The 115,343-nt window shown below is 64.8% G+C and carries 104 protein-coding genes and 2 pseudogenes (2 of these 106 only partly in view); 30 read left to right on the top strand and 76 right to left on the bottom strand.

All coding sequences use genetic code 11. From position 1 onward, the window contains the following. Positions 1 to 590, bottom strand: partial view of a 2-isopropylmalate synthase gene (leuA, locus tag AU252_RS21335; protein ID WP_058932427.1) — the beginning only. The gene continues 1,150 nt to the left of window position 1, outside the view; the window shows 590 of its 1,740 coding nt (coding positions 1–590); the start codon lies at positions 588 to 590; the stop codon falls past the left edge of the window. 254 nt (positions 591 to 844) lie between these two features. Between leuA and AU252_RS21330 the strand changes: the two genes are divergently transcribed. Further along, positions 845 to 2,797: a M13 family metallopeptidase gene (locus AU252_RS21330; RefSeq protein WP_058932426.1), complete on the top strand. Its 1,953-nt coding sequence runs from the start codon at positions 845 to 847 to the stop codon at positions 2,795 to 2,797. A gap of 86 nt (positions 2,798 to 2,883) precedes the next feature. Here the strand turns inward: AU252_RS21330 and AU252_RS21325 are convergent, their stop codons facing one another. From AU252_RS21325 to AU252_RS21305, 5 genes are all read right to left on the bottom strand, one after another. Continuing rightward, positions 2,884 to 4,458 (bottom strand): LCP family protein, encoded by a 1,575-nt coding sequence (locus AU252_RS21325; protein WP_058932425.1) that lies wholly within the window; start codon positions 4,456 to 4,458, stop codon positions 2,884 to 2,886. Between the two features lie 99 nt (positions 4,459 to 4,557). Continuing rightward, positions 4,558 to 5,532 (bottom strand): GTPase Era, encoded by a 975-nt coding sequence (gene era, locus AU252_RS21320; RefSeq protein WP_056340115.1) that lies wholly within the window; start codon positions 5,530 to 5,532, stop codon positions 4,558 to 4,560. Further along, positions 5,516 to 6,847 carry a hemolysin family protein gene (locus AU252_RS21315; protein WP_058932424.1) on the bottom strand — a complete coding sequence of 444 codons (1,332 nt, stop codon included), beginning with the start codon at positions 6,845 to 6,847 and terminating at the stop codon, positions 5,516 to 5,518. The genes era and AU252_RS21315 overlap by 17 nt, the downstream gene beginning before the upstream one ends. Next, positions 6,844 to 7,317: an rRNA maturation RNase YbeY gene (gene ybeY / locus AU252_RS21310; RefSeq protein WP_058932423.1), complete on the bottom strand. Its 474-nt coding sequence runs from the start codon at positions 7,315 to 7,317 to the stop codon at positions 6,844 to 6,846. The genes AU252_RS21315 and ybeY overlap by 4 nt, the downstream gene beginning before the upstream one ends. Next, entirely contained in the window at positions 7,314 to 8,399 is a 1,086-nt protein-coding gene (locus AU252_RS21305) for a PhoH family protein (protein ID WP_058932422.1), read from the bottom strand. Before AU252_RS21305 ends, ybeY begins: the two co-directional genes overlap by 4 nt. A gap of 368 nt (positions 8,400 to 8,767) precedes the next feature. Here AU252_RS21305 and AU252_RS21300 point away from each other — a divergent pair, with 368 nt between their 5' ends. Then, on the top strand, positions 8,768 to 9,724 hold the full coding sequence (locus AU252_RS21300; protein WP_430929456.1) for a GerMN domain-containing protein: 957 nt from the start codon (positions 8,768 to 8,770) through the stop codon (positions 9,722 to 9,724). A 21-nt stretch (positions 9,725 to 9,745) separates the two neighbouring features. On the opposite strand, the gene AU252_RS21295 is transcribed toward AU252_RS21300, so the two are convergent. The 3 genes from AU252_RS21295 to hrcA all read right to left on the bottom strand — a co-directional run bounded on the left by AU252_RS21295 (position 9,746) and on the right by hrcA (position 12,749). Next, a complete protein-coding gene (locus AU252_RS21295) occupies positions 9,746 to 10,528 on the bottom strand; it encodes a 16S rRNA (uracil(1498)-N(3))-methyltransferase (RefSeq protein WP_058932420.1) in 783 nt (260 codons plus the stop codon). A 2-nt stretch (positions 10,529 to 10,530) separates the two neighbouring features. Then, entirely contained in the window at positions 10,531 to 11,658 is a 1,128-nt protein-coding gene (dnaJ, locus tag AU252_RS21290) for a molecular chaperone DnaJ (RefSeq protein WP_058932419.1), read from the bottom strand. A 77-nt stretch (positions 11,659 to 11,735) separates the two neighbouring features. Beyond that, entirely contained in the window at positions 11,736 to 12,749 is a 1,014-nt protein-coding gene (hrcA, locus tag AU252_RS21285) for a heat-inducible transcriptional repressor HrcA (RefSeq protein WP_056340133.1), read from the bottom strand. 147 nt (positions 12,750 to 12,896) lie between these two features. Between hrcA and AU252_RS21280 the strand changes: the two genes are divergently transcribed. Both AU252_RS21280 and AU252_RS21275 read left to right on the top strand, forming a co-directional pair. Next, entirely contained in the window at positions 12,897 to 13,745 is an 849-nt protein-coding gene (locus AU252_RS21280) for a DUF3097 domain-containing protein (protein ID WP_058932418.1), read from the top strand. A gap of 128 nt (positions 13,746 to 13,873) precedes the next feature. Next, positions 13,874 to 14,293, top strand: a complete 420-nt coding sequence (locus AU252_RS21275; protein WP_056340139.1) for a DUF4870 domain-containing protein — start codon at positions 13,874 to 13,876, stop codon at positions 14,291 to 14,293. A 70-nt stretch (positions 14,294 to 14,363) separates the two neighbouring features. Here the strand turns inward: AU252_RS21275 and hemW are convergent, their stop codons facing one another. After that, complete coding sequence (hemW, locus tag AU252_RS21270; RefSeq protein WP_058932417.1) at positions 14,364 to 15,593, bottom strand: radical SAM family heme chaperone HemW; 1,230 nt, start codon at positions 15,591 to 15,593, stop codon at positions 14,364 to 14,366. A gap of 36 nt (positions 15,594 to 15,629) precedes the next feature. Continuing rightward, complete coding sequence (gene lepA / locus AU252_RS21265) at positions 15,630 to 17,483, bottom strand: translation elongation factor 4 (RefSeq protein ID WP_205630598.1); 1,854 nt, start codon at positions 17,481 to 17,483, stop codon at positions 15,630 to 15,632. Positions 17,484 to 17,645: 162 nt separating this feature from the next. Here lepA and AU252_RS21260 point away from each other — a divergent pair, with 162 nt between their 5' ends. Further along, entirely contained in the window at positions 17,646 to 18,194 is a 549-nt protein-coding gene (locus AU252_RS21260) for a type II toxin-antitoxin system PemK/MazF family toxin (RefSeq protein ID WP_058932415.1), read from the top strand. A 168-nt stretch (positions 18,195 to 18,362) separates the two neighbouring features. Continuing rightward, entirely contained in the window at positions 18,363 to 18,623 is a 261-nt protein-coding gene (rpsT, locus tag AU252_RS21255) for a 30S ribosomal protein S20 (RefSeq protein WP_056340153.1), read from the top strand. Between the two features lie 120 nt (positions 18,624 to 18,743). Here rpsT and holA read toward each other — a convergent pair whose 3' ends face one another. The 9 genes from holA to AU252_RS21210 all read right to left on the bottom strand — a co-directional run bounded on the left by holA (position 18,744) and on the right by AU252_RS21210 (position 26,946). Continuing rightward, positions 18,744 to 19,760 carry a DNA polymerase III subunit delta gene (gene holA / locus AU252_RS21250; RefSeq protein WP_058932414.1) on the bottom strand — a complete coding sequence of 339 codons (1,017 nt, stop codon included), beginning with the start codon at positions 19,758 to 19,760 and terminating at the stop codon, positions 18,744 to 18,746. Next, a complete protein-coding gene (locus AU252_RS21245; protein ID WP_058932413.1) occupies positions 19,694 to 20,701 on the bottom strand; it encodes a ComEC/Rec2 family competence protein in 1,008 nt (335 codons plus the stop codon). Before AU252_RS21245 ends, holA begins: the two co-directional genes overlap by 67 nt. 378 nt (positions 20,702 to 21,079) lie before the next feature. Further along, complete coding sequence (locus tag AU252_RS21240; RefSeq protein ID WP_058932412.1) at positions 21,080 to 21,895, bottom strand: hypothetical protein; 816 nt, start codon at positions 21,893 to 21,895, stop codon at positions 21,080 to 21,082. A gap of 145 nt (positions 21,896 to 22,040) precedes the next feature. Beyond that, positions 22,041 to 22,625, bottom strand: coding sequence for a recombinase family protein (locus AU252_RS21235; RefSeq protein ID WP_205630597.1), 585 nt, complete (start codon positions 22,623 to 22,625; stop codon positions 22,041 to 22,043). Between the two features lie 732 nt (positions 22,626 to 23,357). Then, positions 23,358 to 24,032 (bottom strand): hypothetical protein, encoded by a 675-nt coding sequence (locus tag AU252_RS21230; protein WP_157769043.1) that lies wholly within the window; start codon positions 24,030 to 24,032, stop codon positions 23,358 to 23,360. A 12-nt stretch (positions 24,033 to 24,044) separates the two neighbouring features. Next, positions 24,045 to 25,019 (bottom strand): hypothetical protein, encoded by a 975-nt coding sequence (locus AU252_RS21225; RefSeq protein ID WP_058932410.1) that lies wholly within the window; start codon positions 25,017 to 25,019, stop codon positions 24,045 to 24,047. Between the two features lie 100 nt (positions 25,020 to 25,119). Next, a complete protein-coding gene (locus AU252_RS21220) occupies positions 25,120 to 25,464 on the bottom strand; it encodes a hypothetical protein (protein WP_058932409.1) in 345 nt (114 codons plus the stop codon). Positions 25,465 to 25,554: 90 nt separating this feature from the next. Beyond that, entirely contained in the window at positions 25,555 to 26,067 is a 513-nt protein-coding gene (locus AU252_RS21215) for a hypothetical protein (RefSeq protein WP_157769042.1), read from the bottom strand. A gap of 219 nt (positions 26,068 to 26,286) precedes the next feature. Continuing rightward, positions 26,287 to 26,946 carry a hypothetical protein gene (locus tag AU252_RS21210; protein ID WP_157769041.1) on the bottom strand — a complete coding sequence of 220 codons (660 nt, stop codon included), beginning with the start codon at positions 26,944 to 26,946 and terminating at the stop codon, positions 26,287 to 26,289. Between AU252_RS21210 and AU252_RS24005 the strand changes: the two genes are divergently transcribed. After that, positions 26,945 to 27,241, top strand: a complete 297-nt coding sequence (locus tag AU252_RS24005; protein WP_157769040.1) for a hypothetical protein — start codon at positions 26,945 to 26,947, stop codon at positions 27,239 to 27,241. The genes AU252_RS21210 and AU252_RS24005 overlap by 2 nt on opposite strands. A gap of 373 nt (positions 27,242 to 27,614) precedes the next feature. On the opposite strand, the gene AU252_RS21200 is transcribed toward AU252_RS24005, so the two are convergent. Together AU252_RS21200 and AU252_RS24850 are read right to left on the bottom strand one after the other, a co-directional pair. Continuing rightward, positions 27,615 to 28,544: a tetratricopeptide repeat protein gene (locus AU252_RS21200; RefSeq protein WP_167349850.1), complete on the bottom strand. Its 930-nt coding sequence runs from the start codon at positions 28,542 to 28,544 to the stop codon at positions 27,615 to 27,617. A 160-nt stretch (positions 28,545 to 28,704) separates the two neighbouring features. Further along, a complete protein-coding gene (locus AU252_RS24850) occupies positions 28,705 to 28,827 on the bottom strand; it encodes a hypothetical protein (protein ID WP_276203725.1) in 123 nt (40 codons plus the stop codon). A gap of 621 nt (positions 28,828 to 29,448) precedes the next feature. Here AU252_RS24850 and AU252_RS21195 point away from each other — a divergent pair. Then, positions 29,449 to 30,180, top strand: coding sequence for a response regulator transcription factor (locus tag AU252_RS21195; RefSeq protein ID WP_058932404.1), 732 nt, complete (start codon positions 29,449 to 29,451; stop codon positions 30,178 to 30,180). An 873-nt stretch (positions 30,181 to 31,053) separates the two neighbouring features. Here the strand turns inward: AU252_RS21195 and AU252_RS21190 are convergent. Both AU252_RS21190 and AU252_RS21185 read right to left on the bottom strand, forming a co-directional pair. Further along, a complete protein-coding gene (locus tag AU252_RS21190; RefSeq protein WP_058932403.1) occupies positions 31,054 to 32,238 on the bottom strand; it encodes a cation:proton antiporter in 1,185 nt (394 codons plus the stop codon). Between the two features lie 39 nt (positions 32,239 to 32,277). Beyond that, positions 32,278 to 32,673 carry a hypothetical protein gene (locus AU252_RS21185; RefSeq protein ID WP_058932402.1) on the bottom strand — a complete coding sequence of 132 codons (396 nt, stop codon included), beginning with the start codon at positions 32,671 to 32,673 and terminating at the stop codon, positions 32,278 to 32,280. A 627-nt stretch (positions 32,674 to 33,300) separates the two neighbouring features. Between AU252_RS21185 and AU252_RS24710 the strand changes: the two genes are divergently transcribed. The 4 genes from AU252_RS24710 to AU252_RS23995 all read left to right on the top strand — a co-directional run bounded on the left by AU252_RS24710 (position 33,301) and on the right by AU252_RS23995 (position 35,741). Then, positions 33,301 to 33,849 carry a hypothetical protein gene (locus tag AU252_RS24710; protein WP_058932401.1) on the top strand — a complete coding sequence of 183 codons (549 nt, stop codon included), beginning with the start codon at positions 33,301 to 33,303 and terminating at the stop codon, positions 33,847 to 33,849. Further along, positions 33,813 to 34,064 carry a transcriptional regulator gene (locus AU252_RS25070; RefSeq protein WP_430929455.1) on the top strand — a complete coding sequence of 84 codons (252 nt, stop codon included), beginning with the start codon at positions 33,813 to 33,815 and terminating at the stop codon, positions 34,062 to 34,064. The genes AU252_RS24710 and AU252_RS25070 overlap by 37 nt, the downstream gene beginning before the upstream one ends. Before the next feature lie 308 nt (positions 34,065 to 34,372). Beyond that, positions 34,373 to 34,969 (top strand): hypothetical protein, encoded by a 597-nt coding sequence (locus AU252_RS21170; protein ID WP_058932400.1) that lies wholly within the window; start codon positions 34,373 to 34,375, stop codon positions 34,967 to 34,969. 598 nt (positions 34,970 to 35,567) lie between these two features. Then, positions 35,568 to 35,741 (top strand): hypothetical protein, encoded by a 174-nt coding sequence (locus tag AU252_RS23995; protein WP_157769038.1) that lies wholly within the window; start codon positions 35,568 to 35,570, stop codon positions 35,739 to 35,741. Between the two features lie 357 nt (positions 35,742 to 36,098). Here AU252_RS23995 and AU252_RS21165 read toward each other — a convergent pair whose 3' ends face one another. Further along, positions 36,099 to 36,737, bottom strand: a complete 639-nt coding sequence (locus AU252_RS21165) for an isochorismatase family protein (protein ID WP_058932399.1) — start codon at positions 36,735 to 36,737, stop codon at positions 36,099 to 36,101. A 135-nt stretch (positions 36,738 to 36,872) separates the two neighbouring features. Between AU252_RS21165 and AU252_RS21160 the strand changes: the two genes are divergently transcribed. Next, complete coding sequence (locus tag AU252_RS21160; protein WP_058932398.1) at positions 36,873 to 37,838, top strand: GlxA family transcriptional regulator; 966 nt, start codon at positions 36,873 to 36,875, stop codon at positions 37,836 to 37,838. Positions 37,839 to 37,902: 64 nt separating this feature from the next. Here the strand turns inward: AU252_RS21160 and AU252_RS21155 are convergent, their stop codons facing one another. Next, entirely contained in the window at positions 37,903 to 38,493 is a 591-nt protein-coding gene (locus AU252_RS21155) for a CGNR zinc finger domain-containing protein (RefSeq protein ID WP_058932397.1), read from the bottom strand. A 96-nt stretch (positions 38,494 to 38,589) separates the two neighbouring features. Here AU252_RS21155 and AU252_RS21150 point away from each other — a divergent pair, with 96 nt between their 5' ends. Next, positions 38,590 to 39,657, top strand: coding sequence for an LLM class flavin-dependent oxidoreductase (locus AU252_RS21150; RefSeq protein WP_058932396.1), 1,068 nt, complete (start codon positions 38,590 to 38,592; stop codon positions 39,655 to 39,657). 274 nt (positions 39,658 to 39,931) lie between these two features. Here the strand turns inward: AU252_RS21150 and AU252_RS21145 are convergent, their stop codons facing one another. The 4 genes from AU252_RS21145 to AU252_RS21130 all read right to left on the bottom strand — a co-directional run bounded on the left by AU252_RS21145 (position 39,932) and on the right by AU252_RS21130 (position 44,029). After that, positions 39,932 to 40,219, bottom strand: coding sequence for a helix-turn-helix domain-containing protein (locus AU252_RS21145; protein WP_083510507.1), 288 nt, complete (start codon positions 40,217 to 40,219; stop codon positions 39,932 to 39,934). Positions 40,220 to 40,279: 60 nt separating this feature from the next. Further along, complete coding sequence (locus AU252_RS21140) at positions 40,280 to 40,675, bottom strand: SOS response-associated peptidase (protein WP_240484249.1); 396 nt, start codon at positions 40,673 to 40,675, stop codon at positions 40,280 to 40,282. A 467-nt stretch (positions 40,676 to 41,142) separates the two neighbouring features. Continuing rightward, entirely contained in the window at positions 41,143 to 43,140 is a 1,998-nt protein-coding gene (locus AU252_RS21135) for a ComEC/Rec2 family competence protein (protein WP_058932395.1), read from the bottom strand. A 1-nt stretch (position 43,141) separates the two neighbouring features. Further along, entirely contained in the window at positions 43,142 to 44,029 is an 888-nt protein-coding gene (locus AU252_RS21130; RefSeq protein ID WP_058932394.1) for a ComEA family DNA-binding protein, read from the bottom strand. Between the two features lie 204 nt (positions 44,030 to 44,233). On the opposite strand from AU252_RS21130, the gene AU252_RS21125 reads away from it, so the two are divergent. Continuing rightward, a complete protein-coding gene (locus AU252_RS21125; protein ID WP_058932393.1) occupies positions 44,234 to 44,656 on the top strand; it encodes a YybH family protein in 423 nt (140 codons plus the stop codon). A gap of 86 nt (positions 44,657 to 44,742) precedes the next feature. On the opposite strand, the gene AU252_RS21120 is transcribed toward AU252_RS21125, so the two are convergent. Both AU252_RS21120 and leuS read right to left on the bottom strand, forming a co-directional pair. Next, on the bottom strand, positions 44,743 to 45,756 hold the full coding sequence (locus AU252_RS21120; RefSeq protein ID WP_058932392.1) for a DegV family protein: 1,014 nt from the start codon (positions 45,754 to 45,756) through the stop codon (positions 44,743 to 44,745). A gap of 57 nt (positions 45,757 to 45,813) precedes the next feature. Then, on the bottom strand, positions 45,814 to 48,345 hold the full coding sequence (leuS, locus tag AU252_RS21115; protein WP_058932391.1) for a leucine--tRNA ligase: 2,532 nt from the start codon (positions 48,343 to 48,345) through the stop codon (positions 45,814 to 45,816). A gap of 630 nt (positions 48,346 to 48,975) precedes the next feature. Here leuS and AU252_RS21110 point away from each other — a divergent pair. The 4 genes from AU252_RS21110 to AU252_RS21095 all read left to right on the top strand — a co-directional run bounded on the left by AU252_RS21110 (position 48,976) and on the right by AU252_RS21095 (position 56,655). Further along, complete coding sequence (locus AU252_RS21110) at positions 48,976 to 52,122, top strand: efflux RND transporter permease subunit (RefSeq protein ID WP_240484248.1); 3,147 nt, start codon at positions 48,976 to 48,978, stop codon at positions 52,120 to 52,122. Between the two features lie 92 nt (positions 52,123 to 52,214). Then, positions 52,215 to 52,574, top strand: a complete 360-nt coding sequence (locus AU252_RS21105; RefSeq protein WP_157769037.1) for a hypothetical protein — start codon at positions 52,215 to 52,217, stop codon at positions 52,572 to 52,574. A 1-nt stretch (position 52,575) separates the two neighbouring features. Beyond that, positions 52,576 to 55,719, top strand: a complete 3,144-nt coding sequence (locus AU252_RS21100) for an efflux RND transporter permease subunit (RefSeq protein WP_058932388.1) — start codon at positions 52,576 to 52,578, stop codon at positions 55,717 to 55,719. A gap of 33 nt (positions 55,720 to 55,752) precedes the next feature. Beyond that, positions 55,753 to 56,655 carry a hypothetical protein gene (locus AU252_RS21095; RefSeq protein WP_058932387.1) on the top strand — a complete coding sequence of 301 codons (903 nt, stop codon included), beginning with the start codon at positions 55,753 to 55,755 and terminating at the stop codon, positions 56,653 to 56,655. Between the two features lie 78 nt (positions 56,656 to 56,733). On the opposite strand, the gene glpK is transcribed toward AU252_RS21095, so the two are convergent. From glpK to AU252_RS21080, 3 genes are all read right to left on the bottom strand, one after another. Further along, positions 56,734 to 58,248: a glycerol kinase GlpK gene (gene glpK / locus AU252_RS21090; RefSeq protein ID WP_058932386.1), complete on the bottom strand. Its 1,515-nt coding sequence runs from the start codon at positions 58,246 to 58,248 to the stop codon at positions 56,734 to 56,736. 45 nt (positions 58,249 to 58,293) lie between these two features. After that, a complete protein-coding gene (locus AU252_RS21085; RefSeq protein WP_058932385.1) occupies positions 58,294 to 59,046 on the bottom strand; it encodes an MIP/aquaporin family protein in 753 nt (250 codons plus the stop codon). Positions 59,047 to 59,140: 94 nt separating this feature from the next. Then, complete coding sequence (locus AU252_RS21080; RefSeq protein WP_058933093.1) at positions 59,141 to 60,967, bottom strand: glycerol-3-phosphate dehydrogenase/oxidase; 1,827 nt, start codon at positions 60,965 to 60,967, stop codon at positions 59,141 to 59,143. Between the two features lie 123 nt (positions 60,968 to 61,090). Here AU252_RS21080 and AU252_RS21075 point away from each other — a divergent pair, with 123 nt between their 5' ends. The 4 genes from AU252_RS21075 to AU252_RS21060 are packed head-to-tail and all read left to right on the top strand — an operon-like array spanning position 61,091 to position 64,959. Beyond that, complete coding sequence (locus AU252_RS21075) at positions 61,091 to 62,065, top strand: sugar-binding transcriptional regulator (RefSeq protein WP_058932384.1); 975 nt, start codon at positions 61,091 to 61,093, stop codon at positions 62,063 to 62,065. 10 nt (positions 62,066 to 62,075) lie between these two features. Beyond that, entirely contained in the window at positions 62,076 to 62,945 is an 870-nt protein-coding gene (locus AU252_RS21070; protein WP_058932383.1) for an aldo/keto reductase, read from the top strand. Positions 62,946 to 62,956: 11 nt separating this feature from the next. Further along, on the top strand, positions 62,957 to 63,886 hold the full coding sequence (locus AU252_RS21065) for an alpha/beta fold hydrolase (protein ID WP_058932382.1): 930 nt from the start codon (positions 62,957 to 62,959) through the stop codon (positions 63,884 to 63,886). After that, positions 63,883 to 64,959 (top strand): glycosyltransferase family 4 protein, encoded by a 1,077-nt coding sequence (locus AU252_RS21060; protein ID WP_058932381.1) that lies wholly within the window; start codon positions 63,883 to 63,885, stop codon positions 64,957 to 64,959. The genes AU252_RS21065 and AU252_RS21060 overlap by 4 nt, the downstream gene beginning before the upstream one ends. 22 nt (positions 64,960 to 64,981) lie before the next feature. Here the strand turns inward: AU252_RS21060 and AU252_RS21055 are convergent, their stop codons facing one another. The 13 genes from AU252_RS21055 to pyrR form a co-directional block, all read right to left on the bottom strand. Then, positions 64,982 to 67,135 carry a primosomal protein N' gene (locus AU252_RS21055; protein ID WP_058932380.1) on the bottom strand — a complete coding sequence of 718 codons (2,154 nt, stop codon included), beginning with the start codon at positions 67,133 to 67,135 and terminating at the stop codon, positions 64,982 to 64,984. Positions 67,136 to 67,146: 11 nt separating this feature from the next. Next, positions 67,147 to 68,382 (bottom strand): methionine adenosyltransferase, encoded by a 1,236-nt coding sequence (gene metK, locus AU252_RS21050; protein ID WP_058932379.1) that lies wholly within the window; start codon positions 68,380 to 68,382, stop codon positions 67,147 to 67,149. Between the two features lie 78 nt (positions 68,383 to 68,460). Then, on the bottom strand, positions 68,461 to 69,711 hold the full coding sequence (gene coaBC, locus AU252_RS21045; RefSeq protein WP_058932378.1) for a bifunctional phosphopantothenoylcysteine decarboxylase/phosphopantothenate--cysteine ligase CoaBC: 1,251 nt from the start codon (positions 69,709 to 69,711) through the stop codon (positions 68,461 to 68,463). 29 nt (positions 69,712 to 69,740) lie between these two features. Beyond that, positions 69,741 to 70,001, bottom strand: a complete 261-nt coding sequence (rpoZ, locus tag AU252_RS21040; protein ID WP_056340218.1) for a DNA-directed RNA polymerase subunit omega — start codon at positions 69,999 to 70,001, stop codon at positions 69,741 to 69,743. Between the two features lie 39 nt (positions 70,002 to 70,040). Next, complete coding sequence (gene gmk / locus AU252_RS21035) at positions 70,041 to 70,613, bottom strand: guanylate kinase (protein ID WP_058932377.1); 573 nt, start codon at positions 70,611 to 70,613, stop codon at positions 70,041 to 70,043. Between the two features lie 47 nt (positions 70,614 to 70,660). Continuing rightward, the gene (gene mihF, locus AU252_RS21030; protein ID WP_167349849.1) at positions 70,661 to 70,978 is read right to left on the bottom strand and encodes an integration host factor, actinobacterial type; all 318 of its coding nucleotides are present in this window, start codon (positions 70,976 to 70,978) and stop codon (positions 70,661 to 70,663) included. Positions 70,979 to 71,087: 109 nt separating this feature from the next. Next, entirely contained in the window at positions 71,088 to 71,957 is an 870-nt protein-coding gene (pyrF, locus tag AU252_RS21025) for an orotidine-5'-phosphate decarboxylase (protein ID WP_058932375.1), read from the bottom strand. Continuing rightward, positions 71,950 to 75,294 (bottom strand): carbamoyl-phosphate synthase large subunit, encoded by a 3,345-nt coding sequence (gene carB, locus AU252_RS21020; RefSeq protein ID WP_058932374.1) that lies wholly within the window; start codon positions 75,292 to 75,294, stop codon positions 71,950 to 71,952. The genes pyrF and carB overlap by 8 nt, the downstream gene beginning before the upstream one ends. Beyond that, positions 75,294 to 76,568 carry a glutamine-hydrolyzing carbamoyl-phosphate synthase small subunit gene (gene carA, locus AU252_RS21015; protein WP_058932373.1) on the bottom strand — a complete coding sequence of 425 codons (1,275 nt, stop codon included), beginning with the start codon at positions 76,566 to 76,568 and terminating at the stop codon, positions 75,294 to 75,296. The genes carB and carA overlap by 1 nt, the downstream gene beginning before the upstream one ends. Next, the gene (locus AU252_RS21010) at positions 76,549 to 77,070 is read right to left on the bottom strand and encodes a hypothetical protein (RefSeq protein WP_058932372.1); all 522 of its coding nucleotides are present in this window, start codon (positions 77,068 to 77,070) and stop codon (positions 76,549 to 76,551) included. The genes carA and AU252_RS21010 overlap by 20 nt, the downstream gene beginning before the upstream one ends. Then, on the bottom strand, positions 77,070 to 78,416 hold the full coding sequence (locus AU252_RS21005) for a dihydroorotase (protein ID WP_058932371.1): 1,347 nt from the start codon (positions 78,414 to 78,416) through the stop codon (positions 77,070 to 77,072). The genes AU252_RS21010 and AU252_RS21005 overlap by 1 nt, the downstream gene beginning before the upstream one ends. Then, a complete protein-coding gene (locus AU252_RS21000) occupies positions 78,416 to 79,486 on the bottom strand; it encodes an aspartate carbamoyltransferase catalytic subunit (RefSeq protein WP_058932370.1) in 1,071 nt (356 codons plus the stop codon). The genes AU252_RS21005 and AU252_RS21000 overlap by 1 nt, the downstream gene beginning before the upstream one ends. Further along, positions 79,483 to 80,070 (bottom strand): bifunctional pyr operon transcriptional regulator/uracil phosphoribosyltransferase PyrR, encoded by a 588-nt coding sequence (gene pyrR, locus AU252_RS20995; protein ID WP_056340241.1) that lies wholly within the window; start codon positions 80,068 to 80,070, stop codon positions 79,483 to 79,485. Before pyrR ends, AU252_RS21000 begins: the two co-directional genes overlap by 4 nt. Before the next feature lie 100 nt (positions 80,071 to 80,170). Between pyrR and AU252_RS20990 the strand changes: the two genes are divergently transcribed. Further along, complete coding sequence (locus tag AU252_RS20990; protein ID WP_058932369.1) at positions 80,171 to 81,430, top strand: PrsW family intramembrane metalloprotease; 1,260 nt, start codon at positions 80,171 to 80,173, stop codon at positions 81,428 to 81,430. A 25-nt stretch (positions 81,431 to 81,455) separates the two neighbouring features. Here AU252_RS20990 and AU252_RS20985 read toward each other — a convergent pair whose 3' ends face one another. From AU252_RS20985 to AU252_RS20880, 22 genes are all read right to left on the bottom strand, one after another. Continuing rightward, positions 81,456 to 82,301, bottom strand: a complete 846-nt coding sequence (locus tag AU252_RS20985; protein ID WP_058932368.1) for a triose-phosphate isomerase family protein — start codon at positions 82,299 to 82,301, stop codon at positions 81,456 to 81,458. A 9-nt stretch (positions 82,302 to 82,310) separates the two neighbouring features. Further along, entirely contained in the window at positions 82,311 to 83,669 is a 1,359-nt protein-coding gene (locus AU252_RS20980; RefSeq protein WP_058932367.1) for an MFS transporter, read from the bottom strand. A gap of 156 nt (positions 83,670 to 83,825) precedes the next feature. After that, on the bottom strand, positions 83,826 to 84,593 hold the full coding sequence (locus AU252_RS20975; RefSeq protein ID WP_058932366.1) for an SDR family NAD(P)-dependent oxidoreductase: 768 nt from the start codon (positions 84,591 to 84,593) through the stop codon (positions 83,826 to 83,828). Positions 84,594 to 84,604: 11 nt separating this feature from the next. Beyond that, on the bottom strand, positions 84,605 to 85,573 hold the full coding sequence (locus tag AU252_RS20970; RefSeq protein WP_058932365.1) for a 3-hydroxyacyl-CoA dehydrogenase family protein: 969 nt from the start codon (positions 85,571 to 85,573) through the stop codon (positions 84,605 to 84,607). A gap of 2 nt (positions 85,574 to 85,575) precedes the next feature. Continuing rightward, the gene (locus AU252_RS20965; RefSeq protein WP_058932364.1) at positions 85,576 to 86,058 is read right to left on the bottom strand and encodes a ribose-5-phosphate isomerase; all 483 of its coding nucleotides are present in this window, start codon (positions 86,056 to 86,058) and stop codon (positions 85,576 to 85,578) included. Next, on the bottom strand, positions 86,055 to 87,845 hold the full coding sequence (locus AU252_RS20960) for a dihydroxyacetone kinase family protein (RefSeq protein WP_058932363.1): 1,791 nt from the start codon (positions 87,843 to 87,845) through the stop codon (positions 86,055 to 86,057). The genes AU252_RS20965 and AU252_RS20960 overlap by 4 nt, the downstream gene beginning before the upstream one ends. An 8-nt stretch (positions 87,846 to 87,853) precedes the next feature. After that, positions 87,854 to 88,855, bottom strand: coding sequence for a sugar phosphate isomerase/epimerase family protein (locus AU252_RS20955; protein WP_058932362.1), 1,002 nt, complete (start codon positions 88,853 to 88,855; stop codon positions 87,854 to 87,856). Positions 88,856 to 88,963: 108 nt separating this feature from the next. Continuing rightward, complete coding sequence (locus tag AU252_RS20950) at positions 88,964 to 89,698, bottom strand: GntR family transcriptional regulator (protein ID WP_083510505.1); 735 nt, start codon at positions 89,696 to 89,698, stop codon at positions 88,964 to 88,966. A 126-nt stretch (positions 89,699 to 89,824) separates the two neighbouring features. Continuing rightward, positions 89,825 to 90,235 (bottom strand): transcription antitermination factor NusB, encoded by a 411-nt coding sequence (gene nusB, locus AU252_RS20945; RefSeq protein WP_056340263.1) that lies wholly within the window; start codon positions 90,233 to 90,235, stop codon positions 89,825 to 89,827. After that, on the bottom strand, positions 90,235 to 90,798 hold the full coding sequence (gene efp, locus AU252_RS20940) for an elongation factor P (protein WP_056340266.1): 564 nt from the start codon (positions 90,796 to 90,798) through the stop codon (positions 90,235 to 90,237). Before efp ends, nusB begins: the two co-directional genes overlap by 1 nt. A 178-nt stretch (positions 90,799 to 90,976) precedes the next feature. Next, complete coding sequence (locus tag AU252_RS20935; RefSeq protein WP_058932361.1) at positions 90,977 to 91,495, bottom strand: tetratricopeptide repeat protein; 519 nt, start codon at positions 91,493 to 91,495, stop codon at positions 90,977 to 90,979. Next, positions 91,495 to 92,586, bottom strand: coding sequence for a 3-dehydroquinate synthase (gene aroB, locus AU252_RS20930; RefSeq protein WP_058932360.1), 1,092 nt, complete (start codon positions 92,584 to 92,586; stop codon positions 91,495 to 91,497). The genes AU252_RS20935 and aroB overlap by 1 nt, the downstream gene beginning before the upstream one ends. Then, positions 92,583 to 93,128 carry a shikimate kinase gene (locus AU252_RS20925; RefSeq protein ID WP_058932359.1) on the bottom strand — a complete coding sequence of 182 codons (546 nt, stop codon included), beginning with the start codon at positions 93,126 to 93,128 and terminating at the stop codon, positions 92,583 to 92,585. Before AU252_RS20925 ends, aroB begins: the two co-directional genes overlap by 4 nt. 23 nt (positions 93,129 to 93,151) lie before the next feature. Further along, positions 93,152 to 94,351 carry a chorismate synthase gene (aroC, locus tag AU252_RS20920; RefSeq protein ID WP_058932358.1) on the bottom strand — a complete coding sequence of 400 codons (1,200 nt, stop codon included), beginning with the start codon at positions 94,349 to 94,351 and terminating at the stop codon, positions 93,152 to 93,154. Between the two features lie 26 nt (positions 94,352 to 94,377). Beyond that, positions 94,378 to 95,238 (bottom strand): shikimate dehydrogenase, encoded by an 861-nt coding sequence (locus AU252_RS20915; protein WP_058932357.1) that lies wholly within the window; start codon positions 95,236 to 95,238, stop codon positions 94,378 to 94,380. Continuing rightward, on the bottom strand, positions 95,235 to 96,884 hold the full coding sequence (gene mltG / locus AU252_RS20910) for an endolytic transglycosylase MltG (RefSeq protein WP_058932356.1): 1,650 nt from the start codon (positions 96,882 to 96,884) through the stop codon (positions 95,235 to 95,237). The genes AU252_RS20915 and mltG overlap by 4 nt, the downstream gene beginning before the upstream one ends. Then, positions 96,868 to 97,479 carry a Holliday junction resolvase RuvX gene (gene ruvX / locus AU252_RS20905; RefSeq protein ID WP_058932355.1) on the bottom strand — a complete coding sequence of 204 codons (612 nt, stop codon included), beginning with the start codon at positions 97,477 to 97,479 and terminating at the stop codon, positions 96,868 to 96,870. The genes mltG and ruvX overlap by 17 nt, the downstream gene beginning before the upstream one ends. A gap of 7 nt (positions 97,480 to 97,486) precedes the next feature. Beyond that, a complete protein-coding gene (alaS, locus tag AU252_RS20900) occupies positions 97,487 to 100,165 on the bottom strand; it encodes an alanine--tRNA ligase (RefSeq protein ID WP_058932354.1) in 2,679 nt (892 codons plus the stop codon). Between the two features lie 119 nt (positions 100,166 to 100,284). Further along, entirely contained in the window at positions 100,285 to 100,515 is a 231-nt protein-coding gene (locus AU252_RS20895) for a DUF6167 family protein (protein WP_240484246.1), read from the bottom strand. A 17-nt stretch (positions 100,516 to 100,532) separates the two neighbouring features. Next, positions 100,533 to 100,907: a DUF948 domain-containing protein gene (locus AU252_RS20890; protein WP_058932353.1), complete on the bottom strand. Its 375-nt coding sequence runs from the start codon at positions 100,905 to 100,907 to the stop codon at positions 100,533 to 100,535. Positions 100,908 to 101,052: 145 nt separating this feature from the next. Then, positions 101,053 to 101,679, bottom strand: a complete 627-nt coding sequence (rpsD, locus tag AU252_RS20885; RefSeq protein WP_058932352.1) for a 30S ribosomal protein S4 — start codon at positions 101,677 to 101,679, stop codon at positions 101,053 to 101,055. A 273-nt stretch (positions 101,680 to 101,952) separates the two neighbouring features. Next, on the bottom strand, positions 101,953 to 103,353 hold the full coding sequence (locus tag AU252_RS20880) for a replication-associated recombination protein A (protein ID WP_058932351.1): 1,401 nt from the start codon (positions 103,351 to 103,353) through the stop codon (positions 101,953 to 101,955). Between the two features lie 61 nt (positions 103,354 to 103,414). Between AU252_RS20880 and AU252_RS20875 the strand changes: the two genes are divergently transcribed. Further along, positions 103,415 to 104,089 carry an acVLRF1 family peptidyl-tRNA hydrolase gene (locus AU252_RS20875; protein WP_058932350.1) on the top strand — a complete coding sequence of 225 codons (675 nt, stop codon included), beginning with the start codon at positions 103,415 to 103,417 and terminating at the stop codon, positions 104,087 to 104,089. A 14-nt stretch (positions 104,090 to 104,103) separates the two neighbouring features. Further along, positions 104,104 to 104,226, top strand: a pseudogene (locus tag AU252_RS23665) (IS5/IS1182 family transposase); the annotation flags it as partial. On the opposite strand, the gene AU252_RS24700 reads toward AU252_RS23665, so the two are convergent. The 3 genes and pseudogenes from AU252_RS24700 to AU252_RS23425 all read right to left on the bottom strand — a co-directional run. Next, entirely contained in the window at positions 104,174 to 104,623 is a 450-nt protein-coding gene (locus AU252_RS24700) for a DUF6994 family protein (protein WP_058932349.1), read from the bottom strand. The pseudogene AU252_RS23665 and the gene AU252_RS24700 sit on opposite strands and share 53 nt — an antisense overlap. 130 nt (positions 104,624 to 104,753) lie before the next feature. Beyond that, a complete protein-coding gene (locus tag AU252_RS25065; RefSeq protein WP_430929454.1) occupies positions 104,754 to 104,969 on the bottom strand; it encodes a DUF6994 family protein in 216 nt (71 codons plus the stop codon). A gap of 81 nt (positions 104,970 to 105,050) precedes the next feature. Further along, positions 105,051 to 105,248, bottom strand: a pseudogene (locus AU252_RS23425) (recombinase family protein); the annotation flags it as partial. Positions 105,249 to 105,602: 354 nt separating this feature from the next. On the opposite strand from AU252_RS23425, the gene AU252_RS20865 reads away from it, so the two are divergent. Continuing rightward, positions 105,603 to 106,976 carry a beta-propeller fold lactonase family protein gene (locus AU252_RS20865; protein WP_240484244.1) on the top strand — a complete coding sequence of 458 codons (1,374 nt, stop codon included), beginning with the start codon at positions 105,603 to 105,605 and terminating at the stop codon, positions 106,974 to 106,976. A gap of 336 nt (positions 106,977 to 107,312) precedes the next feature. Here AU252_RS20865 and AU252_RS20860 read toward each other — a convergent pair whose 3' ends face one another. Together AU252_RS20860 and aspS are read right to left on the bottom strand one after the other, a co-directional pair. Then, positions 107,313 to 108,167, bottom strand: coding sequence for a GNAT family N-acetyltransferase (locus tag AU252_RS20860; protein WP_058932348.1), 855 nt, complete (start codon positions 108,165 to 108,167; stop codon positions 107,313 to 107,315). A gap of 69 nt (positions 108,168 to 108,236) precedes the next feature. Further along, positions 108,237 to 110,024 (bottom strand): aspartate--tRNA ligase, encoded by a 1,788-nt coding sequence (gene aspS / locus AU252_RS20855; RefSeq protein ID WP_058932347.1) that lies wholly within the window; start codon positions 110,022 to 110,024, stop codon positions 108,237 to 108,239. Between the two features lie 109 nt (positions 110,025 to 110,133). Between aspS and AU252_RS20850 the strand changes: the two genes are divergently transcribed. Further along, positions 110,134 to 111,390 carry an APC family permease gene (locus tag AU252_RS20850; RefSeq protein ID WP_058932346.1) on the top strand — a complete coding sequence of 419 codons (1,257 nt, stop codon included), beginning with the start codon at positions 110,134 to 110,136 and terminating at the stop codon, positions 111,388 to 111,390. 19 nt (positions 111,391 to 111,409) lie between these two features. On the opposite strand, the gene hisS is transcribed toward AU252_RS20850, so the two are convergent. Beyond that, positions 111,410 to 112,792: a histidine--tRNA ligase gene (hisS, locus tag AU252_RS20845; RefSeq protein WP_058932345.1), complete on the bottom strand. Its 1,383-nt coding sequence runs from the start codon at positions 112,790 to 112,792 to the stop codon at positions 111,410 to 111,412. A gap of 234 nt (positions 112,793 to 113,026) precedes the next feature. On the opposite strand from hisS, the gene AU252_RS20840 reads away from it, so the two are divergent. Then, positions 113,027 to 113,827: a peptidylprolyl isomerase gene (locus AU252_RS20840; RefSeq protein ID WP_058932344.1), complete on the top strand. Its 801-nt coding sequence runs from the start codon at positions 113,027 to 113,029 to the stop codon at positions 113,825 to 113,827. A 67-nt stretch (positions 113,828 to 113,894) separates the two neighbouring features. After that, positions 113,895 to 115,343, top strand: the 5' portion of a protein-coding gene (locus AU252_RS20835; protein ID WP_083510503.1) for a DUF349 domain-containing protein. Its footprint extends 192 nt past the window's final position; only the first 1,449 of its 1,641 coding nucleotides appear in the window; it begins with the start codon at positions 113,895 to 113,897; its stop codon lies beyond the right edge, outside the window.

Below are 115,343 nucleotides of genomic sequence, written 5' to 3'. Positions count from 1 at the left end.
ACGGCATAGTCCAGTTCAGTTCCGGTGAACGACTCCGGCGAGTATTCATAGGTGACGTGCGTGTCAACGAGGGTTTCCTCGTACTTCTTACACAGTCTGGCGCCCTGGAGCGCGATGTCGAGGATGCCGTCCTGGTCCTGGTTGAACACCACACGGCGCTGCAGGACGGACGTTGAGTTGTACAGGTGGACAATCGCCTGCTTGGCGCCGACCAGGGACTCGTACGTCCGCTCGATCAGGTGCTCGCGGGCCTGGGTGAGGACCTGGATGGTGACATCGTCCGGAATGTGGTTACCGACGATGAGCTGGCGGACGAAGTCGAAATCGGTCTGCGAGGCAGAAGGGAAGCCGACTTCAATTTCCTTGTAACCCATGCGGACCAGCAGATCGAACATCTTCATCTTGCGGGCCGGGCTCATCGGGTCGATCAGCGCCTGGTTGCCGTCACGCAGGTCTACAGCGCACCAGCGCGGGGCCTTGGTGATGACCTTGTCCGGCCACGTGCGGTCAGGCAGTTCAACAGTGATCTGATCCTGGAACGGACGGTAGCGGTGGGCTGGCATTCCGGAGGACTTCTGTGCGTTTCGCATTACTATCGGGGCCTTTTCTGTGGTTCTTATCTGAAAGGTGGCCGGGCAACACAAACTCCGCGACGAGGGTGGGCCTTGCGCTAAATCGCGTCTGAGGCCTCGCCGCGGCAGCTAAGAAGAAGGAGCTCTGCGCGCACCATTTGAGGGTAGCACGCGTGCGTAAGATGAGAGGGCACCACCGTCCTTATCGTCCAACATGCAGACGCCGCGCCGGTGCCAGCGCCGGCCGCGGCACGTCACACGAAGGAGCATCTGTGCCCATCTCGGGGATCGATCTGTCCAACATTGACCACACCGTCAGGCCGCAGGATGACCTGTACCAGCACGTGAACGGGTCCTGGCTCAAAGCCACGGAAATTCCTGATGACCGGCCACTCGAGGGAACTTTCACCGCGCTGCGCGACGGAGCGGAGATCGCGGTCCGGGACATCATCGAGGAAGCAGCTGCCAAGGGTGAAGCCGCCAGCGGGATAGAACGAAAAGTGGGCGAACTCTACAACAGCTTCATGGACGAAGCCACAGTGGAGGCCAAAGGCATGGAGCCCATCCGCGGGCGGCTTGCCGAGGTATTTGCCACCACCACGGTTGCTGATCTCGTGGCCCTGGCCGGGCGGCTGTTCCGGTCAGACGTGTCCGGGCTCTTCTACATCTACCCGGCTCCGGACGCTGGCAACCCGGACCGCATCCTGCTCTACACCGGCCAGGGCGGCCTGGGACTGCCGGACGAGTCCTACTACCGGGAAGAGAAGTTCGCTCCCATGGTCAAGGCCTATGGCGAGCATGTCAGGACCATGTTCACTCTGGCCGGAGTGGCCGATCCGGAGCCTGCGGCCGCACGCGTCGTTGCCCTCGAAACCAGCCTCGCATCCCACCACTGGGACAACGTCACCCTGCGCGACCCGCAGAAGACCTACAACCTCAAGTCCGCTGAGGAAGCGGCCACCCTGTTCCCGCTCCTTAACACCTGGTTCGAAGCTGCCGGGATCGACCCCGACAAGCGCAACGAGATCGTCGTAAGCACACCGGACTTCTTCAGCGGGGCCGCCGGCCTGCTGGAATCCGAACCGCTCTCCGTGTGGCAGGAGTGGCTGGCCCTGCGGGTCGTCAACGGCGCCGCGCCGTACCTGTCCTCCGAGTTCGTGGATGCCAATTTTGCCTTCTACGGAACAACTATCAGCGGCACGCCCCGGAACAAGGACCGCTGGAAGCGCGCCGTCGCCGTCGTCGAAGCTGCACTCGGTGAGGCCGTTGGGCAGATTTACGTCTCGAAGCACTTCCCCGAAACCCACAAGGCCCGCATGCAGACCCTGGTGGCCAACCTGATCGAGGCCTACCGGCAGTCCATCACCGGTCTTGCCTGGATGGGTGAGGAAACAAAGGCCGAGGCGCTGCGGAAACTGGAGGCCTTCCGCGCCAAGATCGGCTACCCCGACAAGTGGATCGATTACTCCGCGGTGGAAATCGACCCGCTGGACCTTTTAGGGAACGTCGAGCGGGCACACAATGCCGACGTCGATCGCCACCTGGATGAGGTGGGCAAACCGGTGGACCTTAACAAGTGGCTCATGACACCGCAGACGGTCAACGCGTACTACCACCCGATGCTCAACGAGATCGTCTTCCCGGCCGCTATCCTGCAGCCACCGTTCTTCACGGCCGACGCCGACGACGCCGTTAACTACGGTGGCATTGGAGCGGTGATCGGCCATGAGATCGGCCACGGTTTTGATGACCAGGGGTCGCAGTTCGACGGCGGCGGCGCGCTGCGGAACTGGTGGACCGACGATGACCGGACGGCCTTTGAGAAGCTCACTGCCAAGCTGGTGGCACAGTACGACGAGTTGTCCCCGTATGCGGCGCCGGGGCACAACGTCAACGGCAAGCTGACGCTCGGGGAGAACATCGGCGACCTTGGTGGCCTGACCATCGCCTACAAGGCTTACCTGCTCAGCCTTGACGGCAAGGAACCGGAAGTGCTGGACGGACTGACGGGGCAGCAGCGGTTCTTCGCGTCTTGGGCAGCCGGCTGGCGGCAGGTGATCCGGTCGGAAGAGGCCATCAGGAGGCTCGCCACGGATCCCCACTCCCCCAACGAGTTCAGGACCAACGCCATCGCCAAGAACCTGGACGCCTTCCACCAGGCCTTTGGTGTGACCGACCAGGATGGCATGTGGATGCCGCAGGACGCTCGCGTCAGCATCTGGTAATCACCCTCCAGGACACACAAGAGACGGGGCCGTCTGGCCCCGTCTCTTGTGTGTCGACTGTGGTGCTGTCTTCTGTGGTGCGGCCGTCAGTCCTGGACGATCAGCACCGGGTTGGCCTGCTGGCACACGGTATCGCCGGCTGTCTGGTTGACGATGTCCTCGGGCAGGGCGCCACCAGCACCGGCTCCGTAGGTTGCCCCGGTGGTGAAGTCAGTTCCAAGGTAGACCTGGACTCCGGCGACGCGAGGTGCCAGCTGGACCTGCGCGGCCGGGATCCCCAGCAGCGCAGCCACGTCAGCTGCGACGTCGGCGAATTCCGTACCATAGTAGACGACGCTCTGCGCCACCGCCGTGGCTTCAAACGGCCCGGATTGGGTGAAGCCGCCGGTGATTAACGCCTGCACGATTTCCTGGGCGCGTCCCGGGACGCCGCTGCCGTTGGCCACGGTGACTGGTTGCAGCGCCTTGTCATACGGCGGCACCGCCGGGGCTGTTTCTGTTGGGGTGGCTGTCGTTTCCGTCGGCGCCGGGGACGGCGTGGTGGGCGCCGTTGGATCCGTGAGGTCCACGTCCTCGCGGAGGGCCGCAAAGAGCTGAGACCCTGCGGGCTCGGCAATCTGCAGGCGGTTGATGTCCGTGACTGCCGGCGTGGTGGGCACGGCCACAAACGCCACCTTGCTGATATCGATGTCCCTAAGCCGGCTACCGATACTCAGGAGCGACGGCACGGAAGCCAGCCCCTCATCCACCGTGAGGTTCTTGGTCACAACATCGGCAATGGTCAGCATTTTAGAGGGGTCAGACAGTGTGCCGTCGTCCTTGATCTTGCGCGTGAGGGAGGACAGGAATCCCTGCTGTGCCCTGATCCGGCCCAGGTCGCCGCCGTCGGCAAAGGCATGACGGGTCCGCAGGAAGGCAAGGGCCATTTCGCCCTTGACGGCGGACGTACCCTTCGGCAGGCGCAGCCGGGAGTCAGGATCATAGACCGCGTCACTGATACACACGTCAACGCCGCCCACCGTGTTGGAGAGTTCCTTCACGGCGGTGAAGTCCGCCATCATGAAGTGATCGATCTCCAGTCCAGTCAGTTTGTTGACCGTGTCCACGGCGCAGCCGATGCCGGCTTCATTCATGGCCTCGTTGATCATGACACCGCTGCGGGCAGGAAACGTCCGTTTGGTCTTCTGGTCGGTGCACTCCGGAATATCGACCAGCAGGTCCCGGGGGAAGCTGATGACGCTGACGCGCTTGTTGTCGGCCGATACGTCCATCAGCATCATGACGTCGGACTTGCCGTAACCTGTCGAGTCGTCCACAGCGCCGTACTCCGCGTTTGCGCCGTCCCTGGTATCCGAGCCGAGGATCAGGATCTGCATCCGCTCCGATTTGTCGTCCGATGAGTTCGCCGCACCACCGGCGTTCAGCGGTGCCGTAGTGATGTTCGACTGAAACCGCAAATACCAGTAGCCTGCGAAGCCAAGACCGCCGACCACCAGGATGGTGACCACCGCAGTGGTCACCTTCAGCCAGGCCGGCATCCGGCTCCGGGATCCGAGATGCCGGGCAACGCCGACGGCGGTAGCATCAGCGTGGCGGGACACCGGACCGGTCCCGGCTGACGCGTCAGCTCCGTACTCGCGATTGTCGCGGCCTCGCCCCATGTGTGATGTACCTTCCTCGAAAAAATTGAATCCGGCCTATTTTAGTTGCCCAGTCTGGGAACTTCCCGACGACCGGCCGGGTAAAGCAAAAAGGCAGCGTCAGAAGCCGAGCTTGACCAACTGCTTCGGGTCGCGCTGCCAGTCCTTGGCCACCTTCACATGCAGGTCAAGGTAGATGCGGGCACCGAGCAGCGCCTCGATCCCCTTGCGTGCATTGGTGCCGACTTCGCGGAGACGTGCACCGCCCTTGCCGATGATGATGGCCTTCTGGGACGAACGTTCCACATAGAGATTAACCCGGACGTCGAGGAAGGGCCTGTCTTCGGGCCGGCCCTCACGCGGAACAATCTCATCGACGACGACGGCCAGGGAGTGGGGCAGTTCGTCGCGGACGCCTTCGAGGGCAGCTTCCCGGATGAGCTCGGCGATCATCACGGCTTCGGGTTCGTCCGTCAGGTGACCGTCCGGATAAAGGGGCGGCGACGCCGGCATGTGGCTGATCAGGACGTCTGCGAGGGTGTCCACTTGGAAGCCGTCGGTGGCGGAGACCGGGACGATGTCCTTCCAGCCGTCCTCGCCGATGACATCCCGGCCCAGTGCTGCGACGGCGAGCAACTGCTCGGTGAGCGCCTGCCGGTCCACTGTGTCCGCCTTGGTGACGATCGCGATGACCGGCTTGTTGCCGATGGCGGCGAGCTGGGCGGCGATGTACTTGTCGCCCGGGCCGATTTTCTCGTTGGCGGGCAGGCAGAAGCCGATCGCGTCGACCTCGGCGAGGGTGTCGGCGACGAGTTCGTTCAGCCGCTTTCCCAGCAGCGTGCGGGGGCGGTGCAGGCCCGGGGTATCCACCAGGATCAGCTGGGCGTCATCGCGGTGCACGATCCCCCGGATGGTGTGGCGCGTGGTCTGCGGCTTGGCGGAGGTGATCGCCACCTTCTGGCCCACCAGTGCGTTCGTCAGGGTTGATTTTCCCGCGTTAGGCCGCCCCACGAGGACCGCAAAGCCTGCCCTGTAGCCGCCGAAGTCTTTGGCGGCCGAATCCGGGTTGGCCGGACGATTACTTTTCTTGCTCACGTGGAACTCCCTGCTGGGTTGCTTTCGCCTCGTCGAGGAGGTCTTCAAGGTCAGTGTCTGCTTTTGGTACTGCTGAGGCAATGATGTGGCTGACGCGGTTGCGGCGGCCCTCGAGCCGTTCGGCGAGCAGCGAGATGCCGCCCACCTCCACGCGGCTGCCCACAATGGGAACGCGGCCCAGGGCCTTGGCCAGCAGCCCGCCCACAGTGTCAACCTCGTCGTCGTCGAGCTCTATGTCGAACAGTTCTCCGAGGTCGTCGATGCTCATCCGGGCGCTCACCCGGTAGGAACCGCCGCCCAGGGCCACGGCCTCGGCGCTTTCGGTGTCATACTCGTCCACGATTTCGCCGACAATTTCCTCGATGAGGTCCTCCAGGGTGACAAGGCCGGCCGTGCCGCCGTATTCGTCGATCACGATGGCAACGTGTGTTGACTCCTTCTGCAGTTCCCGCAGCAGATCGCTCACCGGCTTGGACTCCGGGACGTACCGGACCTCGCGGGCCAGGGCTTCGACCGGGGGCTGTTCGTCGTCGGGTCCGAGCTCATGGAGTGTCGCCGCAACGTCCTTGAGGTACACGATTCCGAGGATCTGGTCCGTGTTGTCGCGGATCACCGGGATCCGTGAATAGCCCGACCGCAGGAACATTGACATGGCCCGCCTAAGGCTGGAGCCGGCGTCGATGCTGAGGATATCCGTCCGGGGCACCATCACGGCGCGCACCAGGGTGTCGCCGAAGTCAAAGACTGATTGGATCATTTCAGCTTCGGTGTCTTCGATCATGTCCGATTCGGATGCGCGGTCCACAAGTTCGCGGAATTCCTGTTCGCTGAAGAACGCGTCATCACCCGCCGGAGCGCCGGGAGCGGCGGCACTGCCCAGCGCCACGAGCCACCCCGGGATGGGTCCGAGGACCCACGTCAGGTACCTGATCAGCGGTGCTGTGGAGCGGACGACGGCGGCCGAATGGAGCCTGCCGAGCTGCCGCGGGGAAACGCCGACGATGACGAAGCCGAGCAGGGCCATGATCCCAGTGGCGGCCAGCCCGGCCAGCCAGACGTTGTCCAGCAGGCTGTGGAGCAGGACGGCCACCGCTACGGCTGAGGCCATCTCGAACCAGACCCGCCAGAACCGCAAGGCCCGGATGTGCGCCACCGGCTGGGCCAGGATGCGCTTCATGGCGTTTCCGCGGCTTTTCAGCAGGGCGTCTTCGGCGTCATGCCGGGAAAGGAACGTGAACGCGGCCTCGGCTGCGGTCAAGAGTGCTGCGGTACCGAGGAACGCCAGGGCCATGCCGACAAGGAGCAGGGGCGTCACTGCGTGGTCTCGGCAGGTGCTTCTTTGCCGGTGAAGCCGGAAAGCAGCTGGCGCTGGAGGCCGAACATTTCTTCCTTTTCCTCTGGCTCTGCGTGGTCATAGCCGAGCAGGTGGAGGATCCCATGCGTGGTCAGCAGCAGCATCTCATCCTGCAGGGAGTGCCCGGCGTTGACGGCCTGCACCTGCGCCACCTGGGGGCAGACGGCGATGTCACCCAGCATCCCTTGGGGAGTGGGCCGGTCCGGCGTGCCGGGGGTCAGCTCGTCCATGGGGACCGAGAGCACGTCGGTGGATCCCGGCTCGTCCATAAGCTCGATGTGGAGCTTTTCCATGGCGGGTTCATCCACCAGGAGAATAGAGAGTTCAGCCTGCGGGTGGATGTACAGCTGCTCAAAAACGTACCGGGATAGCGCCACGAGCTCCGATTCATCAACCTGGATGCCGGATTCGTTGTTTACTTCAATGCTCACGCGCTTTCCCCCCGCTTTTCCCGGCTTACCGAGTGTTTTACTTTGTTCCGCTGGACATCATCCCAGAGACTGTAGGCACGCACGATGTCGCCCACAAGCCGGTGGCGGACCACGTCAGTGTCGTCCAGGAGCGTGAAGTTTACGTCCTCGATCCCCTGCAGGATCTCCTCCACGATCCGCAGCCCCGAGCGGGTGCCGAAGGGCAGGTCCACCTGGGTGACGTCTCCTGTGACCACCATTTTGGACCCGAAACCCAAACGCGTGAGGAACATCTTCATCTGTTCAGGTGTGGTGTTCTGCGCTTCGTCCAGGATGATGAAGGCGTCGTTGAGCGTGCGTCCACGCATGTAAGCCAGCGGCGCCACTTCGATGGTCCCGGCGGCCATCAGGCGCGGGATGGACTCGGGGTCCATCATGTCGTGCAGCGCGTCGTACAGCGGGCGCAGATAGGGATCGATCTTGTCGCTCAGGGTGCCCGGCAGGAACCCGAGCCGCTCGCCGGCCTCGACTGCGGGCCGGGTCAGGATAATACGGCTGACTTCTTTCTGCTGCAGCGCCTGGACGGCCTTGGCCATCGCGAGGTACGTCTTACCCGTGCCTGCAGGGCCAATCCCGAAGATCACCGTGTTCGCATCAATCGCGTCCACGTAGTTCTTCTGGTTCAGCGTCTTGGGCCGGATGGTCTTCCCGCGGCTGGAGAGGATGTCATGGGTGAGGACGTCCACAGGGTTCTGCAATGACTGGCTGCGGAGCAACGCGACGAGCTGGCGCAATACCGCGGGGCTGATGACTGTGCCACGGGCCACGAGGCCTCGCACTTCATGCAGCAGCCGCATGATGCGGGGAACTTCGTTGGCAGGGCCGCTGATGGACAGTTCGTTTCCGCGGACGTGGAAGTTGACGGACGGGAACTGCTCTTCGATGTAACGCAGGGCCTCGTCATGGCTGCCGAGCGATTGGACCATCTGATCGGAGTTGTCAAAGAGAACCACCTCCGTCCGGACACCGGCAAGTGAATGGGGGAATTCTCCGGCGGCGCGGTCAGTATTGAGCCGGCGCTTTCCGTTCGCTGATTCAGTCATGGTGCTGGCCCGCAGGCCCGTGGTCCCCTCCAGTTCGAAAATTAAGTGCGCCGGCTGCTGCGTGGGGGCTGTTGCCGAGCATGCAGGAGCCAGCGGAGTCCTTCCATCTTACGCCAGGAGGCACCTCCCGGCAGCGTCAGGCGGTCTCCGGAGAGGGTGCCCGTCACCGGCTTACTGCGGGACGGTTGGCGTCATTAGGTATCAACTTCATATCGGGCTCATATCGTTCCCGTTGCAGTTGGGCCGGCAGCCCGGATTCGGTCCTTTGGCGGAGCTGGCTATGCGATGCTGGAAATCACAGCCGTCCGGGGACCGGCTCACGGGGGCCCAGGCCTCGCCATTTCACAGCCGGAAAGGACAGGCCACGAGTGCCGGAAACAGCGACCCCCCTCAGTGCCAGGCGCGTCGCGCCACGTTTGCGTCCGCAACGTCTCCTGAGCCTGCTGCCAGCATTCCTCCTCCTCACCGGTTGTATCGCGGACCCCAGCCCTGAGCCCAACCTGACGGCAAACTCCAGCGCTGCCGCCACCGGCTCCCCCGGGGCACCTTCCACCAGCGCGCCCCTGGAAACTACACAGTCCTCGAATAAGGCACCGGTCTACTGGATTGGCCGAAGCAACAGCAATGTGTTCCTATACCGGGAGTTCCGGGACGTGCCGGAGCAGGAGAATCCAGTGACCCGCGCCCTGCGGGCCATGATGTCCGAGAAGCCGCTGGACCCGGATTTCTTCACGCCCTGGCAGGATCCCGAGAAACTCGCCTCGTCCATCTCCGGCAAGAACGTCATTACCGTCGACGTCTCGGAGGATGCCTTTAACAGCAATGTCGACGCCGACATGGCCGGCCGCGCCATTCAGCAGCTGGTCTTTACCGCTACGGCAGCGGCCGCGAGTTCCGGCCTGATCGATTCCGGCCAGCAGATCCAGGTCAGGATCCTGGTGGATAGCCACACCGATTACGTTGCCTTCGACCACGTCCAGCTTGGCGACCCCATGTCCCGAGCTGCCGGAATGGTGGCGCCCGTGTGGATCATTGATCCGCAGGAAGGGACTGACCTGGCCGGCGGAAGCGTCAAGATCACCGGCCGCAGCACCGTTCCGGGCGGTAAGCTCCGCTGGCAGATCCTGCGGGCCGAAGCGAACGGGAACAAGACACCCTACCTGACCGGGGAGACCACTGCAGCTGCCGAAGCCGCCCAGTCCGGAGTCTTTACGCTTGCCCTTAGCCTGTCCTCGGGGAATTACGAGCTCCGCGTTTCGCAAGTGGATGCGGCCGGCACCAGCCAGGAGCTGAATGTGGACACGCGGAACTTCAACGTCCGGTAACAGCCCGCGTAGCAGTCGGCCTCAGGATACCGGTGCTGTCCAGCGTCCCAGTACATCACTCGCCAGAACAACCGCTGCCGGTCCGGCTGTGGATGACCTCAGGACGTGGTGTCCCAAGAGCGCCGTCACGGCGCCGGCGTCGCAAAGCCGGGTGACTTCGCGGGGACTGATTCCGCCCTCCGGACCAACGATGAGCAGAATTTCCAGGGGTCCGGCGTCAGCTTGGGTGCCCTGCCATGATTCCAGGACAGACCGGAGCGGCCGGACCGCGTCTTCGTGCAGGATTACGGCCAGATCCGCTGCCGCCACGGCCGCCGCAAGGCCTGGCGTATCGACGGTGGCGCGCACCTCGGGGATCCAGGCGCGGCGTGCCTGCTTGGCGGCGGCAGTGACCACGGACTGCCATTTTGCGTGGGCCTTGGCCGCGCGCTCACCCTTCCAGCGGACAATTGATCGCTCGGACTGCCAGGGAACTACGGCATCAATCCCGAGTTCGGTTGCCGTTTCCACGGCCAGTTCATCACGGTCCCCCTTGGCCAGGGCCTGCACCAGCACGAGCCGGATGTCAGGCCGGCCCTCCACAACGAGGGCGGAGCATTCCACGGTGAGCTCCGCGGGCGACGCCGAGACAACAGTTCCCGTCAGCCGCCTTCCGGCGCCGTCGGCAATGTCCACTGCCTCTCCGGGAGATAGCCGTTTTACAGTCACGGCGTGGCGTGCCTCCGGCCCTTGAAGGACAAAACGGGCACCGGGCACCAGATCGTCCAGCGACCCGGCACCGCTGAAGAAAACGGGATTGCTCACCGCTACAGGTTACCGAACCGGTCCCGCAGCTTGGCAAAGACGCCGCCGCTGGCAGCCAGTTTGCCTTCCGTGAACTGCTCGCCCCGCAGCTTCGCCAACTGCCGCAGGAGATCCTCCTGCGCGGCATCCAGCTTGGCCGGCGTCTCCACCTGCAGATGGACCATCAGGTCCCCGCGGCCGTAACCGCGCAGGTGCGTCACGCCGAGTCCACGGAGCGTGATGATCTCCCCTGACTGCGTCCCTGCCTTGACGTCGATTTCCTGCAGCCCGTCAAAGGTTTCCAGTGACAGCTCGGTGCCCAGGGCGGCGGCAGTCATCGGGATGTGCAGCGTTGCGTGCAGGTCGTCACCGTCGCGTGCGTACGTGGCGTCGTTGTTGACGCGGAGTTCCACGTACAGGTCCCCGGACGGTCCGCCGGCCGGGCCTGCTTCGCCCTGCCCGGAGAGCTGGATCCGGGTGCCCGTGGCAACACCGGCCGGCACCTTGATGGTGAGCGAACGCCGGCTGCGGATGCGGCCTTGGCCGCTGCATTCGTTGCAGGGGTCCTTGATGACCGTCCCGAAGCCTTCGCAACTGCCACACGGGGCCGCCGTCATGACCTGGCCCAGGATGGAGCGAACCGCGCGCTGGACCTGGCCGCTGCCACCGCAGATATCGCAGCGCACAGGGTGGCTGCCTTCGCGGCAGCATGACCCGTTGCAGGTGGGGCAGGTGACAGCTGTGTCCACTTCGAGTTTCCGGTTGACGCCGAACACAGCATCGCGGAGTTCGATCCGTACACTGATCAGCGCGTCCTGGCCGCGGCGGACCCGGGAAGCGGGGCCGGAGGTGCCGCCTGCCCCGAAGAACGTGTCGAAGATGTCCTGGAACGCGAAGCCCTGGCCGGAGTATCCGCCGCCGCCGAACCCGTTGTCGGTGCCGTTCTCGTTGCCGGTGGTGTCATAGATCCGGCGCTTCTGCGGGTCCGAAAGTACCTCGTAGGCATGGGTCACGGCCTTGAAGCGGTCCGATGCATCGTCCCCGGGGTTTACGTCCGGGTGAAGAGTGCGGGCCAGCTTGCGGTAGGCCTTCTTGATCTCTTCCCCGGTGGCTTCCGGCGAGATTCCGAGGACGTCGTAGTGGCTGCTCAAAGTTCGTATCTCTTCCTTGTTGTACTGCCGGCAGCCGGGCTGCCGGCACTGCTCTTCGTGCCTGGACCGCGGTGCTGTTACGGACCCAGAATTCTTGAAAGGTAACGGGCTACTGCCCTGACGGCGGCCATCGTGGTGGGATAGTCCATCCGGGTGGGGCCGAGCACACCGATCTTGGCAGTGCTGTCTGGTCCGTAGCCCGTGGCCACCACGGAGGCTTCCGCGAGTCCGTCGTACGGGTTTTCACGCCCGATGCTGACTGCCACGCCCCTCGGATCCTGCGCCATGTCGCTCAGGAGGCGCAGCAGGACAACCTGCTCCTCGAGCGCTTCCAAGACCGGTCCGATACTGAGCGGAAAATCCACATTGGAGCGGGCGAGGTTCGCCGTTCCGGCCATGACCATGCGTTCCTCGCGGCTGCTGTGGGCGAGCGTTTCCAGCCCGTGGGCCAAGGCCTGGGCCGCCGCGCGCTGGCCCGGGCTGACCGACGAAACGACTCCCGGCAGCGAGGGGGTCAGCCGGCTCAGCGAGATGCCCGCGAGTGATCCGAGGAAGTGTGTCCGCAACGCGGCGATGGCGTCGTCGCCGAGGTCCTGGCCGACGTCGATCACGCGCTGTTCGACCTTGCCGGTGGTGGCGATGAGGACCACCAGGACCTGCCGGGGCGCGAGCAGGACGAATTCGATGTGGCGGATGGTGGCGCGGCTCAGATGCGGATACTGCACTACCGCGACCTGGTTGGTCAGCTGCGACAGCATCCTGACGGTCCTGTCCAGGACGTCGTCCAGATCGTCTGCGCCCTCCAGCAGCGACTGGATTGCACGCCGTTCCGCGTGGGAAAGCGGCTTTACCGCTGAAATCTGGTCCACAAACAGCCGATAGCCTTTGTCTGTGGGGATCCGTCCGGCGCTGGTGTGCGGGGCCGTGATCAGGCCGTCGTCTTCCAGGGCCGCCATGTCGTTGCGGATGGTGGCACTGGACACGCCGAGGTGGTGGCGTTCCACGAGCGCTTTTGAACCTACTGGCTCGCGGGAGTGCACATAGTCCTCCACGATGGCGCGCAGTACTTCGAGTTTGCGCGGCTCGCTCATACTCCACCTCCATCCGTGGTCACTGCAGGGTTAGCACTCGACATGCCTAAGTGCTAACAGTCTAATATGAGTCACCCCGTTGTTAGCATTGGTACCGCTCCGGGCGAAATTCCGGGCCAGGATCTAGCGGCAAGGCGGAATCAATCCATGCAGTACCAGAACTGGGGTCCGCAGGAGATCACCGCGCCCGTGAGAAGCGAACTCCCTGAGGTCCCCGTGGAACGTGGCATGGTTCTCGAAGACGCCCAGTCAGGCTGGGTGGGAGCGGTGACCCGGGTGGAGAAGTCCGGTGGCATGCATGTAGTGGCCCTCGAAGACCGGCGCGGCAAGTCCCGGTCCTTCCGGCTGGGCTTCGGGTTCCTCCTGGAGGGGCAGCCCATCCGGCTCCTTCCCCCGGCTCCCAGGCAGGCCGCCCCCGTCGTCGCCGGCCGAACGGCGTCCGGCTCAGTCCGCGTGGCCGGCCAGCGTGCCCAGGTGGCCAAAGCCAGCAGGATCTGGGTGGAGGGAAAACACGACGCCGAACTCGTGGAAAAAGTCTGGGGTGACGATCTCCGCGTAGAGGGCATCGTCGTCGAGCCTTTGCATGGCATTGATGACCTGGCGGGGGCGGTGGCCGCATTTGGTCCCGGTCCGGGGCGGCGGCTGGGGGTCCTGGTGGACCACCTGGTGCCGGACTCGAAGGAGTGGCGCATCGCGGCTGCCGTGATGGCCTCCCCCGGCGCGGTGGGGAATGTCCTGATAGTCGGGCACCCTTACGTTGACGTGTGGCAGGCCATCCGGCCCGCTGTGCTGGGCATCGAAGAATGGCCGGTGGTGCCCCGCGGGCAGGACTGGAAGACCGGAATCCTGGCGGCGTTCGGCTGGCCGCACTCCACCAAGGAAGACATCGGGCTTGGCTGGCAAAAGCTGCTAGGCGCTGTCCGCAGCTACGCGGACCTGGAAGCATCGCTGCTCGGGAGAGTGGAGGAAGTCATCGACTTCCTGACGGTGCCCTGACACCGGATCCGGCTCCTGGCGGCAGCATTTGGTGGCTGAACCAGTATTCTTGGTACTGCGGAGGCTGCAGTTGCTTCAGTCCGGCATTCTCCAACCCAGCACCATTGCACTTTCGAAGGAAGAAAACCGTGGCACAAAACGCACGCGAGCACCGGGACGACCACGGCGGCCAGGGCCGTTCCGAGTACCAGGGCGTTCCGGCTAATGCGCTGCCCCTGACGGCCAGCGAAGACCGCCAGTGGGCCACACTGGCACACTTCGGCGGGATCCTCGGCTGTGTTCCGTCACTGCTGATCTACCTGATTTTCCGTGAGCGCGGGCCGTTTACCGCCCAGGAATCCAAGGAAGCGCTGAACTTCAGCCTGCCGCCCACCATTGCGGCGCTGGTGGCCAATCTCCTGGTGTTCATTCCGGTGGTGGGAAATGTCTTCGCCGTCATCGCCACCCTGATCTGGATTGCCCTGACCTGCTTCTCCGTGGCCGCAGGCATCCATGTCAACAAGGGCCAGCCCCACCGTTACCAGTACAATCTGCGCTGGATCAAGTAGTCCCCACCCGCGCCCTAACCTCGCAAGCTCGGCCAGGGAACCCTGCGGGCGTGGGCCCAGCACCCGCGGTTCAGTCCGGCAGGATCCTGCGGACCACGGCGTCGGCCAGCAGGCGGCCCTTCAGGGTCAATACCAGCGTGCCGTGGAACGCAGCCGGCGGCTCCACCAGGCCGTCGGCAATGAGCCCGGCCACGGCGTGACGGCCGTGGTCGCCCAGCGTTGACGTGGCCAGTCCCGACACGAGCCGGGCCTCAAGCATCACGCGCTCCACGTCGCGGGTTTCGGCGTCGAGCGTTTCCCGCCCGGCCGCCGGTGACAGGCCCTGAGCGAGCCGTCCGGCGTAGGCCGTGGGGTGCTTGACGTTCCACCACCGCACCCCGCCCACGTGTGAATGTGCACCAGGCCCGATGCCCCACCAGTCGTCCCCGCGCCAGTACGCGAGGTTGTGCCGGCATGCCTGCTCCGGCGTCCGGGACCAGTTGCTGACCTCGTACCAGCTGAGGCCTGCAGCGCCGATCAGCTGGTCGGCGAGTTCGTATTTGTCGGCGTGGTCGTCGTCGTCGATTCCCGGGACTTCACCACGGCGGATCTGGGCTGCCAGCTTGGTGCCGTCTTCCACGATCAGCGCGTAGGCACTGATGTGGTCAGGCTGGTAGGAGAGGGCCGTCTCCAGGGAGAACCGCCAGTCCTCCAGGGACTCCCCCGGTGTCCCGTAGATCAGGTCCAGGCTCACGGCCAGTCCGGCATCGCGCGCCCACTGCACCACCTGCGGCACGCGGCTGGGCGTGTGCGTGCGATCCAGGACCTTCAGGACATGGGGAACGGCAGACTGCATACCAAAGGAAACCCGGGTGAAGCCGGCATCGGCCAGGACCTGAAGGGATGCCGGGGTGACCGAGTCCGGGTTTGCTTCGGTGGTCACTTCGGCGCCGGGTTCCAGGCCCCAGTGCCCGACGGCGGCCGTCAGGATCCGCGCGAGGTCTTCCGCCGGGAGCAGCGTGGGAGTGCCGCCGCCGAAGAAGACTGTGCTCAGCGGCCGGTCCGGGAGACCCGAGTTCCGCAGGACTGTGGCGGCAAAGTCGACTTCGGACACGGCCGTGGTGGCGTAGGCGTCCTGTGACGCTCCGCCGCCCAGCTCGGTGGCCGTGTAGGTGTTGAAGTCGCAGTATCCGCAACGAACAGCGCAGAACGGGATGTGCACGTACAGCCCGAAGGCCCGGTCCGCCGCACCGGCCACTGCCTGGGCGGGCAGCAGACCGTCCGACGGCGCGGGGTCGCCGAGCGGAAGAATGCTAGGCATTGCGGGGGCGTCCGGTGTTGCCGGCCACAGTCATCACTACTTCTTGGCCTTGTCCTTGGACTCGTCGGTGGTCAGCGCAGCGATGAAGGCTTCCTGGGGGACCTCAACGCGGCCCACCATCTTCATGCGCTTTTTGCCTTCCTTCTGCTTCTCCAGCAGTTTGCGCTTCCGGGAAATGTCGCCGCCGTAGCACTTGGCGAGAACATCCTTGCGGATGGCGCGGATGCTTTCCCGGGCGATGATCCTGGAGCCGATGGCAGCCTGGATGGGCACTTCGAACTGCTGGCGGGGAATGAGCTCGCGCAGTTTGCCGGTCATCATTACACCGTAGGCATAGGCCTTCTCGCGGTGCGTGATGGCGGAGAAGGCATCCACCTGTTCGCCCTGGAGCATGATATCCACCTTGACCAGGTCGGCCACCTGCTCGCCGTCGGCTTTCCAGTCCAGCGAGCCGTAGCCCCGGGTCTTGGATTTGAGGATGTCAAAGAAATCGAACACGATCTCAGCGAGTGGCAGCCGGTAGCGGATTTCGACCCTGTCCTCGGACAGGTAGTCCATGCCGCCTATAACACCGCGGCGGCTCTGGCAGAGCTCCATGATGGCGCCCACGAACTCATTCGGCGCCAGGATGGTGGCAGCCACCATCGGCTCGCGGACCTCTGCGATCTTGCCGGAAGGGTATTCGCTGGGGTTGGTCACATGGACCACCTTCTTGTCCTCCAGCGTCACTTCATACTCCACATTGGGGGCGGTGGAGATCAGGTCGAGATTGTATTCGCGTTCGAGCCGCTCCCTGGTGATTTCCAGGTGGAGCAGGCCGAGGAAGCCGACGCGGAAGCCGAAGCCGAGCGCGGCCGACGTTTCGGGCTCGTACACCAGTGCGGCGTCGTTGAGCATGAGCTTCTCCAGCGCATCGCGGAGCACCGGGTAGTCCGTGCCGTCCAGCGGGTACAGGCCGGAGAAGACCATCGGCTTGGCATCGGCATAGCCGGGAAGGGAGGCCGTGGCAGGCTTGGCGAGGTTGGTGACGGTGTCGCCGACCTTGGACAGGCGGACGTCCTTCACACCGGTGATGAGGTAGCCCACTTCGCCAACGCCGAGACCCTTGGAGGGGGTGGGCTCCGGGGAGCTCACCCCGATCTCGAGGAGTTCGTGGGTGGCCCGGGTGGACATCATCTGGATGCGTTCACGCGGGTGGAGCATGCCGTCAACCACACGGACGTAGGTAACCACACCGCGGTACGTGTCGTAGACCGAGTCGAAGATCATGGCGCGCGCGGGGGCGTTCGGGTCCCCCACGGGGGCCGGCAGATCGCGGACGATCTTGTCCAGCAGGACCTCGACGCCTATGCCGGTCTTGCCGGAGACGCGGAGCACGTCGTCGGGGTCGCCGCCGATCAGGCTGGCCAGTTCGGCCGCGTACTTCTCAGGCTGGGCTGCCGGGAGGTCGATCTTGTTCAGTACCGGGATGATGGTGAGGTTGTTTTCCATCGCCAGGTACAGGTTCGCAAGGGTCTGGGCCTCAATGCCCTGCGCCGCGTCAACGAGCAACACTGCGCCTTCGCAGGCGGCCAGCGAACGGGACACTTCGTAGGTGAAGTCCACGTGGCCGGGGGTGTCGATCATGTTCAGCGCGTAGCTGGTCCCGTCGAGTTCCCAGGGCATGCGGACCGCCTGGGACTTAATGGTGATACCGCGTTCGCGCTCAATGTCCATGCGATCCAGGTACTGGGCCTTCATATCGCGGGACTTAACCACCCCGGTGAACTGCAGCATGCGGTCAGCCAGGGTGGATTTACCGTGGTCAATGTGCGCGATGATGCAGAAATTCCGAATGATGGCCGGATCAGTCGCGGCGGGCACCGGGGCGGTGCGGGCCATGGGAGACACGCAGGGTCCTTACTGTTGACATTCGTGCGACCCCCGCCAGGACGCACCGAAGGCACCCTGCGGCTGGACCGCACATTAGGAACCTCCAGTCTCCCACGTCCGGACGCATCGTATTGCATTCAGGTCAAACCCGGCACGGTGGCCCGGCGATAGTCTTGGCCCATGCCTATCAACCTCCGCTCCTTGGCCAACGCTGTCCGGACGTCCGTCAGGGTCCTGCAGAAGTTCCGTACCGGGGCAACCCGATCTGCCGGACCGCACACGCCTGCACCGGCCCGCCAGGCGGCGCCGGTGAAGCCGGCCCCGCACGGCGTCTATCCTGGCGACTTTGCCGGCGCGGCGTCCATCCGGTACGCCCCGCAGCCCGAAGGCAGTCCCGACCCCGGCGAGATTGTGTGGACCTGGGTGCCGTATGAGGAGGACCACACCCGGGGCAAAGACCGTCCGGTTCTACTGGTGGGCAAGAGCGGACAGTACCTGCTGGGGGTAATGCTCACCAGCAGGGACCATGACCATGCCGGCAACGGATCCGGAGACTACGTGGACATCGGAACTGGCAGTTGGGACCGCCAGCAGCGGCCCAGCGAGGCGAACCTTGGACGGATCCTGCAGATCAGCCCGGACGCCATCCGGCGCGAAGGTGCAGTTCTGGACCGGAAACGCTTCGATCTGGTGGCTGCAGGCATACGGCGCCGACACGGCTGGAAATAGCCCGCCAAATGGCCAGCTTCCGGGGGGTCTGCTATTCTGTATAGCTGTGTGTCCGTGCAGGTCGACGGCCACTGATGGTTGGCCGCCATAGGTATCCCCACGCCGCTCAGTCAATGGCCAATCTGAAAGCCCTCTAGACCATTTCCGCATTAAAAAGAGAGTTCACACGTGGCTAATATCAAGTCCCAGAAGAAGCGCATCCTTACCAACGAGAAGGCTCGCCTGCGCAACAACGCAGTCAAGTCTGAGCTGAAGACGGCCATCCGCGCCGTCAACACCGCCGTTGAGTCCACCGACAAGGATGCAGCTGCCGCTGCCCTGCTTGTTGCCGGCCGCAAGCTGGACAAGGCTGTCAGCAAGGGTGTTCTGCACAAGAACAACGCAGCAAACCGCAAGTCGGCCATCTCCAAGAAGGTCAACGCGCTGTAAGGTTTCCAGTTCACCTGAACTGATGATTGTGGCCGGCATCCGATGGGTGCCGGCCACACATCTTTAAGCCGCCAGCGTCTCTGCGCCAGAGCCACCTACCGCAGCCGCGATCAGCTGACGTCAGTGCCCGCGCACAGAGGTTGCGATGACGGTCACCGCATGTTCAACGGCATAGACGGGATCACGCGAAAGGCCTTTGACCTGGGCATCGGCCTCGGCGGTGGCCTGGATGGAGCGGACCAGGCCCTCCGGGGTCCAGCGGCGCACATCGCGCTGGGCCTGCTCCACGAGCCAGGGCTGCATGCCCAGTTCCCGGGCGATCTGCGCCGGGGATCCCTGGGCGCCGGCAACTTTGGCCACCGTCCGCAGCTTGGCTGCCAGCGCCGCAACCAGCGGAACCGGGTCAGCCCCGGTGGCCAGCGCGTGGCGAAGGGTGGACAGCGCCACTGGACCGTTTCCGGCCATGGCAGCGTCCGCGACTTTGAATGCCGTGGCCTCAATCCGGCCACCGTAGTAGCGGTCCACCAACTCCGGGGTCACTGCTCCCGTGGCATCCGCGATCAGCTGGCTGCACGCCGCCGCGAGCTCCGAAAGGTTGGCGCCGACGGCATTAACCAGCGTCTGCACTGCGTCCGAGCTGATCTTGCGTCCGGCGGCCCTGAATTCCGTTGCCACGAAAGTGGCCTTATCCGCATCCTTCTTCAGGGGCTGGCAGTCAACTACCGGCCAACCGCCGGCCTTGACGGCATCGAGGAGCTTCTTGCCGCGGACTCCCCCGGCGTGGCGCAGGACGAGCACCGCATCCGGCTCCGGGCGGGCCAGATAGGTCAGTGCGTCGGCCAGGAAGGCATCGTTCATGCCTTCAACGCCTTCGACTTCGATCAGTTTGCGCTCACCGAAGAGTGAGGGGCTGACTTGCATGGCGAGGGTCCCGGCTTCGTACGTTCCGGCCATGAGGCGGCTGACTTCCACATCGGGAAACGCCGTCCGCACCTGGGCGCGGACATGGTCCATGGCACGGATGCCGAGGTATTCCTCCGGTCCGCCCACCAGGACGATTTCGGCAGGCGTCACGTCCCGCCAGGTGGCCGTGTTGGACACCGGAGTCCTGGGTCGTGTGGTCTGGGCTGCGGCCATGGTGGATTCCTCCCGGAAATTCTGGTGCAGTGTCTAAGCCTGCCACGGTGGGCCGCCGCCACCAAGCCGGGGCCACGTTGACCCGGACCGCGTTGGTTCAGGCCGCGTTGGCCCGGGCCGGACCACACCAACGTGGCCCCCAGGTGCCGTTCCAGGAGGTCCAACACCGATTCCGTCCGGGCGTGCAGTGCCAGGACCCGCGGCAACACCTGACGCGGCCGGATGGTCAGCCACACACCGGCGAAGGTCAGCAGGGAGAGCAGCACCATGGTCAGGAGTCCGAACGGGCCCTCGGGCCAGGGCAGCGCAGCCCCCGGCAATCCTGCCGTGATCCGTGCGGTTCCTGCCACTCCGGCGCTGAAAGTGCCTGCCACGGCGATCAGGACGGTGGCCAGCCACGGCGCGGCAACCACCAGCGGGACGGCAGCCGTTCCCAGCAATGTCACCGGTGCTACCAGCGGGGCTGCCATCAGGTTTGCAAGCAGCGAGTACGTGGAAAACTGGGGCTGCAGGAGCACAACCACCGGGCCGCACAGCAACTGCGCGGAGAGCGGGACGGCCCAGGCGGCGGCTGCCCAGCGTGGAATCACTGCCGGGGTCCAGTCAATCATCCGTCGGCCCAGGACGATGATGCCCAGGGTCGCGAGTGCCGACAAGAGGAACCCAAAGCTGGTACCGAGGCCGGGGTCGATCAGGAGCAGGCCCATCACCGCGAGGCAGAGGAAACTGAGTCCGCGGCCCATCCGGCCCCCTGCCAGCGATGCCACTGCGATTGAACCCATCAGCGCGGCGCGCAGGACGCTGGCATCCGGGCCCACAAGCACCACAAACATTGCCAGGCCGGTCAGCGCCAGTCCTGCCGCGGGAAGCCGGGGCAGGCGAAGACTGCGGGCAGCGATCAGCAGTGCACCCAGGACCAGGCTGCAGTTGGCTCCAGACATAGTTCAGTGCAGGGGTGAGTTTCACCTATGCAGATTGAGGCGACGAACCGTAGGCAGGATCGGCTGATCAACGCCGTAAGACACCGTCGCAGTTTTCGCTATAGTCTCTTGCCGTCCGCGAGCCCTCCGGACCCTTGCCCTGATCCACGGCTTGGACAACATGAACAAGCACCGCTCTTCGGCCGACGTGCTCGCACTGCCCTCGGGTCTGCTTCCAATGAGGTTGAAGTCTTGGCCTGATGGCGGTAGGCACCCTGCGGTTATGCGTTCGACGGCGGCTATGGCTTGGGCGTCGGTGAAGTCGTCGGGGTCGAGGGTGCGGCCCACATTGGCGGTAGTGACCAATGCGTTGGGGTGTTTGGGATGAAGGGGCGCTGCCTACGGGCAGGAGTAGTCGTAATCGAGTCCGGCCGACACATACTGCGTCACTGATACCGGGCTGCCGGGCGTCAGACCGGGCAAAGAACAATTCGACTTCGCTCCCCGCAGGGTCTTGGCACCTGCAAGCCAGCTTGGCAGCCCCGTGAGGGGGCTACTGGATGGCACGGTCCCGGCGATGGTTCCCCACTGATAGCCCGTCGAGTAGATCCCGACACCGGCGCCCGCAACTCCGGCAGTGATGCTCTTGAAGTAGGCGACCATCCCTTCAAGGTCCGCCCGGTTCAGGTCGGTACCGGTCTGCCAGCTATTGCCCGTCTCCACATCCAGCCACCAGAAATACTTGCCGGGGCTCGCCACGCCTCGGATAGTAGCGTCGTCATAAGCCTTCGCGTAGCCGTACATGTATGAGCAGGCGAGGTCGACTTCGCCTTCGCATGTCCCATAGGGATTGGCAACCTCCACGTTGGGGTAGATGTTGGACGACGGCCACCAAGAGCCCGCATGTCCTGGGTTGGCAGTGTTCACGTATAGAGCAACCTTGGGCTGCGCAGTTCCCCCGGTAGAGCGAACGGCCCAAGCGAGTTGCTCAGAGAGGCAAGGGTTGGTGTTGTTGGCCAGTCCGCCGGTCACGCCCACGATCGCGAATGCTTGCCCGCTGGGAAGGGTCTTACCGCACTGGGGCCAGGAAACGTCGTTGCCCACCAGGTCCGTATTTCGGGGTGGCGGAGCCGCTGCCAGCGGAGCCATTCCTGTGACCAATAGTCCAAGAAGTGCCAGGAACGTGCATGCCATCTTCATCCCGAAACGAGCCATGCCCAATGGTACGTCTGCTTTCCGAAATGAAACGCCGATGAGGCCCTGGCGTTCGATCGATCGTCTGTCGGTTGCGCTCGACAGGCTTCCGTCATTTAGGGTTCGACGGCGGTCGCGCAGCAGGGGCGGCCGCCGTCGCCTTCGGTCAGAGTTGGACTGGTTGTGGGCGTTGGAGTTCTCGGTAGACGGTTGCGCGAGAGACGTCGAAGAGTTCTGCCAGTTCGGTCTGGGTGTGCGTGCCGGCAGCGTGGACGGCGAGCAGGTGGCGGCGTTTGGCGGCCGTGAGTTTGGGTTGTTTTCCGCGTAGTTTGCCTTTGGCTTTGGCGACTGCCATGCCTTCGCGGCTTCTCATTCGAATCAGATCGGCCTCGAACTCTGCGACCATGCCGAGGACGTTGAACAGCAGCCGGCCGACGGGATCGTCGGGATCGTAGATCGATCCGCCAAGGCTCAGAGCGACGCCCTTCCGTGTCAGCTCGTCAGCGATATCACGGGCGTCTGGAAGAGATCGCGCCAGGCGGTCGAGTTTGGTGACGACAAGAGTGTCACCGGAACGCACAGCGGCCATCGCTTCGCGGAGTCCCGGCCGGGTCCTGTTGGTGCCGGTAAGTCCCTGGTCAACATGGACGTTTTCAAGGGCGACACCGAGGGCAGTGAGGCCTTCCCGTTGTGCGGTGAGGTCCTGGCGGTTGGTGGAAACGCGCGCGTAACCGATTTTCAGTGCAGTCACTGACGATTCACGTCGACTGGAAACTCCGCGTGCTACCGCTAGTTTGCAATCGGGAACTAATCTAATGCATGCGCATAGAACGCTTGGCACGTTGGACAATCATCATCGTCTTGCTGCCTGCTGTCATGGCGGTCATGGGCGGCATCATTTCGGCCGTGATCTGGAGCCCAGCCCCCGAACGCGAAGTTCCTGCGCCAAACCCCTGCCCGAGTCCACCATGTTTTGGCGGCGCTGACGGACCCCTAACCCTTGAAGACATGCCCGTAGTGATTCCAATGGCACTTCTTGCCACCGCGGCACTCCTCGGCGCCCTTGCCTTGCTGCTTACCTTGGCCACTCCACGGACGCGGAATCGGCGCGGCCTGATACTTGGCGCCCTGGCAGCTGCCGGCCCCCTTGTCGTTTTCATAGGAGGCGAGGCACTACCTCACCTACTCAGCCCCTGCGTACCGGCAAATCTGTGGGGAGCTGAAGCTCCAGGATTCTGCGAGCACGCGCCGGAAGGCTGGGATCTTCCAGGCCGATGGCATCTCCTGTACCACGCACTCGTCGGCTTCTTGCCACTGTCGCTGCTACTGACCTGGCGTTGGAAAGTTTCCGCAGGCCGCCAGCCCACAAGGAAGCATCTCGGATCTTGAGGCAACGCCTGCGTTGACGCCGAGTCTTCGGTGAACACAACATTGAAGTCGTTGAACGATGCGGGACTGACTCCTGATCGCGATTCAACGACATTCAGGCGTAGGCGGCTCCCGCATCCTTGACCGTCTCGTTGCGGAGACTGAAGCCAAGAATGATCCAGCCTGCACCGAACAGGGCGGATAGGCCGGTCCCAAATACGTGGGGCAGCAGCGCCAAGGCGTAAATTATCGTCCCCACAGGAAGTGTGGCCATCCCGATGACGCCCAGCAGTATCAGTTCGAGCACTAGTAATCGCTGATGTCCTTCTTGCCTATTGCTGTCTCTTCCCACGCTCAGTCCGGCCAGGAACAGGGCCAAGCCAAGGATTGGTGCACCAAGGCGGAGACCGCCCGTTGTCAGGGGATCGACTTGAATTATCTGACCCGCAGCTGCGACGAGGCCCAAAAGAGACGCCAGCAGCGCAAATACCTGCGCCGCGCGCTTCAGCCCGGTGCGTGCGGTGCGAAGGGTGGTCAGGTACGAAAGGGCGGCCCAGGCGGTCAACAGAAGCGCCAGAACACCCGGCAGGTTGTACAGCAGGAACAATTCAGTTCTGAGGATCTGGGAGTACCCAAGGTCGTCCCGGAATGTGACGTCCAACCCCAAGGGAGTCAGGAACCGGAAGTATCCGAGGACGACCCACAGCACGCCTCCGACAAACATCGCCCAGAGGACGCCAGGGCCGTGGCCAAGCATCTTGTTAGCGAGGTTTCCAGTTGAAGCTTTCATTGAAGGTTCCGTTCAGGCAGCCCGGGAGAGCGTGGCGTTGGATCGTGGGGGTGTACAGCTAAAAAGTGTCATCCTCGAGGGGTCCTCTGACGCCGCGGACCGGATATTGCCATGCGACTCACGCTTAAACAGACACGATGAAACTACCGAAGTGATGAACGCCGGCAGGGCCAGGAGCACAGCCAGCCCAAGGAGCGCTCTCCCGGGCCAAACGTACGTGCGAGAAACCCACCCGTGATGTCGGCCAGTCGCCACCCCCGGCCACGCCATGACTAGGAGCACACCGACCAGGATGAGGACCGCAGCGGGCGGAAAAACCACAGTCGTCAGAACAGCGGTGAGTAGTGGCAAGTATGCCGGGACGGCCCGGCGCGAGGGCAGGGGAAGCCGTTGGCTGTACCAGCCCGCCGCGGCTGCCACGATTGCCCCCTGCAGCACCGCAAGGACGGTGAACAGCAGTACCGACAGCCAGCCAGGGCGAATAAGAGTGAAGTCGACGTTGTCGGTTCTGAAGGGTTCAACACCGGTACCGAACACGATGAGCCCCAGGAGTCCTGCCAGCGGCCCGGACAGTCTTCCCGAGGGGAGCCAGCGGTAGATGACCAGGTAAATCAGCGCTGCCACGAATCCGGTCGGCATGCCGGCGAATAGCAGTAACGCCAAGGTCCCGTCAGGGGTTACAAGTCCGACAGTGGCTTGAGCGTCCGTAATGCGGCCTTGCGCCGAGTCCGGGGAAGTTTCCGCCAGAATACGTATCACTAAACGGCCACCGGGCCATGCCATGAGCAGCCCGGAGATCAAAGCCGCAAAGCAGCCAACATTGGCCCACCAGAAGTATCGGCGAACTGCAGCAGACCGGGCCGCGCGGCGGTTCGGGTATGCCCCGTCATTGACCGGCGGCTGAATGGTCTTGTCGCCCCAGATGACGATAAGCCACGTCCCGGCAAGGAAAAGCAGCGCGGATGCCACGACGATGACTTCAGTCATTGGACGTCCTTTGAGGCCGGGGTGATCAGAAGATAGGATCCCGGGTCGGCCCGTGCGGGGCCGGCCTCGGATTCAAACTCAGGTTTCTGCCCTGTCGCTCCTACCGGTTGACGAACTCGCCAGGGCATGCCGCCAAGGCTGCCGGGCTGCCGAGCACGTACAGCGACAGGTTGTCTCCGGGCACTCCCCGGTGCACAAGAAGGTGCAGCGGATGTGTCAGCCCGTCGGCCTCAACGATGTCTACGTTGGGATTGCCCGCGAATACTGCGGTGGGGAGGTCCACATGGGACTCGCCCGAGCCTTCGGCGAGAACGATGCATTCACCGCTGCCCACGACTTTGACGTGGGTGTGGTCGGCTTGTGACGGCACCGCTGTTCCGAGGAGCAGTAGCGCTGAGGCTGCCGCTGCGGGTACCGCCAGTCCGATAACCTTGTTGATTTTCATGACAAGTCCTTTCAATTCTCCAGATGATTAGGGTCGGAAAAATTTGGTTCAGGGGATGACAGTCAGTCCTTCGTAATTCAACAACGCGTGTTATGCATGCTGAGTACGTACGGGCGTGCCGTCTTGTGTTGGGTGATGACGCGCCGCAGACAACAGGAGGCCGCCCAGGACCATCCACGTCAGCCCGAAGGGAATGACAAAGAGAATGCGATCGTCCTCAGCGTTGAAGCCAAACAGCAACAGTGATGTCAGGACCACCAGCGCACCTGACCAGGCAGGCAGCACCCGGGACCACATCAGTCCTGCGCCCGCGACTGCGAAGGACGGCATGCCCACGAGAAGCCCGGGGAAAACGGCCAGGACGTAGACCAGCGATGAGTCTCCTTGGAAGAAAACCGCCGTGACCACAACTCCCAAAACCGCAATCAGCCACGAGGCTGCGGCGATCAGGGTTGCTATCCGCACGACTCTCGCTCCCCTGCCTTCAAAACGGTGCATCCGGAAGAGACCAACTGCCGTGGCAATTATCAGGCCCAGGGCCGCAAACATCAGGGGTGGTCCGGCTTCGAGGTAACTGACCACGCCGGCAGGTTTCAGTGCCATGATGATTGAGTAGGCGACCAGAAAAAGTCCGCCCAGACCTGCGCAAATAGCAATTCCGCGAACAGTGCCTGGATTTGCTGCCCCGGATGCGTCCGGCGTATTTCCTCGTCCATGCGCCGTTGGCTGTTCCATGACTCTTCCTTTCAATTGAGTTCAGTGGTTGATGGCAAGGGCCGGAACTTGGTGCCGGCTCGCGTTGAGGCTTCCCGTAATGGGCCCTCACACATGCTGAATACGGGCGTGCCATCTGCTGCTGGAGGATGCGGTCGTCGACCACAGCAAGCCGCCCAGGACCATCCAGGTCACTCCGAAGGGAATGACGAGGAGAATCAGCTCGTTCTGATCGTTGTGGACGAGCAGCAGTAGAGATGTCAGGATCAACATTGCTCCTGCCCACGGAGGCATAACCCGGGACCTCATCAGTCCTGCGCCAGTGACCGCGAAGGCCAACATGGCCAAGAGAATGCCGGGGAAAGCAACTAGGAAGTACACCAGCCCTGAATTGAAGAAGACGTTGTTGATCACGAGCCCTAGAATCCCAACCAACATTGAGGCTGCAGCGATGAGGGAGGCTATCCGCACTATTCGCGCTCCCCGGCCCTCGAAGCGGTGCATCTGGTAGAGACCCAACGCCGTCGCAATCATCAGCCCGATGGCCGCTAGGGCCAGGGCTGACTCCAATGGCCCCGCTGCGCGGTAACTTTGACCGACACACTCATCGGCGATACAGCCCCGCGGTTTCACGTTCATAAGGATTGCATAGGCGACCAGCAGAAGCCCTCCGGTCCCTGCAGAAATAGCAATCCCTCGAACAGTGTTTAGATTTGCCCCTGATGCAGCGGGCATGACCTCAGATTCCCGCGGCGATGGCTTTTTCATGATTCTTTTCCTTTCGATTGCTCCGGGCTTCGCCGCAGAGTTCGAGCTGCGACCGGAAGAAGGGTCTGCTGCTCCCGTCCTTGGCTTTCGCCTTCCTCTTCCTTGTGTGAATTCCTCTAATTTCGATGCAACCGGCACTATGTTCTCCCGGCGGGACGAGACTATCGGCCCCCAAGGAACCGTCGGTTCGCCGGAATTTCCCGAACTCGGGCGAACCGACGAGAAATTCGATGAGGTGGTCTGCCTCACAATGAACCTGCAACGCGAGATTCAGCATGATGTCCATGTTCATTGACGCCCAGCGCCTGACGGATTCCGCGCCAAGGCGATGCGGTATATAGCGATTTGGAGAGCGCACAGACATGGCGTCCTACTTTTGTTCGGCCAAGTCGCGGGCGTCCCAGCGCCAACCGTGAGATGATCCGATGTATATTCAGGCATTTGAGAATTCACGCCAGCAACGGCATGAATCTAGTGCTTCTGAGATTGGCCCGACCGCTAGGTTTTGTCAATACGATTGCGTAAGCACCTATCGCTGATGATCTTCCCGCGCTCCTGAAGTCCAGTTTCACTTCTGCCCAGGCGAGGAATTCACGACACTCGCCCAATCATTAGGAGCTCTCGCTCGCTTGATTCTCATTTTCAACAAAGTCCTTTAGATTGTAGTTTCACTTGGAAATAGCCATTGCGGCACGACTTCGCCTCCCCGCGCACATCTGCGTCTTCGGGTGATCGGGGCCAAAACAGGCCTCAAAAATGGCCAAGGCCTTGGCGTAGAGCATTAGGCCTTCCGCCGTGAAGCCTTGCTCGCACCGCAGTGAGGCGAAGTTACAAAGCACCTCACCTATCTCGACGTGGCTTCCGCCGAGCGTACGCTCCTTAATATCCAGGGCCCGGACGAAGTAGACATTGGCGGCGTCTAAGTCACCGGCCTCCTGATGGATGCTTGCCAGGTTATGGAGCTGGACTGCTACCTCGTAGTGCTGCGGGCCGTAAAGGGACTCCCACATTCCAAGGGCCGTTTCCAGAGACTGTTTGGCTTCCTCAAACCGGCCCTGGCCGGCCAGGACTGCGCCAAGAACTGACAGGTCGGCCGCGATTCCGGCCCTGTCGGGAAGCCGGCCACCTCGGCGAAGCTCCAGTGCGGTACGGATCTCAGGTTCCGCTTTGAGGTACAGGCCCTGGATGTGCAACAGGCCGGCGAGGTTGTGATGCAAACTCGCCAATTCAGGTGCATCCGTACCCAGCGTGGTCTCAATCAGTAGTCGTGCCTGGGCGTAATGATGGACCGCTCGTGGGTAGTCTCCCGTGGTTTTCGCAAGTATCCCCAATGCGTTGTGGGCCCCTGCGGTGCGTAGCGGCTCGGTACCGTTCTGCTCGGCGAGAGCGCAGGCATGACGCAGAGCTTCCAGGGCCTCTCCATGGTGTCCGGCCTGGCGCAAGCTATCCCCGAGTCGTGTGAGAACCTCTGCCAGCCAGGTATCCCGTATCGCGGAATTCGGAAAGTCTTCGAGGAGTGTGGCAGCTTCGGTCAGCCAATCAGCGGCTTCTCTGAGGTGTCGTGACGCGTCGGCAACTGAGGCGAGGGTGAGGATCATTGTGACCCTTTCGATCACGTGTCCAAGGGTTGGGTCATTAGTTGGGAGCCGCCGCAGGGCCTGTTCGGCCAAGAGCCCGGCTCGCTGCATGTCGCCCGAAGCCAGGGAATTGAGGGCCAGACGGTGCAATCGCCTGGCCCTCATCCTGCCGAAAGGCATGTCAGCCTACAACGGGCTCGGAATGATTGGTCAGGGCAATTCCTGCCATGGCCGGGGACGCTGCTGCGACTGCCAAACCTACGGCAGCCGCAGCTGCGAGGATCAGGCGCTTGGTTCGCTTCATGATGTTCACCTCGTTTCAGAATGGATGGATCTAAGGCTCAAGTTCAGGTTCACAATGATTGCTCAGGACATACCCGGCCAAGGCTGGTGCTGCAGTGAACGTTGCCAGGCCGACAGCTGCGGCGGCTGTGAGGATCAGACGCTTGGTTCGATTCATCATGTTGTTCACCTGGTTCTTTGGATAGGGATGTATCGGTGCGTTCAGACTCTGTCGGCTAGGGCAGCAGCAGTATCCTTGCTGGTACTTAAATGACTACAAGAGCCCAGCACCGTGACCTCGTCCGCATCCTGGTGCCATACTCTTCCCATGGGCCGGCCGATGGTGCCGCTGCGATTCAGTGGAAGGGACCGGGAACTGGAGGAATTCCGGTCATTGCCGGACCAGGCGCGCGCTGGTTACAGGACGGCCTTGCAAGGGTGAGCCGGGAATCACGGACCACTCTCCTTTCCCTGATTTGGCGGCAGCGGCTCGATTGATTTCAGCTACATCGTCCCGCTCTGTTCGAGAATCAGTAAATACGCACTTGTACGTATAGGCGGCCAGTCCTAATCTTCTTGTACAAATAGGTGGGGGTCAGCCGGCCCTAACCTTTCCGCAGCCCGCCCGCCCCAAAGGGGAGCCATGGACCCTGCAGCCGACTTCGCAGCGCAACTGAACCACCTCGGGGACCGTGACGCCTATCTGGACGCCGCCAGCCAATTCCTTCTGAAGCTCTTCCCGTCAGACCACGCAGCCTGGAGTTCCCTGGACGCCCGAGCAGGCACGGCGGAGGTAGTGGCCTACCCTCACTACTCCGGCGCCAATGTGCAAAAGATGATGCTCGATATGTACGACGAGCATCCGTTCGCCGCCAGCGTCCAAACCGACGGCGTGGGCGGAGACTGGCGTCCCCGCCGCCTGAGCGACCTGGTCTCTGACCTCGAGCTGTACAGAACCCGCGCCTTCCAAGAAGCACTCTCCATCGTAGGCGTGAATCGGCAGCTCGTGCTTTTCACGGCCGGGTGCCGCGTCGACTACTTCCACTGCTGGACCATGAACCGCTGGAACCATGACTTCAGCGACAACGACGCCTCGCTCGCCCAGCAGATCCAGCCGATGCTGCAACTGCTCGATTCTGCATACGCGGGGGGCAACGCACACAGGGTAGCGGAGACAGCGAACGCAGAGGCCTATTCCCTGACCGCGCGCGAACAGCAGGTCATGCGCTTGCTCGGGCAGGGCCTCAAGGCGACCGGGATCGGACGCCTGCTCGGGTGCAGTCCCCGGACCGTCGCGAAGCACATCGAGCACGCCTACACCAAGCTCGGGAGCAACAACCGGGTGGACGCCCTCCGCCGCCTCAGGGGCGAGTGATGGATCCCGCAGCCGATCTCGCAGCGCTCGGCCAAGCCCAAGTCCCGATCATCGGACCTGCTCAGCTTCCTCAAGTGGCGTGCATCGGGCACCCGTTAAGAACACGCGCAGCATCTGCACGCCGAGCGAGGCAACGAACAGCAGGGCCACCCAGTGGTGAACCTGGCGCCGCGAAGAGAGGAACAAGCACCTTCTAGGAGACGCGCGTGGCTGATTACCAACTTCACCGAATGAGCACCCGAGAGTTTGAGCACTTGACTCGCGCTCTTGCTATCGCCGTTTTCGGACCGGGCGTCCGGCCATTCGGGGACGGCAAGGATGGTGGGAGGGAAGCGATCTTCGAGGGTCTTGCCAACTATCCCGATCCAGTTCCGGCGAGCGGGCGGTGGGACGGATACTGCGTCATCCAGGCTAAGTTTCGGCAGCGGCCTCTAGAAGTCGGGAACAATGCGACCTGGAGCCCAAATGGGAAGGTTAACTTCACTGGGCTTAGTCAAGCTTTGGTTTCGAGATGAGGGCAGGCAAGGACCTCGGACCCTACTCATCAACAGACGATTCCGGGAAGATCAGAGTGCTTGCGCCGAGCTGCCACAATGGGATGACACTCTGCGGCTAACCACCCTTTTGACGACAAGCCCGAACCTGAAGGGCTAGTTCTCACAAATAGTTCTCGAAACTGTGAGGTCGAGCTCGGAGTCCGAATCGAGTTTTGAGAAGAGAAGAACCCTCGGGACATGTATTTGGACGGGTGTCCTCCCCCGCAAGAGCTCTGCGCTCGGTCCTGCAGAAGTACCTGATGACTCCAAGCTAATCAGTCTGTCCCGCGCTGCGCCCAGGAACCGGGCGGCGAAGTCGCCCTGTGCCTTAGGTGCGCTACGCAGCCACGGTCGGGCCGCCTTCGGATGGCTTGCCCGCCGGCGCCGGGGCGGGCTGGGTAAACATGCGGGCGGCCCGTGAGCCCGCGATGGTGCTCGCCCCGATACTGATGAGGGCCCCGAGGATCATGGCCGCGGCTTCTCCCGGTTCCAGCAAATGCAATTGGGAGCCAATAGTGGCGGCGGCAACCGGCACTCCCAGCTGGGACGCTGCAAGCACCGCGAGCGGCAGAGGCTGGCCGAGGAGCCGCAGGCTTCCATGGACCAGCAGCGTTCCAAATCCTAGGCAAATCCCGAGGAGAATCATTCTGGGGCTTCCCGCGAGGGTGCGCAGGTCAAGGGATGCGCCCAGCCAGACGAAGAACACCGGCCCTAGAAAGCCATCGCTGACGGCGAAGAGTTGATGAGCCAGTCGCCGGGGTTCTCCCACCGCTGCGACCACCAGGCCGAAGGAGAACCCGGCCAGCATGATGGACACGTGGCCCGCGACGGCAAGCCCGGAGAGCGCGAAGAGCAAGGCAAGTTGGATCCGCAGCTCCAGGGCGAACTTCCGGTCCTCGGACACGTCATGCATCCGTCCGCGCGTGCCGCTGCGCTCCAGCCAGCGAAGGACAAAGAACAAAACCGCAGCGCACGCTGCGACGACGGCTGCCCCGACGGCTGCCCTCGGCGCATTGGGTGGGTCGACAGCAAGCGGAAGCGCCACAATGCAGGCGATGTCCGCTACCGCCACTTGCGCCGTCGTCGTCAGGACCTTTGGTCCCGTCAGCCGCAGCGAATCGACGATCGGCAGGACCAAGGCTGCCGAAGAGGAAGCGAGCAGAACGATGTAAAGGGGAGCATGTCCGGTGCCAAAGGCAAAGGCAATGACGATTCCGACGGCGGCCGCGAGCACTGCGGCGATGCCGGCACGCAGGGCGCCACCACCCAGTGCAGGGCGGATGGCTTGGTCCCGCACGGGGACATGAGTCCCGGCGACGAACATGATGAGGGCGAACCCGACGTCGGCCACAAAGGTGAACGTGGGATCCGAGGAGTCCACCAGTCCCAGACCCGTGCGCCCGATGGCGATACCAGCCAGCAACTGCCCCAGCACCACGGGAAGGTGCCATTTCTGGGATAGCGCCAGCAGCGGACCGAGGAGCGCGACCGCGCCGATCAGCGAAAGCTGAAAGAACGACACGTCCCTCCTTCTACCGGCGTTGCGGTTCGTTTGCGGTGGTTAGCGGGGCGCGTCAGCCAGTTTGAGTGGAATGTCGGTGTTTTCGTCCGTGTAGTAGCTTGCGCACACCCGGTGGTAGCCATCGGCCACCTGCGCGGGAATCCCCCGTGCCAAGTCACCTCTGACCATCAGGATGGGCGAGAGTTTCTTGCCTTCCTTGATCTTCTTCAGGTCCGATGCTACGTGGGCGTTGTCCTCGGGCAGCAGCACCAGCCCCCCGGCCCGGAGAATGTCCTTGGCCTTCCGATGCTGGATGGGGGCGACCATGAGCGACGCTACAATGGTGGCAACGACGTCGTCAGATTCAAGTAAAGACAGATAGTCCGCCGCGCCCGGATAATCTCGCTCCTCCGGCTGCGGCAACCAGCGGACCTCGCCCTTCTTTTCGTCAGGCATGCGTTGTACTCCTTGGGTTGCGGAGATCTTGGAGAGGTCCGCACCAGGGCGCCGTCGTCGTAATTCAAGGGCGAGAGCTTCCTGGCCGCGGCGCCCAAAATATCCATGACTTCATGCGGGGTCCCCGCGCCGCGCCAGACGGTCAGGAATTCGTAGTCAGTGCTGCTCTTGGAATTGCCGCCCATTGCTGCCTCCACAGCGCGGATGGATAGTGGACTCACAGTACTCACGCCGTTGCACCCGGTCAACGGCGGCGCTGCTGTCGGACTGGCTTAATAGGGGCCCTGGCCGGCCGGCACCGATACATCATTGACGCCCCCGTGTTGTCGGCAAAGCGGTTGAGGGCTTAAGGGACATCGCCGTTCAACACCCGGAAGGACCATCTCTCGCCTGACGCCCGAGAATGGCTTCCAGCTTCCACAGCAGCTGCCTGGCCGGATACTCGCTCTCTTCGTTGGCGCGTCAAGCGCCTCCGGGACTGACGTCCATCAACCGACCATGCGGGGTGGCGAGCAGCCTCATCTTCGGTCATTGACCGTCACGGACTCCACTGGCTCATCGGCTACGAACCTGAGACGTGAGCATCCCTTAGCTCCTTGCACAGCTGGCCACGGCTTTCTCAGCAGGATGAGCCGGTCCTTGGATGATCCGCGCACAGCTCTGGCCGGGGCGGACCAGGCACGCCAACGACTGACCACAGGCTTGCGACTTCCGACCGGCTTTTATTTGGTGTTCGCCATCGCGGTCGCGGTGCAGCTTTGCACCGCAGCCTATGGGATCGCCGCGCAGACAGTCGCCGGGCTCGCTCTCGTGCTGGCCGGGCTGGCGGTCTTCCTGGGCGTGGCTTCGCTCATGCTGCACCGGTTTCGCCGGATCAACGGAGCCAGGGTCGACGGTCTCGCTACCCAGGTCGTCCTCGCGGCTGGGGCCAGCGCCTCGCTCCATTACCTTGGCGCCCTTGCTGCCGGGATATGGGCCGCATTCGAATCGCTGTGGTGGCTCGTCGCGCTGGCGTCTGTGGCCGGAGGAATCGCATGCGCGGTCGGCGCCCCTCGCTGGCGGCACGCGTACCGACACGATCCTGCCGCCCACGCGAGTGGCGCCTCCCCGCGGCTACTCGGCGCCCTCGCCGTGGTCGCGTGCCTGGGCTTCGCGGCGCTACTGGTCTTCGGCTGATTGACGGACTCGATCCGTTGATCCACGCCCCTACGCGGCTCCAGCTAATCACGATGTTGTCTGCGGTGTCGGAGGCGGAGTTCGCGACGTGGCGGACCATTCTCGAGGTCAGTGACTCGGTGCTGTCCAAGCACGTCTCGGCGTTGGTGGATGCCGGCTACCTTACAGTCGCAAGAGCACCCACGCGGGGCGGCGGACGACGTGGGTCGGACTGACCAATCTCGGCAGACAGGCCCTGCGCGGCCATGTGGCGGCAGTGCGCCGGCTGATCGACGTGGTCGACTGACGGGGGTGGCCCCGACGTCATCTGCCTACTGCCCTGCCTGGAAATGAGTCGCGGTAGGGGTCGCTCATTGGCCAGTGCCCGCTGCGCACGCTCTCAACCATCTTTCTTCCCGCGGATTCGAACGCCGGACTTTAGCTCAACCGGAAAAATATGTTGGAAGACGTCCTCTCCCGACGGACTCACTGAGCTTCTCAGGACGTAGGCTAACCCGAGAAACACCCCGTCTGAAGGAGTTCCATGGCCGACCTGGTTCCCGAGTACCTGACCTTCGATTACAGCTGCCGGTTCCGCGGGGTTCCCGGGGCGCACCACGACCCGGAGGACTACCCGGTGTCTTGGACCGCCAGGGTTATCGGGACCGTCTGGGATGAGGACGATGACGGCGGGGACGGCACAGAAGTCACTGTCGGGGAAGCCCACCTGTACCTGGTTCCTGACGCGGGCATCATCGACCTGTTCCTCACCCTGGATGCCGTCAACCAGGAGGTGGCAAACGTCGGGGAGATGCTCAGCCTCAAACGTCCAGACCTGATCGAGGACATGGCACTGGGCGGGGACCTGCTGATCCTATCCTCTCTTTGGATCTCGCCGAAGTTCCGCGGGAACAATCTCGGCCACTCGTTCCTGAAGGCCATCCTGTGCACCATTGGCCGCTCAGCAGCCATGGTCATTCTGCAGGCAGCACCTGTTCTCGCGGACGGCGCCCCAGGCGAGGACACACCAGAGTATGAGGCCGCCAAGGCTGCCCTGCGGCGCTACTGGGAAGGCTTCGGCTTCCAGCCGGCCGCCGGCGACTACCTGGTCCTCGACGACATGGCGGACGTCCTGGAGTAGGCGGAGGACGCCTCTTGAGGGCATGGCCCGGATCATTGCTGCGGACGATGACCGGCCTGTAATCTCCACCCCCCACACTTTAGCCCCCAGTCCGGATGGCCCTTGTGTGAGGCTACTTCCGGAGGGCTGCCGAACCTGCGATTATTCAAACAGGCCTCCTGAATGTGGGACCAAAACCGGGCCGGTTGCGTTCCGTCCCACACCGAGGTACCCCCGTGGAGGACCACATGCATCCCCTGACCCTGATCCTTATTGTCCTGGCCGCGGCGGTTCTGTGGATTGCAGTTACTGGGAGTCTGCTTGCCCATCTCGCTCACTCAGAGCGCCGGCAAGGGCTGAGAGAACCCCGTAAGAGTAGGAGTGCCAACGGCCTAGAGCGGGGGCATGGGACCAGAACCACGAGGAGACTGAAAGTGCGGCGCGTTCGCCTGCCTCGGCGGGTAGCCCTGCACGGTCGAAGCAGGTAACCGCTACTCGTGTTCCTGCCGTTCTCGTCCCCTTAGTGTGGTGAACAGGGCCGGCTGGGGGTAGTGCGGACTGAGACCTTCGCCCTACGCCCAGCCACCGCCGGCCTCTCTACTCGGCCTCCTCCAGAGGCATGAAAAGGGTCATCGGGTGGCTTGCGGCAGCGGTTATTACCACGCTCATCTTCGGCAGTGTCTATGTCTCACTCCAGCAGCTCGGCCGCCGCTCAGCGAATGCGGCACCGGCGGCTGCCGCTGCGGCACGGGTCCAGCTGATCGGTTCGGAGCCACCGGGGCGCCGCGACTAGAACTGAGCCCAGATAGCGGAGTCTTCGTCATCGCCTATGGGGAGGACGACAAGCCGACATCCGGGACTGTCACCCTCCACGGGTCACTTCCCGTCCTTCCCGCCTGAGTGCTTCAGGCTGGATCATTCAGCGCCGCTTTCGGGGACAGGGCCGCGGCCACTTCGCTGATGATCGCGCAGGCCAGAAGTATCCACTTCATGCAACATGTCCTTGTAAAGTCGTTGATTTATGTGACTGGCAGTGGCTGCCAGCCTTAGCGGGAGCAGGGCAACGCACCATACCGTCAGTAGGTTCCAGCATGGCGGCCGAAGGCCTCGCCGGGTCCCGGCTCCCCCAATGACGAGCCGCGAGGGCCGTTCAGGCCCCTGCCCGGCGGGCAGTCCCGGCCATTGCCGAGCTGCCCAAATCACTCTTTTCCAGAGCCTGCCGGGCTTCAAGGGCGTCTGCCCAAGCATCAGTGGTGCCAACAGCGGCCCAGTTTGAGTTCAGCAGTGACATCAGAGTGGTGTGGACTGTTTTCGCCTCGGCGAAACCTGCGTCGTTGGCGATGTTGATGGCTCCGGTGGCATCCGAGAGAACTTCGGTATTGAAGCCGAGGAACTCCGCTTCAACGGCCGAGGCCAGGATGCAGTTGTTGGTCATGTAGCCGGCGAGGGTGACGGTGTCGATGTCATGCTGGCGAAGCCAACCGGCAAGGTCCGTGTCAGCGTAGACGGAGCCGTACTGCTTCACGACACCCTTCCAGGCATCCGTCCTGCGGTCTTCAATGTCGGGATGGAGGTCAAATTCCGGTTTCCCGGGGGCGAAGACCGGTGCCCCTTCACCTGCGCTGTGTTGTATGGCCGCAATAGGAATGCCTGCGACGGCCGCAGCGTCGATGGCCCGCACGATCATCGGAAGGGACTCCTGGTGGGGCGGGTACTGGATCTCGAGAGGTCCACTGAAGTACTGCTGCTGGACGTCGACAAGGACAAGGGCGCGGCGGGGGGTGCTCATGGTGTTCTATCTCCCAAGTAATGGTGGCTGGCCGCCTACTGGCAACCCTTCCATCTTTCGCGCTCCCGGCAAGGACCACCAGTGGCACAAAGGCCCATATACGATTGAATCAGGCCAAAACACGAAAGAGGGCTTATGCGGATCGCGGTATACGCCTTCAACGACGTGACAATGTTCCATCTCGCAGTTCCGCAGATGGTTTTCGACGAGGTCACCCGCCAGGGCCTGGCTGAATGGAACACTGTTCTTTTCTCCGACCAGGCCGGCCACGTTCGAACGGCTGAGGGTTATGAGCTGGGAGAGGTCCAGGGCCCTGCAGCAGCGGAAGAGGCCGATGTCGTGGTGGTGCCCTCCTGGTTCGATGATGGCCGCGTGCCCAGCGAAACCCTGCGCAAGGTCCTTCAGCAGGCACACCAGCGGGGCGTGACAATCCTGGGGCTCTGCCTTGGCGCTATCCCCGTTGCCGATGCTGGTCTGCTTACCGGACGTGCTGCCGTCACCCACTGGCAGGCGTTCGATTCCCTCGCTGCACGGCACCCTGATGTTTTCCTCGATCAAACCGTGCTGTACATCGATCATGGTGACGTGTTGACCTCGGCCGGCACGGCCTCCGGACTGGATGCGTGCCTGCATCTGGTGCGGGGCCGACTTGGGGCGGAGGCCGCGAACCAGGTCGCCCGCAGTCTGGTCATCGCCCCGCACCGCGAGGGCGGACAGGCGCAGTACATCGAACACCCCCTTCCGCCGCGTTCCTCAGACGACCCGATGGCACGCCTGCTCGAATGGGCTTTGGGCCGCCTGGGTGAACCTCTCAATATCGAACGCCTAGCCACCCAGGCGCACATGAGTCGCCGAACCTTCATCCGCGCCTTCCGGGCAACAACAGGGACAACACCTTCCTCCTGGATACGCACGCGACGGCTCGACGCTGCCCGGCGGCTGCTGGAAACCACGGACCTGTCCATAGACCAGGTAGCAGCCGACTGCGGCTTTGGCAGCGCTGTAACCCTCCGACAGAACTTCGCAAAAGCCTTCTCCACCACGCCCACCGAATACAGACGCCACTTCGACGCACAGCTCAGCCCCGGGCCCGGACGCTGATTCACGTCACACCCAACCCCTGCCCAGCAAACCGCAACGTTGAGACTAGGTATAACCGCCACAGTCAGCGTGCAGGAGTCGTGTCCCGTTTGCGCGCGTAGGCGCGATTGGCCCGCTGCCTGGCACCGCATCGAGTGGAGCACCATTGCCGCCTTGCATGTGTTCGGACCATAAACCGGTCGCATGGTTCGGCCGCGCATTGCGCGATGCGATGCGCGTCGGGTCCTGTCAATAACGCAGCCGCGTCCTCCGCGATCTGCGCCATCGCGTGGGCGACGAGTTGTGTCAAAGGATGGCTCGCAACCCGGCGCAGTCCTTCATCGGGCTCATATCGCAGCGGGGCGGCGGTAGGCACCGCGGTCAGGGCCTGATTGACCCCTTCCAGGGACTCAAGACCAGGTGCGAGGCCCTCGGTGTGTGACGTCAGCACCGCACGCAGATCCCTTCTCAGGTCGGTGAGCTGAAGCTGGCAGTACGCCAGCAGTCCGGCGCCGTCGGGCACGAGGTCATGCCTAATGAGCCAAGCAGTGGCACTTTCAGGATTGTCGAGTTCATCGGCCAGCTGCCCGCCCGGGAGCGTAACGACGCTGTTGGCCAGTGCCAGGCACAGGTGCTCGGCGGTTCCAGGAGCGGTGGGAAGTGGGACCTTCGTCATGTACTCACGGTATCATTTGCAATTTAACGTGATAGCGAACTAACGTGGATTATCACGTCAAAGCCATCCTTATACCGTGATAGATGAGGCAGTTTCATGATTCGTTCACGTCCTTCCGGCACCGCCCCTTTCGTCCTGTCGGTGCTCGACAATGCGCTCACGGGGGTCGGCTGTTCGGCCCGGGAAGTCTTCGACGACGTCATTGCACTTGCGCAGCTGGCCGACCAACGCGGGTACCAGCGGTTCTGGATGTCCGAGCATCATGCGATGCCCGGCGCCTCCATACCGTCACCTCAGCTCATGGTGGCCCGGCTTATCGGCGAGACCGAACACATCAGGCTTGGCGCGGGCGGAATCATGCTGCCCAACCATGTTCCCCTGGTGATCGCCGAACAGATCGGCATGCTCAACGCGCTGGCCCCGGGACGGATCGATCTCGGCCTGGGCCGGGCCCCTGGCACCGACGGAGCTACCGCGTCGGCACTACGGCGTCATCATGCGGCGAACGATGACTTTCCCGAGCAAATCAGGGAACTGTTCGGGTTTCTTGGAAACGACTTCCCACAAGATCATCCCTACCGGGATGTCCCTGCCGTGCCGGGCCCTTGGCAGGCGGAGCAGAACCGGGTTCCGCAAGCCAAGTCCAGCGCTGATATCTGGATTTTGGGATCCTCTGTCTACTCGGCGCACCTGGCTGCACGGCTCGGTCGACCGTACGCGTTTGCGCTGCAGTTCGGCAGTGCCGATGTCCTCAATGCCATGCGGATCTACCGGGAGAACTTCCGCCCGTCCCAGTTCCTGAACGAGCCGTACAGCCTAGTCAGCGTAGGAGCGGTTGCTGATGAAGATCCAGTTGAGGCGCGGCGCCAGTCCGCAACGTCGGCTATGGCAATGCTGAGAATGTTCCAACGTAAAACCTTTTCACTCCTTCCTCCTGCAGAGGTCGAAGCCTTTCAGGCCAACGTCCACGAGAGGGAGGTCCTTGAGGAATACACCGACCGTTCGCTTCACGGAACGGCAGCAGAAGTGGCAAACGGGCTGGAAGGGCTTCATGACCAAACGCGTGTCGACGAAGTAATGCTGGTCGTCCAAGGGCACTCCCGCCCTGCACAAGCACGCACAGTGGAACTGATCGCGGACCACTACAACATGCCGACCATGTAATGCCATGCCTGGCTGTCGTCGAACCGTCCCCGTGACACGACAAGCCCAGGGTGGATTGGGTGTCCCACTTCCTTCAAACCGGAACACCCTTAAGTGGGACACTCTCCCGATCTGGACCGGGGCATCCCCGTAACCTGCCTGTCCCGGATGTCGTCCCAAAAAGTGCAGCATAACCGTGAGTCACAGTGATGCCTTTCGGTACAGAGCACACATGCAGATGCGCTGCACGCCAGGTAGGGAGGGCTGGGGCAGGTCGGGTGGGAAACTGGATCTTTTAACTGTCGATGGGACTATCGCCTTCCGGGAGCTGTCCTGATGCGATGCTCTCTGCGGTCTTGGCATATGCGGCATCGATGTAAGCAGCCAAATCATCTTCCCGCACGCGCCAGACGTTGCGTCCACCGAACTGCGGTGCCCGCAACTCACCACTTTTCACGAGCGCAAAGATAGAAGGCATGCCGAGGTTCAGGATCTCCTGGACCTGCTCAAGGGACAGCATCCTGGGAAAGGACATCCGTGCCGGGACCTCCATCTGGTTCACTTCTTCGGCCTGCTTTCCCATCGCTGCGTGTCCTCGTTTCGGTGCCGGGTTAGTTATGGTGCCATTGAGTACCACATGAGTTTATTTGGCGGCAGGCTCGACGGGTTCGATGAGCTCGGGCCCATTGTTCCGCACGCTTTTAACCCGCGGGCTGACGATCCGAGGTGTCAGGGTCGGTTCCGGCAAGGAGTCCAGAAGGTGTTGGACATCGTCCTTGTCGGTCAGGTCTGGGTCCAGCCATTCAGCAAAGCGGTCGCGCGGGATGATGACTGGCGATCTGTCGTGGACGTGTCCCAAGGCGTCCTGCGTGGTGGTGGTCAGCACTGTGCAGCTGAGCAGCCACCGGCCCGGGTCATCCTCGGGCAGGGACGGATCAGCCCAGAACTCATAGAGACCGGCGAAGCCCAACAGGGGCTCGTTCTCCGAGTACAGGTAGTTCGGAATCTTTTTACCGTCCTCGCTTGCGATCTTTTCCAATGCACGCCGAGAGTTTCCCAACTCGGTGTCACTCGCTGTCTTTGAGTTGTTGACGCTGCATGCTCAGGGGAAGCGTGACGCTGCCCCTGCAGCGGCGCTAATTCTCATCGCGGACCATGTTCAGACCGAGGAAGTGAAGCGTTACGAGCCGTCGATCCGGGGCAATGCCCCATATCTGGCCAATCTCAAAAATTAAGCCAACCAGCGGTAGTGACAGCGTCGGTAATGCCGCCCACACTGTGTAGCTGCATGACGGGCACAGAGGTCGAGACTGCGTACTCAAAGCGCGCTGCTGAGTACATTGCCAGATTTGGGTCGGTTGAGTCCTTGCATCCAGCTGATCGGAAGCTCATAGCTGACTGGGTCGCACCTCTAGAACGCCGTGCGCACCTGGGCGCGGACATGGTCCATGGCACGGATGCCGAGGTATTCCTCCGGTCCGCCCACCAGGACGATTTCGGCAGGCGTCACGTCCCGCCAGGTGGCCGTGTTGGACGCCGGAGTCCTGGTACGTGTGGTCTGGGCTGCGGCCATGGTGGATTCCTCCCGGAAATTCTGGTGCAGTGTCTAAGCCTGCCACGGTGGGCCGCCGCCACCAAGCCGGGGCCACGCTGGCCTGGCCCGCGCCGGTCCGGCCAGCACCGGGCCAACGAGGCCCCCAGGTGCCGTTCCAGGAGGTCCAACACCGATTCCGTCCGGGCGTGCAGTGCCAGGACCCACGGCAACACCTGACGCGGCCGGATGGTCAGCCACACACCGGCGAAGGTCAGCAGGGAGAGCAGCACCATGGTCAGGAGTCCGAACGGGCCCTCGGGCCAGGGCAGCGCGGCCCCCGGCAATCCGGCCGTGATCCTTGCGGTTCCTGCCACTCCTGCGCTGAAAGTGCCGGCCACGGCGATCAGGGCGGTGGCCAGCCACGGTGCGGTCACCACCAGCGGGACGGCAGCCGTTCCCAGCAACGTCACCGGTGCCACCAGCGGGGCTGCCATCAGGTTTGCAAGCAGCGAGTACGTGGAAAACTGGGGCTGCAGGAGCACAACCACCGGGCCGCACAGCAACTGCGCGGAGAGCGGGACGGCCCAGGCGGCGGCTGCCCAGCGTGGAATCACCGCGGGGGTCCAGTCAATCATCCGTCGGCCCAGGACGATGATGCCCAGGGTCGCGAGTACCGACAAGAGGAACCCAAAGCTGGTACCGAGGCCGGGGTCGATCAGGAGCAGGCCCATCACTGCGAGGCAGAGGAAACTGAGTCCGCGGCCCGTCCGGCCGCCTGCCAGCGATGCCACGGCGATTGAACCCATCAGCGCGGCGCGCAGGACGCTGGCGTCCGGGCCCACGAGCACCACAAACATTGCCAGGCCGGTCAGCGCCAGTCCTGCCGCGGGAAGCCGGGGCAGGCGGAGGCTGCGGGCAGCGATCAGCAGTGCACCCAGGACCAGGCTGCAGTTGGCACCGCTGACCGCGGTCAGGTGGGTCATGCCCACCGTTTTCATCGCCGCATTGAGCCCTTCGTCCAGGGCGCTGGTATCTCCGGTGACCATGCCCGGGAGGAGACCGGCCGGATCGGCGGCAAGGAAGGACGCAGCAGAGACATACCGGACGCGGAGGTCCTTCGCGACCAGCTGCCAGCCCGGGGCGTAGGCATCATCGACTCCGGCGCTGCTGCCGGTCCCGGAGCCGGCACGGGGTGGCAGGGAGGCTGACAGGACAGCGGTTTCCTGCTGGCCTGCGTCCGGTGTCTTCAGCTTGCCGGCGGTCCGGACCACCTGGCCGGGCACCAGGTCTCCCCAGCCCTTGCCGCCCATAACCACCACCGGGGCACGGGTGCGGATGACCCGGCTGCTGACGGTGACCTGCTCCGTCTGCCCCGTTACCGACCACCGTTCGGGCGGCCCCGAAGTTCCCGGGACCGTCAGGGCCCGCGGCGATCCGGTGACTTCCAGGATGGCCACCACAGAGTTGCCGGCGGCTACAGCTTCGGCAAGCGGCCCGTCGTGCCGTTGCGACGAGGAGACGGCCGAATGGGCAGCGGCGGTCGCGGCCAGCAGCACGGCAACCGCGGTGGTCATAAGAAAGCTCCGCCGGCCTGCCACCAGCGCCCGGCCGCGCGAGGCCCGGATCAACAGGCACGTGGCCACTAGCACCAAGCCGCAACAGAGCCCCACCAGCGCCACAGGGCTAAGCCAGACGCCGGCGACGGCGGCACTCCAGACGAGGAGGGCGGGCAGTGCCAGCCTGACGTCGGTGCGCCGGCGCGGCGCGTCCGTTGGTGCACTCGATGGCTCCTGGCCCCGGAGTTTCGTCCCGACGCGTTCACCCAGCCTGCGGACCTTCAGCCCCGCGGCCTGAACCCCGGCGGGCGTAGTCATGGCGGGCGCATCCACGGGTGCCGGGAGGGCTGCGGGAGCTCCCTGGCCCTGCACGGCTGAGTCAACAAAGCGGCTCCACGGGCTGCGCCTGGCCATCTCAGACGCCTACCAGGGGAAGGAGTGTCTCGAGCATCTTTGGACCCACGCCGTCCACGGCGTCGAGCTCCTCGATCGATGTGAACGGGCCGTGTTCCTTGCGCCAGTCCACGATCCGCTGCGCCAGCACGGGCCCAACCTTCGGCAGGGCGTCCAGTTCTTCGACGCCTGCTGTGTTGAGGTTGACCTTTCCTCCTACGGACGCGGTCCCACCGCCGTCAGTCTCCTCCCCCGGTCCCCCGGGTGGGCCGGACGAACCGGCGGGGATTTCTTCGCCGGCCTGGGGAACGTAGAGCTTCTGACCGTCCGCCAGCACGGCAGCAAGGTTGAGGCGGTTCAGGTCTGCTGTGGGCGTGCCTCCGCCTGCCGCGGCGACTGCTTCGTGAACCCGGCTGCCAGCGGGCAACTGAACAATCCCCGGCACAGCGATGGCCCCGGCCACATGGATAATGACCGTGCCGGCCGGTGGACTTTCCGCGGGCAGTTCAGGCGGCCCGGCCCCGTGGGGCTCCTGGCCTTGGGTTTCTTCCCCCGCGCTCAAGCCGCCCTGGGCAGAGATGTCACTCAGTGGCATGACTTCGGGCTGACCGGCGGCAACCTGTGACCAGAACCAGGCGCCGCCCAGCACCGCGAGTGCGGCGATGAGCAGGGCGACCCGCGGGCCCACCCGCCATCTCAGCGCCGGTCCTGTCCTGCCTGTAGCGGCAGCGGCCTCATCAGCAGCCCCCGAAGCGGCGTCGTCACCGGAAAGGTGAGTACCGCCGTCGTACTCAAAGACCTTTTCGCCGTCGGTCAGCAGAAGCCCCGGGCCGACTCCCAGCGTGGACCGCAGCCGGTCCGGGGCATGCCGGGCCCCCTGGCGTGCTGCTCCAGCGTCCCGGCGTGACATGCTCCCAACGCTAGGGATACAACGCCGCCGGTGACAGGCCGGGCCTGCCCTATGTGGAAACCGCTATGCGGAAACTGCGGGGAGCTCCGGCTCAAGGGCAGCCACCGCCCGTTTGGAAGATTCAGGAGGCCGCAGACGGGCTGGGCATGGAGCCGCTAGGATTCGCTTACCCTATACACCCCAATGAGTCTGAAGGTGGGACCAATGCAGCTTGACGAGGTCATCGAGCAGTTTCATCAAGCGGTAAATCAGTTTGCTAAAGGCCACCCGGAACCCGTCAAGGCCATTTTCTCCCACAGCAAGGATGTCTCTCTTGCTAATCCCTGGGGTCCTCCGGTGGTGGGTTGGGAGCGAGTATCAGAGGCCCTCGACTCAGCGGCGGCACGATTCAAAAACGGACGCGTCACGGCTTTTGATGCCCTCACCAAGCACGTCACTACCGATCTCGCCTGCTTCCTGGACATAGAACACTGGCAGGCCAAGGTCGGAGGAGGCGACCAAATATCGCCATTTGATCTACGGGTAACGAGCATTTATCGGCTCGAAGGCGACACCTGGGCACTCGTGCACCGGCACGCAGACCCGATCACCACACCGCAGGCCCCGGACGCCGTCTTACGAAAATGATGCCCGGGAACCACACGATCCGAACGCACCCCCGGCAGGAAAGCATCCCACCAATCACAGGCCCGGCAGGGCTTATGTGGAAACCCCTATGTGGAAACCACGGGGAGCTCCGGGGCAGGCGGGCCGCTCTCCCCCACGATCACCGCGAGCACGCCAAGTCCCGCGTGGGCTGCCAGGACGGCGGGCAAAGAGCTGATTTGGGCTGGCGGACAGCTTGGCAGGTCCGCGGACAGCCTTGCTGCCAAAGCTTCTGCCTCAGCCGGATTCCCGAAGTGGTGGACGGCGAGGCGGGCCTGGCCGCGAGGGCGCGACGCGGCGTCCGCTGCGGCCAGCTCCTCGAGCCGGGCGACAGCTTTTGCAGCCGATCTGACCTTTTCCAGCGGCACGATCTTTCCGTCGTCGACGGCAAGGATAGGTTTGATCGCGAACATGGTCCCCAGCAGCGACGCGGCCGCGCCGATCCGCCCGCCCCGGCGGAGCTGTTCCAGGCTGGGCACGTAGAAATAGACCTTGGTTCGCGCGAACTGCTCCGCCGCCGCGGCGGCTACTGCTGTGGCATCACGCCCTTCGGCGGCTGCTGCCACCGCGGCCTGCACACCCATGCCCAGGGCCATGCCCACAGTGCCGGAGTCGAGGATTACCACGGGGATGGTCACGCGGCTGGCCGCCAGCCGCGCCGCATCCGCGGTCCCGGACAAGCCACCGGAAATGTGGATGGAGACCACGCTTTCGTAGCCCAGGCGTTCGGCGGCCAGGAAGACCTGTTCAAACTGTCCGGGTGACGGGCGGGACGTCTTCACCGACGTTCCACTGGCGAGTGCCAGCGCAATGGTTTCGGTGATGTCGTCTTCGCCCTCACCGTAGATTTCCGCGCCCACCATAACAGGCATCGCGATGACAGTCAGGCGTCCGTCCCCCGCACAGGCATGCACCCAGTCGGCCGGCAGAGCTGAGGCAGAATCGGTCACCACCGCGGTACGGACGACGACGGCGGGCGCCGCCGGGGCTGCCGGCAGTGGCGTGCCCTGGCGCGCCGCGGGTCGGAGGGCAGCCAAACGCTCCCGGAGCCAGAGCCACGCAGCGGCGTCACGGTCGGGCAAGGGTGCCTCCTGGTTTAGGGCCGGCCGCCGGTTGGGCCCGGCGGCCGGTGCCCCGGACTAGGCCGGGACGATGTTGACCAGTTTAGGCGCTCGCACGATCACCGTGCGGATGCCGCGGCCGTCGAGCGCGCGCTGGACGTTTTCGCTGGCCAGCGCCAGTTCCCGCAGTTCGTCCTCGCCGATCCCCGGCGAGACTTCGAGGCGGTCACGGACCTTGCCCTGGACCTGGACCACGGCGGTGACGGTCTCCTGGACCAGCAGCGCTTCGTCGTGCAGCGGCCAGCCGGCGTTCGCCACGGACGCCGGGTGACCCAGGACGTTCCACATGTCCTCCGCGGTGTACGGCGCGAAGAGGCTCAGGATGACGGCGACGGCTTCCGCCGCCTCCCGGACGGCAGGATCCGCCCCGCCGGCACCGGCGGCTGCATCTATGGTTTTGCGTGTTGCGTTGACCAGCTCCATGAGCTTGGCCACCACCACGTTGAACTTGTTGGTGTCCAGCAGCGCGGCGGCGTCCGCGATGGTGCGGTGCGTGACGGAGCGCAAGGCACGGTCGCCGGCGGTCACATCGGCGTCAGGCTCGCTGCTGACGTCCTGCGCCAGGCGCCAGGCACGGGCCAGGAACTTTGCGGAGCCCGAAGGCGAAACGTCCGCCCAGTCGACGTCGTCCTCAGGCGGGGACGCGAAGATCATGGTCAGGCGAACGGCGTCCACGCCGTACTTGTCCAGCTGCTCACTGAGGTCAACGCCGTTCCCCAGCGACTTACTCATGGCTTTGCCCCCGTTGAGGACCTGGCCCTGGTTCAGCAGCGCACTGAAGGGTTCGTCGGCGTCGATCATGCCCAGGTCGTGGATGACCTTGGTAAAGAACCGGGCATACAGCAGGTGCAGGATGGCGTGCTCCACGCCGCCCACGTACTGGCCGACCGGCATCCACTCGTTGATCTTTGCCGGGTCGAATGGCCCCTCGGTGTACTGCGGGGAAACAAACCGCAGGAAGTACCAGGACGAATCCACGAAGGTGTCCATGGTGTCGGTATCGCGCTTTGCCGGCCCGTGGCAGTTGGGGCAGTCAACGTTGACCCAGGCCTCGGCGGCGGCCAGGGGGGACGTACCCTTCGGGGACAGGTCCTCGCCGCGCAGGTCCGCCGGCAGCCTGACAGGCAGCTGCTCATCGGGAACCGGAACCTCGCCGCAGGCAGGGCAGTGGATGATTGGGATGGGCGTGCCCCAGAAACGCTGGCGGCTCAGCAGCCAGTCCCGCAGGCGGAAGTTCACGAACTTCTCGCCGGTACCCTGCTTTTCCAGTATGTCGATGGCAGCCGGGATGGCCTCGGCCTTCGGCAACCCATCGAGGACGCCTGAGTTGATCAGGGTGCCCTCACCCGAGGTGGCTTTGCCGGAAACACTGGGATCCTCTTCACCGGTATCCAGCACCGCGCGGACGGGCAGGTCGAACGTCTTGGCGAAGTCGAGGTCGCGCTGGTCGTGGGCGGGGACGGCCATGATGGCGCCGGTACCGTAGTCGGCCAGGACGTAGTCAGCGGCCCAGACCGGGAGTTTTTCGCCGTTCAGCGGGTTGACTGCGTAGCGGCCGGTAAAGACACCGGTCTTTTCGCGTTCGGTGGACTGGCGTTCGATCTCGGTGAGTGCCTTGACCTGTTCGCGGTAGGCGTCCAAGGCGGCGGCGTGCTCCTCGGTGACGAGTTCGACGGCGATCGGCGCGTCGGCTGCGACAACAAAGAACGTGGCTCCGTACAGCGTGTCCGGGCGGGTGGTGAAGACGGTGACGTCCTTGGCGGGCTTGCCGCCGACGGCCTCGATCACAAAGTTGACGTGGGCACCTTCGGAGCGGCCGATCCAGTTCTTCTGCATCGCCAGAACCCGCTCGGGCCAGTGGCCGCGCAGCTCGTCCATGTCATCGAGCAGCCGGTCAGCGTACTCGGTGATCTTGAAGTACCACTGGTTGAGGGACTTCTTGGTGACGGGGGTGCCGCAGCGTTCGCAGGCACCGTTGACCACCTGTTCATTGGCCAGGACGGTCTGGTCCTTGGGGCACCAGTTGACCGGGGAGTCCTTGCGGTATGCCAGGCCCCGCTCGTAGAAGCGCTTGAACAGCCACTGGGTCCAGCGGTAGTACTCGGGGTCCGAGGTGTGCACCCGCCGGGACCAGTCCGCGGAGATCGCGTATCGCTTGAACGACGCCGCCTGGGTGTCGATGTTGGCGTAGGTCCACTCGCTCGGGTGGGCATTGCGCTTGATGGCGGCGTTTTCCGCCGGCAGGCCGAAGGAGTCCCAGCCGATCGGGTGCAGGACGTCGAAGCCCTTTTGCCGCAGGTACCGGGCCACAACATCGCCCATGGCAAAAGCCTCGGCGTGGCCCATGTGCAGGTCACCCGAGGGGTACGGGAACATGTCCAGCACGTAGCGGCGCTCGCGGGAACCATCATCCACAGGCGTGAAAACCTTAAGGTCTTCCCACACCTGCGGCCACTTGGCCTCCATCGCCGCGAAGCTGTAGGCACCCTCTTCGGGTGTTTCCGCCGCCACTGCTGTTGTTCCGGTCTCTGTCTCCGGCTGAACGCTCACTGCTGCCCTCTTCTGTTCTGTTGTGGCATCGGTGCTGCCACAACGGTCTGACCCCCTCTGCCGCCGGCCCGGAAACATGCCCGGACACACAAAAGCCCCTCTCCATGGAGGGGCAGCCGCACGGCAATCCGGTTGTTTCCGGACACCGGGCGGCTAGCTAAGCAGAAGGATCGCACGCATAGGACTACTTTAGCCTACCTACTGCAGGTGGGCAGGCCCAGGCTAAGGGAATGCGCCAGTCCGGGCCGGGCGCAGGGGCGCGTGCGTGTGGTCGACGGCCCCGAGGATTTCTCCAGTTCCAAGCCGGCGAGATCCTCGTGGCCAGTGCCGGCACCGTCGAAGCGGACAGTGCCGCCGGGCCCATTAGGTAGCCCAGATCTCTTCGCCAACGAGAACCCTGAAACGGGGTGGCTCAATGGGGTAGATTCTACCCTTGCCAACCCAGCGCAATCAGTCCACAGTATTGTCAAGTCTGTGGGGAAACAAGACGGTCTCAGGTCGAGGAGCCTGACATGTATTCTTGGCGTCAATGTCCAGCACAACGATGTGATGGGCTGAAAATTCCGTCCTTCACCCCTGCGAAGAATTAGCGAGGGACTGGCCGTGTTTGGCTGGGTTACCCGGTTCAGCATGCAGTTCCGAATCTTGGTTCTCGCCCTCGCGGCGGGCCTTATTACTTTTGGCATCGTGAACGTTCCACATATGGCCGTGGACACCATGCCGGAGTTCGCCCCCGCACAGGTAGAGATCCAAACTGAGGCCCTAGGGCTCTCCGCGGTTGAAGTTGAGCAGCTTATCACCGCACCGATGGAAGCAGACCTCCTGAACGGGGTGGCCTGGCTGGACGAGATCCGCTCGAAATCCGTCCCGGGGCTGTCGTCCATCGAACTGGTCTTCGAGCCCGGCACGGACCTCCTGCGCGCACGCCAGTTGGTCGCGGAACGGATGACGCAGGCGCACGCGCTGCCTAACGTCTCATCGCCGCCGCTGATCATGCAGCCCATGTCCTCCACCAGCCGCGTGCTGATGGTCAGGATGAACTCCAAGGAGCTCTCCGGCATTGAGATGTCGGTCCTGGCCAGATGGAAAATCAAGCCGCGGCTGATCGGTATCCCGGGCGTGGCGAACGTGTCCATCTGGGGCCAGCGCGAACAGCAGCTGCAGGTTGAGGTCACTCCGACGCAGCTGCGCGATAAAGGAATTACCCTTGAGCAGCTAATTAAGACCACAGGCAACGCGGTCTGGGTTTCGCCGTTGAGCTTCCTCGAGGCTTCGACGCCCGGGACCGGCGGTTTCGTGGAGTCGCCCAACCAGCGCCTTGGCATCCAGCACGTCCTTCCCATCCGCACGCCGGCCGACCTGGCCAAGGTCAGCGTGGAGGACACGGACCCGCAGTTGCTCCTCGGCGACATTGCCCAGGTCAAGGAAGACCACCAGCCGCTGATCGGTGACGCCGTTGGGGCGGACGCCGGCCTGATGCTGGTGATCGAGAAGTTCCCCGGCATCAGCGCCCTGGACGTCACCCGTAGTGTTGAGGCGGCCCTCAAGGACATGGAGCCGGGCCTCACGGGCGTCCAGATCGATACTTCTGTCTTCAGGCCTGCGACCGGTGTTCAGGACTCCGTCAACAGCCTCGGCCTGGCGCTCCTGATCAGCCTGCTGATTGCGGTAGCACTGTTTTGGCTGCTGTTCCGGTCCTGGCGCGTCGCCGTGATCGCACTCGTGGCCATCGCCACTACCGTCACGACGGCGGCGGTGGTGCTGTTCGCCCAAAACGCAACACTTAACATCACCGTCCTGATAGGAGTTCTGCTCGGCACGTCCGTGATCGTGGGCGACATCGTGGAAGACGTTCAGGCCCACCGACGACAGCGCGCCGTCCGCGAGGCGACGGACGCCGAGGCTACCCCGAGGTCGCGCAGCAGCTACATCGTCCGCGGGGTCCGCACGCCGCTGTTCCACGCATCGCTGATGATGGTGGTCGTCCTCGTTCCGACCCTCTTCGTGACCGGAGTAGGCGGCTCGTTTCTTTCGCCGCTTTTCTGGTCGTTGGCGCTGACGCTGGCCGCCGCCCTGATCGTAGGCTTGTCCGTCACACCGGTACTGGCGTATTTCCTCCTCCCGTCCAAGACCGCGACCGACAGGGAACTTCCCGCCGTCGGACGGGGGAAGGCGTACTACGACCGCGCACTGGGTGGGGTCAACTCCCGGAAGCCCCTGGCGATTGTGGCCATCGTGGTCGTGGGGATCCTTGGCGTCGCTGCCGGCTCGCAACTGGCAGGAAACCGGCCGCTCGTTCCCACCATGCCCGACCGGACCCTGTTGGTGCAGTGGGACACCATGGCCGGGACGTCCAATGACGAAGTCCGGCGGATCGCTGCCCTGGCCTCCGATGAACTCAGGGCCCTCCCGGGGGTTTCGGGCGTCGGCGGTCACGTGGGACGCGCCATCTCTGCGGATCAGGTGGTTGGCAACAGCTCTGCTGAGCTGTGGGTGTCGATCGCACGGGACGCCAACTTCGGCGAAACGGAGCGGGCGGTACGGGACGTGGTCCAGGGCTACCCGGGCATCGCGCACAACGTGCTGAACTACTCGCAACAGACCGTCGGCGACATGCGCTCCAGCCTGGAGCCGGGATTCGCGGTCCGCGTCTACGGAACGGAAATGCCGGTGCTCCGTGAAAAGGCAGAAGAGGTCCGCCAGGCCCTCCAGAAGATTGACGGTGTGAACAACCCGACCATCGACGCTGCTGCCATGACCGCGATCGTAGAGGTCCAGGTCAATCTCGAGGCTGCCCAAAAGTTCGGCATCAAGCCCGGTGACGCGAGGCGCGCCGCTGCGACACTGATGCAGGGCATCGTCGTCGGGAACCTCTTTGAGGAGCAGAAGGTGTTCGAAGTGGTTGTTCGCGGCGCGGTTGGCGTCCGGGATGACCTGACCAGCATCCGTGAGCTGCTCCTTGACGCTCCTAATGGCGGCCACGTCCAACTGGGCCAGGTCGCCGACGTTCGCATGGTCCCCAGCGAAGTTGTTATCCAGCACGATGCCAGCTCGCGGCGGATCGACGTCGTGGCTGACGTCAGCGGACGCCCGCTGGCAGATATCCAGCGGGACATCGAGGCGGCCATCCAACAAATCCAGTTCCCGCTCGAACACCACGCCGAGATCCCCACGAAATACAGCCAGCTGCAGGCCGCAGACACCCTGGTTCATGGACTCGGAATCGCGGCCATCCTGGCTGTGCTGCTTCTGCTTCAGACTGCAGTGCGGAGCTGGAAGCTTGCCCTCGTCGTCTTCCTGACGCTTCCCGCCGCGATGGCGGGAGCAGCGGTCGCCGCATGGTTCGGGGCGGAGTCCCTGTCCTGGCTGTCGCTGACGGCATTTGCGGCCGTGGTGGCCATCGCTGCGCGTAATGCGGCGCTCCTGTCCGCGCGTGTTGACGAACTCTGGCGGGAGTCCGAACAGATGTCACGCACTGACCTGGTCATGACGGCGGCCCGGGACCGGATATCGCCGATCCTGAAATCCGCCCTCATTACGTTCCTCGTGCTGATACCGCCCGCCTTCCTCGGCGGCGCGGTAGGCCAGACCCTGATCGTGCCCATGCTGCTGATCATAGCCGGCGGGCTCGTGACCACAACGCTCGTGGGGATCTTTGTGCTCCCGCTGCTCACACTCTGGTTCGGTCCCCGCACCGAGCCGGAAGAGTGGTCAGAGGTCTACGAATCGGAAGTTCCAGTCATCCCTGTTATGCCGGAAAAGGTGGAAGTATCATGACCAGCAAAAGGACCCTGCGGCGCCTGCCAGTGGCGGCCGCTGTATGCGCGGCACTGCTGTTTTCACTGCCCGCCTGTGCTCAACCCTCAGCCATGGCAGAAACCGCATCTGAAGCGGCTGCCAAGGTGGAAAAGAATGCCACCACCGGCATAGCACGCATCACGCTGAGCCAGCGGGCCATCGAACGGCTGGAGCTGCTCACCGACACGGTCAAGCCGGGTCCGGGGGGCGCAGGCGTCCTGTTCCCATACGCAGCGCTGCTGTACGACGCGCAGGGGAAGACCTGGGTCTACATCAACCCCGAGCCACGGGTGTACGAGCGCCAGCCCGTCACGGTGACCAAAATCGAAGCGGGCGCCGTCACAGCCAGTGTCGGCCCAGCTGTTGGAACGCCTGTGGTAACAGTAGCCGCGGCTGAGTTGTTCGGCGCAGAGTTCGTTACGGGCAAATGACATGCGCCGGATAGTCGCGGCAAGCCTAAGGTTCAGATCGATCATCATCGCGATGGCGGCGGCGCTGATGATGGTAGGCGGCGCCCAGCTCAGCAGTGCCTCGGTGGACGTGTTCCCTGAATTCGCGCCGCCGAAAGTGGAGGTCCAGACAGCCTGCCTGGGACTTACCGCCGCTGAGGTGGAAGAACTCGTTTCGGTTCCCATGGAAGAAGCCTTCAACGGCATCGACGGCCTCCACCACATGCGGTCCAAGTCGGTACCGCAGCTGTCCTCGATTGTGATGGAATTCGAGAACGGCACGGATCTGCTCACTGCCCGACAGTTGGTGTCCGAGCGGATGGCGACGGTCATTCCGACGCTGCCCACCTGGGCGGCGCCGCCGATCATGCTGCAGCCCCTGTCCTCGACCAGCCGGGTCATGAAGATCGGGCTGTCCTCGGACACCCGGTCCCTGATCGAGATGTCAATGATTTCCTACTGGAACATCAGGGCCCATCTGCTCCGCGTTCCCGGCGTGGCAAACGTGGCAATCTGGGGCGAACGTCTCCAGATGCTTCAAGTCCAGGCTGACCCGGCCAAGCTGGCCGCAAACAAGGTCAGCCTGGAAACCGTCATGAGCACCACCGCCAATGCCCTCGACGCCGGCCTGCTCCAGTATTCCTCCGGTGCCGTGATCGGCACCGGAGGTTCCCTGGACACACCCAGCCAGACAATTGGGGTCAGGCACGTCCAGCCCATCACCACACCTGCGGACCTCGCGAAGGTGGCACTGGAGGATCGTGAGGGGCAGCCCCCGCTCCAGCTGGGCGACGTGGCCAATGTGGTGGAGGACCACCAGCAGCTGATCGGTGACGCCGTCATTAACGGCGGACCGGGTCTGATGCTGATCGTGGAAAAACTGCCTTGGGGCAACACCCTCGAAGTGACAAAGGGGGTGGAAGAGGCAATGAAACAACTCGAGCCCGGCCTGACCGGAATCGCTGTGGACACGGCCATCTTCCGGCCTGCAACCTTCATTGAGGAATCCCTCGACAACCTGGGCGTAGCCCTGCTGCTCGGATGTCTGCTGGTCATCCTGGTATTGAGTGTCTTCCTCTTCCAGTGGCGGACGGCATTGGTCAGCGTGCTGGCCATCCCGTTGTCGCTGGTGGCGGCGGCCCTCGTGTTGTATTGGACCGGCGGCACGATCAATACCATGGTGCTTGCGGGGTTGGTGATTGCCGTCGGAGTGGTGGTGGACGATGCCATCATCGACGTCGAGAATATCGTCAGACGGCTCCGGCACCACCGGGCCAGTGGCGCCACCGGAAGCACCGCCAGGGTAGTGGTCAACGCATCGCTTGAGGTCCGCGGACCGATTGTGTACGCCACGCTGATTATCGTCGCCGCCACGGTTCCGATCTTCTTCCTGGACGGGCTGACCGGGGCGTTCTTCCGTCCGCTGGCCACGTCCTACACCCTCGCGGTGGTCGCGTCCATGCTCGTGGCGCTGACGGTCACGCCGGCAATGGCGTACATCGTCCTGCGAAATGCCAAGCTGGAGGACCGGGATCCGCCCGTGGTCAGGGTCCTGAAGCGTTGGTACGCCAACGCGCTCCGGCCCATTGTCCGCCGTCCTGTCCCCGGCTACCTGACCCTGGCAGCCGTGGGCGTCATCGGCATCGTAGCGGCGCCGCTGCTGGGCCAATCGTTGCTCCCGTCCTTCAAGGAGCGTGATTTCCTGATGCACTGGCTCACGCAGCCCGGCACGTCCAACGGCGAGGAAGTCCGCGTCAGCCAGCTGGCCTGCAAGGAACTCATGACCATCCCCGGAGTGAACAACTGCGGGTCCCACACCGGACAGGCATTCAACGCCGATGAGGTGGTGGGCGTCTACTTCGGTGAGAACTGGATCAGCGTCGACCCCGGGGTCGACTATGACCAAACCCTGGCAGCAGTGGCGGCGGTCGTGGACGGGTATCCCGGAATCCAACGGGACGTGCAGACGTACCTCAAGGAACGCATTCGCGAGGTACTCACCGGAACCGGTTACGCCGTCGTCGTCCGTGTGTACGGGGACGACCTTGCGACGCTGCGCCAGGAGGCTGACAAGATCAAAACCATTCTGGGCGGCATTGACGGAGCCATCGGCGCGAAGGTTGCCCTCCAGGCCAACATTCCGCAGATCGATGTGGAAGTGAACCTGGAAGCGGCGAACCGCTACGGGCTGAAGCCGGGCGATGTGCGGCGTGCCGCGGCGACCTTCGTTGCCGGTGAAGAGGTAGGCGACATTTACCGGGACGGGAAGGCCTACGACGTCCAGGTGTGGAGCCCGCCGGAGGCCCGGACGAGTGTCACGAACATTGAGAACCTTCCCCTCGATACGCCGAGCGGGGTCAAGATCCGGATGGCTGATGTCGCCACGATTTCGGTCAAGCCCACGCCCAATGTCATTGAGCGTTCGGAGGGATCCAGGCGCATCGATGTCAGTGCCAACGTCAAGGAAGGTGATCTGGCGAAGGTCGTGGAGAAGCTCAAGACTGATATGGAAGCTGTTCAGTTCCCGGTCGGCTACAGCGCGGTTGTCCTCGGCGAATACGCCGAACGCCAGGCCGCAGCCCAACGGCTGCTGCTCTACTCCATTGGCGCGGTCATCGTCGTCTTCCTTCTCCTGCAGGCTGCTTTCAAGAGTTGGCGGCTGGCCACCCTGGCCATCCTGACCCTGCCGGTGGCACTCGTGGGCGGGGTGATCGCCGCCCACCTCAGCGGCGGAATCCTGTCCCTCGGTTCGCTGGTTGGCTTCCTGACGCTCATGGGGATCGCGGCACGCAACGGCATCCTGCTCATCAACCACTGCCAGCATCTGGAACAGTTTGAGGGGATGCCCTTCGGACCTGCGCTGGTGCTTCGGGGGGCTGCAGAGCGCTTGTCGCCGATCCTCATGACCACGCTGGCCACGGCTTTGGCTCTGGTACCGCTGGTGGTGATGGGGAACATCCCCGGCCACGAGATCGAGCATCCCATGGCAGTGGTGATCCTGGGCGGCCTCGTCACATCGACGCTGGTCAACCTGTTCATCGTCCCATCGCTGTACCTGCGATTCGCCAAAGGTGGCCGCGCCCACCGGCACCGGGCACATGAGCTCGAACCCGCGCCTTCGGTTTAGCTGGATCCGCCACGAGTAAGAAAGGCAGGCGAAATGGCTTTCCTGGCACGCCGGTTCACGGCATACGGGTCCGCATTACTGCTGGCCTTCGGATCGCTGACAGTGATGTCGGCAGGGACGGCGGCTGCCGCACCGCCGTCCCCGGAACTCTGCGGGCCCGGGTCCGCGATCAACTTTGACCGTTCGGATTTCCAGGCTTCCCCGCGGATCGATAACAAGTGGTTCCCGCTCAAGCCCGGCATGCAGTACACGACGACGGGGACCGTAACCTCCGCCGAAGGGACCAGCACACGCACCGTCGTGCATACAGTCACGGCGCTGACCAAAGTGATTGACGGCGTCAAGACCCGTGTCCTGTGGGACCGCGACTACTCGGACGGCGAACTGGTGGAATCCGAACTGGCCTTCTTTGCGCAGACTGGAAAGGGAACGGTCTGGCTATTCGGCGAATATCCGGAGGAATACGAAAACGGCGAGTTCGTTGGTGCGCCCAGCACTTTCATCAGCGGGCATGCCAAGGCCCAGGCCGGCATCGCCATGCAGGCCAGGCCCCGGACCGGCACGCCGGACTATGTCCAGGCCTATGCCCCCAAGGTTGACTTCCTTGACTGCGGGACAGTGTTCAAGAAAAACCAGCACGTCTGCGTCCCGACTGGCTGCTACGACGATGTACTGGTGATCGATGAATACAACCCGCTGGAACCGCCTGAGGCAGGCCACCAGCGGAAGTTCTACTCCGCCGGAACAGGGCTGGTGAAAGTCACCGCCGTCGGCGGTCCCGACCAGGAATTCATGGATCTGGTGAAAGTGAAGAAGCTGGGCGCCGCGCAGTTCGCGGCCGTCAACACCCAAGCGCTGGAACTGGATGAGCGGGCATACTCGGTCAGCAGAAGCGTCTATGCGAAGACACCGCCGGCTGAACTCGACGGACCCTGACCCGCACAAGACCAGGGAGGGCGGCACTCCTCGGCCACCCTCCCTGTTCGTTGCTGTCCGGAGACCGGCTCGGAGTGCTTAGCGCACGTCCTCGTCGACCCAATCCATGGACTTCGTCACGGCCTTCCTCCACAGGCGCAGCTGCCGGTCCTGCTCGGCCTGGTCCAGTTTCGGTTCCCACCTCTTGTCCTCGGACCAGTTGGACGAGAGTTCGCCGAGGTCCTTCCAGAAGCCGACGGCGAGGCCGGCTGCGTAGGCGGCGCCCAGTGCAGTGGTTTCCACTACCTTCGGCCGGATCACCGGAACGCCCAGGATGTCCGCCTGGAACTGCATCAGCGCGTCGTTGGCAACCATGCCGCCGTCGACCTTCAGTTCAGTAAGCGGAACGCCGGAATCCGCGTTGACCGCGTCCAGCACCTCGCGGGTCTGGAAGGCTGTGGCCTCCAGCGCCGCACGGGCGATGTGGTTCTTGTTGACGAACCGGGTCAGGCCCACGATGGCGCCGCGGGCATCCGAACGCCAGTACGGGGCGAAGAGCCCCGAGAAGGCCGGAACAATATAGACGCCGCCGTTGTCCTCAACGGCCGCCGCCAGCGTTTCCACCTCCGGCGCGCTGCTGATCATGCCCAAATTGTCCCGGAGCCACTGAATCAGGGAACCGGTGACCGCGATGGAGCCTTCCAGCGCATAGTGCGTTGGGGCATCGCCGAGCTTGTACCCGACCGTGGTGAGCAGGCCGTTCTTCGAGTGAACAATCTCCTCACCGGTGTTGAAGATCAGGAAGCATCCGGTGCCGTAGGTGTTTTTGGCTTCACCGGCCTCGAACGCCGCCTGCCCGAACGTGGCGGCCTGCTGGTCACCCAGGATGCCTGACACGGGAACTTCGCGCAGCAGCTGGGAGGTGTGCACGGTGCCGTAGACCTCGGAGGAGGACTTGATGGCTGGCATCATGCTCAGCGGCACGCCGAAGATGCCCAGGATTTCCTCGTCCCAGGTCAGCGTGTCGAGGTCCATGAACAACGTGCGGGAGGCGTTGGTGACGTCCGTGACGTGCACGCCGCCGTCCACGCCGCCGGTCAGGTTCCAGAGGACCCAGGCGTCGGTGTTGCCGAAGACCAGGTCACCGGCTTCCGCTTTGGCCCGGGCGCCGTCGACGTTGTCCAGGATCCACTTGATCTTTGTCCCTGAGAAATACGTGGCCAGCGGCAGGCCCACCTTCTGCTTGAACCGCTCCGGGCCGCCGTCCTTGGACAGCTCATCAACGATGTCCTGGGTCCGTGTGTCTTGCCAGACAATCGCGTTATAGACGGCCTCGCCGGTGGTCTTGTCCCAGACAACCGCTGTCTCACGCTGGTTGGTAATTCCGACGGCGGCAATATCGTGCCGGGTCAGGTTCGCCTTGGAGAGGGCGGACGCGATCACTTCGCGGGTGTTGTTCCAGATCTCGGCAGGCTTGTGCTCTACCCAGCCCGCCTGCGGGAAGATCTGCTCGTGCTCCATCTGGCCCGAGGAAACGATGTTGCCGCTGTGGTCAAAGATGATGGCGCGGGAGCTGGTGGTGCCCTGGTCGATGGCGATTACGTATTGGTTCATGGTGACGTCCTTGTCTGTATTTTAAGTGTGTTTGAAAATTGGTTACTAGCCGGCGATGGCAGGCATGATCGCGGGAACCCAGAACGCCACCAGACCGGCAAGGCTACCGCCGACCAGCGGCCCCACCACGGGGATCCAGGAGTAGGCCCAGTCACTTGAACCCTTGCCCTTGATGGGCAGGATTGCGTGTGCGATGCGGGGCCCGAGGTCACGTGCCGGGTTAATTGCGTAGCCCGTGGGCCCACCCAGTGACACACCGATGCCCACCACGAGCAGGGCCACGGCCAGCGGCCCAAGCTGCTGGGGCGTCCCGCCGAACGTCAGGATGACGAAGACCAGGACGAATGTACCGATGACCTCCGTGAGCAGGTTCCAAGGCACGGAGCGGATGGCTGGACCGGTGGAGAACGTTGCCAGCTTGTTGGCTTCCACGGGTTCGGCATCGAAGTGCTGCTTGTATGCGACCCAGCAAAGGACAGCACCCAGGAAAGCGCCGAGCACTTCACCGCCGAAGTAGGTGAAAGTTGAGGCCACATCTACCGGGACGCCGGGGGCATACTCCTTGCTTTGCTTGACGAGTAGGCCCAGCGTGACGGCGGGATTGAGGTGGGCGCCGGATTTGGCGGCAACAAAAACACCCGCGAAGACGGCGATCCCCCACCCCCAGGTCACCATCAGGAACCCGCCGCTGTTGCCCTTTGTGCCCTTCAGGGCAACGTTGGCTACGACGCCGCAACCCAGCAGGGTGAGCATCGCCGTTCCGAAGACTTCGGAAAGAAAAACAATTCCAAGAGACATCATTGACTCCTCTATTTTCTATTGTGCGGCCCTTCGCGGGTTGAAGGACCGTTGAACCGGAGCGCTTTGACGCCCCGGCTGCAGCCTGGCCTGCCTAGGCCACCAGGCTGTGGATCTGTACGCCGTGGAAGCGCTCCAGCACCTCCCGTGCACGTTGGATCTCGTCAGCCTTGGCTGCCGCGTCCCAGCCGAGCGGTGCGGAAAGGACATCGGCCACCTCGACGAGGAGTTCACCGGTCACCAGCCCCCTGAAGGCAAGCGACGTGCGCCGGACCAGGACATCGATGAGGTGCCCGATCTGCTCATTCCGGGCCATGAACTCCAACTCACGGACGCTGAGTTCACGGGTGGAACGGAGCAACCTGTCCGGGCCGGCATCAAGGTACCGGATCACGTCGTCAGCCCTCGTGCCGTAGCGGGTCAGCAGGACGGCGGAGCGGTCCGCATCCCGGCCGGCACCCATATGCGCCTTGATCCATTTCTGGATTCCGGCGTCATCCTCGGGGAAGCCGGCGCCGCCTCCGATGGCGAGTTTCGCCGTCGAGACCTTCCGTTCCATCCCCAGCTCGGCGAGCACATCATTTGCCATGTGCTCGGCCAGGGCCCGGAAAGTGGTCCACTTGCCGCCCACCAGGCTGAGTACGACGGCGGTTCCTGCGCCGGGTGCCCCGGCAGCCGGCGTACGCCGTTCAATCCGGTAGTCACGGGACACAAAGCCCGGCTGCGTGGCGTCGTGGCGTGGCAGCGGGCGGACACCCGAGAACGTGTAGACGATCTGGTCACGCTGCACGGTGATGTCCGGGAAGACGTGTCCGATCAGGTCAAAGAAGTACTCGATCTCCTCCTCCGTGCACACTGCGTCCTGCGTCATGTCGGCAAGGACATCAGTGGTTCCCACCAGGACCCGGTCGCCCATGGGATAGATGAGGACGATCCGGCCGTCCGTGTGCTCAAAGAAGATCTCCCGGCCTTTGCAGGCCTCCAGCAGGCCCGGGTGGTCCAGAACTATGTGCGATCCCTTCGTGCCGCCCATAAAGGCCGACGCCGCCCCCATGGCTTCGTTGGTCAGGTCCACCCAGGCGCCGGTGGTGTTAACAATGACGTCCGCGGTGAAATCAAACAGCTCGCCAGTCAGTTCGTCGCGGAGCTGGACCGTGGTGCCTGACTCTGTTGTGCCGGACTGCGTGGCAGCCCCGCCAAGCGAATGGAGTGCAAGGTAGTTGCTCGCCCGTGCTGTTGAGCTTTCCGGTCCGCCGCTGGCTTGCCCGGCTTTCTCGCCGTCCTGGAGCACATCGAGCGTAAGGCGCTCGGGGTTGTGGACCGAGGCGTCAAAGTAGGTGGCTGCGTATTTGATGCCGGGGTGCAGCTGCGGCAGCTCGGCGAGGGCACGCTTGCGTCCGCGGAACTGGTGGCGCGGCACGGAGCCGCCGTCCCGGGAGAACGAGTCGTACATGCTCAGCCCCAGTTTGATCAGGAAGGCGCCGCGCTCCTTGGGCTTGCCCTGCTGTTTGTGCGTGAGGAACCGCAACGGTGCGGACAGGACGCCGGAAAAGGTGCTGAAGATCGGGATGGTGGTCTGGAGGGGCTTTACGTAGTGCGGTGCGATCCGCAGGAGGCGGTTGCGTTCCACCACGGATTCGCGGACGAGACGGAATTCCCCGTTTTCCAGGTAACGGATACCGCCATGAATCATGTGGGAGGACGCACCGCTGGCACCCTGGCAGTAGTCGCCACGCTCCACCAGGGCCACGTCCACTCCCTGGAGGGCGAGGTCCCGGAAGGTTCCCACGCCGTTGATGCCACCGCCGATGACCAATACCTTGGCGTGCGGACGGTTCCGAAGTCCCTGCACCGATGCCCGCGGCACGGGGCTGTGGGCGGGCGTGGCTCCGCTGTGGCCGAATGAATGTTTGAGTCCCAACACTGCTCCCTGGGTTATTGGCGTGCCGGCATCCGCCGGACGCACCGTCGTTCTTCAACTATTGTTTGGAGTAATGGAAAATGGAGTCAAGCACTTTGCACAAACGTGCAGAATGGAGTCAGAATGACGCCTTCCCGGCACTCAGATGCGCTGCGGGCTGCACAGATGTATTACCTCCAGGACCTGACGATGGACGCGATCGCCCGGGAATTGCGGACATCCCGGTCCACTGTTTCGAGGCTTCTGTCGGCGGCCAGGGACACTGGACTGGTGCAGATCCAGATCCGCAACCCGCTTGATACGGGCCCCGAACTCGAAAGCATGATCCGGCGCGAGTACAACGTGGACGTGCACGTTGTCCCGGTACTGGAGTCCTTGAACGAGGCGGAAACCCTGGACCGCGTGGCCATTCAGGCAGCCCGCACCATCGGCCCTTTGGTGGACTCCAATGCGATTATCGGCGTCGCGTGGGGTTCAACGATCAGTGCGGTCAGCAGGCACCTCACGCGCAAGATCACGCACGATACCGTTGTGGTCCAGTTGAACGGCGCCGGCAACATGCACACCACCGGTATCACCTACGCGAGTGACATCATGCGCCGCTTCGGAAGTGCCTACGGCGCACGCGTGGAGCAGTTCCCTGTTCCCGCGTTTTTTGACCATGCGGCTACCAAAACCGCCATGTGGAATGAGCGCAGTGTGCAGCGCATCCTGGACTTGCAGGCCCGGATGAGCATCGCGATCTTCGGCGTTGGATCCGTGCACGCCGATTACCCGAGCCACGTCTATGCGGGTGGCTACCTGGACGAGAGCGATCTCAAGATGCTGGCCCATTCAGATGTGGTGGGTGACGTTGCCACGGTCTTTTTCCGGCGTGACGGATCCTCTGACGGCATCGTCCTGAACGAACGCTCCACGGGTCCGGCGCTCGCCCAGCTGCGCCAGGTCCGGCGGCGGATCTGCGTGATTTCCGGGGCATCCAAGATCAACGGTCTGCGGGGCGCCCTCTCCGCCGGCCTTGCCACCGACCTGATCGTGGATGAAGCCACCGCGCGCCGCTTGGTGGGCTTTGGCGGTGTCGCCTGGCCCAATGGGTAAAGTCAATGCTATGAAAACCTCACCCCGGCTCAGCCTCAACAACGGTGTGCTGATCGACCAGTTGGGATTCGGGCTGTACAAAGTTCCGGCAGCGGAAGCATCCGGCCTGGTGGCCACGGCCCTCGGCACCGGATATCGCCACTTTGACACGGCAGCGATGTACGGCAACGAAACCGGCGTTGCGCGGGGACTGGGCCCCGCCATGGATTCCGAAGGCAGAAGCGGCGGCTCCGGGGAATCTTCGCCCGGCCTGCGGCGCGAGGACGTATTTATCACCACGAAGGTCTGGAACGATGACCAGGGGTACGACTCAACCCTCCGTGCCTTCGATACCTCCATGGTCAACCTCGGCCTGGACTACGTGGACATGTACGTGATCCACTGGCCCTGCGCCAAGCGGGATCTGTTCACCGACACATACCGCGCCCTCGAAACGTTGTACCGCGAAGGCAAAGTCCGCGCCATCGGTGTCTGCAACTTCCAGCCCGCGCACCTGGACCGGCTGCTCGAGAGCGCCGAAGTGGTGCCCGCCGTGAACCAGATTGAACTGCACCCGTGGCTCCAGCAAGCGGAGCTGAGGGACAAGCACCACGCCCTGGGCATCCGTACGGAAGCCTGGAGTCCCCTGGCGCGCGGACACGTTCTGTTGGATCCCGTGGTCCTGGCCCTGGCCGCCGAACATGGCAGGACAGCAGCCCAGATCATTCTTCGGTGGCACATCCAGCTGGGGAACATCGCCATTCCGAAGGCAAGCTCCGAATCCCGGATCCGGGAAAACCTGGACGTCTTCGGCTTTGAACTTTCAGACCGCGACATGGCAGCCCTTGCCGAGCTTGACCGCGGTCAGCGCACCGGGTCCCACCCCGACAACGTCAACTAGGACCGAGGGTCATGAAAACCGCCGATCAACAGCCATCCCCTGCGCCCTCCTTCTTCAGCGCCGGGCTGGCCGCCCGCACCCGGGCCGCCGACATCGTGATTAACGGCAGCACGGTGGCGTACTGGACTTACGAACCGATCCAGGCCACACCGGACACCCGCACCATTCTGGTCATCCATGGTTTCCGCGGCGATCACCACGGTCTGCTCCGGGTTGCAGACCAGTTGCCGGAAATGCGCATCATCATGCCGGACCTGCCGGGGTTCGGCAGCTCCGCCGCGTTTGTGTCCGGGAAACATTCGGTGGAGCAGTACGGCACCTTTGTCACCGATTTTATGGCGGCGCTCGGCCTCGGCCCGGACACCGTGCTGTTGGGGCACTCCTTCGGCTCGATCGTCGCCGCCCATTTTGTCGCCACCCACCCGGGTACCGTCACACCGCTGATCCTGATCAACCCCATCGCCGCGCCTGCCCTGGAAGGCCCCAAGGGCATCATGACCAAGCTGGCCGTCCTCTACTACCGGCTGGCGGCCCGGCTCCCCCGCCCGCTGGGACTGGCACTGCTGCGCAGTCCGCTGATTGTCAGGGGCATGAGCGAGGCCATGGCCAAGACGGCCGACACAGACCTGCGCCGCTTCATCCACGGCCAGCACCATGCCTACTTCAGCGCTTTCGCGAACCGGGAAAGCCTCCTCGAATCGTTCACGGCCTCGGTCAGCGGCCATGTGGCCGAGGTTGCCGGGAAGCTGAGCCTGCCGGTGCTCCTGGTCGCCGGCGAAAAAGACGAGATTGCCACTCTGCCGGACCAGCACCGTCTCGCCGCGCTCCTCCCCGACGGCGTCCTCAAAGTCATTCCCGGCGTCGGCCACCTGATCCACTACGAAACGCCCGGCCCCGCCGCCGGCTTCATCCGCAGCTTCCTTAAGGACCACCCCGCGTGAAGATTGTCATCGATGCACGATTCACCCGGACCGATCATCACGACGGCATCAGCCGTTACGGAGCCAGCCTCATCGCCGCCACGGCAAAGGTGGCCGACGTTTCCATGCTTATCAGCGACACGCGCCAACTGGCGCTGCTCCCGGATGTTCCGTACACGTTGATCAACAGTCCGCTGTCCCCGCTGGAGCTGTTCGTGGCCCGCAGGATCAACCCGCTCGGCGCCGATGTTGTTGTGTGCCCCATGCAGACCATGGGCAGCTGGGGGCGCAAGTACGGCCTGGTCCTGACCCTGCACGACCTCATCTACTACGAGCACCCTGCTCCCCCGGGATTCCTGCCGGCAGCCGTCCGCGTGCTCTGGCGGCTCTACCACAAGGCGTTCTGGCCGCAGCGCGTCCTCCTCAACCGGGCGGACACCGTGGCCACCATCAGCCGGACCACGGAAGCGCTGATGGCCAAGTACCGGCTCACCAAAAGGCCCGTGCGGATCATCAGCAACGCCCCGCAGCCCGCCCAGGAACCGCGTGATCCTGCTGCCGGGGCGGACCATTCGCTGGTGTACATGGGCTCGTTTATGCCCTACAAAAACGTTGAAACAATGGTGGCCGGCATGTCCGAGCTGCCAGATTTCACCCTGCACCTGCTGAGCAGGATCACCGCCGAGCGCCGGGCCGAGCTGGAGATCATGGTGCCGCCGGGTGCCACGGTGGTCTTCCACAACGGTGTCACCGATGACGAATATGCCGTCCTGCTCATGCGGGCCACTGCACTGGTGAGCCTCTCCCGCGCCGAAGGTTACGGTCTTCCGCTGGTGGAGGCCATGGCCCTCGGCACGCCGGTCATCGCCAGCGACATCCCGATTTTCCGCGAGGTGGGCGGCGACGCGGCAACCTACGTTGATCCCGCATCCCCGGCAGAGTTCGCCGCGGCCGTGCAGAAACTGCGGGACGACGCCCACTGGCAACAGGTGTCCCGCCGTTCCGTGGCACGTGCGCAGGAGTTCAGCTGGGACGAATCCGCGCAGCAGCTGGTGGACGTGGCCCACGACATCATGGCGCGGCGCAGCCGCTGACTGATGCCGCCAAAGGAAGCCGCTAGAGGACGTCCACACCGTCCAGCCTGACCTGGACCGGTTCCGTGGTCCTCTTGGCGGCGGCCGCAGCCTTTGTTGCACGTAACACCCGGGTGACAGTGGCTGCCTGCCCGTATGCGAAGAACAGCAGGGTCCGGGCGTCCTCCCCGGCCCCCTGGGCACCCCCGGCTCCCCCGGCGGCCGCTGGACCGGTGAGGACCAGCGGAGCCGGTCCTGCGGTCCGCAGCGTCACGCCGGCGGCGGCCAGCTCCTTCTCCACGGTCCCGGAGAAATGTACGACGGCGGCCCGGGGGCCGGTGACCGAGGCAATCCTGACCGCCGGCGGCAGCTGGAGTTCCATCCGGAGTTCCAGCTCGCGCCTGGCGTACCCGGCCGGGTCCCACCGCAGCAACGCGCCAACAGCAACACTTTCCGTCGCGGTGATGACCACCAGTCCGCCGTCGGACGCCGGGCGCACCAAAGCCGCGGCGTTGAACCAGCGGCGCACCGTGTCTTCCCCGGCGCGGAGGTTCTCCCGGCGGAGCAGGGAGTCGCCGTCGAGGAGCAGCGCCGCTGCGTAACCGCCCTCCGCCACGGGCTCGGCCCCGACGGTGGCCACCACCAAGGCCTTGGCGCTGCCAACGCCGGCCTTGATGTTGCCGCCCGAGGACGTAATGACGGTTTTTCCGGGAAATGCCCTGCCCAGCTCTTCGGCTGTGCGCAGGACGCCGGTGGCGCCCTTACGGAGCTTGCGCCCCGCGCAATGGGCACACTGCCACTCCGGCGCCGGCGTGGAACACCAGCGGCATTGCGGGACCGCAGAGCTGCCGGTGGCTCCGGCCAGGGCAAGGGGACCTTGGCAGGCCTGGCAGCGGGCGGGTTCGCGGCACGTCTCACAGACGAGCGACGGCGCGTAGCCGGCGCGGGCCACCTGCACCAGGACGGGCCCACGTTCCAGCCCGTCCTTGGCAGCCCGCCACGCGGCACCGGGAAGCCGCGCAACCAGGGCCAGGGGGTCGCGTTCCTGTTCGAAGCTGTCCGCCGTGTTCAATACCCGTGGCACGGTCTGTCGTGCGAACGCCCGATCGGCCTCAACGGGCATGGCCCAGCCGGCCTCCACCAGCCGCTGGAGCTCCGTGCTCCTGGAATGACCGGCCATGAGGCAGGCTGTGCCTTCCTGGTCCGCGCGCAGCAGCAGCACGTCGCGGGCATGGGCGTACGGGGCTCGCTGTTCGATGTGGAGGTCATCGCCGTCGTCCCAGCAGGCAACAAGGCCCAGATCCCGGACCGGGGCAAACGCTGCTGAGCGCGTGCCGATGGCTACGCGCGCGGAGCCAGCCAGGAGGCGCAGGAAGTTCCGGTAGCGGGGGGTGGGCCCGTCGTCGGACGTCAGGCGGGCGATATCGTCGGCGGGCAGCACCGCCAGGAGCGCCTTTTCCAGCTGGTCCAGGTCCCGGTAGTCCGGCACCACCACCACGGCGCCGCGGCCGGACGCACGGACTGCTGCCACGGCCGTTGCCAGCAGGTGCGGCCATGCTGCCGGGCCGAATCCCTGGAGCGGGTTGAAGACCGCCCGTGGAGATCCGCCGTCCTTCAGGTGGCGGACAAATGCCGGGCCGTTGCGGTACCCGGTCCAGTCTGCTTCAGTCCCGGCGGGGACGTCCGGGCCGGTCAAGGCCCCGGCGTCGGCGAGCGGATCCGGTGCCGCAGGCTCTGCTTCGGGGGGCGAGAGGAAGTCCTTCTCGAGCCTCGCCATGCGCGGAGGCACCGCGACGCGAAGGACGTCACTGACCGTCCCCGCATACCGGGCCGCGACGGCGGACACCAGATCCCGGACAGCCGGCGTCAGGACGACGACGGGAGAGACCACCTTCTGCAGGGGCACCAGGGTGTGGCCGGCGTCGGATTCGTCAGTCCGTTCAATGATGAACCCGGACAGGTCCTGGCCGTTGAAGCTGACCTTTACCCGGACGCCGGCCTGTGCGGTCCCGTCCAGTTCGGCCGGCACGCTGTAGTCGAAAGGCCGGTCCAGATGCGGCAGCGGCGTCTCCACGAGGACCCTGGCCACCGGAAGGTGCGCGGCCAGCGGGGGCCCGGACGGCCTGGCCTTCGCCGGGAAGCCCTGCAGCAGCGACAACTGGACGGCGCCGGGAGGGACAGACTCATCAGAGGCCATGGCGGACTGGCCTACGCGTTGAAGAAGGCCTTCAGGTCCTCCACCCGGTCCAGGCGCTCCCAGGTGAAGTCGGGATCGTCACGGCCAAAGTGTCCGTGCGCGGCGGTCTTGGCGTAGATGGGCCGCTTGAGGTCCAGGGCATCGATGATGGCACGCGGGCGGAGGTCGAAGATCTCCGCGATGGCGGCGCTGATCCTGGCCGGGTCCACCGTCTCGGTGCCGAAAGTCTCGACGTACGTGCCCACGGGGCGGGCCTGGCCGATGGCGTAGGCAATCTGGATCTCGGCGCGCTTTGCCAGTCCGGCCGCCACGACGTTCTTGGCAACCCAGCGCATGGCGTAGGCAGCGGAACGGTCCACCTTGGAGGGGTCCTTGCCCGAGAAGGCGCCGCCGCCGTGGCGGGCCATGCCGCCGTAGGTGTCCACAATGATCTTGCGTCCGGTCAGCCCGGCGTCACCGACGGGCCCGCCGATGACAAACTCACCGGCCGGGTTCAGGATGTTGGCAGCCCGGGAAATGTCCAGGTTGGCTGCTGCCAAGACGGGCTCAATGACAAAGGCGGCGAGGTCCGCGCGCAGCCGGTCCAGGCTGGTGCCTGCGGCGTGCTGGCTGGAGATGACGACGGTTTCGACGGAAACCGGGAGGTCCTTGTCGTAGCCGATGGTGACCTGGGTCTTGCCGTCGGGGCGGAGGTAGGACAGTTCGCCGGACTTGCGTACCTCGGTGAGGCGTTCGGACAGGCGGTGCGCGATCCAGATCGGCACCGGCATGTAGGACGGGGTTTCGTCGCTCGCGTACCCGAACATCAGGCCCTGGTCGCCGGCGCCCTGGAGGTCGTAATCGTCCTCCTGGCGGCCTTCGCGGGCTTCGAGGGAGTTGAAGACACCCCCGGCGATGTCGTTGGACTGCTGTCCGATGGAGACGGAGACGCCGCAGCGGGCACCGTCAAAGCCGTTGGCCGAGGAGTCGTAGCCGATGCCGAGGATGGTTTCGCGGACGATCTGCGGGATTTCGACGTAGGCGTCGGTAGTGACCTCACCGGCAACGTGGACCAGGCCGGTGGTGGCCATGGTCTCCACGGCGACGCGGGACTCGGGGTCCGCGGCGAGCAGTGCATCCAGGATGGCGTCACTGATCTGGTCGCAGATCTTGTCCGGGTGGCCTTCAGTGACCGACTCGGACGTGAAGAGCCGGAGGGCGGAGGGCGTGGCCCCGTGGGTGTGGGGAATGTGCAGCGGTAAAGTCACTCAACTACCTTACTGGTTGGGAATCGGACGTCCGGCGGCGTGTGTCCCCGTGCTAAGGAAACGGTGCGTGGCTTTCGGTCAGGCGCGTGGCGAAACGTGGTTCAGCTCATAGCCGACCCGGGTGATGACGGCGGCCGAAACCTCTGTTTTGGTTCCGGCGGCCAGTTGTGGTTCGGCGCCGGAGCGGGCAAGGATGACTACCGAGTTGCTGTCCTGGCCAAAAACCTTGTCTGTTCCCACATGATTGACCACCATGAGATCGCAGCCCTTGCGCTTGAGCTTTGCCTCCGCGTAGGTCAGGACGTCGCCTTGGCCGTCACCAGTCTCCGCTGCGAAGCCCACAATCAGCTGGCTGCGGCGGCTGGCCTGGTTTTCGGGAGCGTGGTCCCGGACCTCGACCAGTTCCTGGAGGATGTCCGGGTTCCGGACCAGGGAAATGACCGGGTCCGCGGTGTCATCACGTTTTTTGATCTTGGTGCCGGAGATCTCCGCGGGGCGGAAGTCCGCCACGGCCGCAGCCATGATCACGACGTCGGAATCCGCCGCGGCTGCCAGCATGGCCTCGCGCAACTCCAGGGCGGTCTCAACGGTGACCAGGTCGACTCCGGCCGGCGCCGGAACCTCCATATGGGCCGCGACCAGCCGGACCGTGGCGCCCGCGTTGCGGGCAGCGACGGCCAGCGCCACGCCCTGCTTACCGGAGGACCGGTTGCCCAGGAAACGGACAGGGTCCAGCGGTTCCCGGGTTCCGCCTCCGCTGACGGTGACGGTCCGGCCGGCCAGCGGAAGCTGGTAATCGGACTGGCCCTGGGCGAGTGCCATGGCGGCGTCGAAGATGGCTTCGGGCTCAGGCAGGCGGCCGGGACCGGAGTCGGTGCCGGTGAGCCTGCCGCTGGCCGGTTCCAGGACGGCCACTCCCCTACTCCGCAGCGTTTCAACGTTGGCGCGAGTGGCGGCGTGCTGCCACATCTCCGTGTGCATGGCGGGGGCAAACAGTACCGGACCGCTGGCCATGAGCAGCGTGTTGGTGAGGAGGTCGTTGGCCTGTCCGGTGGCCGCGCGCGCCAGCAGGTCCGCGGTCGCGGGTGCCACCACGATGAGATCGGCCTCATGGCCAAGCCTGACGTGGTTGACCTGGTGCACGTCGTCGAAGACGCTGTTGCTGACCGGGTTCCCGGACAGTGCCTCCCACGTGGCGACACCCACAAAGCGGGTGGCTGCCTCAGTGGGAATCACCGTGACATTGTGGCCGGCTTCAGTAAAAAGCCGGAGGAGCGATGCGACCTTGTAGGCCGCAATCCCTCCCCCGACTCCGAGGACTATGCGCACGTGACCTCCGTCAACAGGGCAGTCTGAACTTACTCTGCGGCTTCGATCGGCGTGGAAACGAGCTTGCCTTCGTTGATTTCGCGCAGGGCGATGGACAGCGACTTCTCGTTCAGCTTGGTGTCGACCAGGGGGCCGACGTACTCGAACAGGCCCTCGTGCAGCTGGGCGTAGTAAGCGTTGATCTGACGTGCACGCTTGGCACCGAAGATCACCAGGCCGTACTTGGAATCAGCTGCCTTAAGCAGTGAGTCGATCGGCGGGTTGATGATGCCTTCAAGGTTCGTGGACACGAATTCTCCAAATTCTAACGGGCTGGCTGCTACCGGCTACTAGTGCGGGTGCGGGGTCAGCCCCATGAGTGAAACAAGCTCGTCCGCTGCCCGGCGAACGTCATCATTGATGACGGTGTGGTTAAACTCCGGTTCAGCGGCAAGTTCCAGTTTAGCTGTTTCCAGCCGCTGCTGCTGCTCCTGCTCAGTTTCCGTGCCGCGACCCACCAGTCGGCGGACCATTTCGTCCCAGCTGGGCGGCGCCAGGAACACGAACTGGGCGTCAGGAACGGCCTGCTTGACCTGGCGTGCACCCTGCAGATCGATCTCCAGCAGGACGGACCTGCCGGCGGCGATGGCCTCGTCCACGGAACTCCGCAGCGTGCCGTAGGTGTTCTGGCCGTGGACTACGGCCCACTCCAGGAACTCGCCGGCCGCAACGAGCGACTCGAACTCTTCCTTGGACTTGAAGAAGTAGTGGACGCCATCCTGCTCACCGGGCCGCGGAGCGCGGGTGGTGGCCGATACGGAAAGCCAGACTTCGGGGTAGTTATCCCGGATGTAGGTGGACACGGTGCCTTTGCCAACAGCCGTCGGACCAGCGAGGACTGTCAGTCCCGGTTTCTTGCTCACGTATTCCTTTGCGGCGGAGTTTGGGTTCGGGCGCCCCTAGGAACGCCCTATTTCTCGTCTATAAAATCTACCAGCGCCTGGCGCTGGTGAATGCCCAGCCCGCGGAGCCGGCGGGAGGCCGCTATGCCCAACTGCTCCATAATGGCTGCAGCCCTGACTTTTCCAATGCCCGGCAGGGCCTCCAACAGCTCCACTACACGCATCCGGGCCAGGGCGTCATCCGCGGCTGCGGCACCAATAAGATCCGCCGCTGACGTCTTGCCGTTTTTGAGGCGCTCTTTCGCGGCCGCCCTGGCAGCCCGCGCGGCGGCCGCCTTGTGCAGGGCCGCCGCGCGTTCCGAAGGAGATAAGGGTCGCAGGCTCATGGAGGACACCCCCGGATTCGTCGGCTGAGTCCAAGGCGACCGCCATTGGACTTGTCCTGAAACCTACCCCTTGGTGGGCGGTGAATCAATGGATGCCAGCTTCGGGCCGCTATTCGCCGCGGAGGCCCTCAAGCGTGCGCAACGCAGCATCACGAAGACGCTGGGTCCCTGGACCGGCAGCCAGGATATCCCGGCTGGACGTCCCCAGGACCTGCGGGTACGCGGCACCGAAGGTCCGGCGCAGGTCTGCCGGTGTGGCCCCCTGCGCGCCCAGCCCGGGAGCCAGGATGGGCCCGCGGACTGCCGGCAGGTCCAGGTGCAGGTCAGTTAACGCTGACCCCACGGTGGCGCCGACGACGAGTCCAACGGACCCCAGGCTGCCGGCATAACGGCTGTTCTCTGCCGCTGCCGCCTCGACGATCCGCCGGGCCACGGAGTCAGCTCCGCCCACATGCTGTACGGAAGCCCCCTCCGGATTGGAGGTCAGCGCCAGGACAAATACGCCCCGGCCGTTGTCCGCTGCCAGGTCAAGGGCCGGGCGGAGCGACTCAAACCCCAGGTACGGGCTGAGGGTCACGGAGTCGGCTGCCAGGGACGAGCCGTCCCGCAGCCAGGCGTCCGCGTAGGCAGCCATCGTGGAGCCGATGTCCCCGCGCTTGGCGTCGGCGATGGTGAGCACCGACTCGTCCCGTGCCGCGGCAAGGAGCTCCTCGAGGACGGCCATCCCGGCCGAACCGTGGCGCTCGTAGAGCGCCACCTGCGGCTTCACCGCGGCAGCGAGCGAACCGACAGCCTCCAGGACCGTCAGCGAAAACCGCCTCAGCCCGGCGGCGTCGTCGGCCAGTCCCCAGTCCTTCAGGAGAGCCGGGTGCGGGTCAATGCCCACGCACAGCGGCCCGCGGGCCGCCATGGCCGCCCCGAGCCGGGAGCCGAAGGACTCCCGGGCGGGGCCTGATGGTGTGGAGGCGGCCTCAGGCATTCTGCGAAACCGCAGACTCGGCCGCCGCGTTCTCCGCAACTGCCTTCTGGGACGCCACCAGGGCGGCGGCGTGCTCCTGCAGGCTGGTCACCGACCACTCGTAGGTGCGCATCGCCTCGATGGCCTGCACCGCCGCGTTGAACTCGGCCACCGTGGTGATGCAGGGGATGCCGATGGAGGTCGCGGCGGCACGCAGGGCGTAGCCGTCGCTGCGGGCTTCGCCGCCGGAGGGGGTGTTGAAGACCATGTCGATCTCGCCGGCGATGACCAGGTCTGCGATGGTGCCCTCACCTTCGGCACTGCTGCCCTCGGCGACCTTGCGGACCGTGCTGGCCTGGATGCCGTTGCGGCGCAGGACGTCCGCGGTGCCGCCGGTGGAGACGATCTCAAAGCCGAGGTCCGCGAGGCGCTTGACGGCCATGATGACCGCCCGCTTGTCCCGGTTGGCCACGGAGACGAAGATCTTGCCTTCGGTGGGCAGGGCATTGTTGGCGGCTGCCTGGCTCTTGGCGAAGGCGGTGTCGAAGTGCTTGTCGATGCCCATGACTTCGCCGGTGGAACGCATCTCCGGGCCGAGCAGCGAGTCCACTACCTTGCCTTCCGGGGTGCGGAAGCGGCTGAACGGAAGCACAGCTTCCTTGACCGAGACCGGAGCGTCGAGCGGCAGTGTGGAGCCGTCACCGGTTTCCGGCAGCATCTTGTAGGCGGTCCGGAGCTGGTGGATGGTGACGCCGGTGCCGATCAGCGCGGCGGCCTTGGCCATCTGGACGCCCGTGGCTTTGGAGACGAACGGCACGGTGCGGGAGGCACGCGGGTTCGCTTCGAGCACGTAGAGAACGTCTGAGGCCAGCGCGAACTGGATGTTGATCAGGCCGCGGACGCCCACGCCCTCGGCGATGGCGCGGGTTGCCGTGCGGACACGCTCGATCACGTTGTTGCCCAGCGTGATGGGAGGCAGGACACACGCGGAGTCGCCGGAGTGGATGCCGGCCTCCTCGATGTGCTCCATGATGCCGCCGAGGTACATGTCGGTGCCGTCGAAGAGGGCGTCGACGTCGATCTCGACGGCGTCCTCCAGGAAGCGGTCGATCAGCACCGGGTGGTCCGGGGTGATTTCAGTGGCGTTCGCGATGTACCGGGAGAGATTCGGCTCGTCGTAGACGATTTCCATGCCGCGGCCGCCGAGTACGTAGGACGGACGGACCAGTACGGGGTAGCCGATCTCGTCGGCGATCTTCTTGGCGTCGTCGAAGGACACAGCGGTGCCGTTCTTCGGGGCGATCAGCCCGGCGTTGTCGAGTACGCGGGAGAACTCGCCGCGGTGCTCGGCGAGGTCGATCGCTTCCGGGGACGTGCCCAGGATGGGGACGCCGGCGTCGGCCAGCTGCTGTGCCAGCTTCAGCGGCGTCTGGCCACCGAGCTGCACAAAGACACCCATCACGCCGCCGGTGCGTTCCTCGGCGGCGATGACCTCGAGGACGTCCTCAAGGGTCAGCGGCTCGAAGTACAGGCGGGTGGAGACGTCGTAGTCCGTGGAGACGGTCTCCGGGTTGCAGTTGACCATCACGGTCTCGTAGCCGGCCTTGCGCAGCGCCATGGAGGCGTGGACGCAGGAGTAGTCGAACTCGATGCCCTGGCCGATGCGGTTGGGGCCGGAGCCGAGGATCAGGATGGACGGCTTGGAGTGCAGCGCAATCTCGTCCTCCTCGTCATAGGACGAGTAGTGGTACGGGGTGTAGGCGGCGAACTCGGCGGCGCAGGTGTCCACAGTCTTGTAGACCGGGCGGATCCCGAGGGCCTGCCGGACACCGCGGACCACGGCTTCTGAGTTGTGCGTGAGCGAACCGATCTGCTCGTCCGAGAAGCCGTGGCGCTTGGCGCGCTTGAGCATCTCCACGGTCAGGGCTCCGGCCTGGCGGATCTCGTGGGAGATCTCGTTGAGCAGCTGGAGCTGGTCCAGGTACCAGGGGTCGATCTTGGTGGCCTCGAACAGCTGTTCCACGGTGGCGCCGCCGAGCAGGGCACGCTGGACCTGGTGCAGGCGTTCCGTGGTGGGCCGCTTGGCCTTCTCGATCAGCTCCGGGACTTCCCATTCGGGGACGGAGCTGAAGTCCAGCTGCGAGCCCTTCTGTTCCAGGGAGCGGAGGGCCTTCTGCAGCGCTTCGGTGAAGTTGCGGCCCATGGCCATGGCTTCGCCGACGGACTTCATGGTGGTGGTGAGGGTGTCATCTGCGGCCGGGAACTTCTCGAAGGCGAAGCGCGGAACCTTGACCACCACGTAGTCCAGGGTGGGTTCGAAGGACGCCGGGGTCTTCTGCGTGATGTCGTTCGGGATCTCGTCCAGCGTGTAGCCGAGGGAGAGCTTGGTGGCGATCTTGGCGATGGCGAAGCCCGTGGCCTTGGACGCCAGGGCTGAGGACCGGGACACGCGCGGGTTCATCTCGATGACCACTACCCGGCCGGTGTCCGGCTCGATGGCGAACTGGATGTTGCAGCCGCCGGTGTCCACGCCCACCTCACGGATGACGGCGATGGAGATATCGCGCAGCCGCTGGTATTCGCGGTCCGTCAGGGTCAGGGCCGGTGCCACGGTGATGGAGTCGCCGGTGTGGACGCCTACGGGGTCGAAGTTCTCGATGGAGCAGACCACCACGACGTTGTCGTTTTTGTCGCGCATCATCTCAAGCTCGTATTCCTTCCAGCCGAGGATGCTCTCTTCGAGGAGCACCTCGCTGGTGGGGCTGTACTGCAGGCCCTGGCCGACGATGCGGCGCAAGTCGTTTTCGTTGTACGCCAGGCCGGAGCCCAGGCCGCCCATGGTGAAGGAGGGCCGGACCACCATCGGGTAGCCGAGGTCCTCGGCGGCGGTGAACGCCTCGTCCATGGTGTGGATGATGTGGCTGCGGGCCGATTCGGCGCCGCAACGTTCCACCACGCCCTTGAACTTTTCGCGGTCCTCGCCAAGCTCGATGGCCGCGATGTTCGCGCCGATGAGCTCCACGTTGTACTTTGCCAGCACACCGTTCTTGTCCAGCGCGATGGCCGTGTTCAGCGCGGTCTGCCCGCCCAGGGTGGGCAGGATCGCGTCCGGGCGCTCCTTGGCGATGATCTTCTCCACCACCTCGGGGGTGATGGGCTCGATGTAGGTGGCATCGGCGAACTCGGGGTCCGTCATGATGGTGGCCGGGTTCGAGTTCACCAGGATGACCCGCAGGCCCTCCTCCTTGAGGACACGCAGTGCCTGGGTGCCGGAGTAGTCGAACTCCGCGGCCTGGCCGATGACGATCGGGCCGGAACCGATGACCAGGACGCTCTTAAGGTCAGTTCTCTTGGGCATTACTTCTTGTCCTCAGTCTTGGAATCGGTGGTGTTCTTCTCTGCGCCGGTTTTGGTGACGGCCATCAGGTCGATGAAACGGTCAAACAGGTAAGCGGCGTCGTGCGGGCCGGCTGCGGCTTCCGGGTGGTACTGCACCGAGAAGGCGGGGATGTCCAGGCACGCGAGGCCTTCGACGACGTCGTCGTTGAGGCTGATGTGGCTGACCTCGACGCGGCCGTAGCGCTCCTCGGGAGCCTGCGTGGCGCCGTCGAGCGGTGCGTCCACGGCGAAGCCGTGGTTCTGCGAGGTGATCTCCACCTTGCCGGTACGCCGGTCCAGGACGGGCTGGTTGATGCCGCGGTGGCCGTAGCGGAGCTTGTAGGTGCCGAAGCCCAGGGCGCGTCCCAGGATCTGGTTGCCGAAGCAGATGCCGAAGTACGGCAACTTCTCGTCCAGGACGGAGCGGAGCAGCTTGACCTGGGCGTCAGCCGTGGCGGGGTCGCCCGGGCCGTTGGACATAAAGAAGCCGTCCGGGTTGACGGCCTTGACGTCCTCGAGGGTGGAGGTTGCCGGCAGGACATGGACGCGGACGCCGCGCTCGGCGAAGCGGATGGGCGTCATGGCCTTGATGCCGAGGTCGATCGCGGCAATGCTGAAGCGCGCCTCGCCGTCCCAGCCGTGGTCCTTGGGGTCCACCACGTAAGCCTCGCTGACGCTGACTTCCTCGGCCAGGCGGGCGCCTTCCATCGGGGCGCTGGCCAGGACCGCGTCAAGGAGTTCCTTGTCCGTGGCCTTGGCGGCCGCACCCGAGAAGATGCCGGCGCGCATGGTCTTGTGCTCGCGCAGGTGGCGGGTGATGGCGCGGGTGTCCACGCCCTGGATGCCGACGATCCCCTGCTCAATGAGTTCCTCGTCCAGGGAGCGTTCGGAGCGCCAGTTGGAGGGGCGGCGGGCGGCGTCGCGGACGATGTAGCCGGCCACCCAGATGCGCCGGGATTCGGCGTCCTCGCTGTTCACACCAGTGTTGCCGATGTGCGGCGCGGTCTGCACCACCAGCTGGCGGGCGTAGGAGGGGTCGGTGATGGTTTCCTGGTAGCCGGTCATGCCGGTGGCAAACACTGCCTCACCCAGGGCAGTGCCCTGCGCGCCGTAGCTGGTGCCGCGGAACATACGGCCGTCCTCGAGGACCAGCACCGCCGGTGTGGGAACTGTGGTGGAAAGGGCTGCTGGTGCCGCAGTCTCTGCTTTTGCTGTCGCTGTTTCTGTCACTGTCTTACTTTCCACTCTGGGGATCTGCCTGGGGGGCGGCGGCGATCAATTGCTGAAGGGAGTCATAGAGGGCGTCCTTGTCGGCGGCCCGGCGGGTCCGGAAGCCCGTGTCGAGTTCGTGGCTCCCGAGGTCCCAGGTGAGGACCAGGAGCCCGTCCTTTTCAACGAACTTGCCGGCCATGCCGCTTTCCTGCCGGACGGCGGTGAGGCTGCCGGCCGGGATATAGAGCGCCGGGGCACCGGTTCTGTCGAAGAGGACGCCGTGCGGGTACACGCTGAGAACGGCGTTGGTCCGGATGCCAAGCCTGTGTACCGCGATGCGGTCCAGCCAGTCTCCGGCGGTGGTGGACGCAATGTACTGGCCGTCGGCCCCGGCGAGCGGCACCCCGGGCGCCTCTGGCACGTCGGGCAACCGGCCGACGTCGGCCTGCCGCCTGAGGCGGTTACGCCAGCCTGCCCAGATCATCAGCAAGACGACGGCGATGAGCGCGACCGTGATGAGGCCGGTGAGTAGTTTGGTGTCCATCAGGAGGCGCCTGCCGCAGCCGGTTCGCGGTACGGCGTGTTGAGCTTGCCGTCCAGGACAGTGGGGTGGCCCTTGTAGAAGGTGGACACCACCTTGCCCGGCAGCTCCAGGCCGGCGAACGGGGAGTTGCGGCCCATGGTTGCCATCTTGGCAGGGTCAACGGTCCAGCGTGCCGCCGGGTCCACCAGGATGATGTTGGCGGGTTCGCCGGTTTCCAGCGGACGGCCCTGGTCCGCCACTCGGCCGATCTGCGCCGCCGCGGTGGAGGTCACGCGGGCGAAATCGGCCCAGGTCATGAGGCCGGTTTCGATCATGGTGTGCTGGACCACGGACAGCGCGGTTTCCAGCCCGGTCATGCCCATCGCGGCCTGCGCCCACTCGCATTCCTTGTGTTCGCTCGGGTGCGGGGCGTGGTCGGTGCCCACCACGTCGATGGTGCCGTCCGCCAGGCCGGCGCGCAGTGCCTGCACATCTGCATCCGTCCGCAGCGGCGGGTTGACCTTGTACACAGGGTTGTAGCTGCGGACCAGGTCATCGGTGAGCAGGAGGTGGTGCGGGGTGACTTCGGCGGTGACGTTGATGCCGCGTTCCTTGGCCCAGCGGATGATCTCCACGGAGCCGGCGGTGGAGACGTGGCAGACGTGCAGGCGGGAGTCCACGTGCTGCGTCAGCAGGACGTCTCGGGCGATGATGCTCTCCTCGGCCACCGCCGGCCAGCCGGTGAGTCCCAGGACGGCGGAGACGGCGCCCTCGTTCATCTGGGCCCCGGCGGTAAGGCGGGGTTCCTGCGCGTGCTGGGCCACCACGCCGTCGAACGCTTTGACGTACTCCAGGGCGCGGCGCATCAGCACGGGATCGTGGACGCAGATGCCGTCGTCGGAGAACATGCGGACCTGGGCGCGGGAATCCGCCATGGCGCCGAGTTCGGCGAGCTGCTCACCAGCCAGGCCTACGGTCACGGCGCCGACGGGACGGACGTCCACCCAGCCGGCCGCGCGGCCCAGGCTGTGGACCTGTTCCACCACACCGGCGGTATCCGCCACCGGGTTGCTGTTGGCCATGGCATGGACCGCGGTGAAGCCGCCCAGGGCGGCGGCACGGGTGCCGGTCTCTACGGTTTCGGCATCTTCGCGGCCGGGTTCGCGCAGGTGTGTGTGCACGTCCACCATGCCGGGCAGTGCCACCAGGCCGGCGGCTTCGATGACGGTGGCGCCGTCCGCGTCTTTGTGGGTGGCTGCGGCTGCGCCACGGGCGGCGATGACGCCGTCACTGATGAGCAGGTCCTCGGCCCCGGCGCCCAGGATCGATGCACCGCGGATCAGGTAGGTTCCGTTGTTCTCTGCCATCAGTTGCTCTCCTTGGTGGAATGGGCGGCGTTTGAACGCGCTGCATTGGTGTGGGCTGTGTTGGTGCGGACTGTGTTGGTGGCCGCGCCCGCGGAGGCGGCTGGTTCGCGGGTATCCCCGGAGAGCAGCAGATAGAGGGTGGCCATCCGGACCGAGACACCGTTGCGCACCTGTGCAAGCACGGTGGAACGGGGCGAGTCGGCGGCGGCGGAAGAAATCTCCAGGCCACGGTTCATGGGTCCGGGATGCATGATGATGGTGTCCTTCAGTCCCAGGCTGTCCAGGGCCCGGAGCCGGTTGTCATCGAAGCCCCAGCGGCGCGAATATTCGCGGGTGGAGGGGAAGAACGAGGCGTTCATCCGCTCGCCCTGCACGCGCAGCATCATCACAGCGTCCACACCCTGCGCCAGGGTGTCATCCATGTTGTAGCTGACCTTGCACGGCCAGTGTTCGACGCCGATGGGCAGCAGGGTGGGTGGCGCCACGAGGGTGACGTCGGCGCCGAGCGTGCGGAGCAGCCAGACGTTGGAACGGGCCACGCGGGAGTGCAGGACGTCCCCGGCGATGGCTACGCGCATGCCTTTGAGGTCCGCCCCGGTCGAGGCGGAGCCAGCCAGCTTGGACCAGTGCCGGCGCATGGTGAAGGCATCCAGGAGGGCCTGCGTGGGGTGTTCGTGGGTGCCGTCACCGGCGTTGATGACGGCGGCGTCGATCCAGTCCGTCGCGGCGAGCCGGTGCGGCGCGCCCGAGGCCCAGTGGCGGATCACGACGGCGTCCGCACCCATGGCTGCCAGCGTCTGGGCCGTGTCCTTGAGGGATTCGCCCTTGGAGACGGAGGAGCCCTTCGCGGCGAAGTTGATGACATCGGCCGACAGCCTCTTGGCGGCCGCTTCGAAGGAGATCCGCGTGCGGGTTGAGTCTTCGAAGAAGAGGTTCACCACGGTGCGGCCGCGGAGGGCCGGGAGCTTCTTGACTTCGCGGTCCCCGACGGCAGCCATTTCCTCGGCGGTGTCGAGGATGCGGATGGCGTTGGCCAGGCTGAGGTCTTCAGTGGAGAGGAGGTGTTTCACGCGCCGCCCTCGATAACCACTTCGTTGACTACGGAACCGTCGGCGGCCGTGTCGGTTTCCTCAAGGCGGACCCGGACCTTCTCGGCGGACGAGGTGGGCAGGTTCTTGCCCACGTGGTCGGCCCGGATGGGCAGCTCACGGTGGCCGCGGTCGATCAGCACAGCGAGCCGGACGATCCGCGGACGGCCGAGGTCGATGATGGCGTCAAGGGCGGCACGGATGGTGCGGCCGGAGTACAGGACATCATCGATGAGCACCACAACCTTGTTATCGATTCCCGTGCGCGGGAGCTGTGTGGGGTACGGCGGCCTGGTGGGCTGGTGGGAAAGGTCATCGCGGAACATGGTGACGTCCAGCTGCCCGACAATGGCGGTGGCGTCCACGGTGGGGTCCGCGGCCGCAATCTTGTGTGCGAGGCGGACGGCCAGCGGGTAGCCGCGGCGCGGGATGCCCAGCAGGACCAGGTCCTTTGACCCTTTGTTGGCCTCAAGGATCTCATGGGCGATTCGAGTGAGTGCACGGTCAATGTCCGCCTGGTTGAGGACAACCCTGGCTGGAACCGGTGCGTTTGTGACAGAAGTCAAACTCTCGTCTCCCCTTTCCCCGCCTCACGGGACGGAATTAAAAAAGGATCATTTGCGTTTCAAAATTACCACATCGGCAGGCGCATCATAGGCTTCCAGTATGTCCATGCACCCTCATCAGCCGGGTTCCGGCCAGGCCGGTGGGCCGGCCGGCCCACCGGATCCTTTCCCCACGCAGGCGAACCCCAGCTGGATGGGCCGGGTTGAGCCGGAGTACTACCGGCCCGCGCCCGGAACCAACGCAGCTCAGCCGCCGCTGGGGCCTCCGCAGGCAACCCTGGCTGGCCGTCGGCCCGCAGGCCTCCTGGCACTCACGGTGGGCGGCGCCGCCCTTGTTTTCCTGAGCTTGTTCCTGGTGGTGCCGTTCTTAGTGGCCAACACCGGCGTGGGCGGGTTCCTGGCAGGGTTTGTGCTGTCACTCATCCCGCTGTCCGCGGTGCTCCTTGCGGTCTATCTGATCGACCGGTGGGAACCGGAACCCAAGCGGCTCCTGGTCTTCGCGTTCACCTGGGGCGCTGCGGTGTCCATCGCGGTCACGCTGCTCATCCAGCCGTTCTTTGCCCTGACTTTCCAGTTCAGCGAGGTGGCTGACTTCCAGACGTTTATGGCCACCGTCCAGGCGCCCGTGGTGGAGGAGTTTGCGAAGTCCCTGGGCCTGCTGCTGATCCTGCTGCTGGCGCGCAAACACTTCGACGGTCCGGTGGACGGCATAGTCTTCGCCTTCACCATCGCCGGCGGCTTCGCGTTCACCGAAAACATCCTCTACTTTGGACGGGCCATCGCCGAATCCGCCAACCCGGGAACGGATCTGGCCCAGATCTTCCTCCTCCGCGGCGTGATGTCACCCTTCGCCCATGCCATCTTCACGGGAACCACCGGCCTCATCATGGGTTTCGCCGCCCGCCGCTGGCACTCCGGAGCCTCGGTGCTGGCCTTTGTCATCGGACTGATCCCGGCGATGCTGCTGCATAACCGGTGGAACAGCATGGGCGCGGGGTTCCTGGCGGAATACATCCTGATCCAGGTGCCCATCTTTGTGCTGGCCGTTGTGGGCATCATCCTCCTCCGCGTCGCTGAAAACCGGCTCACCCGCCAACGGCTGATGGAATACTCCGCGGCTGGCTGGTTCAGCCCCGCCGAGGTGGAACTGCTGGCCACCCCGCGCGGCCGGCGGACCGCCCTGCAGTGGGCGGCCGGCTACCACCGCCGCCCGCAGATGAAGGCGTTCCTCCACGCCGCCACCCAGCTCGCCTTCATCCGGCAGCGCATCCTCAGCGGCCGCGACGTCCGGCTGCACCAGATGGAGGAACAGCAGCAGTTGCAGCGGATTCTGTCCCTGCGCGCCGCCGTCGCGGGCTGACGCGGGCGCCGTTCGGTTCCTCCGGCTAGGTTCCCCGGAGAGCCTCCTGCAAAGCCGTCATTGACAGTGCCTCATCAAGGACTTTGCCGAAGTTCGCCGAATCGTGGGCGAACCGGCCCAGGAAGAGCCCGGAGACGCCGTCGAGCGCGGGCAGCAGCCCTGGCTTGGCCGACCCGCCATAGATAACTGGCGGGTCCCCCAACGCGTCGCCTGCCCCGTGCGAATGGGCAGCCAGCAGCGTCCGCAGTGAACGCACGACGGCGGCGACGTAGCCTGCGTCGGCGGGCTCCGTTGCGCCAATGGCCCAGACCGGTTCGTAGGCGATCATGAGCCGGGATGCCAGGGCCCAGTCACCGCCGACCGCCTCGTCGATCTGCTGATGGACAAATGCAGCCGCTCCGCTGGCTCCGGTCCCGCTTTTTTCATTGCGTGTTTCCTCGCCCACGCACAGCAGCGGGGTGATGCCGGCGTCGTCGGCTGCCCTGACTTTCCGGGCGATCATGGTGTTGTCCTCGCCGAAGTGCCGCCGCCGTTCGGCATGGCCGATCTCCACGACGCTTACCCCAAGCTCGGCCAGAAGCGACGGCGACACCTCACCTGTCCACGGGCCGTCCGCCCAGCCGCAGTTCTGGGCCCCCAGCAGAAGCGGTGATCCTGAGATGACGCCACTGGCGGCCGGAAGGACCGGGAAGGAAGGGATCACAAACGGGACCACCCGCCCGGCCGCAAGGGCCGGACGGGAGTCCACTTCATGCTGTATGCGGGCGAGCCAGTCCAGGCAGTCCCGGTATCCCATGTACATCTTGGTGCTGACGCCGATGTAGAGAATCTCCGGGGTGCCGCTGTGGTCAGCGCTGCTGCATTCAGTCATGGTGTCCGGTCACTTGTTGTCGAGCAGATCGTCGGCCTTGTTGCGGAACCTCTTGGTGGCGTACATCATGATCGCCGCCACGAACGGAAGGACACCCAGGGCGTACACGCCCATGGTGCCGGTGTCCGATGCGGTGACCTGGTTGACCGTGGTCCGCAGGATGGGGGCCACGAATCCGCCCAGGTTACCCAGCGAGTTGATCAGGCCGATGCCCGCAGCGGCCGCCGTTCCGGTGAGGAACGCCGTCGGGTAGGACCACGCGATGGGACCGATCGAGAGGAAGCTGCACACCGCCAGGGTGATGAAGATGATGCCCAGCGCCGGCAGGTGGCTGGAGCCCGCCCAGGCGGAGCCGAAGATGCACAGGCCGGTGGAGATGAACAGGCCCGTGCCCCAAATGCGGCGGCGGACGATGGTGTTGGCCGCCTTGCCGATGAAGTAGCACGCGAAGATGCCGAAGAACCATGGGATGGCCGCCAGCAGGCCCACTTCGATGCCCACCTTCTGCCCGGTGAGCTGTGCCACCTGCTGCGGCAGGTAGAACGTCACGCCGTAGACGGCAATCTGGAGACAGAAATAGATGGCGGTGAAGTACCAGACCTTGCGGTTCTTCATGGCGGCGAGGACACCGCGGGGGCCGTCCTTTTCCTTGACCCCGTCCTCGAGGGCCATAACGTCCAGCAGCGCCTTTTTCTCGTCCTTGTCCAGGAATTTCGCGTCCTGCGGGGAATTGATGAGGAAGAAGTACGCCGCAATACCGGCGAGTACCGCCAGCATGCCTTCAACGAAGAACATGACCTGCCAGCCGGCAACGCCGGGAACCTGGTCGCCGATGTTGATGAGCCACCCCGACAGCGGGGCGCCCATCATCTGGGAGAACGGCTGGGCCAGGTAGAAGATGGCGAACATCTTGACGCGGACCTTGTTGGGGAACCAGGCCGCCAGGAACATGATGACGCCCGGGAACAGGCCGGCCTCGGTCACACCGAGCAGGAAGCGCAGGATGATGAAGGACGTCTCGCCCTGGACGAAAGCGAAGCAGGCGGAGACGATGCCCCACGTAATGGCGATGCGGGCCAGCCACATCTTGGCACCGAACTTGGTCAGCAGCAGGTTGGAGGGGATCTCGAACAAGGCGTAGCCGATGAAGAAGATGCCGGCGCCCAGGGCATATGCGCCGGCGGTGATGCCCCTGTCCACTTCCAGTGCTGCCTCGGCGAAGCCCACGTTGGTGCGGTCAAGGAACGCCACGACGTACAGGATGACGAGCATCGGCATCAGCCGGAAGGAGGCTTTGGAGATCGCCGATTTGAGGACCGGTGAATCCAGTAACTCCTTGGTGGCAGTTGTTCCAGTGGTGACAGTCATTCAAACTCCTCGTTGAGTAAGCAGGTGAGCAAATCAGTGGAAGGTGGAGCGATTAGAGCGAGAAGGCGATGAGTATTGCGCCGACCAGGCAGGCGAACACGCCCACGGCCAGGTAGATTCGGCGTTCCTTGGTCCAGGAGCCCATGGTGGTCCTTCCTAGTGCATGTAGAGTCCGCCATCCACGTTCAGCGTCTGGCCGGAGATGTATCCGGCGTCCTCGCTGATGAGGAAGGCGATGGCTGCTGCGATGTCGCGGGTGGAACCGACGCGGTTGACCACGAGGTCCTTGGTGAGTTCGTCTTTGCGTTCCTGGCTGAGGGTGCCGCCCATGATGTCCGTGTCGACGGGGCCGGGGGAAATGGCGTTCACCGTGATGTCGTACTCCCCCAGCTCGCGGGCGGTGGCGCGGGTCAGGCCGATGACCCCTGCCTTGGCCGCGGAGTACGGCGTTTTGGAGAAGGTGCCGCCGCCGCGTTGGGCGGACACGGAAGAGATGTTCACGATGCGTCCGATCCGGTTCTTCGCCATGGATTCGGCGACGCGGCGGGTGGCGTAATGGACACCGTTGAGGTTGATGCTCATAACGCGGTCCCATTCAGCGGCGTCCAGTTCAAGATACGGAACAGGTGAGCTGACGCCGGCCACGTTGGCCAGTGCGACGACCTGCGGCAGCTCTGCTTCGATCGAGTCGATAGCTGCGCGGACGGATGCTTCGTCGCCGATGTTGGCGCCGACGCCGTGGGCCTTCACGCCGTACTGCGCGGCGATTTCCTTGGCGGTGGCCTGGGACTGGGCGTCGTCCAGGTCGATGATGCCGATGTTCCAGCCCTGGGCGGCAAGGTAGCCGGCCGTGGCGCGGCCGATACCGCGTTCGGAGACGGCGCCGGTGATGATGGCGGTGCGTTCAGCGGGGAAAGTGGCCATGGAAATGCTCCTTAGTTGATGGGGGCCGGGCCGAGCTCGTCGATGAGCTTCTGCATGGCCACGTAGGCCCTGTTGCGGTAGGCGATGAGTTCCGGGGTGCGTTCGGCCGGGACGTTGAGGAAGCCGGCGCCGGTCTTGGTGCCGAGTTTGCCTGCTTCCACCAGGTCACTCAGGATCCTGGGCGTGGCGAAGCGATCCGGGAATTCGGTCTGCAGTGACTTGTAGCAGAAGTTGTAGACGTCCAGGCCGGCCATGTCTGCGATGGCGAACGGACCGAAGAACGGCAGGCGGAAGCCGAAGGTGGTGCGGACCAGGGTGTCCACGTCCTCGGCGGTAGCGATTTCCTGCTCCACGAGCTGCGCGGCCTCGTGGAAGAGGGCGTACTGCAGGCGGTTCAGGACGAATCCGGTGACGTCCTTGACCACCGCGGTCTGCTTGTTGGCGGCATGGACCAGGTCCCGGACGGCGCCGATGGTGGCGGCCGACGTGCCGGCATGCGGGATGATTTCCACGCCAGGGATGAACGGGGACGGGTTCGAGAAGTGCACGCCCAGGAACCGCTCCGGGTTGGCGACCGGCTCGGACAGCTCCGCGATGGAGATGGTTGACGTGTTGGAACCGATGACGGCGTCCGGCCGGGCGGCGGCGCTGATCCGGGCCAGCGTCTGGTGCTTGATGGCGATGACTTCGGGCACGGCTTCTTCGATGAAGTCGGCGTCGGCCACCGCTTCCTCGATGTCCTTGGCGGCCCACAGATTCTGCTTGAGGATGGCAGTTGAACCCTCGGGGAACAAGCCGTCGGCGACGAACTGGTCCGATTCGGCCAGCAGCCGCTCATAGTTGTTCTGCGCCACCTCGGCGGAGACATCGGCCAGGGCAACCCGGGCTCCGCCCAGTGCCAGGACCTGGGCGATACCGCCGCCCATGTAGCCCGATCCGACGACGGCGATCTTGCGTGCGCTGTTGGGTGTTGTGGTCATGATCAGACTGCCTTCGTGTATTCGGGCTCATAGGAGCAGATGGCGTCGACCTTGTCGGCGGACGCTGAACTTTCATCAAAGCGGTACTCGAGCCACTCGCCCACGAGCTTCTTGGCGAGCTCCAGGCCGATGACCCGCTGGCCCAGCGTGAGGACCTGGGCGTTGTTGCTGAGGACGGAGCGCTCCACGGAATAGCTGTCGTGGGCCGTCACGGCACGGATTCCGGGTACCTTGTTGGCCGCGATGGCCACGCCCAGTCCCGTGCCGCAGATGAGGAGTGCGCGGTCCGCCTCGCCGTCCGCCACCTTGCGGGCGGCATTGACCGCGACGTGCGGGTAGGCGGTGGCATCGTTGGCCCCAACCCCGATGTCCAGCACGGCGGCAACGCGGCTGTCTGCCGTGAGCAGCGCCTTCAGGGCTTCCTTGTACTCGACGCCGGCCTCATCGTTGCCGATGACGATGCGCCAACCTGCGTGGGTGTTCATGTTGTTGCTCCTTTTCCGGCCGCGTAAGCCAGTTCAGAATGGACCAGCCCTGGCTCCGTGAGGTTTGGCTCCGCCAGGCCAGAGTGGATGTATGCGGCAACCCGTTCGGCGATCAGTCCAAAGGAGACCGCGCCGGGGTCGGGGTGCCCGAGGCTCTTTTCGGCCAGCGGACGGGCGCGGCCCTTGAGCGGGCGCAGTTCCGCCGTTTTCGCAGCCGCCGCCCTGGCAGCGGAGGCGGCAACGGTGAGGGCCTGGGCCAGTGTGGTGCCGCCGTCGAACTCCCCGAGGAACGCCTCCCGGAAAGGCAGGAGCGCATCCACCATGGTCTTGTCGCCCGGCTCGGCCTTGCCGAGTTCAGTAATGGCGCCCACGAATGCGGTCACAGCGGTAATCGCGTCCTCATTGGTGTAGGTTTCCCGGCTGCCCAGGGCAAGTCCCGACGCGATGACGGCAGATCCCCACAGTGCGCCCGAGGTGCCGCCGGCCCGTTCGCTCCAGGCTTCACCGGCTGCTTCAAGCACCCGCCCTACCGACGCGCCGGACGCTGCGGCCTGTGCCGCGGCGTCGGCTGCGGCCTCCACGCCGCGGCGCATGCCGATGCCGTGGTCGCCGTCGCCGGCAATGGCGTCCAGGTTGCCCAGTTCCTCTTCGTGTTCGACGACGACGTCCCGCACTTGGGCGAGCACGGCGGCTGCCAGCCGGCCCAGGTCCGCTGCTGCCGCCGTCGTTTCTTCCACTTCGCCGGCCACGGCGTCTTCCGGTCCGGTCAGCTGGCGGCGGGCACGCGGAGCCAGGTTGCCCTTGCGGTAGGCCGGTGAGTCTGCTGGCGCGGCCCAGTAGTGTTCGAGTTCCTCATCCAGCCAGAGCAGCGTGAGGGATAGCCCGGACATGTCCAGGCTCGTGACCAACTCGCCGCATTCCGGTTCCACCACGGTCAGTCCGGCGTTGACGAGGAGTTTCTCGATCTTGCCGAACAGGAGGAAAAGTTCGTCGTACTTGACGGTACCGAGGCCGTTGACGATGGCCACCACGCGGCTTCCGCGGTGATACGGGGTGTCCGCGAGGAGGCGCGAGACCAGCAGTTCGGCGAGTTCGGACGCCGTGGGCATGGGATGTTCCGAGATGCCCGGTTCCCCGTGGATGCCCAGGCCCAGGGACATCTGGCCTGCGGGCACGTGGAAGAGCGGTTCGGCGGCGCCGGGCAGGGTGCAGCCGTCGAAGGCCACGCCCAGGGAACGCGTGCGGTCATTGGCCTTGATGGCAAGCCGCTCCACCTCGTCCAGGCTCAGGCCCGCCTCGGCGGCGGCGCCGGCAATCTTGAACACCGTGAGGTCGCCGGCGATGCCGCGGCGCTTTCCGATCTGGTCCAGCGGTGCACTGGCGATGTCGTCCGTGACGGTGACCGTGCGGGTCTCGATGCCTTCGGCGTTCAGGCGCAGCTGCGCCTGGCCGAAGTGCAGGACGTCGCCCGCGTAGTTGCCGTAGCTCAGCAGCACTCCCCCGCCGGCATTTGCCTCTTTGGCCACGCGGTAAATCTGCCCGGCGGCCGGTGAAGCGAACATGTTGCCGCAGGCGGAGGCTGTTGCCAGCCCCGGCCCAACCAGACCGGCGAAGGCCGGGTAGTGGCCGGAGCCGCCGCCGACGACGAGTGCGACCTGGCCGGCGGGCACCTCGGTCGAGCGGACCACACCGCCGTCCACGCGGGCAACGTATGCGCGGTTGGCAGCGACAAAGCCGTCCAGCGCCTCATCCGCGAAATCAGCGGGATTGTCAAAGATCTGCGTCATGGCTCTTCCTAGACTCCTGCCAGTTCCGCGGCGGGCTGTTGCCGCCCCTGGGACACCTGGCTCTGGCCCAGGGCGTAGCCGTCCCGCTTCGGCAGGACATGGCGGCGGAGGTACTCCTGGTTGCGTGCCGTAACGCTCAGGCCGTCCCCGCCGTAGTGCTCGGCGCAGATGATGCCCTGGTAGCCGGCGGCGAGTGCAACCTTGAAGGCTTCGCGGTAGTTGATGAGGCCGCTCTCCATCGGGGCGGGCATGGTGATGTAGCTGTCCCGCGCCACGTCCTCGTCCCGGATGTAGTTCTTCATGTGCCAGTAGTTCGAGTACGGCATGGTCTTGGCAACCATTTCGCGCCAGTCCTCGATGGGCCGGTGCAGCCGGATCAGGTTGCCGAGGTCCGGGTTGAGCCCAACATTGGCCAGGCCGATGTCCTGCACCAGCTGTACCGAGGAGTCCGCCGTGCCGAGGTAGGTATCCTCGTACATCTCCAGGGAGAGCAGGACGCCGGCGTCTGCTGCGTGCTTGCCCAGCTCACGGATGCGGGAGACTGCCTTGCCCCACACTTCCTTGTCACCCACCGGGTCCTTGTAGCCCTCAACGGTCCAGAACCACAGCTGCTTCTGCTGCTCCGGGGTAATGGCTTGGTGCAGTCCGAAGGAGACGACTTCGCAGCCGAGCTCGGCGGCTGCGTCGATGGTCCGGTGGCTGTAGGCGAGGTTGTCTGCCCAGTCCTTCTCGTGGATCACGCTGCGGCGGATGGCGGAAATGACCGGGATCCCGATGCCCACATTCTCTGCGGTCTGCTTGAACTCGGCGAGCCGCTCTTTGCTCAGATCGCCGGGACGGACCCAGCTGTCAGTCAGGTCAGCGTTGGCGAAGCCGGCTTCCTTGACCTCGGTCAGGACTTCCGCCCAACTGGACGCGTCGGCATCGTTGATCTGCGTGCCCTGGGCATCAGTTCCCGGAAACTGCAGCAGTGCTGCGGTGATGGGCCAATTCTCAGCTGTGTAAGCCACGGTGCTTTACTCCTTCGTAATCCTCTTTCCTATAGGATCTACTATCAAAAAAGAGTTGTCAAGATCACATCCCTGAGTGGCGCCGCCCATCCCTAGATGGGGCCGGGATCAGCTTTCCGGGGCGTCCGCAATGGCCCGGGAACGGACCTTGCGGATGTGGTCCGCCATGGCTGCGGCTGCTTTGTCGGGATCGCCGGTGGTAACGGCAGCCAGGACTGCCTCGTGTTCCGCGATGGCGTGCTCGGCATCCGTAATGCCCACGCCGCCGAAGAGCCGGAACCGTTGGACCTGTCCCCCGAGGGCTGAGTATGCGGCCTCCATAAACTGGTTCCCGGTTTGCCGCGCAATCAGCTGGTGGAACCGCTCGTCCGCCTCGAGGTAGTCCTTGAACTCGGCAAACGAAGGTCCCCGGGGTGCGGATTTCAGGTCCTCGACGGCCTTCCCGAGCTCGGCCAGGCCGTGCTGGTTGATGCGTTCACAGGCCAGCCGGGCGTTAACGGGCTCGATTGCCAAGCGCGCCTCCATCAGCTCCGCAAAATCCTCCTGCGTAAAAACGGGAGCCACGCGGTAGCCTTTCAGGGCCACCCTCCGGACCATTCCGGTGTGCTCAAGCCGTGCCAAGGCCTCGCGGACCGGAGTGGGAGAAACGTCCAGCTCGCGGGCCGTCCCGTCAATGCTGACCACGGCGCCGGGCGCCAGCCGGCCATCCATAAGGGAGGCCAGGAGCTCCGCGTAAACGTGGTCCGCCAGCACCTCGCGGCTGACCGCGCGGCCGGTCCTGCGGGGGCCGGTCCGGTCATCTGTGCTGCTGCCGGCGCGGGGGCCTGTGGACGCGTTTTGCATAGTCAGATCCTATAGGAAGCGCCGGTCAGCGATCGTTTCCTGGGACGCAAAGAGCCCCGGCCAGGTGGACCTGGCCGGGGCTCTTCACGACGCCGTGCGTGGGCTCTTGGCCCGCGCCATAACAGCTCAGGCCAAGAGGGAGGGCTTCAGCTGCTGCAGCCGGCCGAGGAGGCCGTTAATGAACGACGGCGATTCATCCGTTGAGAGCGTCTTGGACAGTGCCACTGCCTCACTGACCGCGACACCGTCGGGAACGTCGTCGTTGTACAGCAATTCCCAGGTGCCGATCCGCAGGATGATGCGGTCCACCGAAGGCATACGTTCCAGGGTCCAGCCCTGGGAATAGGTCTCAAGGAATTCGTCGATGGCGGTCTGCTGTGAGACAACGCCTTCCACGATTTCCAAGGTGTACGGGTTCACGATCTGGTCTGTCAGTTCGCGCCGGGACCTGAGTACATCGAAGGCGGAAACCGAGCGCTGCTCGGCCTCGAAGAGGACATCCAGTGCCCTGTTACGGGCCTTACCGCGTGCGCTCACTACTCGCTGACCCGGCCGAGGTAGCTGCCGTCGCGAGTATCGACCTTGACCTTGGTGTTGTTCTCGACGAACAACGGAACCTGGATCTCGTAGCCGGTTTCCAGCGTTGCGGGCTTGGTGCCGGCCGAGGAGCGGTCGCCCTGCAGGCCAGGCTCGGTGTAGGTGATCTCCAGGACAACGCTGGGCGGAAGCTCGATGTAGAGCGGGTTGCCTTCGTGGATGGCGATGTTCACCATCTGGTTCTCCAGCATGAAGTTGGTGGCGTCACCAACAGTGGCGCCGGAGACGGTGAGCTGGTCGAAGTCCGAGGTGTCCATAAACACGAAGTCGGCGCCGTCCTGGTACAGGTACTGGTAGTCCCGGCGGTCAACCGTGGCGGTCTCGATCTTAAGGCCGGCGTTGAACGTCTTGTCTACAACTTTGCCGGACATCACGTTCCGCATCTTGGTCCGCACAAACGCGCCACCTTTGCCGGGCTTGACGTGCTGGAATTCAATGATGTTCCAGAGCTGGCCCTCGAGCTTCAGGACCGTTCCGTTCTTGATGTCGTTAGTGGTTGCCACTGGTATCCTCTGGTTTCTATCTGTCTGGTCAGTTGTCAGACGTTCTATGCCGGCCAGGCAAGCCGAACGGCCCGCCAGCGCGTGTTTATCAAAAATCCAAGAACCATTCTACCGGTAAAACCCGGGCGGCTTGCGTCCGGGCCCTCCCGGCCACGCACCCCAGAACGTGACAGGCGTGTCAGCAGGCGAGATCCAGGACGTCGCGGGCCCGCTGAAGCGCCACGGTGGACGAATAGATCAGTGCGGCATCAGCCGATTGCGCAACCCTCAGATCCAGCGCCCGGGCAAAGGCTTCCACCGCGGCGGACGTGTGCCCGGCGGCGTACTGGGTCTTGCCCAGGTATTGCAGGACCAGGGCTTCACGGTCGGTCCCCTGGAACTCCGCGAGCAACTGCCGGAACAGGTCAAGGGCACGGTCCGTGCGGTGGGAGACGCGCAGCACCTCGGCCTCGAACGTGCGGAGGCGGAAGGACTCAGGATCCTTGAAGCGGGCCTCCGCAAGCAGTTCGGCCGCCTCCGCAGCATGTCCCTCCACGATCAGGACGAAGATCTGGTCTGACGGGTCCGTGGACGCCGCCAGGGCCGCGCGGCAGGCGTCCTCGTTGACGATCTCCGGCAGCAGGGAGACCGGGTTGATCCGGATTCCGGGGAAGCCAGCCTCGGGCCAGTCGCTGGTTCCTGCCACGTCGCCCTGCATCAGGAGGCGATTTCCTGGTAGGCCGCGAAGAGCAGCGACGTGTCCGGGACATCCAGGATGCCCGGCTTGGCGATGCCGTCCAGGACCACAAAGCGGAGGAGGTCCCCGCGTGATTTCTTGTCCCGCCGCATGCCGTCCAGCAGCCCCTGCCAGCGGTCCCGCCGGTATGTGACCGGGAGTCCCAGTGTTTCCAGGATGCTGCGGTGGCGGTCGGCGTCGGCGTCGCTGAGCCGGCCAACGCTGCGGGCAAGTTCAGCGGCGAACATCATGCCCACCGATACCGCGGCGCCGTGGCGCCAGGAGTACCGTTCCACCAGTTCGATGGCGTGGGCCAAGGTGTGGCCGTAGTTCAGGATTTCGCGCAGCCCGGATTCCTTGAGGTCTTCCGAGACCACTTTCGCTTTCACCGCGATGGCGCGTTCAATGAGTTCGCGCAGGGCGTCCGATCCTGGGTCGGTGGCCGCCGCCGGGTCCTTTTCGACCAGGTCAAGGATGGCCGGATCAGCGATGAACCCGCATTTGATGACTTCAGCCATGCCGGAAATGATTTCGTTCCTGGGCAACGTGTTAAGGGTGTCCAGGTCCACCAGCACTCCGGCCGGGGGGTGGAAGGAGCCCACCAGGTTCTTGCCCTCAGCCGTGTTGATGCCGGTCTTTCCACCCACGGAAGCATCCACCATGCCCAGCAGGCTGGTGGGCATGTGGATGACCTTCACGCCGCGGAGCCAGGTAGCCGCCACAAAACCGGCCAGGTCGGTGACGGCCCCGCCGCCCACTGCCACGATGGCGTCCGAGCGCGTGAAATCGTTCTGGCCCAGGACCTGCCAACAGAAAGCGGCGACCTGGATGTGTTTGCCTTCTTCGGCGTCCGGGATTTCCGCGGTCAGCGAGGTGAAACCCGCTGCAGCCAGCTCATCGCGGACCGTGTCACCGGTGAGCCGCAACGCACGGGGATGGATGACCAGCACACGCCGGACCCGCTCCCCCAGCAACGCCGGAAGGTTCCCCAGCAGACCGCGGCCAACTACGACGTCGTAATTCTGCCCAGCGGATTCGCCGGTGACCTTGATGACTGTTGAATCGACGCTCAATTTTCAACTTCCTGTTTGGCGGCCGCGTAGTCACGCAGCGCAACTTCGAGCCGGTGTCCCAGCTCGCTGACCGAGCCCTGGCGGACATCCACCACAAGGTTGGCCAGCCGTTCGTAAACGGGTTTCCTGGTAATAAACAGAGCGGACCATCGGGCCATGGCATCGCCGGCGAGCAGCGGCCGGCCCGAGTTCCGGGCGATGCGGCTGGCCACGGTTTCCTCATCACATTCGAGGTACACCACAGTGCAGCGGCCCAGGAGCTGCTGCGTGCCGGAATCCAGCACGGCGCCGCCACCCAAGGAAATCACGCTGGCCGCGCCTTCTGCATGCTCCACCGCGCTGGCAACGGTCCGGGCCTCGATCTCCCGGAACGCGTGCTCGCCGCGGCCGGCAAAAATTGAGGCGATGCTGCCATGGGCGTCCACGATCATGTTGTCCGTATCGACGAAGGGCACGTCCAGCAGCTTGGCCAGCTCGTGGCCGATCGCGGACTTTCCCACCGCCATGGGTCCGATGAGGACAATGGGCCGGTTGCCAGGCATACCGGCCTTACGGCTCCCAGGCACTAGTGGCCGATCGAGTCCAGGGATGCCGGAATGTTGTCCAGGTAACCCTTGATGTTGCGGGCGGTCTCCGCCACGGAGTCACCGCCGAACTTTTCGGTGACGGCTTCCGCCAGAACCAGCGCAACCATCGCCTCGGCCACCACGCCGGCAGCCGGCACGGCACAGACGTCGGAGCGCTGGTGGTGCGCCTTGGCAGGCTCCCCCGTGCTGACGTCAACCGTGCGCAGGGCGCGGGGCACCGTGGCGATGGGCTTCATGGCCGCCCGCACGCGCAGGACGTCGCCGATGCTCATGCCGCCTTCAATGCCGCCGGCCCGGTTGCTGGTCCGGATGATCTTGCCGTCCGCGTCCTTGACGATTTCGTCGTGGGCAGCGGAGCCGCGGCGCGCAGCTGTCAGGAAACCGTCGCCGACTTCCACACCCTTGATGGCCTGGATGCCCATCAGGGCGGCGGCGAGGCGCGAATCAAGCCTGCGGTCCCAGTGGACATAGCTGCCCAGTCCCGGCGGCAGTCCGTACGCGAGGACCTCCACCACACCGCCCAGGGTTTCGCCTTCCTTGTGGGCGGCGTCAACCTCGGCCACCATGGCGTCTGAGGTCTCGCGGTCAAAACAGCGCAAAGGATCGGCGTCGAGCGCAATCACGTTGGCTGGAACGGGCAGCGGACGGCCCTCGGGCACGGTCACACTGGCGATGGAGACGGTGTGGCTGACCAGTTCGATGCCGAGCGCCTTGAGGAACTGGGACGCCACGGTGCCCATGGCAACCCGCGTGGCGGTCTCCCGGGCGCTGGCGCGTTCCAGGACGGGCCGGGCCTCGGTGAACCCGTACTTCTGCATCCCGGTGAAGTCTGCGTGGCCCGGACGGGGCCGGGTCAGCGGTGCGTTGCGGGCCTGGTCCGCCAGGATTTCCGGATCCACCGGATCGGCAGCCATGATCTGCTCCCACTTGGGCCATTCGGTGTTGGCGACCTGGACGGCCACCGGACCGCCCTGGGTCAGGCCGTGGCGGACGCCGCCGAGAATGGTCACGACGTCCTGCTCGAACTTCATCCGGGCGCCCCGGCCGTAGCCAAGGCGGCGGCGTGCCAATGAATCGGCGATCTGCCCGCTGGTGAGTTCAACACCGGCGGGGACGCCTTCAATAATTCCCATCAGGGCCGGACCATGGGATTCACCGGCAGTCAACCAACGCAACATAATTTCCATCCTGCCACGTATGGCGGTCAGAACGCCCGTCGGGGAAGGCCGACTGAGTCGCACATCACATCTATGACAGACGCATTAACGTCGTCACCGCGGCCGGTGAACAGGCGTACCTGTTCCACCGCCTGGTACAACAACATTTCGAGCCCGGGCACCACCGCACCGCCGCCGGACTGCCACGCCGACGCAATCTGGCTGGGCCACGGATCATAGGCCACGTCCAGGAGGACACCGGGTGTTCCGGTTCCCAACGCGGCGATCTCCGCCGCCAGCCCGTCCGCTGCGCGCGGCGGGAGCGTGGAAATTACGACGTCGGCACTTGCGGTCGGAACGGCGGCTTCGGTCAGCGGCCGGACGACTATGGAAAGGCCTACTCCGGCCGCGGCGGCGCGTGCTTCGTCGGCCCGGGAGATATCCCGGACGAACACCTGGGCGTGCTGCGTGCCCAGATCCTTCAGCGCGGCCACTGCGGCAGCGGCTGTACCGCCGCCGCCCAGGACCACGGCAGCGGGGCTGGCCGCCACTCCGGCGTTAAGGACAGCGTTGACGATGCCGGCGACGTCGGTGTTGTAGCCGATGCGCCTGACGGAGCCGAGGTCTTCCTCGAAGGCGACGGTGTTGACCACGCCCAGCGTCCGTGCCACGCCACGGACTTCGTCCACTTCGGCAAACATGCCTGATTTCAGGGGCATGGTGACTGAGAGTCCACGCCAGCCCTGCTGCGTCCTGACCTGTTCCATAAAGGCGGGCAGAGCCTGCTCGGTCAGGTCCAGGGCCGTGTAGCCGATGTCCATCCCGAGTTTGCCGTAGGCCGCCAGGTGCAGGGCCGGGGACTTGGAGTGGCTGATCGGATGGCCCAGGACGGCGGCCCGGAGACTCATGTGCAGCGGCCCACGTTGGCCTGGCACCAGGTGTTGTACTGGTTGACGTAGACGTTGTGTTCGTCGAGCGTCTTGGAGAACTTTGTCTCCTTCGTGTCCAGGTTGATGGTTACCCAGTACAGGTAGTCGTTGGTTTTGGGCTTCGCCGCCGCGTCGATGGCGGTCTTGCCCGGGGAGCCGATGGGGCCAGGCGGCAGGCCCGGGTTGGCGTAGGTGTTGTACAGGTTGGATTTGTCCTGGCGCTCTTCATCGGTGAAGTTGAAGCTCTTGGTGCCCAGCCCGTACGTCACGGCCGAATCCACCTGCAGGTAGCCGTAGGTCTGGTCATTCGGCTTGAGCCGGTTGTAGATGGCACCGGCAACGTCACCGTACTCAGCCTGTCCGCCCTCAGCCTGAACAATGCTCGCCACAATCACGGCTTCGTACTGCTTCGCCGGATCGGAGATGCCCTGTGCCACCAGTTCGTCGGTGGTTCCCTTGACCAGAGACTGGAGGATCTCCTTCGCCGGTGTGCCGAGCGGGAAGCGGTACTCCCCCGGAGCGAGGAAGCCCTCAAGGTTTTTGGCGTTGGCCGGGAGGCCGAACTGCGCGGGAGCGTCGCTGAGTTCCTTCAGCTGCTGCAACGACACACCGGAGCCCTGGGAGATGGCCTGCAGCGACTCTCCGATCCTGAGACCGGCATTCAAGGCGAAGTAGATGACCTTGCTCTTGTCGGTGCCAAGCAGGATGCTGACGGCGTCGGAGTTCTTCATCTCCATCTTGAACGTGTAGTCGCCCGGCGACAGCGTCCCGCCGGAAGAAGCAAAAGCCTGCAGGAAAGTGTCAGCGTTGGCCACTACTTTCCCGCTCTCCAGTTTGGTGGCCACGGAGCGGGTACCTTCACCGGGCTGGACCGAAACAATGACTTCGCCCGTGCCGGGACCGGGGTAGTCGGCCGCTTTGTCGTTTCCAAGCAGGGGCTTCAGGAACTGCGCGCCCACGGCGATCGCCGCCACGAAGACCACAAGGGTCAGGAACAGGGCCAGGAGGCGGCGCCGGCGCCGCACCTTCTTGGAGGGCTTCGCCACTACGGAAACCGCGGCTGCGCCGGCGAACAGGCCGGCGTCGGGGTGGTGATCATCAGGGTAGTGGTCATCGGCATGGTGATCATCATGGTGGCCTGCATCGTGGTGTTCTTCGTCCGGATAGTGGAGCCCGGCGTCGTGCGCTTCGTCAGGGTGGTGGTGCCCGGCGTCGTGCGCTTGATAAAAGTGCTGGTCTTCGGGGTGGTATTCCTGAACCTGGGCGTCGTCCGGCTGGTGGTCTGCGGCCGGACCGGCGTCCTGGATGGAAGGCGGCGTTTCCGGGACTGTGGGGACAGCCGGCTGCGGCTCCGGATCCGGTTCAGGCGCCTGAACCAGTACGGCCGCCTGAACCAGTACGGCCGCCTGGACCGGAACGGGGGCAGGCGCCGGAGCGGGTGCAGCTTCGGGAACAGGAGCCGTGGCAGGTGCGGGCGCATCCTGCCCCGTTTCGTAGGCCTGCTCGGGAACCACATCGCTGCTTCCCGTGTGCTTCTCCAGGGCGCGGAGCTCTTTCCGGGTCAGCGGCCTGGCACCATCGTTGCTCGTGGCGCCTGAGGCGTCGTCGTTATTGGACGGGCTCACTGTAGCCTTCCGTGTTCTGAGATCGGGTCGTGCCTTCCGGGGCCGCATGCTCGGGCTGGACTGCCGAACCTGCTCCGGATGGCCGAGTACGGGGCGGCGCAGTCACGCGGCTGCCAACGTCCGTTCCCCTGGCTTTTTGCATGTCGATGGCGTGCTGGAGGATGCCTGCCGCCGCGACCTGATCCACCACTTTACGGTGGTTCCGGCTGCTCATGCCAGCTTCGTGCAGGCTACGGTGCGCCGTAACACTGCTCAGGCGCTCGTCGACCAGGTTGACCGGAACATCCATTCCCCGGGCAACGAACTCCGCGACCAGCAGTTCGGCGTAGTCGGTGGCCATCCTGGCAGAGGCGTGTTCCTCGCCCTTCATAGTGCGTGGCAGCCCCACGAAGACCTGGACGGCGCCCAGTTCCCCAGCGAGGGACGCGATGACACGGACGTCGGAATTCTTCTTGACGTTGCGGTCCAGGGTCTTGTGCGGAGTGGCCAGGATTTCGTCCCGGTCGCAGAGGGCCACGCCCACGCGGACGGTGCCGACGTCTACCCCCAATTTGATGCCCTGGGGGTAGACGGCGGCGCCAGCGGATTCTGTCACGGGTTCCCTAGCGCCGGGAGATGGCGTCCACAACGGCGGCCAGCGCCGGTGCGACCTTGGCGGCGTCCGTGCCGCCACCTTGGGCGACGTCGTCCTTGCCGCCGCCGCCGCCGCCGAGGATTCCGGCCGCGAGCCGGACCAGGGCCCCGGCCTTCACGCCGGCTTCCCGGGCTGCCTCGTTGGTGGCCACCAGGATCATGGGCCGGTCATTGCTGACACCGGCCACTGCCACGGTGGATGCTGCCGAACCGAGGCGGTTGCGCAGGTCGAGGGCAAGGTTGCGGATGTCGTCAGCGCCGCCGATCTGGCCGGCGTCGTGTGCGATGACCTGGACGCCGGCTGCGTCCCGGGCTGTGCCCACGAGGTTTCCGGCCGCCGCGGCGATCTGTTCCTTGCGCAGGCGGTCGAGTTCCTTCTCCGTGGCCTTGAGCTTGTTCAGCGTGCTGGCGATTCTGTCGGCGAGCTGACCGGAAGGCACTTTGAGCATCTCGGTCAGTTCAGTCACCAGGGCGCGCTCGGCGGCCAGGTGGCGGAAAGCATCCATGCCCACGAACGCCTCCACACGGCGGTTTCCTGAACCGACTGACTGCTCGCCGAGCAGCGACAGGCTGCCGATCAGGGACGTGTTGGCTACGTGCGTGCCGCCGCAGAGTTCCCGGGACCACGCGCCGTCGATCTCCACAACACGGACTTCGCTGCCGTAGTTTTCGCCGAAGAGCGCCATGGCGCCCAGCGCCTTGGCCTCTGCCAGGCCCATGACCTTCGTGTCCACGCGGAAGTTGTTGCGGATGGCGAGGTTGGAGACTTCCTCGATTTCCGAACGCGTGGCGGTGCTCAGGCCTTCGCCCCAGGCGAAGTCGAAGCGCAGGTAGCCGGCCTTGTTGTAGGAACCGCGCTGGGTGGCTTCGGGGCCGAGGATCTGGTGCAGGGCGGCATGGACGATGTGCGTGCCGGTGTGGGCCTGCTCGGCGGCGTGGCGCCGCTCGCGGTCCACGGCTGCGCGGACCAGTGAGTCGGAGCCGATCTCGCCTTCGCGGACGATTGCCTTGTGGACGCTCAGTCCCTTGATGGGGCGTTGGACGTCCAGGACCTCGACCACGAATCCGTCACCGGTGATGAGGCCGGTGTCAGCCGACTGGCCGCCCGCCTCAGCGTAGAACGGGGTCTCCGCCAGGACGAGTTCAATCTCGTCGCCGGTGGCAGCATGCCCCACGTTCTGTCCGCGGCTGAGGATGCCCCGGACCCGGGACTCGCCATCCAGGTCGGTGTATCCGGTGAAGACAGTCTCGCCCTGGGCCAGCAGCTCCTGGAAGGCGCTGAGATCGGCGTGGCCGCCCTTCTTGCCCTTGGCGTCCGCCTGGGCACGCTGGCGCTGTTCGAGCATCAGGCGGCGGAATTCCGGCTCGTCGACCTTGAGTCCGGCTTCTTCCGCCATCTCCAGGGTGAGGTCGATCGGGAAGCCGTAGGTGTCGTGCAGGGCGAAGGCATCTGCACCGGACAGCGACGTGCCGGCGGCCTTGGACTCCGTGACGGCGTCTTCGAGGCGGGCGGTACCTGAAGCGATGGTGCGCAGGAAGGCCCGCTCTTCGGCATAGGCGATCCGGCTGATGCGGTCAAAGTCCGTCGCCACGATGGGGTAGACGCCCTTCATGGCATCGCGTGAGGCGGGGAGCAGATCCGGCAGGCAGGCCTTTTCGACGCCGAGCAGGCGCATGGAACGCACGGCGCGGCGGATCAGGCGGCGCAGGACGTAGCCGCGGCCCTCGTTGGACGGGGTCACGCCGTCGGCGATCAGCATAAGGGCCGAACGGATGTGGTCACCGACAACGCGCATGCGGACGTCGTCCGTGTGGTGCGGATCCTCAGGTGTTTCGGCCGAGGTGTACTCCCGGCCCGACAGCTCGGCAGCCTTGTCGATCACAGGCCGGACCTGGTCGGTCTCGTACATGTTCTCGACGCCCTGCAGGATCATCGCGAGGCGCTCCATGCCGAGGCCGGTATCGATGTTCTTTTTGGGGAGCTCGCCGACGACGTCGAAGTCGTCCTTCGAGCGGACGTTGTCGATCTGGTACTGCATAAACACCAGGTTCCAGATTTCAACGTAGCGGTTTTCGTCGGCGATGGGACCGCCCTCGACGCCGTAGGCAGGGCCCCGGTCGTAGTAGATCTCCGAGCAGGGGCCTGCCGGGCCCGGCTGGCCGGTGTGCCAGTAGTTGTCGGCCTTGCCCATCCGCTGGATGCGCTCGGACGGGACGCCCGTGTTCGTCAGCCACAGCTCCTTGGCTTCGTCGTCCTCTTCGTAGACCGTCACCCACAGCAGTTCCGGCGGAAGGCCGTAGCCGCCGTCGTCCACGCTCTTGGTGAGCAGCTCCCAGGCGTACTTGATGGCGTCTTCCTTGAAGTAATCACCGAAGGAGAAGTTGCCGCACATCTGGAAGAACGTGCCGTGGCGGGCGGTCTTGCCCACTTCCTCGATGTCACCGGTGCGGATGCACTTCTGAACGCTGGTGGCCCGGTCGAAAGGGGCCTCCTCGCGGGCAGTCAGGTAAGGGATGAACGGGACCATGCCGGCCACGGTGAACAGGAGGGAGGGGTCGCTGGAGACCAGCGAGGCGGAGGGAACCGCTGTGTGTCCTTTGCTGACAAAAAAGTCCACCCAGCGCTTTGTGATCTCCTGCGACTTCATGAGCTGATTACATACCCTTCTCGGTTCACGCGTTATGCCACGCATGACTTATTGATTCAGACGGCAGTGCCGGCAAGCGGCGGCTGCTGGTTTAATTCTCGCGCGTTTTTCCCGCGCGTTCAGCGGCGGGCTACATCCTGGGAGTCGATCCCGAGGGCGGCCCGAAGGTCCGTCTCACGCTCACTCATTCCGGCACGCACGGCATCGGCGAAGTCGTACACACCGTCAGCCAGCCGGCCCACCGCGCGGTTCAGGCCCTCGGGCCCCAGGTTGGACTGGGCTTCGCTGATCTTGCGGAACGCAATGACTCCGATGGCCACGCCGATCCCCATCCAGACAAATCGTTTCATTTCAGTTCTCCGGTGGCTTAGCGGCTGCGGCGGCCGGGTGCGGGCTTCTTGCGGTTGGCGAGGGCGGAACGCACGCCGTAGCTGAAAGCTGCCACCTTGATCAGCGGTGAACCGATTGTCGCTGCAACGAGTGAGGACAGTGCGGAAAGGTTTGCCGACGCATCCGAAACGTTGGAGGCGATGCCATCCACTTTCTTCAACTGCTGGTTGGTGGTGGTCACAGTCGCGGTGACTTCGTCCATCAGGGGCGTGGCGCCATCGCTGAGGGAGCGGATGGAGGTCCGAATTTCCTCCAGCACACTGCCGAGCTTCAGGATGGGCACGGCGAGCAGCAGCACCAGGAGCGCGAACACCCCGGCTGCGATCAGGCCGGCAATATCGCCACCAGACATAGACGTTCATCTCCTTGAAACTGACGTGGATCTTTTACCTCCGCGCACGCTGCCTAGATGCGTTCCGCAGATGTCCCCCAAGTACCTTACATACAAAGAAGCCCGTGGCGCTTGCCACGGGCTTCTTTGGATACGCTGCTGGGATTTAGCGTGCGTAGAATTCGACGACGAGCTGCTCTTCGCAGGTTACGGGAACCTCGGAGCGCTTCGGGCGACGGACCAGGCGGGCCTGCAGGGCGTCAAGCTTGACGTCCAGGTAGGCCGGAACCTGGGGCAGGACGTCGCGGTGTGCGCCGGCTGCTGCAACCTGGAGCGGAACCATGGTTTCGCTGCGGGTGTGGACGTGGACAAGCTGGCCTTCGCTGACGCGGAAGGACGGGCGGTCAACGCGGATGCCGTCAACCATGATGTGGCGGTGCACAACGAGCTGGCGGGCCTGGGCGATGGTGCGGGCGAAGCCGGCACGCAGCACGAGGGCGTCGAGACGCATTTCGAGCAGTTCGATCAGGTTTTCACCGGTCAGGCCCTTGGTGCGGCGGGCTTCTTCGAAGGCGCGGGTCATCTGGGCTTCGCGGATGCCGTACTGGGCGCGCAGACGCTGCTTTTCGCGCAGACGTACGGCGTAGTCGGAGTCCTGCTTCTTGCGGGCACGGCCATGCTCACCGGGGCCGTACGGGCGGCGCTCCATGTACTTGGCGGCCTTGGGGGTCAGAGCAATGCCGAGTGCACGCGAGAGGCGTGCTGTACGGCGAGCACGAGTGTTGTTAGCCACTTGTGTCCTTCCAATATCTGCGGTGTGTCAGTGTTACTGGCCTCCATAATGGAGAGCATCGGCCAACCGCTGCCTTTTGCTACTGGGCACAGGGCTACCCCAACGAAACAGCAGAAATACTGAAGGATGGGGAGATTGCGTCCGCGCCTTGCCAGACAACGAACAATCTTAGCAGGATTCGGCTGCATTCCCACACTCCGCCGGCTCCGGCCGCCGCTCCCCCGGTCACTCCCGTGGCGTCACTGCCCGGGTCCACTCCACCGCCGAGGCCGGTCAGTTGCCGCGGATGATCTTGCGCAGCCGTTCGAGGCGCACGGCGATGTCCCGTTCCGCGCCGTTGGCGGTGGGCTCGTAGTAGTCCCGACCCACCAGGTCATCCGGCGGGTACTGCTGGCTGGCCACGGAATGGGGGGCATCGTGGGCGTACTTGTAGCCGAGCCCGTGGCCCAGCTGCTTGGAGCCGGGGTAGTGCGCATCACGCAGGTGCGCCGGGATCCCGTTGCCCAGGCCGGCACGGACATCCGCGACGGCCTTGTTGATTCCCATGTACGCGGCATTGGATTTTGGCGCGGTGGCCAGATGCACCACGGCCTCGGCCAGGACGATCCGCCCCTCGGGCATGCCGATCAGCTGGACTGCCTGGGCGGCGGCGACCGCCGTCTGCAGCGCTGTGGGGTCCGCCATTCCCACGTCTTCCGCCGCGGAGATCACGATGCGCCGGGCAATGAACCTCGGGTCCTCCCCTGCCTCCAGCATTCTGGCCAGGTAGTGCAGTGCGGCGTCGACGTCGGAGCCGCGGACCGATTTGATGAAGGCGCTGGCGACGTCGTAGTGCTGGTCCCCGGCGCGGTCGTAGCGCACGGCGGCCACATCCAGGGCGCGTTCGGTGTGCTTGAGTTCCACGGTGACCAGCGAGTCGGCAGCGGCGTCGTCCGCATCGCCGAAGGCCACGCCCGCTGCGGCTTCGAGGGCCGTCAGGGCGCGCCGGGCGTCGCCGCCCGCGAGCCGGACGAGGTGCGCCACGGCCTCCGCGGTGAGCTCCACTTTTCCGTTCAGGCCGCGTTCGTCCGCCACGGCGCGCTGCAGGAGCCCTTCGATATCCGCCTCCGTCAGCGGTTTCAGGGTGAGCAGGAGGGAGCGGGACAGCAGTGGCGAGACCACCGAAAAGGACGGGTTTTCGGTGGTTGCCGCCACGAGCACCACCCAGCGGTTTTCGACGCCGGGCAGCAGGGCATCCTGCTGGGCCTTGTTGAAGCGGTGGATCTCGTCGAGGAAAAGCACAGTGGTGGTCTTGTACAGGTCCCGCGCTGTCAGGGCTTCGTCCATAACCCGCCGGACGTCCTTGACGCCTGCGGTGATGGCGGACAGCTCCACGAACTTCCGCCCCTTGCCCTTGGCGATCACGTGCGCCAGCGTGGTTTTTCCGGTCCCGGGCGGTCCCCAGAGGATCAGCGAGCTGGGGCCTGCGGGACCCAGGGCGTCTGTGCCGGCGGCCAGTTGCCGCAACGGCGATCCCTGCCCCAGCAGGTGCTGCTGGCCCACCACGTCATCCAGGGTGCGTGGCCGCATCCGCACGGCCAAGGGACTGCGGGGCGCGGCGGTACGGCCGGACGACGACGGTTCGTCAGTGTCGTCGTCGTCATTGCCATGCCCTTGGGCGAAGAGATCATCCACATAGATAGGCTACTCATTAGTTCACTGCCCCACTTCCGCCCTCCATGCAAGGGATCCCGCCATGAGCGCACGCAGTACCCCCGGCGCCGGCCGGCCGGGGTCCGTCAGGACCGCGTTTGTGTCCGGCGGACGCCTGGCCGGCTGGGCGGAACGCTTCGGTGCCTCGCACGGCGGCTTCCGGATCAGCGATGACGACGACGGCGTGCGGCTGCTGGCGGCCGACGGCACCACTGCGCTGCTTCACGCTCCGTGGCCACCTGACGGACGGCCTGGACGCGGCGCTGATCCCCTGGAGCGCCTGGCCTCCGTCGCCGCCCAGCCACGGACGGCTGGCCTGGTGCTTGTGCGGCGCGGCGGCTATGCGGTGGGCGTGGCCCGGGAAAGCATCCTGCTCGCGTCCAAGGCGGGGTCCCGCTACGTGCAGTCCCGCACCGCGGCCGGCGGCCAGTCCCAGCAGCGGTTCGCACGGCGCCGGGCCAACCAGGCTGATGAGCTGGTGGAGAAAGTGGCGGCCCACGCCGCAGCGGTCTTCGGCGGCCAGCCGATCGAGTATCTTGCTCCGGGCGGGGACCGGACCCTTGCGGGACTGGTCATGGACCAACCTGCCATGAAGCTGTACGCCTCAGTCCCCCGGCTGGACTTCCTGGATGTGCCCGATCCCAACGGCTCGGTGCTGCGGAAGGCCGCCGCGGATGTCTGCGCCGTCCGGATACACGTGGCGGACGCACCGCCATAGTTTTCCACAACCGGCCGTCGGTGATCACCGTGCACCTGGACGCCGGCTACGACTCGGCCAAGACCCGCGGCCTGCTCGACGAACTCAGCTGCGAGGCCGAGGTCGCCACCAAGGGCAACGAACCTCAATCTCGGGGTTGTACTCCGTGACCCACTCGGCCGTCCGACGCTTCCGTCCCGCGATGAACTCCAGCGTGGCATCCCGGTACGTCACGTACTCCTCGGTCGTGGCCGGTGCCTCGGAACGCTCGAAGTTGTCGAAAGGCAGGTAGAACCGAACCTCTTTGTAGTCGGGCGTCACGAGGTCTTGAAAGTGGAAGAAGTCCACGAACTCCGCGAACCCGTCGAAGAGCCTGAAGAAGTCCTTATAGGCGTTGATGACATCGGCGAGGGGGCTTCCTGGTTCTCCTGCATAGTGACGCCGGATGCACTCAAGGGTGAGGTCCATGCGGTCACAGATCTGTTTACCTTCGGGACCGAACCCTCGTGCCTTGTTCATGGTGGGTTGGTCCTTCGTCCTGACGGGCCAAATCATCGAACTGCCGATGGTGTACGGAGGCTTCAGGTAACGGGACTTCTGGTCCTCGTTCAGCCCCGGCGATAGCGTTGACCAGAGCCTTCGGCTTCAACCAGGTGGTGTAGGAGCTGGTGATGGCGTCGCTGCCTTAGCAATGCCTCGTTCCGGAGGGGTCAGTAAAGACGAGGTACTCGTTCCGTCGAGCTGATGAAATGCTCTGGGCGAAAACGACCCCGGAGCGCAGTCTCTTCGTCCACAGCAGCTCATGGTCCAACCGGAGCCTCGGACTGTCCCTGTCCGCGTCGGGTCTGGTCCTCGCAGGCTTGTCGGTCTTGTAGTGGAATGAAGTATCGAAGACGCGCATGTTGGAAGTGTGCGCACGTCAAGGTTTTGAGACGGATTCATCGTTGTTTTTGGTTACGCTGCTTCCCGCGCAGCCGGCCCTTGCCCTACTGAGTTTCACTTCACGTCCGGGGAAGTCATCGGCAATCTCAGGGGCGTCCTGGACGGCCCTGGCCAGCCGGTCCAGTTTGGTGACAACCAGGGTATCGCCGGCGCGGCAGGCGGCCAGCGCTTCACGCAGGCCTGGCCGGTACCTGTTTCTGCCCGTGAGCCCGTGGTCGACGTAGATCCGTTGGGGATCATACGGGACGCTTCGTGGCCCGGAGCAAGAGCGCCGTCCGCCAACGGTGCGTCCGGTGGCGGACCGGCTTGCGGGTGGGTCGAACTAGCTAATCTGGTTGATGAAACGGGTGTCAATTTCGGGGTCAGCAACTCGATACATGATGGCCCGGTGCATCGTGAGCGACTGAAGCGCCATTAGATGGGCAAACCGCCGGCTCTCTCGGACCCAAGGAAAAAGGTAGTGCCAGCCCAAAAGACAGGTACCGACTACCAATGACCGGAGGTTTGCCTGGTCTATAAACTCCGGATTGAGCCGTTATATCGGCACGAACGCGACACTACAGACTTCGCTTTCCACATGCAGGAGGACCTGATGCGGTTCTTAACAGGATTGTCCCGGCGGTACCCGGGGCGGCGTTCCGCCCCGGGCATGAAACAACTGGGCGGCGGCAAACGCCGTTTCCGGCGGGGTAGACCCGCTTCCCTTCGGTTCCGGCGGCGTGCGGCCATCATCAGCACGATCCTGGCGCTCATGCTGGTCGGTAATCTCCCGGCAACTGCCGCGGGCGGGGTGACCTCCACGATCCCGGTCGGGACGTATCCGAGGGGTGTTGCGTTCACCCCGGACGGGTCGACAGCCTACGTTACCAACGTCGGTTCCGACACGGTGTCGGTCATCGCTGTGGCGTCGGGCACGGTGACCTCCACGATCCCGGTCGGGTCGTCTCCGTACGGTGTTGCGTTCACCCCGGACGGGTCGACAGCCTACGTCGCCAACTTCGGTTCCGACACGGTGTCGGTCATCTCTGTGGCGTCGGGCACGGTGACCTCCACGATCCCGGTCAGGTTCGGGTCGGGCCCGTACGGTGTTGCGTTCACCCCGGACGGGTCGATAGCCTACGTCACCAACTACAGTGCCGGCACGGTGTCGGTCATCTCTGTGGCGTCGGGCACGGTGACCTCCACGATCCCGGTCGGGTTCGGGTCGGGCCCGGTCGGTGTTGCGTTCACCCCGGACGGGTCGACAGCCTACGTCGCCAACTCCGGTTCCGGCACGGTGTCGGTCATCTCTGTGGCGTCGGGCACGGTGACCTCCACGATCCCGGTCGGGTTCGGGTCGGGTCCGTACGGTGTTGCGCTCACCCCGGACGGATCGACAGCCTACGTCACCACCTACGGTTCCAACACGGTGTCGGTCATCTCTGTGGCGTCGGGCACGGTGACCTCCACGATCCCGGTCGGGACGCATCCGGTCGGTGTTGCGTTCACCCCGGACGGGTCGACAGCCTACGTCACCAACTCCGGTTCCAACACGGTGTCGGTCATCTCTGTGGCGTCGGGCACGGTGACCTCCACGATCCCGGTCGGGCCGGAACCGTACCGTGTTGCGTTCACCCCGGACGGGTCGACAGCCTACGTCACCAACGCCGGTTCCAACACGGTGTCGGTCATCGATGTGAACTCGGCACCCCCGGTGTTCACCGCGGACACACCACCGACCAAAGCGACCACGCGTGCCGCCTACAGCTACACGTTCACCGCCACGGGTGACCCGGCCCCGACCTTCTACGTGTCCTCCGGTGCACTGCCCGCAGGGCTGAGCCTGGACTCCAGCACGGGGGTCCTTTCCGGGACCCCGACCAAGACCGGTAAGGCAACGTTTACGGTGACCGCCACCAACAGCGTCAGCCCCGACGCGGTCACCCCACGCATCACGATCACCGTGACCAAGGGCAAGGGCCGCTGAGCATGAAGATGTCTGGTTGACGAATCGTTCATGCATGTCTGAGGGACGCTGATGGCAGCTCAACTCCACTCGGTTCGCTGTCCGGTGAAGGATCGGCCAATGGGCATCTATGGTGACATTCAGCGCTGGACCTCACCTCACTCAAACAGGAGGACCTGGGTGTTTACGCCATCGGGACCGCGGGCGAAAAGTTGCTGATCTCCGGCGTCACCGGGCCGCCTGATGGGCGCAAACCCCTTGGGATAAGCGTTGATGTACCGGAGCCATGATGTACCTGAGCCCTTGATGAACCCATGCCGTGGATGCGCCCGTGCATTGCAGCGGCCGCACACACCGTCAACAGCCGGTCAGGTGCCGCTTGGGCCGTTCCTGCCGGTAAAGGTAGCGGCCGGCTTCCTGGAATCCCGCCTTGGCGTAGAGCTGCTGGGCCCTGGAGTTCGCTGCGGTGACCAGCAGCCAGTAGCCGGCCAGGTTGCGGGCGGCGCCTTCCTTCAGGAGCGCCTGCATGATCCGCAGGGCATGGCCGAGCCGCCGGGCGTCCGGGCGGGTGGCCATGCTGTACAGCCCGCCCCAACTGCCTCCTGCCTCCCCGGCGGGAGGGACAGCCAGCCGACCGACGGCGGCGGGAACGCCGTCGTGGGACCTCACCAGCGCATAGAGCGACGGGCAGCCTGCAAGGATGCTGCGTGCGGTCTCGCGCTCGGCCGGGCCGCCGCGGCCATCCACGCTCCACCACAGCTTCAGCCATTCATCGCTAGGGACCGTGGAGATCTCGACGCCGGGTTGGGCCGCCGCAGTTTGAAGCACAGCAGGTTGGTCCATACTCTGCGGGTCCGCCGCCTGGGCGCCGCTGCTCCGGCACATCACCAGCGTTTCGGATTGGCGGGTGAAGCCTTCCCCGTCCAGGATGGCATTCAGTCCGGTGGAGCGGGGATCATCGAAGACCTGGAAAATCAGCGGCAGGCGCCGGCCGCGGTACCAGAGCCGCGCCGCACGCAAGGCCTCGTGCTGCTGGCGTGTATCGCCCTCTGGCTCGCGCGGCCACACCGAATTGGCGCGCTGGGTCACGCCGGAGGCTGCGCGAAGCACCCAGCCGTCGGATTCCTCGCGGTCCGGCGCCGGCCAGGCGGCATCCATCAGCGCCTCAAGCCCAGGCAGGGCCAGGGCTGGTGCAGGACGTGAAACTGTCATGGCGTACCACTCTTCCAATGCGAAAGGCCCCCCGGTTTCCCGGGGAGCCTCTCGACTGCGGTGCTTGGATTACTCGGCCTTTTTGGGCTCTTCCGTTTTCGTTTGGGGCTTGAAGTCCACGCCGGCTTCCTTGCGCTGCTGCGCCGTGATCGGCGCGGGAGCCTGCGTCAGAGGGTCGTAACCGTTGCCCGTCTTCGGGAAGGCAATGACGTCGCGGATGGACTCAACGCCGGCCAGCAATGCCACCACACGGTCCCAGCCGAACGCGATGCCGCCGTGCGGAGGAGCGCCGAACTTGAAGCCTTCCAGCAGGAAACCGAACTTGGTCTGGGCGTCTGCCTTGTCCAGCCCCATCAGTTCAAATACGCGTTCCTGGACGTCACGCTCGTGGATACGGATGGAGCCGCCGCCGATTTCATTGCCGTTGCAGACAATGTCGTAGGCGTAGGACAGGGCCGATTCCGGGTCATTGTCGAACGTGTCCATGAACTCGGGCTTGGGCGAGGTGAAGGCGTGGTGGACGGCCGTCCACTTTCCGGCGCCAACAGCCACATCGCCGGACGCCACCGCTGCGGCGGCCGGTTCGAACATGGGTGCGTCAACCACCCAGCAGAACGCCCAGGCGCTGGGGTCGATCAGGCCGGTGCGGTGGCCGATCTCCACGCGGGCAGCACCCAGGAGGGCGCGGGCCGCTGACCTCTCACCGGCGGCGAAGAAGATGCAGTCGCCCGGCTTGGCGCCCACGGCGTCGGCGAGGCCTGCACGCTCGGTTTCGTTCAGGTTCTTTGCAACAGGGCCGGCCAGTTCGCCGTCTTCCTTGAAGAGGACGTAGGCCAGGCCTTTGTGGCCGCGCTGCTTGGCGAATTCCTGCCAGCCGTCCAGGGTGCGTCGCGGCTGGGAAGCGCCGCCGGGCATCACCACGGCGCCGACATACGGGGCCTTGAAGACTCCGAAGCCGGTGTCCTTGAAGAATTCGGTGAGCTCAGTCAGCTCCACGCCGAAGCGGAGATCGGGCTTGTCCGAGCCATAACGCGCCATGGCGTCGGCGTACGTGATGCGCTGGATGGGCGTCGGGATCTCGACGTCGATCAGCTTCCACAGCGCCTTGACGATGCTTTCGCCCAGGGCAATGATGTCGTCCTGGTCCACGAAGCTGGCTTCGATGTCCAGCTGGGTGAATTCGGGCTGGCGGTCGGCGCGGAAGTCCTCGTCGCGGTAGCAGCGCGCGATCTGGTAGTACTTCTCGAAGCCGCCCACCTGCAGGAGCTGCTTGAAAAGCTGCGGCGACTGCGGCAGTGCGTACCAGGAACCCGGCGCCAGGCGGGCGGGGACCACGAAGTCGCGGGCGCCTTCCGGCGTCGAACGCGTCAGCGTGGGGGTTTCGATCTCGACAAAACCGTCCTGGTGGAGCAGTTCACGGGCAATCCGGTTGGCTTCGGAGCGCAGCCGGAGGTTACGGGCCGGGCCGGGGCGGCGCAGGTCGAGGTAGCGGTGCTTCAGGCGGGCTTCCTCACCGACCTCCACGTGCTCGTCGATCTGGAACGGCAGCGGATCGGAAGTGTTGAGGATAACAACCTTGTCCGCCATGACCTCAATGGCGCCGGTGGCCAGGGCGGGGTTCTCGTTGCCCTCCGGGCGCTTGGAGACGGTGCCGGTGATCTGCAGGACGTACTCGTTGCGCAGGCCGTGGAAGACCTCTTCCTCACGGACCACAACCTGGGCCACGCCGGACGCATCGCGCAGATCCACGAATGCAACACCACCGTGATCACGACGGCGGCCCACCCAGCCAGCCAGGGTTACGGTTTGTCCAATGTGCTCGGAGCGAAGGGATCCGAGGTCATGTGTGCGCAGCACAGCACGCCTTTCTGAAGACGACAGCAGGAAAACAAAAGATAAAACTGCATAGGATCGTTCCGGGAACAATCCCGTCTGAGTTTACCCGCTGGAAAGGCCCGCCTCCCCCATGCCCGAACACCAGCAGCTTCAACGGAGGCTCGGCGTGCTGGACGCCGCGTCCATCGGCCTGGGCTCCATGCTCGGGGCCGGCGTTTTTGTGGTCTTCGCCCCCGCCGCGGGTCTGGCCGGAAATTTCCTGGTCCTGTCGGTCCTGATCGCGGGTGCCGTGGCCTACTGCAACGCGGTGGCCTCCGCGGAACTGGCTGCACGGTATCCGGCCAGCGGCGGAACGTACGTGTACGGCCGGAAGCGCCTGGGGAAATGGCCCGGTTTCCTGGCCGGCTGGGGATTTGTCAGCGGCAAGACGGCCTCCTGCGCCGCCATGGCACTGACGTTCGGCCACTACGTGTCACCGGGCTACGCGGTGCCGGTTGCCATCGCTGCGGTGGTGGCACTGACCGCTGTGAACCTGTTTGGCATTACCCGCACAGCACTCCTGACCCGGATCCTGCTGTGTGTTGTCCTGGCCACCCTGGTGTTTGTTGCCGTTGCCGCGATTGTGGGGCCGCATCCTGGCGGTTTTTCGGCTGGCGGAAGGTCCGACGGCGGAGCTGCCGCCGGCTTCGGGGGCGTGCTGCCGGCCGCCGGCCTGATGTTCTTCGCCTTCGCGGGGTACGCCCGCATCGCCACCCTCGGAGAGGAAGTCAAGGACCCGGCCAGGACCATTCCGCGTGCGATCCTGGCGGCCCTCGCCGGCGCCTTCGTCATCTACCTGGCGTTGGCGCTGCTGCTCCAAAACCACTTGACCGAAGGCAAGCTGGCCGCCACCACGGCCCCGCTGCTGGACGCTGTAGTGAATTCGCAGTTTGCCGCCGGTGCGCCGCTCGTCCAGGCCGGCGCGGCTGCGGCGTGCCTTGGTGCGTTGCTGGCACTCATCACCGGTGTCGGCCGCACCACCCTGGCTATGGCGCGCGAACGCGATCTGCCGGCTCCCCTGGCCCGGGTGGGCGGCAAGCACACGGTGCCGTTCGTGGCAGAACTGGCGGTGGCCGCCGTCGTAATCTTCCTGATCCTGACCACCGACGTCATGACGGTGGTGGGGTTCTCCAGCTTCGGGGTGCTCATCTACTACGCGGTGACGAACGCCGCGGCGTACACCTTGGAGGAGCACCCGGCCCACGGCCCGAGGTGGCTCAATGTGGCCGGCTTCATCAGTTGCCTGCTGCTGGCTTTCACACTGCCGCCCGCTTCGGTGCTGGGGATGGCCGCAGTCCTGGCCACCGGAGCGGCCGGCCGGTTCGTGGTGCTTCGGTTGCGCCGCTAACCTCGCCAGCCTGAGCCGGTTAGGCGGGCTGGGCTGCTGCTGCCTCGAGCGCTGTAGTGACCTGGACTTTAAGGTCTTCCGACGGCGGCATCCACGTTGCGGGATCGGCGTCGGCCTGCTCGCCGGACCGGATGTCCTTGACTTGGTGCTTGCCGTCGTCGTCGGTGAACCAGACGAAGGGGATGCCGCGGCGGTCCGCGAATTTGATCTGCTTGCCGAACTTCTCGGCCTTGGCGGCCACTTCGGTGGCGATGCCCCGACTGCGGAGCTGGGAGGCAACGTCCTGCGCGGCACCCCAACTCTCGTCAGTGGTGAGCGTCACCAGCACGGCGGTGGGCACCGAACGGGAGGCCTTGGCCAGGTCCTGGCTCAGGATGCGCGACACCAGCCGGGTCACGCCGATGGAGAGGCCGACGCCGGGAAACTTGCGGTTGCCCTTGCTCGCCAAGGCGTCGTAGCGGCCGCCGGAGCAGATGGAACCGAGCTGTTCGTGGCCCACCAGGACCGTCTCCACCACCGTGCCGGTGTAGTAATCCAGGCCGCGGGCGATGCTGAGATCGGCAACAACCTTGCCCGGCGCGCGCTGCACGGCGGCTTCGATCACCTGTTCCAGTTCATTGAGGCCCTCCTCGAGGAGGTCGTTCGTCACGCCGAGTGCGCGGACCTGGGCCACAAACGAGGTGTCCTCCGTACGGATTCCTGCCAGGTTCAGCGCTGCCTGCGCCTGGTCATCGGAGGCACCGAGTTCGGACTTGAGCAGCTCCGCGACCTTGGCTGCGCCGATCTTTTCCAGCTTGTCGATGCTGCGGAGCACGCCGGCGGTGTCGTCCAGGCCAATGCCGCGGTAGAAGCCTTCGGCAAGCTTGCGGTTGTTGATCCGAAGGCGGAAGTCCGGAATCGGCAGTGCGCTCAAGGCTTCGGCGATGACCAGGGCAATCTCCACGTCATAGCGGAACGGCAGCTCGCCGTCTCCCACAACATCGATGTCTGCCTGCGTGAATTCACGGGCCCGGCCTTCCTGCGGGCGTTCCCCGCGCCAGACTTTCTGGATCTGGTAGCGCCGGAACGGGAACGCGAGGTACCCGGCGTTCTCGACGACGTACCGCGCAAAAGGCACCGTGAGGTCGAAGTGGAGCGCGAGGGCGTGGGGGTCAGCTTTGCCGGCCTTGCCCGCCTCGGAGCTGTCGGCGTCGTCGTCCTGAAGGCGGCTGAGGCCGTACACCTCCTTATCAATCTCACCCTTGCGCAGGAGCTGGCCCACGGTTTCCACGGCACGGGTCTCGATGGACGCGAAGCCGTGCAGCTCAAAAACCTTACGAAGGGTGTCCAGCACGTGCAGCTCCACCAGCCGCTCCTCGGGAAGCCACTCGGGGAATCCGGACAGGGAGGCGGTGCGTGCCATGGTGGAAGTTCTCCTCTTGATGAAGGGTGCCTGGGACTTTGCCCGGCATTCCACCCGAAACGGGCGGGGAACGGCGGCAGTCCGGCAACTCATGCATAAACTATGTGCGGCAGTCAGTTTATGCGTCTTCCGCCGGCATCTCTAATACGGCGGCCGGCAGCGCAGAAGGCTGCCGCAGACAACCGACTCCGGATTCAGTAGCGACCGGACGCGGCCCGACATACAGGAGGACCAGTGGCGGCCAGTTCACGCAGCGCCCGCGAAGCCAAACGGCGCATCCAGCAGATGGAGGCAAAGCGCGAGCTGCGGCGGGACCAGGAGAAACGGCGCAAACGCGACAACCTCATCGCCGCCGGTGCCGGAGCCGCCGCCGTCCTGCTCGCCGTCGTGCTCCAGCTGACTGCCTTTGCCGGCAACCCCACGGAAGACGAATTCGCAGCCTTAGAGGCCGGCCTGACCAGCCCAACGGATTCCCCCACGCCTTCCGCGCCTGCCACGAACGGTCCGAATATCCCGGCGCCGGACACTGCCGCGGGCAAGGTGTTCACCGGTGAACTGGCACTGAACGGGAACGTGCTCGGCGTCGAAATCGACGGCACCAAGGCACCCCAGGCCGCCGCGGTCTTCAAGGCACTGACGGATGAAGGTTTCTATAACGGCAGCGCCTGCCACCGCCTGACCACGGGCGAGACCTTTGCCCTGCTGCAGTGCGGCGGCGCCTCGGCCTCCGCCGACCCGGACTACACCTGGGGACCCCTCGAAAACACCCCCGCAGACAACATCTACCCTGCGGGCACGATTGCCGTAGCCCGGTCCGGCGACAACGCCTACGGTAACGGCAAGCAGTTCTTTGTGGTCTACAAAGACACGGTGATTCCCGCCGACTCTGCCGGGGGCTATACGGTGGTGGGCAAGGTGACCTCCGGCATGGAAGCAGTGACCGCCATCGCCGCCGCGGGAATCAAGCCCGGCTCCAGCGCATCAGACGGCGCACCTGTGCAACCAGTCACGATAGACTCGGTTTCTCTGAAGTAGGAAGCCAGGCCTGAACGGCCGCGGTGCAGTACGTGAGTATTTCCCTCCAAGCGAAAGACTTTTAGCGGTGACAGACAGTCAGAAATCCGACGAAACAGCAGCAGACCTGACCGAGGTAACGGCCCCCGTGGCTGACCAGGCAGACGCTGTCCAGGCAACCGCCGAACAGGCCACGGTTGACGAAACCGCGGCTGAAGCGGACGTGGATCCGGAGGGCGTGGCCGTCCAGGCCGAAGATGCCGAGGCCGCGGCGGCCCCGGTGGAACGTACCGAGGTCCCGGCCGCCCCGGTTGAAGAGAGCGCGGCCGGTGACGAGAGCGCGGCTGACGAAGCTCCGGCACCCGCGCCTGCTGCGGCACCTCGACCCGCCCCGTCACCGGCAGCCTTCGCTGCCCGGCCCAAGCCGGCAGCAGCCGCACCAGTGGCAGCACCGGCACCCGTCGCCTCCGCGACTTCGCTGGCGGAAGCTGCAAAGTGGGGCCGTGTCGAGGGTGACGGCCACGTATTCCTGACGATCGACGGCGACGAGCACCCGGTGGGCCAGTACCCCGGCGTCAGCAATGACGAAGCCCTTGCCTACTTCGCGCGGAAGCATGACGACATTGTTGCGCAGGTCCTGCTCCTGGAGCAGCGCATCAGCTCCAAGGCGCCCAGCACCGATATGCAGAAGACCGTCACGCACCTGCGCGAGCAGCTGGCGGAGCGGAACATGGTGGGAGACCTCCGTTCCACAGAAGCACGGCTGGACGCTGTTTCCGTGCAGATCGCAGAACTCGAAAAGGCAGAGAAGGCAGAACACGACGCCGTTCGCTCCGCCGAGCTCGCGGCCCGCGAGGCCATCGTGGCCGAAGCCGAAGAGATCTCGGGGCAGGATCCCGCACAGATCCAATGGAAGACCTCCAGCGCCCGGATGAACGATCTTTTTGAAAGCTGGAAGACAGCCCAGAAGGGCGGCATCCGGCTTGGCCGCAGCAACGAGGACGCCTTGTGGAAGCGGTTCCGTGCCGCCCGCACCGTTTTCGACCGTCACCGCCGCGCCTACTTCTCCCAGCTGGACAGCACCAACTCGGCCGCAAAATCGGCCAAGGAGAAGCTCATCGCCGAAGCCGAGGCCCTGTCCTCGTCCACCGACTGGGGCTTTGCCGCCGGCGAATACCGCCGGCTCATGGATGAATGGAAGGCCTCACCGCGCGCCAGCCGCAAGGACGACGACGCCCTCTGGGCCCGTTTCCGTGCCGCCCAGGATGTGTTCTTCACGCACCGGCAGGCAGCCAACGAGGAGATCGACCAGGAATACGCTGCCAACCTCACGGTGAAGGAAGCGCTCCTCGTCGAAGCGAACACCATCCTGCCGGTCAAGGACCTGGCTGCGGCCAAGAAGGCGCTCCAGTCTGTCCGGGACCGCTGGGAAGAAGCCGGCAAGGTCCCCCGCGCCGACATGGGCCGCATCGAAGCCGGCCTCCGCAAGGTGGAGGACGCTGTCCGCAACGCCGAAGAGGAAAACTGGCAGCGCTCC

The organism is Pseudarthrobacter sulfonivorans (assembly GCF_001484605.1).
GTDB lineage: Bacteria > Actinomycetota > Actinomycetes > Actinomycetales > Micrococcaceae > Arthrobacter > Arthrobacter sulfonivorans_A.
This window is presented reverse-complemented; position numbering and strand designations above follow the sequence as displayed.

Coding starts and splice junctions, on each gene's coding strand:
- AU252_RS21325 (WP_058932425.1), bottom strand. CDS start 4,458: ATGGGGCGAGGCCGCGACAATCGCGAGTACGGAGCTGACGCGTCAGCC.
- AU252_RS21305 (WP_058932422.1), bottom strand. CDS start 8,399: ATGACTGAATCAGCGAACGGAAAGCGCCGGCTCAATACTGACCGCGCC.
- hrcA (WP_056340133.1), bottom strand. CDS start 12,749: ATGAGCGAGCCGCGCAAACTCGAAGTACTGCGCGCCATCGTGGAGGAC.
- AU252_RS21280 (WP_058932418.1), top strand. CDS start 12,897: ATGCAGTACCAGAACTGGGGTCCGCAGGAGATCACCGCGCCCGTGAGA.
- hemW (WP_058932417.1), bottom strand. CDS start 15,593: ATGCCTAGCATTCTTCCGCTCGGCGACCCCGCGCCGTCGGACGGTCTG.
- AU252_RS21260 (WP_058932415.1), top strand. CDS start 17,646: ATGCCTATCAACCTCCGCTCCTTGGCCAACGCTGTCCGGACGTCCGTC.
- holA (WP_058932414.1), bottom strand. CDS start 19,760: ATGGCCGCAGCCCAGACCACACGACCCAGGACTCCGGTGTCCAACACG.
- AU252_RS21245 (WP_058932413.1), bottom strand. CDS start 20,701: ATGTCTGGAGCCAACTGCAGCCTGGTCCTGGGTGCACTGCTGATCGCT.
- AU252_RS21240 (WP_058932412.1), bottom strand. CDS start 21,895: ATGGCTCGTTTCGGGATGAAGATGGCATGCACGTTCCTGGCACTTCTT.
- AU252_RS21230 (WP_157769043.1), bottom strand. CDS start 24,032: ATGAAAGCTTCAACTGGAAACCTCGCTAACAAGATGCTTGGCCACGGC.
- AU252_RS21225 (WP_058932410.1), bottom strand. CDS start 25,019: ATGACTGAAGTCATCGTCGTGGCATCCGCGCTGCTTTTCCTTGCCGGG.
- AU252_RS21220 (WP_058932409.1), bottom strand. CDS start 25,464: ATGAAAATCAACAAGGTTATCGGACTGGCGGTACCCGCAGCGGCAGCC.
- AU252_RS21215 (WP_157769042.1), bottom strand. CDS start 26,067: ATGGCACTGAAACCTGCCGGCGTGGTCAGTTACCTCGAAGCCGGACCA.
- AU252_RS24005 (WP_157769040.1), top strand. CDS start 26,945: ATGATTCTTTTCCTTTCGATTGCTCCGGGCTTCGCCGCAGAGTTCGAG.
- AU252_RS21210 (WP_157769041.1), bottom strand. CDS start 26,946: ATGAAAAAGCCATCGCCGCGGGAATCTGAGGTCATGCCCGCTGCATCA.
- AU252_RS21200 (WP_167349850.1), bottom strand. CDS start 28,544: ATGATCCTCACCCTCGCCTCAGTTGCCGACGCGTCACGACACCTCAGA.
- AU252_RS24850 (WP_276203725.1), bottom strand. CDS start 28,827: ATGAAGCGAACCAAGCGCCTGATCCTCGCAGCTGCGGCTGCCGTAGGT.
- AU252_RS21195 (WP_058932404.1), top strand. CDS start 29,449: ATGGACCCTGCAGCCGACTTCGCAGCGCAACTGAACCACCTCGGGGAC.
- AU252_RS21185 (WP_058932402.1), bottom strand. CDS start 32,673: ATGCCTGACGAAAAGAAGGGCGAGGTCCGCTGGTTGCCGCAGCCGGAG.
- AU252_RS24710 (WP_058932401.1), top strand. CDS start 33,301: ATGAGCCGGTCCTTGGATGATCCGCGCACAGCTCTGGCCGGGGCGGAC.
- AU252_RS21170 (WP_058932400.1), top strand. CDS start 34,373: ATGGCCGACCTGGTTCCCGAGTACCTGACCTTCGATTACAGCTGCCGG.
- AU252_RS23995 (WP_157769038.1), top strand. CDS start 35,568: ATGAAAAGGGTCATCGGGTGGCTTGCGGCAGCGGTTATTACCACGCTC.
- AU252_RS21165 (WP_058932399.1), bottom strand. CDS start 36,737: ATGAGCACCCCCCGCCGCGCCCTTGTCCTTGTCGACGTCCAGCAGCAG.
- AU252_RS21160 (WP_058932398.1), top strand. CDS start 36,873: ATGCGGATCGCGGTATACGCCTTCAACGACGTGACAATGTTCCATCTC.
- AU252_RS21155 (WP_058932397.1), bottom strand. CDS start 38,493: ATGACGAAGGTCCCACTTCCCACCGCTCCTGGAACCGCCGAGCACCTG.
- AU252_RS21150 (WP_058932396.1), top strand. CDS start 38,590: ATGATTCGTTCACGTCCTTCCGGCACCGCCCCTTTCGTCCTGTCGGTG.
- AU252_RS21145 (WP_083510507.1), bottom strand. CDS start 40,219: ATGGGAAAGCAGGCCGAAGAAGTGAACCAGATGGAGGTCCCGGCACGG.
- AU252_RS21135 (WP_058932395.1), bottom strand. CDS start 43,140: ATGGCCAGGCGCAGCCCGTGGAGCCGCTTTGTTGACTCAGCCGTGCAG.
- AU252_RS21130 (WP_058932394.1), bottom strand. CDS start 44,029: ATGTCACGCCGGGACGCTGGAGCAGCACGCCAGGGGGCCCGGCATGCC.
- AU252_RS21125 (WP_058932393.1), top strand. CDS start 44,234: ATGCAGCTTGACGAGGTCATCGAGCAGTTTCATCAAGCGGTAAATCAG.
- AU252_RS21110 (WP_240484248.1), top strand. CDS start 48,976: ATGCAGTTCCGAATCTTGGTTCTCGCCCTCGCGGCGGGCCTTATTACT.
- AU252_RS21105 (WP_157769037.1), top strand. CDS start 52,215: ATGGCAGAAACCGCATCTGAAGCGGCTGCCAAGGTGGAAAAGAATGCC.
- AU252_RS21100 (WP_058932388.1), top strand. CDS start 52,576: ATGCGCCGGATAGTCGCGGCAAGCCTAAGGTTCAGATCGATCATCATC.
- AU252_RS21095 (WP_058932387.1), top strand. CDS start 55,753: ATGGCTTTCCTGGCACGCCGGTTCACGGCATACGGGTCCGCATTACTG.
- glpK (WP_058932386.1), bottom strand. CDS start 58,248: ATGAACCAATACGTAATCGCCATCGACCAGGGCACCACCAGCTCCCGC.
- AU252_RS21085 (WP_058932385.1), bottom strand. CDS start 59,046: ATGTCTCTTGGAATTGTTTTTCTTTCCGAAGTCTTCGGAACGGCGATG.
- AU252_RS21075 (WP_058932384.1), top strand. CDS start 61,091: ATGACGCCTTCCCGGCACTCAGATGCGCTGCGGGCTGCACAGATGTAT.
- AU252_RS21070 (WP_058932383.1), top strand. CDS start 62,076: ATGAAAACCTCACCCCGGCTCAGCCTCAACAACGGTGTGCTGATCGAC.
- AU252_RS21065 (WP_058932382.1), top strand. CDS start 62,957: ATGAAAACCGCCGATCAACAGCCATCCCCTGCGCCCTCCTTCTTCAGC.
- AU252_RS21055 (WP_058932380.1), bottom strand. CDS start 67,135: ATGGCCTCTGATGAGTCTGTCCCTCCCGGCGCCGTCCAGTTGTCGCTG.
- mihF (WP_167349849.1), bottom strand. CDS start 70,978: ATGAGCCTGCGACCCTTATCTCCTTCGGAACGCGCGGCGGCCCTGCAC.
- pyrF (WP_058932375.1), bottom strand. CDS start 71,957: ATGCCTGAGGCCGCCTCCACACCATCAGGCCCCGCCCGGGAGTCCTTC.
- carB (WP_058932374.1), bottom strand. CDS start 75,294: ATGCCCAAGAGAACTGACCTTAAGAGCGTCCTGGTCATCGGTTCCGGC.
- AU252_RS21010 (WP_058932372.1), bottom strand. CDS start 77,070: ATGGACACCAAACTACTCACCGGCCTCATCACGGTCGCGCTCATCGCC.
- AU252_RS21005 (WP_058932371.1), bottom strand. CDS start 78,416: ATGGCAGAGAACAACGGAACCTACCTGATCCGCGGTGCATCGATCCTG.
- AU252_RS20990 (WP_058932369.1), top strand. CDS start 80,171: ATGTCCATGCACCCTCATCAGCCGGGTTCCGGCCAGGCCGGTGGGCCG.
- AU252_RS20985 (WP_058932368.1), bottom strand. CDS start 82,301: ATGACTGAATGCAGCAGCGCTGACCACAGCGGCACCCCGGAGATTCTC.
- AU252_RS20980 (WP_058932367.1), bottom strand. CDS start 83,669: ATGACTGTCACCACTGGAACAACTGCCACCAAGGAGTTACTGGATTCA.
- AU252_RS20975 (WP_058932366.1), bottom strand. CDS start 84,593: ATGGCCACTTTCCCCGCTGAACGCACCGCCATCATCACCGGCGCCGTC.
- AU252_RS20970 (WP_058932365.1), bottom strand. CDS start 85,573: ATGACCACAACACCCAACAGCGCACGCAAGATCGCCGTCGTCGGATCG.
- AU252_RS20965 (WP_058932364.1), bottom strand. CDS start 86,058: ATGAACACCCACGCAGGTTGGCGCATCGTCATCGGCAACGATGAGGCC.
- AU252_RS20960 (WP_058932363.1), bottom strand. CDS start 87,845: ATGACGCAGATCTTTGACAATCCCGCTGATTTCGCGGATGAGGCGCTG.
- AU252_RS20950 (WP_083510505.1), bottom strand. CDS start 89,698: ATGCAAAACGCGTCCACAGGCCCCCGCGCCGGCAGCAGCACAGATGAC.
- AU252_RS20935 (WP_058932361.1), bottom strand. CDS start 91,495: ATGCAGGGCGACGTGGCAGGAACCAGCGACTGGCCCGAGGCTGGCTTC.
- AU252_RS20925 (WP_058932359.1), bottom strand. CDS start 93,128: ATGCCTGGCAACCGGCCCATTGTCCTCATCGGACCCATGGCGGTGGGA.
- aroC (WP_058932358.1), bottom strand. CDS start 94,351: ATGTTGCGTTGGTTGACTGCCGGTGAATCCCATGGTCCGGCCCTGATG.
- AU252_RS20915 (WP_058932357.1), bottom strand. CDS start 95,238: ATGAGTCTCCGGGCCGCCGTCCTGGGCCATCCGATCAGCCACTCCAAG.
- alaS (WP_058932354.1), bottom strand. CDS start 100,165: ATGAAGTCGCAGGAGATCACAAAGCGCTGGGTGGACTTTTTTGTCAGC.
- AU252_RS20895 (WP_240484246.1), bottom strand. CDS start 100,515: ATGAAACGATTTGTCTGGATGGGGATCGGCGTGGCCATCGGAGTCATT.
- AU252_RS20890 (WP_058932353.1), bottom strand. CDS start 100,907: ATGTCTGGTGGCGATATTGCCGGCCTGATCGCAGCCGGGGTGTTCGCG.
- AU252_RS20875 (WP_058932350.1), top strand. CDS start 103,415: ATGAGCGCACGCAGTACCCCCGGCGCCGGCCGGCCGGGGTCCGTCAGG.
- AU252_RS24700 (WP_058932349.1), bottom strand. CDS start 104,623: ATGATTTGGCCCGTCAGGACGAAGGACCAACCCACCATGAACAAGGCA.
- AU252_RS25065 (WP_430929454.1), bottom strand. CDS start 104,969: ATGCGCGTCTTCGATACTTCATTCCACTACAAGACCGACAAGCCTGCG.
- AU252_RS20865 (WP_240484244.1), top strand. CDS start 105,603: ATGCGGTTCTTAACAGGATTGTCCCGGCGGTACCCGGGGCGGCGTTCC.
- AU252_RS20860 (WP_058932348.1), bottom strand. CDS start 108,167: ATGACAGTTTCACGTCCTGCACCAGCCCTGGCCCTGCCTGGGCTTGAG.
- AU252_RS20850 (WP_058932346.1), top strand. CDS start 110,134: ATGCCCGAACACCAGCAGCTTCAACGGAGGCTCGGCGTGCTGGACGCC.
- hisS (WP_058932345.1), bottom strand. CDS start 112,792: ATGGCACGCACCGCCTCCCTGTCCGGATTCCCCGAGTGGCTTCCCGAG.